Origin of the sequence: Helicobacter sp. NHP19-003 (genome assembly GCF_019703305.1) — a bacterium.
Lineage (GTDB): Bacteria > Campylobacterota > Campylobacteria > Campylobacterales > Helicobacteraceae > Helicobacter > Helicobacter gastrocanis.
Genome location: NZ_AP024814.1, coordinates 736,314 through 848,748, shown reverse-complemented (window position 1 = coordinate 848,748; position 112,435 = coordinate 736,314). Strand labels below are relative to the sequence as shown.

The following is a 112,435-nucleotide window of genomic DNA, read 5'->3' as shown; positions in this document are numbered from 1 at the left end:
GTCCGCACTAATGCCCTTAACAGTTAAAACATCTTTCACACTAAGGCCTCTTTTGTTGCCCAGCGCAAAGTTGTATTCGCCTGTGCCAAATTCATCGGTATTGCCCTCTAAGAGCACTTTCATGCCATATTCTTGGACTTTTTTCACGGCTTCATCGATCGCGCTTTGCATGTCCTCGCGCACATTGTACTTGTCAAAGTCAAAGTACACTTGCCCGACAATCGTACCGCTCTCTACATGGGGTTTGGGTTTTTCTACGGGTTTGGTTTGCACCTCTTCTTTTAGCGGTGTGTTCCTCTGGCTTAGGTTGGGGGGCGGGGGCGGGGGCAGCTTCTTGGGCCTTTGGTGGGGTTTGGGGTGTCGCCTCAGCCTCGTGATCGCCCACACATCCTGTCATCAACACACACGCCGCCACAACCGCACCGGCTAAAAACCACTTCTTCATAACACTCCTTCAGTTTTTAATCAACAAAACAAAGCTCAATTATACACCCCACTCTTTTAACAAGACTTAAAGCGACTACCAGTCAAAGGACTGGACATTGAGATTTTCTAGGGGAAACAAGTAACTTTGGTTGGTTTCAAGCAAAATCACGCCCAACGCGTTTTGCGCCGCTGCCTTCTTTAAGAACATCACCACTTTGCCATCCTTAGAAAATCTAGGCATTTGATTCACCCCGCTAGCCGTCAAGCGGCGTACATAATCGCCCTTTAGGCTGATTAAATGCAAGTTAAAGGGGCTTTGGCCGTTGGCATCCCCCTCTTCTCGGCTCACATACACCACATAATCCCCAAAAGACGCGACCGAGTCGTTGTTTTTGGAATAAAAGACCACTTGCTCTACAGGGGCGTTTAGGCTCAGTTTTTTTAGGTAGACATTAGGATAACCCGAGCGGTCCGACACAAACACCATCGCCTTTTCATTCTCCACAAAATTACCCATCACATCGATCCCGCTGTAAGAAGTGAGTCGTTGCAATTCTTTATCCTTTGTGTCGTAAAGGTAGATGTCTGTCTGCCCTTTGGGTGCAAGGGAGAGCAACAACTTACGCCCATTGGCACTCACGCTAGACACGGCTGCCATGCCCTGACTTTGGGTGATCACTTCACTCTCGCCTGTGCGGACATTGTATTTAATGATCGTGGGCTGGCGCAAATACTGGGTGTAGTAAATTGCGCTCTGATCGGCATTCGCCCATTTGGGGAACACATTTAAAAGGTTATTTTTAATGATTTCTTGCTGGTAAGTGAGCGTGTAATCGGCAACCACAATGCTTGTAACCCCGGGGCGCAAGAATTTAGAGAACACCACCATGCGCGCCATCCAATCGATGGGGGCAGCGTTGGCAATGCCATTGGCATCTATGGCGATTTTATGGGCGATGAAGGGATAAAGCTCTTTGGTGTTGAATTGGTAATCCTTATTGCTTTGGACTTCCTTAGTGGTGGCGTTGTAGAGTTTGGCATTAATGACATTGGGTTGGCTGGCCTGCAGCTGCACCACCAACTGCGCCCCCTGTGCCTCATTGGCCGCCACATTAGCCCCCAAAGCGTTGAAATGTCCGCTCACCTTCAAATCCGCCACAAGCAAATTTGCAATCTTTTTTAAGTAGGGGTCGTTGCCTATTGTGCTTACAAGGACTTTAGGCAATTTTTCAATGGTTTTGACAATGTCTAGGGTCGCATCCGCTGCACTCAAAAACCCTAAACTCAAGGCTATAAAAAGCCACATGATCCGCATCATTTGTCCTTTGTTTTGAAGTTGACTTTTAAAGTGATCGCCCGCCCTTGCGGGTAGGGGGGAAAGTTCTGCCCTTGCAAATGGGTCAATAATTTTTCTATTTGCTGGTTATACTCCCTAAAGGGCGAAAAATCCACAAGACTAAAGCGCATCTGTCCGCTGGGATAAATGGTGATGAGCGCCCCCACAGAAGTTTTTTGATCAAAGCTTGACTTCCACTGGGAGTACAAAATTTGATAAATGGCGGCAAACCATGCCTGGTCCTCTTTGAGGGCGCTCTCTTCCTCTTTGGGGACTTGCACCTCCATTTTTTTGGCCTGCAAGTCTTTGATGTCCTCTAATTGCGCCAAACTCTCTTGCAGGTCCTTAAAGGTGCTTGTGTCTAGCTTGTCAAATTGGATGTTTCTTAGCAAGTCTTGGGCTTTTTGCACGGCCTTGGCTTCTTGGGGGTCATTTTCAGGGGCTTGTTTGTCTGGGATGGCGCTAAACATGTCCCTCACCCCCAGACCGATCTCTTGTGGGGTGGGGCTAGGAGGGGGCGGATTGTCGATCAAATCCACCTCTATGGGGGGATGGCCAAGGGGGGATGCTTTCAGCGGGTTTAAAGAGCAACAAGCCCAAAAGCAAGGCATAACACAACAGGGCTAACAAGCCACAGCCCACAAATAGACCCGCACGCATCAGGCACTTGTAACTAGAGAAACCTTGTAAAACCCCGCTTCTCTAAGGCTCTTGAGAAGATAAATGATTTTGTCGTAAGTGAGGCGTTTGTCCGCCCGTACATGCACGGCCATGCTCTTGTCCAGCTGTTTTGCCCACAGTTGGAACGAGTCGGCAAAATTGGCGAGTGAGTAGGTGCGCTCATTGACATAAATCTTGCCCGCTAAGTCCATACGCACCTCTAAAAATTGGGTTTTGGACGCACGGGCGTTTTTAGAGCCGTGTGGAAGCTGGATGTTTTCTTTATAGGTGATCGTGGGCGTGGTGACCATCAAGATTGCTAAAAGTACCAACATGATATCCACCAAAGGGGTGATGTTGAGTTCGGGTTTGTCATTATCCCAAACTTCAAAATCCATCATGCTCTTTTGCCATTAAAAAATCGATTTGCATTTGGGCATACACAGAGAGATCGTAGACTTTGCGCTTTAAAATCAAAAAGAAAGAGTAAGCCGGGATGGCGGTCAAAATCCCTGCTGCGGTGGCGACTAAGGCTTTAGAGATCACGGGGGCGATCACATCAAAGGACACTTGTCCACCCAAACGGCTAAAGGTTTCTAAAATCTCCACAACAGTGCCAAACAACCCCACAAAGGGGGCGGTGCTGGCGATGATGCTAAGGACCACTAACCCCGTGGTGTTCTCCTTTAAAAGCTGGTTTTTCCACACCGCCAACCACTCTTTCGTGGGCTTTTCAGGAGCACTGCTAAAGAGTGCGCTTTTTAAGCGCAAGTCCTTGCGCGCTCCCGCCATGAGCGCCTCCAAAGAGAGTTGCTCCTTAGAAACATTGCCTTTGATCGAGACATATTTATAAAAAAACACCCAAAGGGTTAGGATCAAGTAGAAAGAAAGCCAACCGAGCACAAAAATGGGGACAAACCCGCTCGTCGCCAAGAAGTTTTGGATCGCCGCCACGGCTACCTCAAACCGTGCGCTTCAATGCGGGCGATCACGCTAGAGATTGCAAGGCGATCTGAACTAGCATCTTCTAAGAGTTTCTTTGCCTCATACACGGCATCATCGCCCTTGATGAACACTGCGCCATCGGCGAGGATATCCACGCTGTCGCTACGCACTTCTACATAGCCCCAACTGATGGCGATCAAGCTCACTTGCCCCTCTCTAATGATCTCAATCACCCCACTTTTGAGTAAGGACACTAGGTTGCTGTGCCCCTTTAAAACCCCAAACTCACCCTGAGCTCCGGGCAGTGTTACCCGATCCACTTGTCCAGAAAAGATCAAACCTTGCGGGACAACAATACTCACCGCTAATTCCATCTGCAATCCTTAAGAAGCGTTCTTTTTGCCCTCTGTTTTCATTTTCTCGTATTTCTCCACGACCTCTTGGATATTGCCGACCATGTAAAAGGCGTTTTCGGGGATGTCATCGTATTTGCCCTCTAAAATCCCCCCAAAGCCCTCTAAGGTTTCTTTGAGCGTAACATACTTGCCCGGGCTGCCGGTGAAGACCTCTGCCACAAAGAAGGGCTGGGATAAGAATTTTTCTACCTTACGGGCGCGTTCCACAATCTTTTTATCCTCTTCAGAGAGTTCGTCCATCCCCAAAATGGCGATGATGTCCTGCAAGTCTTTATATTTTTGCAAGATTTGTTGGGTTCCCGTAGCCACTCTGTAATGCTCATCGCCGATCACCTGCGGGTCTAAAATGCGCGAAGTGGAGTCGAGCGGATCGACTGCAGGGTAAATCCCCTTTTCGGCAATTTTGCGGTTAAGCACGGTGGTCGCATCCAAGTGGGCGAACACCGAGGCGGGGGCGGGGTCGGTCAAGTCATCGGCGGGCACATACACGGCTTGCACAGAAGTGATCGAGCCGTTTTTGGTGGAGGTGATGCGCTCTTGGAGTTTGCCCATTTCACTGGCCAAAGTGGGCTGATAACCCACCGCAGAGGGGATACGCCCTAAAAGCGCGGACATTTCCGCCCCCGATTGGGCGTATCTAAAGATGTTGTCAATGAACATCAAAATATCCAAGCCCTTTTCATCCCTAAAATACTCCGCCATCGTTAGCCCTGTGAAGGCGATGCGATTCCTTGCCCCCGGGGGCTCGTTCATTTGCCCGTAGCACAGGGCAACTTTATCCAACACCCCGCCCTCTTTCATTTCGTGATAAAGGTCGTTGCCCTCTCTGGTACGCTCACCCACACCGGCAAAGACAGAGTAACCGCTGTGCTTGTAGGCGACATTGTGGATGAGCTCCATGATGATCACGGTCTTGCCCACGCCCGCGCCCCCAAAAAGCCCCACCTTGCCGCCCTTAGAATAAGGGGCTAACAAATCCACAACTTTGATCCCCGTTTCAAACATTTCGGTTTTAGTGCTTTGTTGATCGAAAGCGGGTGCGTGGCGGTGGATGGGCCATTTTAAGGTATTCTTCTCTAGGGGGGGCTGGTTGTCAATGGGCTCGCCGATCACATTGAAAATGCGCCCCAAAACCCCCTCGCCCACGGGCACTTCAATCATGCTGCCCCGCGCCACGACTTTTTGCCCTCTGGTTAAGCCCTCTGTCATGTCCATCGCAATGGTGCGCACACGATTGTCGCCCAAGTGGGCGGCGACTTCCAACACCAAGTGCTTTTCCTCGCCGTCAAAGTCGTAGTGTATGTCTAAAGCTTCGTAAATGGCGGGCAAGTAGTCTTTGAAATCCACATCCACCACAGGCCCCATGACCTGAATAATTTTACCTTCCATAATTCTCCTTTATTTGATCGCTTCCACACCGGCGTTGATCTCCACAAGCTCTGTGGTGATCGCCTCTTGGCGGGCTTTGTTATAAGAAATGGTGAGCGTGCGGACCAAATCCGCGGCGTTGTTTGTCGCCGTGTCCATCGCTTGCATGCGTGCGCTGTGCTCAGCGGCTAGAGAGTCTAGCAAGGCGTAATACATGTTGAAGTGGATGAATTTGCGCGCAAGCGAGTCTAAAATCACGCCCTCATCATTGTCTGGCTCAATCACGATCCCCTCGCTTTCGCTCTTGGCCTCTTCAATTTGGGTGCTAAAATCTAATGGCAAGATCGTTTGCACCTTCATTTCTTGAGAGATCATGTTTTTAAAGCCATTGTGCACGATGATGACACTGTCAGTCAGCCCATTTAAGTAGTCTTGTACGGCGTTGTCAACAAAGGCCGCCGCTCTGTCGGCATCGGGCGATGAGCTCAAATCCGTGGCTCTGTCTAAAAGATCGATCCCGTTGTAGGTGAAGTAGGCGATCCCCTTTTTGCCAATCCCCCTTAGGCGCACCTTGACATTTTGGGTTGTGTAGTGGCTGATCAAGCGCACCACTTCCTTGATTGTGGCGGCGTTAAAGCCCCCACAAAGCCCCTTGTCCGCCGTAACAAAAATGATGTCGATCTTTTTCACTTCGGACTGTTCGAGCTTTAGGAAATATTGACTCTCAATGCTCTTAAGCCCCCGCGTTTTGATCTTGGCGCAAATGTCGGCAAAGACTTCGTTTAATTTATTGGCAAAGACTTTGGAGCGGCGCGCCACTTCTTCGGTCTTTTTGAGCTTAGAAGTGGAGACGAGCTTCATGGCCCTGGTGGTTTTTTGCGTGTTCTTGACGCTGGCGATTTTCTTTCTAATGTCCTTTAAATTGCCGCCCATAGCACCCCCCTAGAGAGAAAAGCCCAGCTTAAATTCTTCAATGGCCGTTTTCAACATGGCTTCTAAATCCTTGTCAAGGGCTTTTTTCATGCGGATGTCCTCTAGGATATTGGGGTATTTGGACTCCAAGAAGGGATAAAGGCTGGATTCAAAGTCCACAACCTTTTTGGCGGGGACATCGTCTAAAAAGCCCTTAACGCCTGTGTAGATCATCACAATTTGTTTTTCAATGGGTAAAGGTGAATAAGGGGGTTGTTTCAACACTTCCACCATGCGCTGCCCTCTTTCTAGCTGTTTGCGGCTGGCCTCATCTAAGTCGCTGGCAAATTGCGAGAAGGCTTGCAACTCTCTATATTGTGCCAAGTCTAGGCGCAAAGTGCCGGCGACTTGCTTCGTGCCTTTAATTTGTGCCGCCCCACCCACACGCGACACCGACAAGCCGACATTGATCGCGGGGCGGATACCGGAGTAGAAAAGGTCGGTTTCTAAGAAAATCTGCCCGTCTGTGATGGAGATCACATTGGTGGGGATGTAGGCGGACACATCGCCAGCTTGGGTTTCAATGATGGGCAATGCGGTGAGCGATCCCGCTCCTTTGTCATCGCTCATTTTGGCGGCGCGCTCTAAGAGTCTGGAGTGGATGTAAAAGACATCGCCGGGGAAGGCTTCACGCCCGGGGGGGCGACGCAAAATCAAGGAGATTTCGCGGTAAGCCACAGCGTGCTTGCTCAAGTCATCATAAATGATCAAAGCGTGCCGGCCTTGATCTCTAAAATATTCCCCAATGGTAACCCCGGCATAAGGGGCGAGGTATTGCATAGCCGGCGAGTCGGAGGCGGGGGCATTGACCACCACGCTGTACTCCATCGCGCCGTATTCCTCTAATTTACGCACCACTTGGGCGACGGTGGATTCTTTTTGTCCGATCGCCACATAGATGCAGATCACATTCTGGTCTTTTTGGTTGATGATTGTGTCGATCGCCACGGTCGTTTTGCCGGTTTGTTTGTCCCCGATGATGAGCTCCCTTTGCCCCCGTCCGATGGGCACGAGAGCATCGATGGCTTTGATGCCCGTTTGCAAGGGCTCATGCACGGATTTTCTATCCATAATGCCCGGGGCTTTTTGCTCCACGAATCTAAAGGTGTCGGCTTCAATCGCCCCCCGCCCGTCAATGGGTTCGCCCAAAGTGTTGATGACCCGCCCCACGACCGCATCGCCCACAGGGACTTTCATGAGTTGTTTGGTGCGTTTAACCGAGGTGCCTTCTTTGATGTGCTTGCCCCCGCCCAGCACAATCACCCCAATGCAGCCCTCCTCAAGGTTGGACGCGAGCCCTCGATCGCCCGTGTCAAATTCCACAACTTCGTAAGACATCACATCTTTGAGCCCATAGACTTTTGCCACACCATCGGCGTAGGCGATGACCCGCCCCACTTGGGTGATGTTGATGTCGGGAGTGAAGTTTTCAATGCGCTCTTTAATGATTGCGCTGATTTCTTCGGCTTTTAGTTTTAACAATCTGTCTCCTTTTTTTAAAGTTTACACCGCTTGCATGATGTGCTGTCTAAGCTGGTTGAAGTAATTCTCTTTGTAAAAAGCGATCTCCACTTCCAAATCCGGGATCACCAAACGAACGCCCTCTTTGTCTTGGTGCAGAGCTTTGAGCTTGAGTGAGATGTTAAAATGCGCCGACACTCGCCCGGCAAGCTGTTGCACCTGCTCTAAAGACAGCTCTTTGTCGCTGTAAAGATAGCCTTGATAGATGTTTTCCTCCCTTTGGGCTTGGGCTTTTAGGGCATTGTAAATCAAGGGCAGCAAATTTAGGCGTTTATGCAAGACCAACAGGCAGATCAAATGATGCAATTTGCCCTCTTTCTCCTCCAAAAAATGTTCTAAAATCTCTTGTTTTAGGCTGTCGGGATAGTTGGGGGAGTTGATGAGATCTGCAAAATCGGGATAACTATAAAGAGCGCATAGAGATTCCAACGCTTCCATTGCTTGGGTGAGCTCTTGCGGACTTAGGGCTTGGCGTAGGGCTTGGGTGTATTTGGCGGCGATCAGCTCTATCATTGGGCTACTTTGTTGTGGATTAGGTGCATGTAAGTGGGGGTGTTAAACTCGGCCTTAGCTCCCTCAAAGAGATCGTTCAGCACTTCGGCAATCGCCTCGGCCTGCATGCGCTCGCTCTCTTTTTCTTGCATGGCCTGGTGTGCTTTAATCAGCTTTTCAATCGTGGCTTTAGATTGCTGGTCATACTTTTGGGCGAGTAAATACGCTTCTTGTTTGGCATTAGAAACGATTTGAGTCGCTTGCGCCTTCGCCTCCTCTAGGGCTTTTAATGCCTTTTCTTTCTCTTCTTTGGCGGCTTGGCGTTCCTCTTGGAGCTGTTCTAGGCTTTTGGAGATTTTTGCCCGCCTTGTGGCTAAAATGTTCTTAAAGGCGTTGCCCGTGAGATACCACAAAATCCCCATGAACAAAATGAAGTTGAGTATCCGCATCACAATGTCTGTATGCCCTAGAGGGGCAGCACTCGCCGCGCCTCCAAAAACCAAAAATCCAAACAACATGCGCTGTAACAAAATCAACCTTAAATTTGAGATATTTTCAGTTTCAATAACGCCTCTAAAGCGGGCAAATCACGGGCTAATTGTAATTTCAAGTTACTTTTACTTTCCTTTAATCCCAGGCTAACTTGCTCGGCTTGTTTTTCTAGTTCCTTTTCCTTTTGCGCCACAATCGATTCGTAATCCGCCCTCGCGTTGTGGAGCGCATCTTGCAAGATTTTATCCGCTTGCACCCGCGCCTCTTTTAGGATGTTTTGGGCTTCTTTGTGGTGTATGGCTGCCTCGCTGTGGAGCTGGTCTATGTTGCGTTTGTCCTTTGCCATGGATTCTTGACGCTCATCCATATATGCCAACAAGGGCTGATACACCCACGAATTAAGCAACACCAACAAGGCAAGAAAGGTGACAAACACCACCGCCATTAGATAGACATTGATCGAAATGCTCATGCGTCAAATCCTTTGGTTATGAAAACCCCCATTCTAGCACGCTTAAGCTTGTAGCTGGCTTTAGCGCAGGGCGTGATAGACTTGTCCGGCGATCTCTAGCCCACCATCGGGGTGCATTTTGGCTGTGGATAGGGAGATCAATCCGCTTTCGTGTTTAAAAAATTGCCCAGAGTGGGTGCGCTCAAAGTCTTGTTTATAAGCCTTAAAAACCTCTGCCCACTTGGGGGCAGTTTCTATGCGCTCTAAAAACGCTTGCAGGGCCTCTTTAGCGCACACAGCTAAGGCGGCGTGTTGATCCGCACAAATGTTCAATCCAATCCCACAAATGACCATGTCCTTGTAAATTTGGCTCATCACCCCGCCCACTTTCGCCTCTCCAACATACAAATCATTAGGCCACTTGAGCCACACCTCTTGATGCCCCAACGCGTGTAGGGTCTGTTTAAAGAGATAACCAAAATACAAACTTAAACTCTGTTTAGGGGTGTTGGTGTCCATCACACAAGCAAAGGAGAAGGTGAGAGCCTCATTGACGCTCTCCCACACCTGCCCCCGACTGCCGATGCCCGCACTTTGCTTTTTGGCCCACACACAAATGGGGGGCTTTAAATGTCCACTCTTGATCTGCGTGGCGAGATAAATCTGCGTAGAAGGCAGGCTGTCAAATTCTAAAATCTGCATTAGCTTAGAATGTCGCCTATTTTTAGGCGTTTGCCACTAAGATAACTCTTAGCCGCGACTTTTTGTTTCCCCGGGGCTTGTAATTGGGCGATTTTGAGCACCCCCTTAGCGCACCCCACCAACACCCCCTCTCCATCTAAAGTTAAAATCTTGCCCTCGGGGTGTTCTTGGGCTACGCTTAAAAGCTCTAGCCCAAAAAGTTTCAAACCACTTGGCAAAAACACCCCGGGCCACGGGTAGTAGGCGAGGTATTTTAAATAGACTTGCCTCGCCTCGCTAAAATCCACAAGCCCATCGACTTTGCTGATTTTCTTGCAATAAGTGGCTTGGCTGTGCTCTTGGGGAGTGGGGGTGATGTCCTCGTAATTTCTCAGTACGCTTGCCATGAGCTCTGCCCCCAAGAGGGCGAGCCTTGCGCCCAAATCTTGTAGGTTATAATCCTTGTCCTTTTCAAACGAAGCCACGCCCAAGATGTCGCCCGTGTCCATTTGTGCGTCCATTAAAATCACGCTCACGCCAAATTGGGGCAAATCGTGCAAAATCATTTCTTGCATGGGGCTTGCCCCCCGAAATTGGGGCAAAATCGAGCCGTGCAAGTTTAAACAAGGGGCCATGTCTAGCAAGGCCTGGGGCAAAATCTTGCCATAGGCCACAACCACGATTTTATCGGGCTTAAGTGCGGCGATGGCTTGCAGGGCTTTGGCATCAATTTTATGGGGTTCCAAAATGGGGATATTTGGGTGGTTTTCTAAGATAAAGGCCTTGGTTGCGCTGTCTTTGGGGGTGTGATGCCTGCCAAAGGGTTTGCTAGGCTGGGTTACAAGCCCGACAATGTCAAAGCCCTCTAAAACGAGTTGTTGCAACACCACACGGGCAAATTGGGGAGTCCCCATGAATAAAACACGCATTCCATAAAACTTCGATGTGGTTTAAAAAGCCCCTTCTCAGATGGCTAAGGCACACAAGACTTTTAGTTGCTCTGCTGTGTTCCCACCCTGAAGCGTTGTCTAAAAACCCCATTGCATAGGTCTAAGAAAAGGCAAACTAAATTATCTTATATGTTTGCTTACATTTTGATAAAATGGCAAAAAGGCTCTTTAAAGGGGTGTGGCGATGAAAAAACTTTATGCGTGGGTGCTTGCCATTGTTGCGCTGGGCTTTTTGGCGGGTTGCACGGGCAATCGAGAGCAGTTACAACGCTTTAACCAAATCTATTACAGTGGAGAGCAGTTTAACCAAGCCTACGCTTTTTCTAAAAAAATGGCGCATAAGGACCACAGCAATGCTTTGTTGTGGGACTTGCAACAAGGCATCAGTGCTTTAATGGCAGATCGATACCGGCAATCCATCAGGGCTTTAGACCTCGCTGAGTTACGCTATGACCACCACCACAACCTCTTTAGCCGCTCTTTAGGCACTGTGGGGGCGGTTCTGGTGAACGACAATGTCAGGGCGTACACGGGCAATGTGTACGAGGGTGTGCTCCTCAACTACTACAAAGCAATAGACTATCTTTTAATGCGCGATCCCAAGGACGCACGGGTGGAGTTTAACAGGGCGAACGACCGCCAAAGACGGGCGAAAGAGTTTTACAATAAAGAGATTCGCAAGGCGGTTGAGAAAATGCAGCAACAAGGCTCAAACCGCCTAAGCGCCGAGCAATCCAATAGCCAAGTGCAAGAAATTTTAGACAATGAATACTCTAATTTAAACGACTTCTACGCCTACAACGATTTGATCAACCCCGTGGTATCCTACCTTTCGGGGCTATTTTTTGTGGAGAACAGCGACCTGAGCAAGGGGCTAGACTACCTCAAAGAGGCCTATGGGATCAGCCACTCCACCACCATAGGCGAGGATTTATTGTTCTTCCAATACCCCTCCAAGCAACGATTCACTTGGATTTTCATCGAAGATGGTGAGCAGGCAACCAAGAAGGAATTCAAGATCAATGTCCCTTTGCCCCTGCCTAATGGGATTTACGATGCGAGTCTGGCTCTCCCACAGCTTAAAGATGGTGTAGACTTTAGAAGTTCGTTTAGCGTGCAAGTGGGTCAAAGGCACAAAAAATTTGAAAATTTATTGCTCTTAGACGCGCTCATCGCCAGCGAGTTTAAAAAGCAACTGCCCTACATCCTCACCCGCGCCATCACTTCCACCGCTCTTAAAGTGGGGTTGGAGGCGGTGTCTAACCAATATTTGGGCGTGTTGGGCGGGTTGTTTTCCTCCATTTATGCGGCGGCGAGCACCTCTGCAGACATCCGCTCCCCCGCCCTCTTTCCCCACAAGTTTTATATTTTGCGCATCAATAACAACTACAAACAGGCCGTCCACATTTTCGCCGATGGGCAAGAAATTTTTAATTTTAGGTTCGTGTCTTGTAAGGCCAGCACCCCCCCACCAGAGTCCCAAAGCTTTTGCGCCCATCAAGACCACCTTTTATACATCCGTAGTTTTGAAAACTCGGGACGGGTGTGGAGATTGTGGTAAATTGTGTTAGAATAGGCACTCTTCACTCAAAGGAGTTTTGATGCGTTTGAAAAGATCGTGGATTTTACTCAGCTTACCTTTGTGCTTGCAAGCCGTGCCCCATTGGTATGCGCACACCCCCGATAAGCCCCAGTTTTTCTATGGCAGTGGGGCAGGCGGCGACAAAGAATCCGCCAAAGAGAAGGCGTTGAACGATTTAGCCAGCAACATCTCGGTGCGTGTGTCCTCGCTGACCACCAGCACCACCACTAGAGACAACAGCAAGCTAGACAAAAAAGCCAGCCAACAGATTAAATTAGTGGTCGATTCGATCAAATTCGTCCATGTCAACACCGACAAACAAGAGTGTCATAGAGACAAGTGTTATGTGCGGGTGCGCATGGACAAGAACATGTTTTTAAACTTGCTCTCTAAACGCTATGCCAACCTTTACAACACTTTAAGCCCCCTTAAACCAACTCGGGGGTGCCACGGGATTTTCATTAAAGAAAAACGGCAAATCCAAAGCCTCTTAGATAAAATGACCCCCCTGCAAGAGATTTTAAGTGCCTATGGGCGTGCTTCTGCCCCTCTCACTTCTTATGAAGAGCTCATCAAAGCCAACAGCCCCAAACCCAAAGCGCAGATCGTCTTTGCCAGTGGGGCGGATGCTGAGGTGGTCGATGCGCTCACCGGGCAATACGCGCGTTTTGTCAACCAAACCACCGCCCCGGGCTTTTACACCATCAATAATAAGATTTTCACCAGCGAGGGCAATGGGCAGTTTCACATTGGGTTAGACATCAACATTAAAAACTGCCAAGGAGACATCATTTACTCCAAGCACCTAAACGCCGACCAGGGCACCCGTGGGGATGCGATCGAGCGCATCAAGGCGCAAGCGTTCAAACAAATGCGCAATTACCAAAACGGCGTGGGGGCAGGCACGGCCGATGTCAATTCGGACAATATAGACTTTTAGAGGGGTCTTTCCAGCGGATTCTTTGCGCTTTGAGCGTTTGTAAATAGAGGGTGTGGTTTTCGGGCAATAGGTCGCGAGTGTTTTCTTGGTGGTGCAAGTGGTAGACTAGGGCACAGAATTTGAGGGGTTTTAGCACGCCATGGTTAAAGAGAAAGCGGGCGACAAATTCGCTGTCCTCACGCCCCCAGCCCACAAAGTTTTCATTAAACCCCTCAATGGCTAAACAATCCTCTCTGCTAAAACTCATATTGCAACTACGCACCCCCACCACCATAGTGTGCTTTTGGAAAATTTTCTGTGTAACTCGGCGGTGCTTATAGATGAATTTAGCCAGACTTAAAATGCGGCGGTTTTTGAAGGATTTTTTAGCATAGGCTAGGGAAAAATCTTGCTGTCTTAAAATCTTTGCACTCTCCTTAGGTGTTAAAAGAATCCGCCCTCCTTGTAACAAGACTTTAGGGCGGGCAAAATATAAATGGTCATAGATGAACATGGGGGATAAAATAATATCCGTGTCTATGGTGATGATGTACTCACCGGTGGCTTCTTGAATGGCGTTGTTGCGGTTTTTGGCGGCTCTAAAACCTAAATCTTCCTGCCACACATGCTTTAGGGGCAAATTTTTTTGGGCAAAAAGGGGCTTGTAGCGCGCCATGAGGGCTTGAGTCCCCCCCCCCCGTCATCCGCGACCAGCACTTCGCTGGGCGAACACGCCAAATTCAGTACCGAATCGAGCACCATTTGCAAGTGCTGCTCTTGGTTGTAAGTGGTGATGATGAGGGACACGCTTTTAAAGTAAGTGTTTCTAAAGGTGCAAGTACGGCTCTTCATGTTCACTTTTTCGCCAATTATAAGGGAATTAAAGCTATAATTATAGCTAATTTTGTTGTAAAAAGGGTTTTGTTATGAATAAGGAGTTAGAGTCTCTAGGCAGTCACAGCGAGTCCAAAGAGTTCCAAGACTATATGCAAGAGTATATGCAAATCGAGGAGGTGGAACAAAAAGGTGCGCTTAGGGAGGGTGTGGTCGTTTCGATCAACGAACAAGAGGGCTACGCGATGGTGAGCGTGGGGGGCAAGACGGAGGGGCGTTTGCCCTTGAGTGAAATTAGGGATGCTCAAGGGAGGTTGCTTTTTGGCGTGAACGACACGATTCAAGTTTATGTGTCTTTAAAGGGGGAGCGCCCTAGCGTGTCCTACAAAAGGGCTTTGGCCTTTGTCAAAAACCAAGAGAAAATCCAAGCTCTGGGGGCAGATTTTAAAGATAAGGTCGTGGAGGGCAAGGTCGCTAGAGAGAACAAAGGCGGTTATATTGTGGTGGACAATGAGGGTGTGGAGTATTTTCTCTCCAAGGCGCAATCGTCCTTAAAAAGAGATGCCAAGCACACAGGCAAGCACATCAAAGCTTGCATCAGTGCCATCGACCCTGAAAACGCTTCGATCTCCATCTCCCGCAAACGCTTTTTTGATGTTTACAGCAAATACCAACACGAGCAATCCCAAAAACTTGTCGAATCGGGCGCAATCTACACAGGCGTGGTGAAAAGCGTTACAAGTTTTGGCGTGTTTGTGGAAGTGGAGGGGGTTGAGGGGTTGGTGCATTACACCGAGATCACCCATCGAGGCTCCACAAATCCGGCCAAGCACTTCAAAGAGGGCGATTTGGTGCAGGTGAAAGCCCTGTCTTACGATGAAAAGAAAAAACGCCTCTTGCTCTCCATTAAAGCCACGATGGAAGACCCTTGGGAAGAGATCCAAGCCAAATTAAAAGTGGGCTATGCCATTAAAGTCGTGGTGAACAACATTGAGAACTACGGCGTGTTTGTGGATATTGGCAACGACATTGAGGGCTTTTTACACATCTCAGAGATTTCGTGGAACAAAGATGTCAAACACCCCAGCGATTATTTAGAGTTGAACCAAGAAATCGATGTCAAAATCATAGAGATCGACAGCAAAAACCGTCGCCTGAGGGTGTCTTTAAAACAACTCTCAGATAAGCCCTTTAACGAGTTTGTGTCTAAACACCGCGTAGGCGATGTGATTGAGGGCAAGGTCGCCACGCTCACAGATTTTGGGGCGTTCATCAATTTGGGGGGTGTGGATGGCTTGCTCCACAACAAAGACGCGTTTTGGGAGTCCGATCAAAAGTGTAAAGAACATTTTAAAGTCGGGGATGTGGTGAAAACTAAAATCCTAAAAATCGACAAAGACAATGAAAAAATCTCTTTGGAGATGAAGTATTCTCAACCCTCCCCCACGGAAACCTTTAGCCAAAAACATAGAGTCGGGGATGTGATCGAGGGCAAGATCGTGGGCATGAAGGATTTTGGGATTTTTGTGAGTGTGGAGGGCATCGATGTCCTCATCAAAACCGAGGATCTCTACCCCTTGAAAAAAGAAGAGTTGAAAATGGGGGATGTGGTTACAAGCGTGGTTGTGGCGATTGAAAAGACAAACAACCGCGTGAGAGCGAGCGTGCGCCGCCTAGAGCGCAAGAGAGAGCAAGACCAGCTCCACGCTTTCAACGCTGGCGACACAAAAATGACGCTAGGGGACAAACTCAGCGGGAAGTTCTAACTTGATCGATGAAGATCGCCAAGTTTCGTGCCTTTGTACTGTGGTTTGTCGTGGCGGTGGCTCTGTGTGTGGCTGGATTTTTGGGCTATAAGATGTATCTGTCCAAAAAACACCACAAGCCCCACACCGCCTATGAGGAACACAGCATCCACACACCCAAAGAGAACACACACCTAGAGGCTCACCCCAAGCAGGAGCAAGGACTAAAGGAGGTGTTTATCCAGTCCTTACACGAAACACAGCCCCACATGGCCACAGATCAAGATCACCCCTTTCTCTACCCCTCTTTGGAGAAGAAAGTCGGGATTGAGTTCTTAGAAAACACCCCGACTCGCAAAATCCTCGTCAAAAACTTAGACAACTATAAACTCTTTTGTTTGCAAGAAATCCTTAAAACCGAACGCATCGATTTTGCCATGGACAGAAAGAAAACGGGGACGACTTTAATCATTTATTTACCCAACGCCACAGAGCAATTTTTAGAAGACTTGAAGTACTACCAAATCCCCTATCAACTTGACTAAAGGATAAATCATGCCAAAAATTGCCATTTGCGATCCCATCCACGAGAGAGGGTTAAGCCTTTTACACGAGCAAGCGGATTTAAAAGTTTTAGACTTTTCCACCCTTGAAAAGGCCGCCCTGCCTGAAGCAATTAAAGAGGTAGACGCGCTCATCACAAGAAGCATGACCCCCATAAACGCCAAACTTTTAGAAAAAGCCACAAAACTTAAAGCCATTGTGCGGGCGGGTGTGGGCGTGGATAATGTCGACATCGATTTATGCTCGCAAAGGGGCGTGGTGGTGATGAATGTCCCTACAGCCAACACCATTGCGGCGGTGGAACTCACCATGGCCCATATGCTCAATGCCATACGCCGTTTCCCCGGAGCAAACACACAGCTTAAGCACGATCGCCTGTGGAAAAGGGAGGATTGGTATGGCACGGAGCTTTATGGTAAGAAACTAGGGATCATCGGCTTTGGCAACATCGGCTCGAGAGTAGGTGTGCGCGCACTTGCCTTTGGCATGGAGGTCATCACCTATGACCCTTATATCCACAAATCCAAAGCCACAGATTTAGGCGTGCTCTACACCAAAGATTTTAAAGACATTTTAGGTTGCGACATCATCACCATCCACACCCCCAAGAACAAGGAAACGATCAACATCATTGATAAAGAGCAAATCGCCCAAATGAAGGAGGGTGTGATCTTAATCAACTGCGCTAGGGGGGGGCTTTACAATGAAGAAGCCCTGTATGCGGGCTTGAAGTCTAAAAAAGTGCGCTGGCTAGGCATGGATGTCTTTAGCAAAGAGCCGGGCACAAATAACCCACTTTTAGAACTAGACAATGTCTATGTTACGCCACACATCGGGGCAAACACCTATGAATCGCAAGAGCAAATCGCCAAAGAAGCCGCTCAAGCGGCGATGGAAGCTTTAAGGGGGAGCTCTTATCCTAATGCCCTAAACATCCCCATCCAAGACGACATCGCTCCCTACGCCAAACCTTATTTACAGCTCGCCCAAAAGCTCGGTTTCTTTTGCGCCCAGGTGCATAAAGGGGCGTGGAGTGCTTTAGAGCTGACTTTGGCCGGCTCGATTTGTGAATACAGCAATTCCTTGCTCACCTTTGCTTTAATGGGGCTGTTAAAACCTAGTTTGGGCGATAAGATCAACTATGTCAATGCCCCTTTCATCGCTAAGGAGCGTCAAATCCACTTGACCACCAAGACTCTAGAGGATGCGACCCCTTACACAAACTGCATCACTTTACAATTGAGCGCACCCAACTACAGCACCCAAATCAGCGCCACCGCCTTTAGCGATGATATTTTAAAAATCATAAACATAGATGGCTTTGAAATGGACATCCAGCCACAGGGCACGATGATTTTATTCAAAAACACCGACAAACCCGGAGTGATCGGCAATGTGGGGCACACTTTAGCCAAGCACGGCATCAACATTGCCGATTTCAGGCTGGGGCGCAACGCCAAAGCCCAAGCTCTAGCTGTCATTTTAGTGGACACGCCCATCAGCTCCACCATTTTACACGACCTACAAGAAGTCCCCCACTGCCTAGGCGTGTCTTTGGTTTCTATCTAATTGCAAGAACTCATCAGCAAGCTTAAAAGTCGGGGGGATTTGCGGGTGCTCGACACGCCCCTCGATGTCTGCTTAGAAATCCCCCACATCGCCTACATTGAAGCCAAGAAGCCCAAGGGCGGGCAAGCCTTATTGTTCACCAAGCCCAAAAGGGGCGATGTGCCCTTAGACATCCCCGTTTTAATGAATGTCTTTGGTGCGAAAGAGCGGCTAGAGTTTATCATCAACCGCTCCATTGAAAACTGCCAAGCGCAATTAGAAAGCCTACTAAATTTACAAAAGCCAAGGAGCTTTAAAGACTTCTTAGGGCTAGCCAAAAACCTTTACAACCTGCGCTTTAGTTTGCCTAAAATCTCTAAAACCCCTCCCCAAAGACAGGTGTTTCAAGGCGAGCAGGTGGATTTAGACAAATTGCCCATCCTCACCACTTGGCAAGAAGACGCCGCTCCTTTCATCACGATGGGGCAGATTTACACCAAGAGCCTTGATGGCAAACACCACAACTTAGGGCTTTACCGCTTGCAAGTGCAGGGCAAGAACCGCCTAGGTTTGCACTGGCAAATCCACAAAGACGCAAACCACTTTTTGCCTGCCTACAAAAAAGCGGGGGCGAAAATGCCCGTGAGCGTGGCGATCGGCGGGGACGCGCTTTACACATGGTGCGGGCAAGCCCCCCTACCCTACGGGGTGTTTGAGCTTGCCCTGTATGGCTTGATTCGGGGCAAATGCGCCCATTTAACGCTCTGTCTTACAAACCCCCTTGCTGTGCCTATGGACGCGGACATTGTGCTTGAGGGGTGGGTGGACCCTAACCACTTAGAGCCAGAGGGTCCCTTTGGCGATCACACGGGTTTTTACACACCTAAAGAACCCTACCCCGTTTTAGAAGTGCACGCCATGCATTTGAAAGACAATCCTGTTTATTTAGCCAGCGTGGTCGGCAAGCCCCCCCTAGAGGACAAATACATGGGCTACTTCACCGAAAGGCTGTTTTTGCCCCTGCTGCAAAAAAGCGCGCATGGGCTGATTGATTATCACATGCCCGAAAATGGGGTGTTTCATAATTTAATCCTCGCCCAAATTGCACCCAGCTACCCCGGACACGCCCACCAAATCATGCACCACTTTTGGGGCACGGGGCAAATGAGCTTTGTCAAGCATGCGATCTTTGTCGGGCCCAATGCACCCAAACTCACCGATTACCCCGCCCTTTTTCGCCACATTTTAGACCACCTAGATTTAAACCAAAGCCTATTTTCTCAAGGCGTGTGCGATGCGCTCGATCACGCCAGCCCCACCTACGCCTTTGGGGGCAAGTTAGGCCTAGTTGCCCTAGAGCCCAGCCCACACCCCAAGACCCCTCTAAAAGACCTCGAGCTTTTAAAACGCCTACAAGCCTTAATCCCCCAAGTACAGGATTTAAGGCAATACGGATTAGAGAGCAAAAACCCCATTGCCCTTGTGGGGGTGGCAAAAACCACCCCCCTAGTGCCCCTGTTTAAAGATTTAGAGAGCCTAGCCCCTCTTGTGAGCGCCTTGATTTTTGTAGATAGCCACAAGAACGACCTAGACAACCCCTACATGCTTCTTTGGCGTGTCGTCAATAATATAGATGCACAACGCGACATTTGGCTAACCCCCCCCTTAATTTGCATAGACGCGACCGACAAGGGCATATTAGAAGGGCATATGAGAGAGTGGCCTAAGGAAACGGATTGTTCTTTAAGCGTGCTAGAAAGCCTTGCCAAAAAGGGGCTCATCCCCCCTTTAAGCGACCACTTGTACCACAAATACCACATTTACAACTCCCCAAAGGGCGCACATGGAGCTTAAAAAACGCTTAGACCATCTCTTAGAGCGCATAGAAAAGGCACGTCTTGCCTACAGCCGCCACCACATTGTGCGCCTAGTGGCGGTGTCTAAATACGCCAGCCTAGAGCAGGTGCAAGAGCTTTATGCGTGCGGACAAAGAGCCTTTGGGGAGAATTACATACAAGAGTTTGGGCGTAAAGCCACAAGTTTGCAAGATTTGCCCCTAGAGTGGCACATGCTAGGGCCTTTGCAACACAATAAAATCAACAAGCTTTTAGAGCTAAAACCCGCCCTACTCCATAGCTTGCACTCTTTAGAGCTGGCACAAGCCATAGACACTAGGGCTAAAGAGCCAATAAATGCCTTGTTGCAAGTGAATGTCTCGGGCGAAGCGCAAAAAAACGGCGTGGCTTTAGAGCACGCCCTTGAAACTTACGCTAAAATCAGCCAAACATGCCCTAAAATCCATTTGCAAGGTTTAATGGCGATGGGGCCCCTTGGGGGCGATGAAGCCCAAAGCGAGCGGGTTTTTAGTGCCGCTAGGGACTTGTTTGACAAACTCCCCAAGGCCAAAACCCTCTCTATGGGCATGAGCGGGGATTTTGAGCTTGCCATCGCCTATGGGGCAAATTTAGTGCGTGTGGGTAACGCACTTTTTCACTAAGGTTTATCAAGGATTTAAAAGGAAGTTTTTATGTTAAGTTACGATTCAGCTCTTACAACCCTAGCCCACTACATTTTAGACGGCGAGATTTCCAAACACGCCACCCAAAGCGCCACACTCAGCCTCATAGACTCCATTGCCTGCGCTTTAATGGCGCTCAAAGACCCTGAGTGCACGAAGTTACTAGGCCCTAGTGTGCCGGGGGCAGATTTTAGACCGCTAGGGGCGAAAGTGCTTGGCACGGCTTACCAGCTTGAACCTGTGGGCGCGGCGTTTAATGTGTCATGCATGGTGCGCTGGATGGACTTTAACGATACATGGCTAGCCAAAGAGTGGTGCCACCCTAGCGACAATTTGGGGGCGATTTGGGCGTTGGGCGATTATGTGAGCCGCCTGCGTCTATCCAAACAAGAACAGCCCCTCAAAGTGAGAGATATTTTGCACGCCATGGTGCAGGCCTATGAGATTCAAGGCGTGCTGGCGATGGACAATTCCTTTTACGATGAAGGCCTGGATCACACTTTATTAGTGCGTTTGGCAAGTGCGGGCGTGGGGGCAAAAATTTTAGGGGGGCAAAGAAGAAATTTTAAGCGCGCTTTCACACGCCTTTGTAGATGGGGGGTGCTTCGAGTGTTTCGCCACGCCCCTTTTAGCGCCACGAGGCAGGCTTGGGCGGGGGCGGATGCCACAAGTCGGTGGGTGCAACTTGCGCTAAGGGCGATGAGCGGTGAAATGGGCTGCATGAAGGCTTTGAGTGCGCCTAAGTGGGGCTTTGAAGCCGTGTGTATGCCCCAAACTAAGGGCGGTTTAGCACTAAACGAGTTAGGCGCACATGTGATCGAAAATGTCTTGTATAAAATCTCTTACCCTGTGCTTTTCCCTATCCAAACCGCTGTGGAGTGCGCCTTGATCTTGCATAAACAAGTTGCCCCCAGACTAGATGAGATCGCTAAAATTGTGCTCACCACTCAAGAGGGCGTGGAGAAAATCATGGCAGGCGGGGGGCAGGCTTACCAACGCCTCGATCGCGAGTATAGCCTCGCCTACCCCATTGCCTACGCCCTGTTAAGGGGGCATTTATGCACAGACTCTTACAGCGACATGAACGCCAAGAACTCCTTTTTACAGCAACTCATGGGCTTGGTGGAAGTGCAGGTGAGCCCCACTTACACCAAGGAAGCCAAAGAACCGCACAAAAGGGCGATTCCTAACGCCCTGCAAGTCTTTTTTAAAAACGGCACAAGCACGCAAAAAATTGAAGTGAAATACCCTCTAGGGCACCGCTTTAGACGCGAAGAAGGCTTGAGTGCCTTGCAACAAAAATGCCAAAACGCCCTAAAAAAGGTCTATCCACTCAAAAAAGTTGCCCAAATTGAAACCCTTTTGGGCAATCAAGACCGCTTAGAAAACCTAGACTTTAATCTCTTTTGTGATTTATTAGCCTTTGTGTAGAGCAATGGGCTATCTCTTTGAAAAGATGTTCATAGAAAGACGAGCCTATCAAGGGGAGGTGGAACACAGCGACTCGCACGGCTTAGCATGCCAAGCCATCAACCCAGAGCAAATCCCCATAGCCACTCTAAAAAAAAGCCAAGTGCGCGTGATTGCAGGTGCGTTTAATGGGCTTAAGGGTGTGGCGCAAACCCTTAGCCCTGTCAATGTGTGGGGCATAGAGCTTAGGGGGTTCTTGTCTTTGCCCATTCCAGAAGAGCATAATGTCTGGATTTTAGTGCGTGAGGGGCTGGTATCTGTAGAGAAACAAAAGGCCAGCACACAGGAGCTCATCACCTTTCAAAAGGGTGGAGATTTGGTGCACCTTGAAGCCCTAGAGCCTTCCAGCGTGCTGGTTTTAACGGGCTTGCCTCTAAACGAGCCGATCGTAGGGCATGGCCCCTTTGTGATGACCAACAAAGAGGAGGTCGCACAAGCCCAAGTCGACTTGCAAGCGGGCAAATTTGGCACACTTCGAGCGGGGCATGGCAAATAACAACGACCTCCTAAAAGACGAGATTATCGCCGAGTTGTGGGCGAAACTGCAGGCAGAGCAGGCCAAGTTTGAAAAAGACATGGCAAGCAAGATCGAAAGCTTGGCGGTGCAGAACTTGGACTTAAACAGCGTTTTTAGAATTGAAAGGCGCAACACCACCATCGCCTACCGCTTAGTGGTACTGCTAAGCTTCATCAGTTTGGCGTTGGTTGTGGCATTGATGATTCTCTTGCCCCTAAAGAAAACCGAACACCACTTCATAGACTTTGCCAACCAAGACAAGCACTACGCCATCATCCAAAAGGCAGATGGCAATTTGGCAAGCAACGAAGCCTTAGTGCGTTCTTTAGTGGGGCAGTATGTGCTCGATAGAGAGTCGATTAACCGCATAGACGATAAGGAGCGCTATGAAGTCGTGCGTTTGCAAAGCGAGGCGCAGGTGTGGCAGGTTTTTGAAAACTTGGTGGCCTCCAAAAACAGCATTTACACTGCCCAACAGCTCACAAGGGACATCCACATCATCAACATCTCTTTACTCAAGCAAAGCAAGGAGCAAAACATCGCCCAAGTGCAGATCGTGGCAAAGCTCTTTAGGGCGGGCAGTCTCTTGACAGAGAAACGCTATAATATTGTGTTGAGCTTTGCCTTCAAGCCCCTGCCCGCCTTTGACACCGCCATGATGCCCAAAAACCCCACGGGCTTTGAAGTGATCCGCTACAGCGTAACCGAAATGCAAAACCTCAAAAACCTAAAACCCTAGTTTACTTGCTTAATTCTTGTTTGAGTAGGCTGTTGACCATTCCCGGGTTGGCGTTTTTGAGTTTTTTGAGCACCTGTCCTACAAAGAAGCCAAAGAGTTTGTCTTTACCGCTTTTGTACTCAGCGACTTTGTCGGCATTGCTCTCTAACACCTCAGCAATCGCCTTTAAAAGCGTGCCCTCATCGCCCACTTGCGCTAACCCGAGTCGATCTATGAGTGTGTCTATGTCTTTAGGACTTGCACTCTCTTGTTTCATCAATGTGTCTAAAATTTCCTTGCCCGCCTTGCCTGAAATGCGTTGACTTTCAATGTCCAGCACGATTTTCGCCAAAGTGTCCGGCTTAATGGGGCATTCTTGCAAAGTCTGCTCGCCTTCCAAACGCCCCAACAGCTCTACGCATAGCCACGAACAGGCCCCCTTCGCGCTTGCGCCCAGCTCTAGCATTTTCTCAAAGTAGGTGGCCAACTCCAAACTCCCCACTAGAGTGTTCGCCTCTTCAGTCTTTAGCCCCAAACTCTCTATGTAACGCGTCTTTTTGGCTTCGGGCAACTCTTTAATCTTGCGCCCCTCTTGTAGTAGGCTCTCGGGGATGTGCACGGGGCGCAAGTCTGGATCAGGGAAGTAGCGGTAATCGGCAGACTCTTCTTTGTTGCGCATGGACTGCGTGATCCCCCTAGCCGTGTCAAACAAACGGGTTTCTTGCACAACCTCGCTTGCATAAGTACCCCTTTCAAACGCCTCAATCTGTCTTTCCACCTCATACTCAATCGCCTTTTGGATAAACTTAAAGCTATTTAGGTTTTTAATTTCCACCCTTGTAAGGAGCTTAGTTTCGCCTCTGGGGCGGATAGACACATTGGCATCGCACCTAAAATTGCCCTCTTGCATGTTGCCATCGCAAATGTCCAAAAAGCACACAATGGCGTGCAATTTCTTTAAATAGCTGATGGCTTGCTCGCTGCTACGCATGTCCGGGCAACTCACAATCTCTAAAAGGGGCGTGCCGGCCCTGTTTAAATCCACCTGCGAGTGGTGGCTGGCGTGTATGTTCTTGCCCGCGTCCTCTTCAAGGTGTGCCCTTTCAATGTTAATGCGTTTTATGCCCTCGGGCGTTTCTATGTCTAAATACCCATGAGCGACTATGGGGCGCTCAAATTGTGAGATTTGATAGGCTTTAGGCAAGTCGGGGTAAAAGTAATTCTTGCGGGCAAAGACGCTCTCTTGTGTGATGGTGGCGTTGATCGCCGTGCCAAAGGCGATGGCTTTTTTCACCGCTTCAGCGTTTAGCACGGGCAAAGCCCCCGGTAGCCCTAAGCACACGGGGCAGGTGTTGGTGTTGGGCGTGTCTTTAAAACTCGTGGGGCAGGCGCAAAAAATCTTGGTCTGGGTGTTGAGTTGGGCATGCACTTCTAAGCCGATGATGGTTTCAAACATGTGTAATCCTTTGTTTGGCATGAGCCAACATTTTACCATGCAAAAATGACAAATCATGGCATAATAGGAGCTTATGTCGATTTCAGAGCCTAAAGAAGCCGTTGTCCTTTTGAATATGGGTGGTCCGAACAACCTTTACGAAGTGGAAGTGTTTTTAACAAACATGTTCAACGACCCCTATATTCTGGCCATCAAAAGCCCCTTTTGGCGCAAACTCTTAGCCTCCTTTATCGTAAAAATGCGTAAAGAAAAATCCAAAGCCATTTACCAAAAAATCGGACACAAGTCCCCCATAAATGCCTTGAGCGCAAGGCTCACACACCGCCTAAACGCCTTAGATCCCACCCGCCATTACACCTACGCCATGCGCTACACCCCCCCTTTTGCGCCCATGGTTTTTGCCGAGCTGAAGGTGCAGGGCTTTGAGTCATGTTTGCTCTTTTCTATGTATCCGCAATACTCCACAACAACCACGCTATCCTCCCTTGAAGACGCTCTAAAAGCCTTAAGGGCACTAAATTTCTCTCCTAAGTTGAGTTGCATTGACCGCTTTTACACGCATGAGTCCTACAATCAAGCCATTGTTGAGAGCATTGCAAATACAATAAAGGGACACAACCCTAGGGAGTTTGTGCTGATTTTTAGCGTGCATGGGCTGCCTGAAAGCGTGGTACAACAAGGCGACCCCTACCAAGCCGAGTGTTTGCACCATGTGAGCCTGCTCAAACAACAACTTTTGCCCATGCACTTTAAAAAAATCACCTTGAGCTATCAATCTAAGGTTGGTCCCATGAAATGGCTTGAGCCTAGCACCCAAGAAGCCCTAGAAACGCACCGCAAAGATAAAATCATCATCTACCCCCTAGCCTTTAGCATCGACAACTCGGAGACCGTTTACGAGTTGCAAATACAATACCGCCTAGAAGCCATGCGTCTTGCTGTGCCGCAGTTTCTCGTTTGCCCTTGTTTAAACGATGATTTAGGTTTTATACGGGCGATTGTAGATTTGGTCCACAACGCCCCTAGAAAGCCCCTAAGCCCATGATTTATGTAAAAAAGCTACAATGCCCCATTTTCTTAAAAAGGTTTTTGATGCGTCCATTTTTTTTACTCCCCCTCTTAGCTCTCTTTTGTCATTGTGCCCTAGCCGATGACAAGGTGGATGAGAGCATGCTAAGCTCAGGGGCAACCTCCCCCCAAAGCGTTTTTAAAGAGAGCAATAACTTCGATAAACAAAGCTATGCCGGCCTAGAAGACATTTTCCAAGACACGCAGGACATCCGCACAAAGGGCAAGTATATGCTGCTTGTCTTTGGCAAAAATGGCTGCTCGTATTGCGAAATGCTAAAGCAGGACTTAAAGCACTACGCCAATTTACGCACCTACATTAAAGACCACTTCAGCGCCTACTACATCAACATCAGCTACTCCAAAATGCACCATTTTGTCATCGGACCTGCTGAAAAGCCCAAAGAAACGATGTTAAGCACCCAGGACCTCTCTTCCATCTATGATGTCAATTCCACGCCCACGCTCGTGCTCGCCGACCCCACGGGCAAGACCATTTACGAATTGCCCGGTTACATGCCCCATGTGCAACTTTTGGCGGTGCTGGAGTTTGTTGGCAAGGGGCTGTATAAGGATTTAAACGACAAACAATTCATTGAGAAATTGCGGGCGTATATCCTTAAAAAAACACAAGAAGCTAGACATGCAGGTTAAAAGAATCTTTGGTTTTTTCTTTGGCTCTTTTTGGGTGGCAATCCCCCTGTTGATGGTGTATGCAACCGCTTGTGCGTTGGCGACCTTCATTGAAAACGATTATGGCACACCGGCAAGCCGTGCTGTGGTGTATAACACATGGTGGTTTAGTGCCCTGCATGTGTATTTGCTCTTGGTGATCGTGGGGACCTTAATCGCTTCTAAAGCGTGGCAGCGGCAACGCTACGCCAGCTTGTTTTTCCACAGTTCTTTGGTGTTTATCATTTTGGGGGCGGGGGTAACAAGGTTTTTTGGCTTTGAAGCCACCATGCATCTACGCACCAACCAAACCAGCGACAAAATCACCACCGCCGACAGCTATTTAAATTTAACGATCAGCAAAGACCAACAACCCCCTTTGCATTTTTCCTTAAAAACCACACTCTCGCCCTTCTCCCGTTACCTACCCACTGAAGAGGTGATGGCGTATGGCAAGCCCCTACGCCTGGAGCCCATCAGTGTGCATAAAATGTCGCCCGAAAAAAGGGACAACAAGGCGTTGTTAGAAATCAAACTAAGCTATGGTGGGGCAAGCCACACCTTGCATATTTTGGGCGGACAAGGTGAGGTGAGCCAAGATGAAAAAACCACACTAGAGGGCGTACAAATCGCCTTAAATTGGGGGGTTACAGAGCGTGTATTGCCCTTTAAACTGCATTTAACCCGTTTTGAGCTAGAGCGCTACCCCGGCTCGATGAGCCCCTCCTCTTACGCTTCGCAAGTAGAAGTGTTGGACAGCAAGGGGCAATTAATCATGCCCTTTCGCATTTTTATGAACCATGTCCTAGATTATGGGGGGTATCGCTTTTTCCAATCCTCTTACGACACAGACGAGCAGGGCACGATTTTATCGGTCAATCGCGATCCGGGCAAGAATTTAACTTATTTGGGTTATGGCTTGCTCATGGCAGGGGCGTTGTTCTTGCTCTTTAGCCGGCAGGGGCGTTTCCAAAGGCTTTCTCGTTTTTTAAAAGCCCAACACATTGTAGCTCTCTTGTGTGCCCTCTCTCTTGGCGCAATGGCGCACGCCGATGAGGGCAAAATCGACATGCACGGGGGCAAAACCCCCCACGCCCCAACCCCCCTAGATAAAATGGCCAAGATACACCCAAGCACCGCCCAGATTCATGCCAAAATCTTGCAACGCTTTAAGGATTTGAGGGCGCACTCAAAAGAGCAACTCACCCCCTTTGCCCGTTTGCAGGTGCAGGGCTTTGAGGGGCGGATCAAACCTTTAGACACCCTAAGCATTGAGCTCATCCACAAAATCACCAAAGAAGACGGCTTTAAGGGCATGGATGCCTTACAAGTGATGCTGGGCATGATGCTTTATCCCGATGATTATAAAAGCATTAAAATGATTTACACCTCCACACCCAAACTTAGAGCCTTGCTAGGCACACCCACGAACCAGCGGCGCATCGCATTTTTGGATGTCTTCGGGCCGCATGGCTACAAACTCCAAAACTTCGTGGAGGAAGTGAACCAAAAAGCCCCCAAAGATAGGGATGAATTTGATAAGGACATTTTAAAGCTGGATGAGCGGGTCAACCTTGTCTACATGATCTTTAGTGGGAGCATTTTAAAGATTTTCCCCGATCAAAGCGGCAACACATGGCTAAGTCCTGCCGATGCGATCAAAAACGAGAACATTAAAATCTCTACAGAAGCCACGCATTTTTTAAGGGACTTGTTTAAGGGCTTTGACTTGGGCGTGGATCAAAACCAATGGGGCAGCGTGCATAAAACCCTAAACGACTTGCTCGCCTACCAACGCGCGCACAGCAAGCTCGCCCTAAGCCCGGGGCGTGTGGACTCGGAGATACTCTTAAACCACAGCAATTTTTTCCACACGCTCATGCTCCCCTACTTGCTCTTAGGCGTGGTGCTCTTAGGCGTGGTGCTTGTGGCGATCTTTAAAAATAGACCCGTGCCCAAGTGGCTGCATTTTAGTTTTTATGGCCTTTTGTTGCTCTGTTGGTTGGCGCACAGCGTTGGGTTGGTGTTGCGCTGGTATGTGAGTGGGCATGCCCCCTGGAGCAACGCCTACGAGTCCATGCTCTACATTTCGTGGGCGGCGATGCTCTCAGGGCTCATTTTGCGCTCCAACTTAGCGTTGTGCGCATCTAGCTTTTTGGCGGGCATTGCGCTGTTTGTGGCGCATTTGGGCTTTATGGACCCACAGATCAGCAATTTAGTCCCCGTTTTGAAATCCTATTGGCTCAATATCCATGTGTCCATCATCACCGCAAGCTATGGCTTCTTGGGGCTATGCTTCATACTAGGGCTACTCACCCTGCTGTTGTTCCTCTTAAGGAGCGAGAGACGCCCCCACATTGATACGAGCATTTTAGCCCTAAGCGCGCTCAATGAAATGGGGATGATCATGGGGCTGTTGTTGCTCGCGGTGGGCAACTTCCTTGGCGGGGTGTGGGCCAATGAGTCTTGGGGGCGTTACTGGGGTTGGGACCCTAAAGAAACATGGGCACTCATCTCTATCGCTGTCTATGCGATCATTTTACACCTACGCTTTTTGCGTTTTGAGTTCATGCCCTATGTCTTTGCGGCTGCGAGCGTGATCGGCTTTTACTCCATTTTAATGACCTACTTTGGGGTGAATTACTACTTATCTGGCATGCACAGCTACGCGGCGGGCGACCCACTGCCCATCCCTACATTTCTCTACCCTTTAGTGGCTTCTACTTTTCTTTTGGTCTTTGTGGCGGGCCTGAAGCGCAAATTGCCAATGGCAAAGGTTTAAAGCCTTGACTTTTAGAGAGTTTTACACTAAAATCTGGGTTTTATTCCTCTTTTTTTGTGTTTAGCTTCCCTAAAATGAGGCTTCTAATTGTTATACCCACATAAGGATTGATATGGCCGACCACCATAAACAAAAGACCCACACCCCTGTGAGTGGATACCGCATTGAAGAATTGCGCGCTCACCCCACAGAACGGCTTTTAGAGATCGCCAATGAACTAAAAGTCGAAAACCCCCAAGAGTTTAAACGCCAAGATTTGATGTTTGAAATCCTAAAAAATCAGGTTTCTCAAGGTGGCTATATTCTTTTTACGGGGATTTTAGAAACCGCCGGGGATGGGTATGGGTTTTTGCGTGGTTTGGATGGGAGTTTTTCAGATAACCAAAACGACACCTATGTGAGCCATTCACAGATCAAACGCTTTGCCTTGCGCAATGGCGACATTGTTACCGGGCAGGTGCGCGCCCCTAAAGATCAAGAAAAATACTACGCCCTGCTAAAGATCGAGGCGGTCAATTACCTGCCCCTAGATGAAATCCGCCACCGCCCACTCTTTGACAACCTAACCCCTCTATTTCCCACCGAACAGCTTAAATTAGAGTATGAGCCCACCAAGGTTACAGGACGCATGCTAGACTTGTTTAGCCCCATGGGCAAGGGCCAAAGGGCACTCATTGTCGCCCCACCGCGCACAGGTAAAACCGAATTGATGAAAGAGCTCGCGCATGGGATCACCTACAACCACCCCGAAGTGGAGTTGATCATTTTATTGGTGGACGAACGCCCCGAAGAAGTGACAGACATGCAAAGAAGTGTGCGCGGGCAAGTCTTTAGCTCTACTTTTGACCTGCCCTCCACCAACCACATACGCATTGCCGAGCTCGTGCTCGAGCGGGCAAAGAGGCGGGTGGAAATGGGTAAAGATGTGGTGATTTTGCTAGATTCGATCACCCGCCTAGCGCGGGCTTACAACGCGATCACACCCTCAAGCGGGAAGGTGCTAAGCGGGGGCGTGGATGCCAACGCTTTGCATAAACCCAAACGCTTTTTTGGCGCAGCCCGCAACATTGAAGAGGGGGGGAGCTTAACGATCATCGCCACCGCCTTGATTGAAACCGGCTCACGCATGGATGAGGTGATTTTTGAAGAGTTTAAAGGCACGGGCAATAGCGAAATTGTGCTGGCTAGAAGCATCTCGGATCGGCGCATTTACCCCGCCTTTGATGTGCTAAAATCGGGCACCCGTAAAGACAATATCCTGCTAGGCAAGGACACGCTAACTAAGGTGTGGGTGTTAAGAAATGTGATGCAACAAATGGACGATGTGGAAGCGCTGAACTTCATTTACTCCAAAATGCAGACCACAAAGGACAACCAAGAGTTCTTAAAACTCATGCAAGAGGGTTCTTGAAGGTCGGAGTATTTGACAGTGGGGTGGGGGGTTTAAGCGTTTTAGAGAGCCTGCTAAAGGCCCGCTTGTTCGAGCACATCATCTATTATGGCGACACCGCCCGCGTGCCCTATGGCCCTAAAGACCCCGCCACCATCGCCAAGTTCTCCCTAGAGGCGTTGGATTTTTTTCAGCCTTTTAGCATTGACATGTTGGTCGTGGCGTGCAACAGTGTGAGCGCGTGGGCTCTGCCCGCCATGCGTGCGCACGCCAAAATCCCCATTGTGGGCGTGATTGAGGCGGGGGTTTTAGCGATCACGCAAAGCACGCCCAAAAACGCCCCTATTTTGGTGCTAGGCACTAAGGCGACCATCAGCTCAGGGCGTTATGCAAGGGAGCTCAAAGAGCAGGGCTATGGCTTCGTGGATAGTTTGGCTACAGGCTTGTTTGTCCCTTTGATTGAAGAGGGGGTTTTAGAGGGCGCGCTCTTAGAGGCGTGTATGGCGCACTACTTTGCCCCCCTAAAGAGCGCCCCCTCTGTTTTGGTCTTAGGTTGCACCCATTTTCCTTGGATCGCTAAACCCCTACAATCCTACTTTACCAACCGCTTCAAATCCCCCGTGCACTTAGTCCACTCAGGCGAGGCGATTGTGGCACGCTTAAGGCAAGTTTACAACTTGCACCCCCACACAAGCACAAAATTAGAACTCTTTGCCAGCGGGGATCAAACCCTTTTGGAGCAACTCGCCAAACCCCTAAAAGCCCTTTAATGTTCTCGAGTTTTGTAAACCCACAGCAAACCCCGATCTTGTCATCTTAGCAAGCACGGCAAAGCCTTGATCGTGCGCTTAGATTAAATAACTTCTCCCCACAAAAGCAACACTTACACAGCTAGACGCAACATGAAAAACAACAACCCATAAAAAAGATTTTTGGGTCAAGAAATTTTTAAAGCACTTGGTGTGTATAAAACCCTCTATGACATGAGCATTACCGTGGATTTAAGACCCTTGAAGAGACCTTTAACAAGCCTCTAAGTTGCTGGATTTAGCGCAACAACCAGCCTCCATCCATAAAGGGTTATAGTGCCTTTTTTAGAGGCCATCGACTCTTTAGTGGTGTTTTAGGCCCACACTCATTGCCGATGGAGTGCAATTTAAGTTTAACGAGTACCTAATGCGTATTTAAGAGTCTTTAATACGCCCAAAAAGCCCTTTTGTCAATTTGGGTGCGCATGGCATCGATTTTTAGAGCATTGCTGTCGCTAAAGTATAAGCGCCCTTCCCCACCGCCTAAAGCGTAGTGTTGGTAGATTTTGCCCGCTAGTGGGGGCAAGTTATTGAGCGCATCGATGAGAGTTTGTGCCCGCTTGAGGGGTTTGGTGTTTTCAATGTAGTGTTTGGCAAGTACGAAACTATAAAACTCTTTATCGTTGCTCAACACCTGTTTGGCATGGTTTTTAAACAACCGCCCCACCGCTGCCGTGCCTGAGAAAAGGTCGGCAAAGATGCAATCGGCTAGCAAGCTTGCGGACACGCCCCCAACTCAAGTCATTGCCCAGCACAAGACCTTTATAATGCCCTTCAAATGCGCTTAGAATCCCTAAAAGGCACAACGCCCTATTTTTAATAAAACAAGCTAAAATGAGAGAAAAGGAAGGTTGCATGCTAAGCATAGCGCACAGCCCCGATGCGGACGATATTTTTATGTTTTACGCCCTTGCCTTTGGGTGGGTCAATTTCCCTAAGCCTTTCACGCACCACGCCCTAGACATAGAGAGCCTAAACCAAGAAGCCCTTAAGGGCACGCATGCCATTAGCGCCATTAGTTTTGGGCTCTACCCCCTCATTAAAGACCATTACGCCTTGTTGCAACCAGCGACAAGTTTTGGGCAGGGCTATGGGCCTAAGCTGGTGCGCCTTCAAAACAAGCCCCTTAAAAAGAATTTCAAAGTGGCTTTAAGCGGGCAGTACACCACCAATGCCCTTTTGTTCAGGCTCTATTACCCACAGGCACGGGTGGTGTATAAAAATTTCTTAGAGATCGAAGGAGCTGTTTTAAAGGGTGAAGTGGACGCGGGAGTGCTGATCCACGAGAGCATTTTAGACTTTCACCCCGATTTGATTGTGGAAAAAGAGATTTGGGAGGTGTGGTGTGAGCTCTCTAACAGCGAGTTGCCCCTGCCTTTAGGGGGCATGGCTCTTAGGCGTTCCATCCCTTTAACGCAAGCCATACGCATGCAAAAGGCTTTAAACAAGGCGATTGTGCTTGCTCTAAAGCACCAAGATTTGCTAGCGGACATGCTCTTAGAGCGGAGCTTAGTGAGAGTCCATAAGGCACATTTAGACACTTATTTAAGCATGTATGCCAATGAAAACTCTTGCGCTTTGAGTGGGGAGCAAAGGGCAGGCATTGATGCGCTCTTTGCTTTGGGTTTTAAACACGGGCTTTACCCCGAGCTTGTGGCTTGTCAAGATTATTTAATCCCCGACTCTTATGAAAATTTGCGCTTTTCTTAAAGGATGACTAGGTGGCTAAGAACGAACGCATCAACAGCGATAACCCCCCTTATTTAGAACTTTATTTTGACCGCTATGAGCCCACTCAGTCTAAGGGGGTGGTGGTGCAGATTGCCACGGGCATGGTGGAGCATAAAGAGCATTATAAATGGCTGGCAGCAGAGCTTTGTAATCGGGGGTATGTGGTCTTTGTCGCCGATCACAGGGGGCATGGACTGAGTGTTTTGGAGCATCAAGGTGAGATTTTTTGGGGGGAGATGGGCGATGATGGCTTTGAGTGGGCAGTCAAGGACATGGCCAAACTTGCCAAACACATCAAAGCCCTTTACCCCACGCATAAACTCGTGCTTTTAGGCCATAGCATGGGGTCTTTGCTGGCTAGACGGCTGGTGCAACACGACTACACTCCCCTAGACGCTTTGGTTTTAACAGGCACGCCCGCCCCTTTCTTTGGCTTAAGGTTTTGCGCCTTCTTGCTAAAGGTGTTGGGCCGTTTGGATATCCACTTTAAGGGGGGGGTCAACACGCTCTTTAGTTTGCACCCTAAGGTGCGGATGTACCAGGGTAATTGGGTGTGTAAAAACACGGGGGCGTTGAAACTTCTACGCATGGACCCGGCCTCGCGCTTTGTCTTCAGCACCAAGAGTTTTGCGCTTTTGACTGAAGGGGCTTTTAAGGTGTTTCACACCCACGCCTATGGGCGCAAGGATTTACCCATTTTGTTTTTAAGTGGGCTAGACGATGTGTGTGGCAACTTTGGCGTGGGCGTGGTAAAAGCGCACCACTGCCTAGAAAAACAAGGCTTTAAGGACATTGAACTGCGCCTGTTTTCTAAAGACCGCCACAAAATCTTTGATGAGAGCGACAAGCAAGCCGTGCTTGCGTGCCTCTTAAAGTGGCTGGAGAGCAAGGGGCTTTAGCGGTTCTTCATTTGCTGGATGTGCGCCACTTGGGCAAATACAATCGCCACCGCCTCAAAGAGCACTTTAGGGATCACCTCATCAATGTCCACATCTTGGTAGAGCTGTCTAGCGAGTTTAGGGTTTTCTATGATTTCGATTTCGTGTTCTCTTGCCACACCTTTAATGCGGATGGCTAAGTGGTCTATGCCCTTAGCCACAACCACAGGGGCGGGGTCGTTTTCTTCAAACCTCAACGCCACAGCGTAGTGTGTTGGGTTAGTAACGACCACATTTGCGCTGGGGATGGCCGCCATCATTTTACTCATGGAGTTTTTCAGCATGAGTTGCTTGATTTTGGCTTTGATCTCGGGGTTGCCCTCTTGTTGTTTGTATTCATCCTTGACTTCTTGTTTTGTCATTTTTAAGGACTCTATGTATTGCCGCCGTTTGAGCATAAAATCTAACAAAGAAGCCACGAGAAACAAGAACAACAAACCCGCAATGACCTCTAAAGACTTGCCTTTAAACCACAAGAGCTGGTCTTTGTAATTAAATTGCGCCACACCCGTGAGTTCATCCACAAATGAATACACCAAGACAAAGCCCAAAATGAAAGCGATCAACACCTTTGTGGTGATCAACAGCCCATCTAAGAGCCGTTTGAGGCTGAATAGATTTTTAAAGCCTGTGATGGGGTTGATTTTGCTCCATTTAGGCTCAATGGCTTTGGGGCTGAATAAAAAGCCAAATTGCAAGACATTTGCCAAAAACGCCACAAGCCCCACTAAAAAGAGAAAAGGCAACAGCACCCATAGAATGTCTTTCAGCAGTTGCAAGGACAGTACATACAAATTATGGGGGGTGAAGTCTAACTTCACCCAGCGCAAGGACTGCCTAAACATGCTCTCAAAACTCTCGAGCCAAAATTGAAAAAACACAAAAATCCCCCCAAAACTGCCCAGCAAGCCTAAAAACCCTAAGACCTCCAAACTCTTGGCGACATTGCCCTCTTCTCTTGCTTTTTCAATCTTTTTTGCCGAGGGGAGCTCGGTTTTTTCTTCTTCAGCCATTTAACGCCTCTGTGTAGTCGTTGTAGGTGTTTAAATTGCAAAACTCTTTACTCTCGATCACTTCTACCCCAAAGCCTATTTTGGCAAACACTGCCCCCACTTTTTCTTGCCCCCCATCTAGAGCCTCTTGCAGGAGGTCTAGGGCACTCGGCTGGCATAAACTCGGCAAGTAAAAGGTCTTGGGGCTTTTTAGATAAATTAGAGGAGCTTTAAAGCGGTTGTCATAGAGTTTTAAAAGGCTTTCTTGCGTGATAAAAGGCATATCCACGGGGATAAAGATTAGGGGGGTTTGTAATGCGCTTAACGCATGTGCCATCCCCACTAAGGGGTTAAAGTGGCTTGTTGCTTCGATCAAATGCCGCGCCTTGAAAGGGTAGGGCTGTTTGCAGGAGAGATAGACCTCTTGAAACCATTGTTTGAGTTTGGCGTGCTGAAACTCTAAAAGCGTGGTGTCTTTAAAGGGCAAAAGGGCCTTGTCAAACTGCTTGCCCCCCACTTGCATACGGCTGCTTTTCCCCCCACACAACAACACACAATTTAAGTTTTGCACTAGGCGATCCACTTAGAAATTTTTTTAGACAGCTCGCCAAAACGCAGATCCAAATCCTGCTTGCGCTTGGTGGCTAGCTCGATAAACTCTAACTCTCTTTCAATCCCCACGAAGTTGCGCCCGAGTAAATTCGCCGCAATGCCCGTAGAGCCCGAGCCGCTGAAAGGGTCGCAAACCAAGCTCTCTTCTGTGCTTGCCATGAGAATCAAGCGGGCTAAAAGGCTCAGGGGTTTTTGTGTGGGGTGCTTGCCTAGGCTTTTCTCCCACGGGGCGATGGCGGGTAAGGTCCATACATCGCGCATTTGCTTACCCCCATTGAGCGCCTTCATGCACTGGTAGTTGAAAATGTGGGCGTGTTTGGGGCTTTTGCGTGCCCATAAGATTTGCTCGCTGGCATGCACCAAAGTACGGCAAGAAAAATTAGGCGGGGGGTTGCTCTTATGCCATGTGATGATGTTTAAGAGTTTAAAGCCTAGAGATTGCAAGGCGAGCCCCAAAGAAAAGAGATTGTGGTAAGTGGCGCTGATGAATAGCGAACCTGTGGGCTTTAGGGCATCTTTAGCAAGGCTGAGCCACTCCACATTAAAGGCGTGCATGTGCTCTAGCCCTTGGCTTTTGTCCCACTCCCCTTATTGACGCTCACGATCTGTCCGTTTTGGATACTAAGCCCTCCATTGGAGAGAAAATAAGGCGGATCGGCAAAGATCAAATCCACGCTCTCTTTAAAATGGGGCAAGACCTCCTTGCAATCGGCGTGGTAGAGTTTAAATTTTTGATCAGAGCTGGCGAAGGCTAAATTAGGCATGGCTTAGCTCATTTAAGAGAGTGCCTAGCTGGCTTAGGTTATAAACCCGCACACTTTTATAGGCTTCTTGGAGTTTATTTTTAGCCTCAAGCCACCCTTGCCCATCTGTGATCCAAATAAATTCTTTATGGGGGTGCTTGGCAAAACGGGGGGCAAGCTCTTGATACGCCCTTGCGACTTCGTTCAATTTGCTCCCCCCGCTGCTGTAAAAATTGCGTTCAATGAAGTAGGTCGTTTGGTTGCCATAGATCACAAAATCAAACTTCTTAATGTCGTTGCCAAAGCTACCGTGCAAGTCCTTAAACTCTGTAACGCTCACCTGTGCTTTAAAATGAAGCTTGGCTTGTTGAAAGGCGTTTTCTAGGTGTTGCTCCATCAACGCCCCGCTGCGGTTTTTACGCGCGTTACTGTCTAAGCCCACCTCAATCCCAAAGATCACATCGTTTAGGTCTGTGATTTGGCGTGCGCTAAAGATTTCTAAAAGTCCGCTCTCTTGTAGGAGTGTGCAAATGCCCTTTGGGCTTTGTAAATAGTCTTGCAAAACCCCCCCTTTGACAAGTTCTTTGGGGTTTCTAATGGCAAGTAGTGAGGGCAAAAGGCTAAAGGCTTCTTGGTGGTCTTGAAAAATTTGCGCCACTTTGGTGGGCAAGTCTGGCGCGCTGACTCCTAAAAGGGTGTTTAGGTGTTTGGCATAAAGGCGGATTTTTTGGCGGTTGTTCAAGACTTTTTGCCAATCCACGAAAAAGCCAAGCGTGCGGTTGGTCTTTTGTAGAGTGGCTAAAAAATCCGTAAAAGACATGGGGTTTGTCATCAATGTCCTTAAAGGGTTTTAAATGGCGGCATTTCAGCCCAAATTGTCAATGGATTTGCTATTTTACCCATTTAGCCTAAAAAGTCTAAGAAGTTTGGGGGGCATTAATGGCACAGGGCGATAAACCGACTTTAGAAGCGTTAAAGACTTTATGCACTTGTGTAAATGGGGTGTAGTTTCAAAGCGTGAGGCGGCGTATATCAAGGCTTTAGGTGTCTTGTATGCGTTAAAAAATCAAAACGATCAGCCCTTCACGATCCATGAAATCCAACAACAACCCACCTTACAAGAATTTTCTTTTACGGGTAAAAACGACTTTATCTATATCTGCCAACTCAAAGCCGAGCCTATGACAATCATAGGCAATCGGCGCACAAATGAGAAAATCAAGGCAATCAATTTTACGAGCGATGAAGCCCAAAGGATTTTTAACCAATCTAGCGGGGTCGCTTATTTAATCACTTGCCCCCTTGAAGACAAAGAGCATATCATTAAAATAGGGCAGACAAGAAAGACTTTTAAGGAAAGGTTGGGCTCTTATAATTGTGGCACCGTTTATAATTGGCGCACCGCAAGCACCACAAATATTAAAATCACACAATCGATGGTCGCCACCCGTTTGCCCTTTAAACTCTACCTTTGCGATTGTAGCGATGATCCCTACACAATTGTATGGCATGGGGTCGAGTCAGCCCCCTTTCCTTCGCCTAAATCCTTAGCCATTGAAGACATTATGGTTAAAAAATTCATAGAACAATTCAACCATAAACCCCTCGCCAATATCCAAGTGGATGCCAACAATTAGTATTTGATGTGTTGGCAAAGGGTGTGGATGGTTTCAAGCTCTGCTCGTGTGAAGTCCATTTGTTTGGCAAAGCTCAGGTGTTTTAAGACCTTGATGTTGTTGAAGTTGCCATACCTTGTGAGGTGGATTAAAAGTTTGATGTGGGGTTGTTTTAAAAACGCCATGTAATTTTGCGCTTCTGCTTGGCTCTCAAAGGCGATGTAGCCCACGGATTGCGTGGTGTTGGCGTGGTGCTTGATGTAGGGTAAAAAATAGGTGGATAGGGGGATGATGATGATCCACTTGTCGTAAATGTCTTGCTTGATGGTGGCGTAACGGGTTTTTTTGGGGGTGTGGATCGTTTCGTATTGGAAAATCGCATCGGGGGTGTCGCTCAATTTGTCCTTTTGGGTGAAGTTATGCAGATCGCACCTATAGGCAAAGGCGTTGTTTTCCTCTGTGCTTAGGCACTTTTGAACTAGGCTGATGATCTCATTTGAAAGGTACAGGGGCAAAAAGGGCAAGTCTGTAGGGATTTGCACTCTTTGGCTGTCTTTTTGTAAAAAGGCATTTTTCACCAAAGTTTCTTTGCCAAACACCCCCTTTTGCCACACAAACACCACAAAGGACGAGCCGATGCCCTTGAAATGCTTTTTCACATCGTTGTCGAGCACTAAAAAGCTCCCACAGCTAAGGAGTTTCTTGAGTGTCATGTTGTTATTGTTGTAGCTCATCCAATTAGTCGGCGTTACAAAACACAAGAAACCTTGATCTTTCAATAAATCGATCGCATGTTCTATAAACCGATTAGAGAGGCTACGGTTTTTATTGCCCCCACCTGAGTAAGGGGGGTTTGCCATGATGAGGTCGTAGGTGTGGGGGGTGTTGATGTCAAAAAAGTTTTGATTGGTGATGTGCTTGGGGTTTAAGATGTCTATACAATTCAAAAACCTTTGTTTGGAAAGTTCGTTGCAATGGATATTGTCTAGGCTGGTTTTACACTGAGCGTAGGCGGCAAAATTCCCATTGCCCACGCAAGGATCGAGGATTTTAAGCCCCTTTCTCTCCCAAAGCTCTTGGGGCAAGTAATCTAGCATGCGCTCCACACACGCCATGGGGGTACAAATGTCGTCCCTTGAGCTGGCATGGGATAAATCTCTGTTGATCACCTCGTAATGCGCTTTTAACTTTGCATAGCCACTTGCCACATTTTTAAGAAAAGAAAGCTCCACGCCCATATCTGCCTTTAAACCCACCATGTCTTGTGTCGTTAAATGTCTTTGTTTCAGCCCAAATTGTCAATAGATTTGCTATTTTACTCATCTAGCCTAAAAAGTGGAGAAGTTCATGCTTGTGGATACCTTTGCGCGCCAAATTGACTACTTGCGGGTGTCTGTAACCAAGCAGTGCAATTTTCGCTGTCAGTATTGCATGCCCACCACACCGATGGACTTTGTGGGGAGCGAAGAGGTTTTGCCCCTTGATAAAATGCTCGAGTTTATTAAGATTGCCATTGATGAGGGGGTGAGTAAAATCAGAATCACGGGTGGAGAGCCCTTGATTTGCAAGGATTTAGCCCCCTTTATCGCTAAAATCCACGCCTACGCCCCGCATGTGAAGTTGGCTTTAACCACGAATGGGTTTTTGCTAAAGGCACAGGCAGCGCAACTAAAAGAGGCGGGCCTAGAGCGGGTCAATGTATCGCTAGATTCGCTCAAACCTGAGAGGGTCGCCAAAATCTCGCAAAAGGACGGCTTGGGGGCGGTTTTAGAGGGGATTAATGCGGCGTTGAAAGTGGGTTTGGGGCTGAAGTTTAATATGGTCGTGCTTAAAGGCATCAATGAGGATGAAATTTTAGAGTTGTTGGAGTTTGCACGGGGTAAAAACGCCCAAATCCGCTTCATCGAGTTCATGGAGAACACGCACGCCAACAGCCAACTAAAAGGACTTAGCGAGGCGCAGATTTTAGAGGTGGTGCGCCAAAAATACCCCAATCTATGCCTCAAAAGCGAGGGGGTGAGCCCGTCTAAAATTTACGCCCTAGAGGATGGCTATGAGTTTGGGATCATCGCCCCGCACAACGACGACTTTTGCAAGCACTGCAATAAAATCCGCCTGAGCGCCGATGGCACAATTTTCCCCTGCCTGTATTATCAAGACAGCGTGAGTGCCAAGAGCGCGATTTTACAAGCTAACCCCACCTTAATGCGCCAAGCCCTGCACCAAAGCGTGCACAACAAGCCCGAAAAGAATTTATGGCAACCGGGCACGCAAAACCAAGTGTCCGAGCGGGCTTTTTACAAAACGGGGGGATAACCCAAAATAGAGGATTAAAACGATGGATTTATTAGAACAAGCCCTAAGTGGGCAGTGCCATGAGGCGAGTGCGTTAGCCAAGCTTTACGATTACGATTTATTTGTGTTAGCCAAAGAGGCGCATGCGATTCGCACGCAAATGCACCAAGATAAAGTCTTTTTCAACACCAACCGCCACATCAACCCAAGCAATATTTGCACGGATAGTTGTAAGTTTTGCGCCTTTTCAGCCAGCCGCAAGAACCCCAACCCCTACGAAATGACCCAAGCGCAGATTTTAGAGCAAATTTCTGACTCTTATGCACGGGGCATTAAAGAGGTGCATGTGGTGAGTGCGCACAACCCACATTACAGCTATGCGTGGTATTTTGAGCTGTTTAAGGCGATCAAGGCAGAATTTAAGGATTTGCACTTAAAGGCGATGACAGCGGCGGAGGTGCATTTTTTAAGCACGAAATTTAACAAGCCCTACCAAGAGGTATTAGAGGACATGCTAGATGCCGGGGTAGATAGCATGCCCGGGGGGGGAGCGGAGATTTTTGATGAAAAGGTGAGAAAGCACATTTGTGCGGGCAAGGTCAGCTCGACTCGGTGGCTTGAGATCCACCAATATTGGCACTCTTTGGGCAAGATGAGCAATGCGACCATGCTCTTTGGGCATGTGGAGAGCAGAGAAAACCGCCTAGATCACATGCTACGCTTAAAGCACGCCCAAAGCCCACAAGATAAAGTGGAGGCCAAAGCGGGGGGCTTTAACGCTTTTATCCCCTTGCTCTATCAAAAAGACAACAACTTTTTAAAGGTGGAAAAAAGCCCGAGCGCGGTGGAGATTTTAAAGACCATTGCCATTGCCCGTATAGTCCTTCCAAACATCCCCCACATCAAAGCTTACTGGGCGACTTTGGGGCTAAACTTAGCCCTAGTAGCGCAAGAGTTTGGAGCGGACGATTTGGACGGCACGATCGAGGTGGAGATGATCCAATCTGCCGGGGGGGCCAAGAGCAAAAAAGGGGTGGGCAAAGAGGATTTGATTTACCAAATCAAGGACGCGCGTTTTCAAGCCATTGAAAGGGATAGTTTGTATAACCAAATCCAAGCTTGGTGAAAAATGTGGATTTTTATTAATTTTTTGTTTACTAAATATTATTTTTGGGTATAATGTGCGGGTTGTAAAGGCCAAGTGCAAGGATTCCACATTAAAAAGTTTTTCACAGTTTGCCTAGTTTGGCTCGGTCAATTTTTTTTACCCTTAGATGCCGCTGAGGAGAGGATCACTCGCATCGAGTATAAAAACCTGTCTTATATGTCGGATATGCTCGCTAACGAGATTGTTAAGATTAGAGTCAACGATGTTTTGGACATCAAAGCGGTGGACGATGCCATCTTGGCTCTCTACAATCAGGGTTACTTTGAAGATGTTTATGCCACTTTTAAAAAGGGCAAATTAGTCTTCCACTTCAAAGAAAAGCCCCGCATTGCTGGCATTGAGATTAAAGGCTATGGGACCGAAAAAGAGAAGGAAAATCTTTATAACCAGATGGGGATTAAAAAGGGCGACACCTACGATGAAACCAAGCTAGACAACGCCAAGTACATTTTAAAAACCGCCCTAGAGCAACAGGGTTACTACGGAAGCGTGGTGGAAGCCCGCACAGAGAACCTAGCCGGCGAGGGGGCATATCGGATCATCTTTGATGTGAACCGTGGGAACAATATCTACATCACAAAGTCCGTCTATGAGGGGCGTAAACAACTCAAACCGCGCCTAGTCGAATCCTTGAGTGCGAATAAACAGCGCGACTTCATGGGGTGGATGTGGGGCTTGAACTCGGGTAAATTACACTTGAACGAATTGGAGTACGACTCCATGCGCATCCAAGATGTCTACTTGCGCAATGGGTTTTTGGATGTCAATGTGTCCGCCCCTTTCTTGAATACGAACTTTGGCACACACAAAGCCAAGTTGTACTATAAAGTCAAAGAGGGGATTCAATACCGCATTTCAGGCATTGACATTAAAATCAATAAACAAGTTGTGCCCATGGCCAAACTTTTAAAATCCATCAAAATCCACAAAGGGGATGTGTTTAACATTGAACACATGCGTGCGGATGCCCAAATTTTAAAAAGAGAGATTGCCGACCAGGGTTATGCCTTTGCAGTGGTCAAGCCCGACCTAGACAAGGATGAAAAACACGGCAAAGTGAAGGTGATCTACCACATTGAAACGGGGGATATGGTCTACATCAACGACATCATCATCTCGGGCAACCAGCGCACCAGTGACCGGGTGATCCGCCGTGAGGTGTGGCTCAGCCCCAAAGAGCGCTACAGCCTCACTAAAGTCGCCAGCTCTGAAAGTGCGTTGCGCCGCTTGGGCTTCTTTTCTAAGGTAAAAATCGAAGAACGCCGGGTCAATAGCCAGCTGATGGACTTGTTGGTGAATGTCGAGGAGGGGCGCACGGGGCAGTTGCAATTTGGGCTAGGTTATGGCAGCTATGGGGGGCTCATGCTCAATGGCAGCGTGAGCGAGAAAAACCTCTTTGGCACAGGCCAGAGCATGAGCTTATACGCCAACATCTCCACAGGGGGAGGCAATCGAAACTATGGCATTCGTGGCAGTGGCCGGATGTTCTCGGGCAACCTCACCTTAAGAAACCCCCGTATTTTTGACAGCAAATACAGCTCGTCTATCAGCGTTTTTGCCGAATACATCATTAACTATAACTACATCCAACAAGGTGGAGGCTTTAGCATCAGCGCAGGGCGCATGCTCACCAACACCTTTAGCATGAACTTAGGCTACAACTACAGCATCAATAAAATCCTCGGTTTCTCTAGCCCCTTGTATGAAATGTTTTACAGCAGTCAAAACACCGTGATCACCTTTGATGGCGTGCCCTTTAAAGGGCCTGATGGCCAGGTCTTGCACGGCTTGTGGGACCGCAATTACAACACTCCCAGCACGAGCTCGTTCACGCTCAGCACGCGTTTTGACAACACAGACGACTATTACTTTCCCAGAAATGGCTTCACTTTCAGCAACTACACCACCATGTCTGGCTTGCCCTCAGACCACCCCCTCAATTCGTGGAACGGGCTGGGCGGGAATGTCCGCAACACCAAAATTTATGGCAAATTTGCCGCCTATAAGGATCTTAAAAAGTACTTGCTTGTAGACTTGATCGCCCGCTTTAAAACACAGGGGGGTTACATCTTCCGCTACAACACGGAGGATTATTTGCCCCTCAACTCTGTGTTCTATATGGGGGGTGTAACCACCATTAGAGGCTTTAGAAACAGCTCGATCACGCCCAAAACCAACTTAGGGATGTGGGTGGGGGGCGATGGGCTCTACACGGGCTCGGTGGAGCTTAGTTATGGGCTTTTAAAGGCGGCCAAAATGCGCTTGGCGTGGTTCTTCGACTGGGGCTTTTTGACATTTAAAACCCCCACCAAAGCCGGAGGTTTTTGGCAACAAACCTATGCGACCAATGTGGATTTTAAAGATTATGGCGTGCCCGGCGCGGGCTTTGAGCACGGCACTTGGCGGGCTTCTACGGGCTTACAAATTGAGTGGGTTTCACCCATGGGTCCTTTGGTGTTGATTTTCCCCATCGCTTTCTTTAACGAGTGGAGCGACAAAAAGGGTTTGTGGTTTAACCCCAATTTGCACGACTACACCCAACGCTTTGCCTTCTCAATGGGCACGCGTTTTTAGGAGAACACATGCGTTTAAGTAGGGTAGAATTACTAGATTACATGGCAAACAAGCCCTTAAAAGAGCTGGGGCAAATGGCACTGGCCAAAAAGCAAGAACTGCACCCAGAAAACACCACGACTTTCATCGTGGATCGTAACATCAATTACACGAACATTTGCTTTGTGGATTGTAAGTTTTGTGCCTTCAAGCGCACCCTCAAGGATAAAGATGCCTATGTCTTGGACTTTGAAACGATCGATCGCAAAATTGAGGAGTTGATCGCCATTGGGGGGACGCAAATTTTGTTTCAAGGTGGGGTGCACCCCCAGCTTAAAATTGACTATTATGAAAACCTCGTCAGCCACATTGCCCAAAAGTTCCCCACCATCACCATACACGGCTTTTCAGCGGTGGAAATCGACTACATCGCTAAGGTTTCTAGGCTGTCTTTACAAGAAGTGTTGGAGCGTTTAAAGGCGGCGGGCTTAAGTTCTATCCCGGGGGCGGGGGCAGAGATTTTAAGCGACCGGGTCAGGGCGAAGATCGCCCCTAAGAAACTCAGCGCCGATCGCTGGATTGAAGTGCATCAAGAGGCGCATAAGCTAGGGATTAAAAGCACGGCGACCATGATGTTTGGCACAACAGACACCGATGAGGACATCGCCGAACATTTAGAGCGGGTGCGCAATTTACAAGATGAAACGGGGGGCTTTCGGGCGTTCATTTTATGGAGTTTTCAACCCGATTTCACCCCCCTGCAGCAAGAAATGCCCCACATCAAGAAGGCAAGTTCTAACCGGTATTTGCGTTTGTTAGCCTGCAGTCGGTTATTTTTAGATAATGTTAGAAATATCCAAAGTTCTTGGGTAACACAGGGGGCGTTTATCGGGCAGTTAGCCCTGCTCTTTGGGGCTAATGATTTAGGGAGTGTGATGATGGAGGAAAATGTCGTCAAAGCGGCGGGTACGAGCTTTTGCTTAAACGAGCAAGAGATGGTGCACTTGATCGAGGACATCGGCAGCAAGGCGGCCAAGCGCAACACCGCTTATGAAATTTTAAAACGCTACCATGTCTAGCAAAGTCCGCAGTGTACGCTATGTTTTGCTCTTAGCCCTAGTGGCTTTGCTCCTCATGGTATTTGGAACTTATAAGGGAGAGAACATGCCAACAAAAATAAAAACACATGAAAAATCCGCACAAGTGATCAAACGGGATCAAGTCGGTGAGGGGATGCGTTATTTTGAAGTCAAGGGGGTGAAAATCCCCGTGATCTACGAGGACAACCGCATTTTGCCCATGGGGACCATCAAGCTCATGTTCATGGGCGGGGGTAATATCATGGACAAGGACAAATACGGCCTCTCAAAGCTCAGCGCCGGCATTTTAAACGAGGGGACCAAGGAGCTGGGCTCTGTCGCCTTTGCCGAGCAGCTGGAGCAATTAGCGATCACTTTGGACGCAGACATCCGTCTAGAATCCTTGCACCTTGATTTGAGCTTTTTGAAGGAATACGAGAGCAAGGCCATCGGTTACTTGCACGATCTTTTGCTCTCGCCCAACCTCACGCCAAACACTCTAGCCAAGGTCCAACAGCGCATGGTTGCGGCGGCCTTGAATAAAGAGAGCAATTTTGACTATGTGGCACAGCTGGGCTTGAATGAAATTTTATTTGCCGGCACACCGCTGGCGCATCCGGCCACCGGCACGCCCAAAAGCATTAAGTCGATCTCCCTAGAGGATGTCAAAAAACGCCTAGAGGATGCCCTGGACATTGAGCGGCTCATCATTGTGATGGGGGGGGATTTGGATGTGGACAAAACCCTAGAATCCTTAAAGCCCACTTTGGAGGCTCTACCCTCCAACAAGCCCTTTTTCACCCCTTACTTTGACACCGCCAAAGAGCCCGAAACGAAGATCATTTATAAAGACAGCCAACAAGCCTACATCTACTTTGGCTCACCCTTCCACATGAAGGACCTAGAAAAAGACCTGCCCTTAGCTAAAGTGATGGGCTTTGTGCTGGGCTCTAGTGGGTTTGGTTCGCGCCTTATGGACATCATTCGCGTGAAAGAGGGCTTGGCTTACAGTGCCTACATGCGTATCCAACTCTCGCGCATCATCAACTGTACCACGGGCTATTTGCAAACCAAGCTAGAAAATCAAGACAAAAGCATTGCTTTAGTCAAAAAGGTGATTAAAGAGTTCGTGGAAAAAGGGATCACACAAGAGGAATTGGATGGGGCGAAAAAGTTCTTGCTAGGCTCTGAGCCCCTGGCCAATGAAACCATCAGCAAACGGCTTACCAGCAAATTCCACAATTTCTATTTAGGGTTGCCCCTAGATTACGACATCACCATGCTCGAGCGCATTAGAAAAATGACCCTGAAAGAGATCAACGACTACATCCAGTCCCACACAGAGATCAACGACATAAGCTTTAGCATCGTGACCATGGACCCTAAAAATCCCAAGTACAACAAGCTTGTGGGTAAAGAGGATGAAAAAAAGGCTAATTGAGGTATTTATGATACGCTGCACAAGCCCCCTCAGAGCTCACCATACACGCCCCCACCGGGTGGCTAGGCGTGCAGGCCTTGTTAAACAAGGTGCAATCTAGGGGTTTTGCCCGCCCCTTTAAAATCTCCCCACACAGGCAGTTTTTAGGCTCTAAGCCGCCTGCCTTTGGCAAGAACTTGGCAAACACCACTTCAGCATCAAACTCTCTAAACTCGGAGCGCATTTGCATGGCAGAAAAGGGGATCATCCCCAGCCCCCGCCACTCAAAACTTTGGCGCACTTGCATGGTTTGGGCGATCAAGCTTTGTGCCTTTAAATTGCCCTCAAAACTCACCACACGGCGGTATTGAATCTCTAGTAGAGCTTGCTCTCTTGTGGCTTGGCGCACAATGCGTAAAATCCCATCGAGTACATCCACCGGCTCAAAGCCCGCCACCACAATGGGGATGTTAAAGTGCTCTAACAAGGGCTGGTAAATCTTAGCCCCCGTGATCACACTCACATGCGAGGGGGCGATCAGGGCATCGATTTGAGAGTTTTCAAGCACGGCTTGCACGCTGGGGGGGACGAGCACATGGTTATTGTGGACAAAAAGGTTTTTTAAACCTTTTTCTTGGGCTTGCAACAATAAACTAGCCGTCATGGGCGTGGTGGTTTCAAACCCGATCGCCACAAACACGACCTTTTTATCGGGGTTTTCTTTAGCGATCTCTAAAGCTTGCAGGGGGGCGTAGGCAAAACGCACATCAGCTCCCTTTGCCCTCAACGCTTGCAAACTGCCGCTACTGCCGGGCACACGCATTAAATCCGCGAGGGTGATTAAAATCGTGTCTGGCATTTTAGCGAGGGCAATGGCTTCATCTATGCGTAATTTGGGCATCACACACACGGGGCAGCCGGGGCCATGCACGAAGTCTAGGGGCGTGTCTTGCAAGAGATTTAGCAAGCCATAGCGCATGAGAGAATGCGTGTGTCCGCCACAGACCTCCATGATTTTAAAGGGGGCTTTTAAACCTACACTCTCTTTTTTAATCTGCCCCACGAGGGCTAAAATAATGTCCTTGTCCCTAAAAGAGCCGATTAAATCAGGCATCTTGCTCCATCTTAGCGACCATTTCAGCGTAAAGTTTGAGAGATTCTAAAGCTTCGCTGGTGTCGATCTTGCCCACCACAAAGCCCACATGCAAGAGCACAAAATCGCCCACTTCTAAAGGCTCGTCCATCAAGTCTAAACTCGCCTCCCTTTGCACGCCCATCGTTTCTAACACCGCTACATTGCCCTTGAGGGCAACGACCTTAGAGGGGATCGCGAGGCACATTAAAAGGCGTGGGTGGATTGGTAATTTTGGGCCCGCCTTGTGGCGATAAAGTCTTTAAAGGCTTCTAGGCTGGCGCGGTCTTTAGAGCTTAGGGTAAAAATGGGGGTGCCCGGTTTGAGCTTATCCATGTCCTCTTGCACTTGAGAAATCCGAAAGCCAAAGACATCCATTAAATCCGCCTTGCTCACCACCACCGCATCGGCACATAAGAACATGCTGGGGTATTTGAGCACTTTATCATCGCCTTCAGGTGTGGAGAGCAAGACAATATTCATCGCCGCACCCAAATTGTAGCTCGAGGGGCAAACCAAATTGCCGACATTCTCGATCACCAAGTAATCGCTGCTAGCGATCGCCCCCTTGTCTTTTAAAATGTCATAAGCCCCCTCTAGCATCGCCGCCTCCAAGTGGCACGCCTCCCCTGTGGTGATTTGCTGGGCGGCGACATTTTTCTTAATCAGGCGGTCAGCGTCCCTATTGGTCTGTAAATCCCCCTCAATCACACAGAATTTAAAATCCTCAAAGCTGGCTAAATTCTCTAAAAGCGTGGTTTTGCCACTCCCGGGTGAGCTCATGAAGTTCAACACATACAGCCCGTCCGCCGTGTAGCGTTCTTTCATCTCAAGGGCTTTTAAATCGTTCTTGCTTAAGATTTTCTCCACAACCTTGACATCTTTTTTACTCAAATTGGGGTTGTTGTTAAGGCTTTGTTCTCTTTGCGTGGTTTCTATCATGCATCACTCCTAAATTTAAAAACTCCCCATATTAACACAAAAGTTTTAATAATCTCTTTGCAAGCCAAATTGGCTACAATGCGGGGGTGTTACCTTTAATTTTTTTTAGCAACAACGCCCATAAAGCCGCCGAAGTGCAAGCCATTTTAGGGCAGGAAGTTTTAGCCTACACGCGCCTTTTAGGGCGTGTGGAAGTGATAGAGAATGGGGACAGCTTTGAGGAAAACGCCCATTTAAAAGCCCAAGCCCTCTATCCACTTTTAGCCGACAAAATGCAAGATTTTTGCGTGTTGGCAGAAGATAGCGGGCTATGTGTTGAGGCTCTAAATGGATATCCGGGCATTTATAGTGCCCGTTTTGCAAGTATCCAAGCAGACGCTAAGGCCATCATGGCGGGCAACTTCACACCCCCCACCCTCTCAGCCAGCGACACCGAGAACAACCACAAACTCTTGGCATGTTTGGATGCCTTAACTTTAAGCGAAAGCGTGGCGTGCTTTGTGTGTGTCGTGGCGTTGTGTGGGCGTGTTAGGGGGCGCACATTCCAGCAAAGCTTTAGGGGGGAGTGTTTGGGTAAAATCATCAAAGCCCCCTTAAAGCCCAACACCTTTGGCTACGACCCCTTGTTTATCCCACAAGGCTACAGCCAAACCATAGACACTCTAAAAGAGAAAAACCAAATCTCGCATCGCTTTTTAGCTTTGCAGCAAGCACAAGAATTTTTAAAAACCTTCAAGGGGCAAGAGAGAATGGATTAAATCATCGCTCATAAGGGGTTTATGCAGGGCTTGCTCTATGAGTTTCACTTTATCGGGGTGTCTTTGTTTAAAAGTGTCGGTAACGAAAACCATAAAAGGGATTTCTACGCCATAGGCAGAGCATTTATGCCCGTAGGTGTTGCCACTTTGGAAAATGTCTTGGGCGTGATCGGAGAGATAAAAAATAATGGTGTCCTTGCCCTGAAAGAGTTTAAAAATCTCACCTAGCACATGGTCGGTGTAATGAATAGAATTGACATAATCCGCCACGATTTGCTTATCTTTATCGTTTTTGACTTTGAGATTTTTATCGTCAATGTCTTTGGGGGTGAATTTGGCATAAGATTTGGGGAAACGGTTTTTGTAACCCCCATGACTTCCAAAGAGATGAAAAAGAAAGAAATTTTTAGCACTCATTTTCTCCCGGACATTTTGGCGAAAAAGAGAGAGTAACCAAAGGTCATGGTGGGCTAAAACGCTAGTCCAATTTTCATCAGTGCAAAACCTATAGTCAAAACCATAGACAAAGGCATTAAAGGCATTGTAGAAGGCATTTGTATATAGATTTTCTTGGTTGTCTAGCCAAAAGGTTTGATAACCCGCTGCCTTAAAGACACTGCCTAAACTCTTTTGTTGGTGCCAGGGGATGTTGGCGTTTTCTCTATCGCTGTAATTTAAGAGCAAACACAAGACTCTTGGCGGAGTGCTCCGGTTTGAAGCCACGATTTTTGGCTAAAGTTAATCCTCTAATCTTGGTTATAGGGAGGGTGTTAATGAGATTTAATGCGCCACTCTAGGGGCATGAAATGGGGGATGATGAGCTGTCCGTTTAAAATAGAGTTTGGCAAGTTAGGCGGTTTTCTCTCTAGGGTGATGCTCTTTTGAGGCAAATCTTTGAGTCCATAAATGCGCATGGCGTTGGTGCTGACAAAATTCTGTAAATGCTCTAGGGCATTGTGCTTGTCAAAGAGGGTGCATAATCCACTAAGAAGTAGGGGGGCACTAAACACCCCAGCCGCACAACTGCAAGCGTGCTTGCTGCCGACTAAGTGGGGCGCGCTGTCCGAGCCAAAGGACACCTTAGCGTGGGCTTTTAGGGCAAGCTCTAGTAGGGCTTGCTGGTCTTTAGGGGTTTTTAAAAGGGGCTTACAAAATAAATGTGGGGCGAGTGTGCCCCCGGCCAAAGCGTCTAAATTTAGGGCCAAATGGTGCAGAGTCAGGGTGGCATACAAATTAGGGTATTGCTCTAGTAAAGCAATGCTGCGCTTATCGCTCATGTGCTCTAAGATAATTTTAAGATTCTTGAAGGTCTTGGCCAAGGTGTGGATGGTGGGGTGAAACTCAAATTCGCGCTCAAGCACAAAGCCCGCACTTTCGGCATGCACACAGAGGATAAAGCCTAAATTTTCAGCAATTTCTAAAATCTCTAACATTCTAGGGCTTAAAATGTCGCGTACACCTTGAGCGGAGTTGGTCGTGGCGTTCTTGGGGTAGAGTTTGAGTAAAAAGAGCCCCTTGTCTTTGGCTTCTTGTAGGCTAGCCTTGTTTAGCTGGTCGTTTAAATACAGAGCCACTAAAGGTTTAAAGTGGGGGGCTAGGGCGGCAATTTGCTCTTGGTACTCTAGGGCTAGGGCGGGGGTGCTTAGGGGGGTGTTTAAATTGGGCATCACCACCGCTGCGCTAAAGGGGGTGGCGCTAAAGGGCAGGACGGCTTTTAGCAGGTCGCCCTCGCGTAGGTGGAGGTGCATGTCCAAAGGGTTGTTTAAAGTGATTTGCATGGCTTGGCCTTAGCGGTAGATGAAGTAGCGCACACGGATGCGGATTAAAGTTGTGGTGGTGGGACGGGGGTAGTCTTTGTAGGCGATGGTGATGGTTTTTAGGGTGTTGTTGTCTAGGAGTTTGTAACCGGAGGCTTCAATGATTTTTAAGCCCGTGATGTCGCCATTGGGGTGCAGGTAAAACTCCACAGCATCCACGCCGTCTTGGCCTAAATAGCCGGCAGCGCTGGGGTATTCTAGGTATTTTTGCGTGATGCGCCCGATTTCGCTTAAGTTGCTCTTAATGAAGTCCTTTTCGGCTGTGCCTAAGTCCCCAAACTCTTCACCATAGAGTTCATCGATGTCCTTGCGGGTTTGGCTGTCCATGCCCTTGTCGTTTTCATAACTCTTGTCGCTACGGGGTCTTGGTGGAGGCGTGCTGTTTTCCTCAGAGGGTAAGAAAGAAAGGTTATTAGGATTGAAGGTGTCGGTTTGCTCTTTTTTAGTTGGTTTTTTCTCTTCTCTCTCTTCTTGAAACAGGGCTTTGTGCTTGCTCTCGTGGCGCGCCACTTCAGTGCGCTTGCGTCTATGGGCGTGGCGCTCTTGGGGGTGGCGTGTGGTGCGCTTAGGCTTGGATTGGGGCTTGGGCTTGACCTGTGGTGTGGGCGGAGTGGGGGGCTTGGGGGTTCTGGGGGCGTGTCTGGGCGACAGGAGGTTGCGGCGTGGTTTTGGGAGCGGCTCTTGTGGGTCTTAGCGCACCCTGGGTGTGCTTGGTGGGGTCAAGCGATCGCCCCCGTTTTAGGACTAAGAGATTGCTCGGATTGATTTTGACTAATTTGGGTCTGTGGAAAAACTTATGGCTGTACTCCACAAGCCACCAAATGAATAAGTGCAACAAGCACGACAGGATCAAAGAAATGTAGAAGTTGCGGTCCGAGCGTCTGTCTTCTAGCTCTTTATCAAGTACCCGTGTCCTAGACATACGAGCTCTTGAGTTTTGATTGTCGTAGGTGTTTTTTAGTTTCTTCAACGAGGGCTTCTTTTTGGCGCATGGATGGGTCTTTTTTGGGGAAATCTAGAGTAATTTTGTCTAAAACGAGGCTTTGGTGGGAGTTTAGCAAAATCAAATACAGCTGGTTGCGCACTTCAATGGTGATGAGTTTATGCGTGGAGTCCAGGGGCTTGACATAGGTCACGCTGGGCTCTAGCCCCACTTTAGGGAACAAAAATTTTTGTGCACCCTTGCGTCTTAAAAGCCACAAGATTAAGAGCAAGCCCACAATCACCACGCCCACTTTCCATAGATACTCCCACTCAAAGTCGGGGAGTTTTTTGACAAGGGGGGCGGGCTGTGCTTGGGCTTGCGCCTGTAGCTGTGTTTGCGGCTGTGTGGCAAGGGGGGCGGGGGTTAAGTCGGCAAATAAAGGCACAAACTCTAGGCGCAAAAAGCGTTTGTCTTGTGAGAGCTTGGCATCGACTTTAAAGAGGGCGTTGCTCTTGGGTACGATGTAAAGGGTGTTGTCTTGGTTGTGGATGTCTAATTGGTTTAAAATGGCGGTGCTGAAACGCTCTAAGCGGGGGTCAAAGGGCAAAATGCCTTGCAAGGTGATGGTCTGCGTGGGCGAGATTTTGGGCACTTGGGCTAGGGCTTTGCTAAAGAGCAACTCCAAAAGTACGCCCTTGTGATCAGGCGTGGGCGTAACTTGTATGTGGGTGAGTTGGTTAAGCGAAGCCCCCCACAAAATGCCAAAAATAAAGAAAACGCATGCAATGGCTCTCAAGCTTACATATCCTTTGCGATGTAATAGACAATGGCATTAGAGTCCAGCACTTCGTTTAAGCGGATAGCTAGGTTTTTTTCATACACCATCACCTCGCCCTTGCCAATCACCCGCCCATTCACAAAGGTGTCCACGCTCTCGCCAGCGGGTTTTTGTAAATCGATCACAGAGCCACGCTCAAAGCGTAAAACCTCTCTTAGGGGGATTGAAGTCGAGCCCAACTCCGCCATAAAAGTAACCTCCATGTCTAGCAAACCCTTGTAGTCGTTGATGAGCTCTTCTAAGTAGGTGGTCAGCTCTAACTCCCTAGGGTTTAGGGTGGGTTGCTTTTTGAGCTTGGGGTTGACAGAGGGCAGGTTAGCTAGGGTGGGGTTGGATTGGATATTGACCCCGTTGTTTCCCTCTTTATTTGTGTTTGTGTTGTTAGTTTGGTTATCCATCAAAATCTCGCTTCCTCACGCTCAACTTAAAACCCACAAAAGAAAATATGACATTATACTAGATTTACATTAGCGCGGTTTGAAATTTGCCCGACTTACACAAAATTCTTGTAAAAAACAAAGGGAGCATTTGGGCTTTAATGCCGTGCAAATGCGCCGTCCAAACAAAATCAAAGCGTGGTGCAAGGGGCATAAATCGCTCACAAAAAGTGCACTCAGTTCGGCTTCTGTCTGTGCAGCACTCTTGGCTGTTGAGAGCCCTAAGCGGTGCGCCACCCTAAAGACATGCGTATCCACGGCTAAGAGATTTGCCCCAAAGGCGACAGAGAGTACCACATTTGCGCTCTTTTGTCCGATGCCCGCTAGGCTTTTTAGCTCGGCTTGGGTTTGTGGGATTTGCCCTTGAAAGTTCTCTACGACTTGCCTAGCCATTGTGATTAAATGCTTGGCTTTGGCATTAGGGTAGGAAATGCTTTTGATGCACTCTTGCACCTCTTGTAGGTTAGCTTTGGCTAGGATTGCAATGCTCGGGTATTTGGCAAAAAAGGCTGGGGTGGTGGCGTTCACCCGCTTGTCTGTGCATTGCGCCGACAAGAGCACCGCCACCAATAACTCATAGGGGTTTTGGTAGGTGAGCTCAGTGGTGGGGTTTTCAAAGTGGGCTAAAAGCCTTGCTTTAATGGTGCTGGCACTCATAGAGGGCGCACCAGAATGTGTTTGGCTTCGCCCGAGCGCAAGGCGATTTGGGCGCGTTCAATGGCGATGCTAAAAGTAGCTTTCTTTAAAGAGTGTTGCAACAACTCAAACTCCACGCCCACGCTAATGCCAAAGGACATTAAACGGTCTTTCAACTCTAAATCGGGTGTGGTGATGTCAAGGATTGTGTAACGATGGTTTTTTTGGCACTCGAATAGGCTCATCTTTCATTCCTTTTCTAATTTCATCAATGATGATTTCAATAGGTGTAAAAATCCGCTTAAAAATCCTAAAGGGGGCTTGGAAAATGTCTTTAGCTAAAGTTACATTGACCTTTGGGTTGTCTAAACTCCCACTTAAACTCACATGCGTGGAGATTTTGCCATCCCCGCCCAAAATCAGGTAATTGACAATGGGGATTTTATTGATCACATTGGCAAAGCCCTTAATGGTGGCGATGTTTAAGGACATGTCAATTTTGCGCTTGGCTAGCTCAATGATTCCATTGCCATCCACATCTAAGGTCGTGCCGGTGAGCTGGATATGCTCTAATCCTAAGTAGTCGGTGTTGATCCCAAAAAGCACTTTGCCCCTAGAAATCTCATATCCATTTGCCCCTAACCGTGGGTTTCTAAACACAATGAGCGATGGGATCGTGTTGATTAAATTGATCATATTCTGCAAGAGTTTAAAGTTTTTAATCGTGGTGTTTTGTAACTTCAACTCCCCACTAAAAACATTGTCCTTATAACCGCCTATCAAGGTGTAAAGCCCCCCTTGTATGAGGTTTTGCGTGGTGACAGATTGCAGCACCATGTTTAAATAATCCCCGCTAAAGTTGTTTGCCTTAAGGGTGAGTTGCCCATGTGCCATGTCAAAGGCAAGCGAGGCATGGTGGTAGCTCGCATCCGCTCTAAAGCGCCCATCGCGCATGGTGGCTAAAATATTGTCCAGCGCAAAGGGAAAGCCCTTAAAGGTGATGACGGCATTTTGGGCTTGTATGATGAGGCGGTTTGGGGGGATTTTATGTTGTTTTTCATAGAGCTGTTTTGCCCGAATAAAAATGTTTTCATCTTTAATTTGCTCTTTTGTGGGGTATCTGCCACCGGTGTTTAACAGCTCTTTAATGGCGGGCATTTTTGCCTTTAAAAACTCATCTACATTAAAATTAATGTCGTTGATGAACAAGATTTTCTCTCCGCCCCTAATGCGCCCCATGACCGCCTTATCTGGGGTGAAAAACTCCAAACCCCGATCTCCAAAAGTACCCAAGAGTGAAAACGAACTAAAACGCAGTCCATCGTTGCGGTACAAGGGCAATTCAATGTCTAAATTTGTCCCAAAGAACTTAAAGCTTTTTAAGTCCTTTGTGGTGATTTTGAGCGCACCCCTTTTAATGGCAAAGTAGTGCGCCAAAGGTGAAATGGGGACAAGTTTAGCGATGTTTTTTAAATTCAGGCTATAGCCCCGAGAAATCGCCCCCTCGATCTCTAATTCCCTGATTTTAAAAGTGGTGTGTTCATCTTTGGAAAAGTCTACATCAAAGTTTAAGCGTGGCAAATTATCCTGTGTGGCATAGATGATGTCTTGGCTAAAGACAGCGGCGTTTTGGGCTTGGATGATTTGACGCAGTTTGTTTTTAAAGGCTAAAGTGTCCACACCCTTAGCGATCAAATTAGGCAAGGTGCTTAGGCGCAAGGTGGGGGCAGTTTTGGGTAGAGCGGTGCGCTGTAAGCTAAAGGGGTTATTGTTGATGGCGGGGTTGGTGTTGACTTGGATTTTATAGATGGTGGCTTGGCTTGTTAGGGTCTTGTGGGTGAAGTCTAGAGTGATGCGGTTGTCCGTGTCTGCCATGTTTTGGTAACGGGTGTGTGTGGTGTTGATGTAGACAATCTTGCTTGTGGGGCGGATGTCTAAAAACACCTGTGCGCTTTGGGTGTATAAAGGTACGCCATAGAGCGCAAAGCCCCCCGCGGATATGTCTACACTGCCTTGCACGAACAAAAGGGGCGTGGCGTGGGGAACAAATTGCATGGTGAGTAAAATATCCGCCCCGATGGCCGGCTTGAACTGGCTTAGGGGTAGGGCGATGTTGTAGGCTTTTAAAATCTCTTTAATGGGGGTGAAGGCAAAACTTTGGGCGTTTTTAATGCTGGCGACTAGCCTTGAGGCAGGGCCAAAGTGGTCCATAACCACCTGAGAGCCCTCTAAGCGCATGTATTGGTAGTTGATGTGCTTAGGCATGATGGTGAGCTGCCCGTTCTTGTATTCTAAATCCACTTCCTTGGCCATAATGGGGGGGAGTTTAGGGTTGTAAATCACATGGGCATTTTGCACCACTGCTTGCACACTCAAGTCGTTTTGCAGAGTCTTTAAGATGCGCTTGTCCTTGAAGTTTAGGGCGAGTTTCGCATCCTTGATTTGAAAACCGCTAAAGGCGATGTTTCCAAACAGCCATTTTTGCAAGGCTTGGTGCTTGTCTGGTTTGAAGTAGGGTTTTAAAAAGTCTATGTGTTTGATGGTGTTGGAATTTAATTTGAGGGCGATGGACTTAAAGTCGGTCAAGCCTTGCACGGCAATTTTTAACTTAGAAGGCCTAGTGTTTGGGGCTGGTGTGGGGGAGATTTCTAGGTTAAAATTTAATTGTTGTGTGCTTTTATGGTAAGTGGCTTGCCCCACAATCTTTGCATAGTAAGGCTCAATGTTGAGGTGATCAATGTTTAAATGCAAGTCTTGGCGTTCTTGGAGGTAAAATTGCCCCTTGAGCAGATTAGGGAGCGTAAATTCGTAGCGGTGTCCGTCAAAGAAAACATGGGCTTTGATATTGGGTTTGATGTCGATCTCTTGGATAGTGATTTTTTCAAAGTAATCCATGCTCCACATGCCGTATTGGATGTAGCGCGCAATGGCGGCGATGGTGGGGGGCTTTTTATTTGGTTTGTGCTTAACCAACTCGATGATGTCTAATTGCCCCACTCTTAGCAAGAATTTGTTATTCAGTTTTAGATAGAATCGCTCTATTTTTAGTCCGCCAAAGTGCATGGAGGAGATATAGATTCCGTTTTTCAACACGATGAATAAAATGGCAAAAAGAACGCCCACAAGCCCGACAGAAAAAAGAGGGCGTAGTATCCTTTTAGAAATGGCTTTGATCATGGCGCTTTCATTGCTGTTTTACTTAAGTATACCCATAAAATCTTACGCGATTGTTTACATACCCAAAGGATCGCTTAAAACTGCCTTAAGCCACATGCACGCCCTAGAAAGCCCCACGCCTCCGACAAACACCCTAGATTTGTGGATTTTAAGGCTGATGTCGGCTTTGCATCTGTGGCACACGCCCAAAAGGGGGTATATTGCAATCCCCACTAGTCCCAAGAACACTATAACCAAAGGGGACTTTTTGCACGCCTTGAGCTTATCTAAGGCAGTTTATAAAAATGCAACCTTGATCCCCGGCGAAACTTTGTATTTTTTCTTGCAGCGCTTGGCTAAGGTGTTTTATTTGAAGGTGGAGGATTTGCAGCAAGCCTACGATAAGAAAGCCCTTTGGGCAGATGGAGCGATTGTCCCCGACACTTATCGCTTTACTTTAGGCATTTCGGCGCAAAATCTCATGGCCTACCTCTTAAAATACAGCCAAGAGCGCTACCAAAAATTAAGCGAGCAATTACTAGGCAGTTACGACCCCAAAAAGTGGCAACAAACTTTAATCATCGCATCCATCATCCAAAAAGAGGCGGCAAATGTAGCCGAGATGCCCATCATTGCCGGGGTGATTTACAACCGCTTGAAAAGGCACATGCCCTTGCAAATGGACGGGGCCTTAAATTATGGTAAATACTCCCACACTAAAGTAACCCACGAGCGAATCGCAACAGACAACAGCCCCTACAACACCTACAAACATGGGGGGCTGCCTAAAGAGCCTGTGGGCAGTGTAGGGTTAGAGGCGATCAAAGCCGCTTTATTCCCCGCCAAAACGCCCTTTTTATACTTTGTCAAAACCAAAGAGGGGAGGCATAAATTCAGCGCTAATTACAAAGAGCATGTCCGCTCCATCCCAAAGTTTTAGCCTTAGCTTAGTTTCGCTTTAGATATTTAATGCTAGTATCGTGGGCGGATTTTACTAAGGGTTTAAGGAGATTGAATGGCGAAAATGCAAGCCCCAGAGGGCGTGCCGGTTTGGGTCAATGAAGCCCGTTGTAAGGGTTGCGATTTGTGTGTGTCGGTGTGCCCGGCGGGGGTTTTGGGCATGGGTTTTAAGCCCACGCACATTTTGGGCAAGGTCGCCAAAGTGGCTTACCCTGAAAGCTGTATCGGGTGTTGCAAATGTGAGCTGGGTTGCCCCGATTTTGCCATTTATGTGGCAGAAAAGAAGGAGTTTAAATTTGCGAAGGTTTCTAAAGAAGCTGAGGAAAGGGGGGCTAGAGTGCGGGCGAACAGCTACATGCTCTTAGAAGAAAGTGTGCAAGAGGGGAGAGGCAAATGAGAGAGGTGATTTCAGATGGCAATGAGTTGGTCGCCAGGGCGGCGATCGAGGCAGGTTGCCGCTTTTTTGGGGGCTATCCCATCACGCCTAGCTCGGATATCATGCACGCCATGAGCGGGTTGCTGCCAGCCCATGGAGGGCATTTTATCCAAATGGAGGATGAGATCGGGGGCATTTGTGTGTCTCTGGGCGCGAGCATGAGTGGGGTGAAGGCGATGACGGCCAGCTCGGGTCCGGGAATCTCTTTAAAAGTGGAGCAAATGGGCTATGCGTTCATGACAGAAACCCCCCTTGTCATTGTCGATGTGATGCGCTCAGGGCCTTCTACGGGGATGCCTACAAGGGTTGCTCAGGGCGATGTCAATTTTTTAAAACACCCCACGCATGGGGATTTCAAGGCGGTGGCTCTGGCTCCGGGGAGCTTAGAGGAAACCTACACAGAGACAATTCGGGCATTTAATTTGGCAGAAAAACTAATGACCCCCGTTTTCTTGTTGCTGGATGAAACCGTGGGGCACATGTATGGCAAGGTGTCCCTACCCGATTTACAAGACATTAAAATTATCAATCGGCGGGTGTTTAGCGGCGATCCTAAAGACTATCAACCTTATGGCGTGCCTAGCGATGAGCCCGCCATTTTAAACCCCTTTTTTAAGGGCTACCGCTACCACATCACGGGTTTGCACCACGGACCTATTGGTTTTCCTAGCGAAGACCCTAAAATCGGCGGGGTTCTGATCGATCGCCTTTTTAACAAGATCGATTCACAAAGCGCAGAAGTGTGTTTAAATGAGGAGATTGGCATTGAGGGGGCAGATCTTTTAGTGGTGGCCTACGGCTCAAGCGCACTGGCGATTAAAGAGGTTTTAAGGGAGCTTAAAGCTGAAAACCACCCCAAGAAAGTGGGCTTTTTTAGGCCACTCACGCTGTGGCCCAGCCCCAAAAAACGCCTAGAGGAGCTAGGAAAACAATTTAAGGATATCTTGGTGGTTGAACTCAACAAAGGGCAGTATTTACAAGAAGTTGAGCACATTTTAGGGCGCAAGGTCTCGGCTTTATTGCAGGCAAATGGGCGGCCCTTTTCCCCCAAACAAATCATGGCTAAAATCAAGGAGTTTTAATGGCGTTTGATTACGACACATATTTACGCGTGGATAAAACCCCCACTCTATGGTGTTGGGGCTGTGGGGATGGCGTGATCTTAAAATCCATCATCCGTGCCATTGACGCTTTGGGCTGGGACATGGACGATGTGTGCTTTGTGAGCGGGATCGGGTGCAGTGGGCGCATGAGCTCTTATGTCAATTGCAACACCGTGCACACCACACATGGGCGGGCTTTAGCTTACGCCACAGGCATTAAAATGGCTAACCCAAGCAAGCATGTCATCGTGGTGTCCGGCGATGGCGACAGCTTTGCCATCGGAGGCAACCATACCATCCACGCTTGCAGGCGTAACATTGATTTAAATTTAGTTTTGGTGAATAACTTCATTTACGGCTTGACAAATTCGCAGACTTCCCCCACAACCCCTAATGGCATGTGGACGGTGACAGCCCAAACAGGCAACATCGACAATAGCTTTGACCCTTGTGAGATCGCAATGGCAGCGGGGGCGAGCTTTGTCGCCCGTGAGAGCGTGCTTGAACCCAAAAAACTAGAGCGCATCCTCGCCGATGGCTTTAGCCACAAGGGTTTTAGCTTCGTGGATGTGCATAGCAACTGCCACATTAATTTAGGGCGCAAAAATAAAATGGGCGAAGCGGCGCAAACTTTAAAATGGATCGAGTCGCGTCTTGTGAGTCGCCGTAAATACGAGGAAATGACCCCTGAAGAGCGCGTGGGCAAATTCCCCACAGGTGTGCTCAGGCAGGACACTTCTAAAGTGGAGTATTGCCAAGCTTACCAAGGCGTGATCGATGCTGCCCTAGCCAAGAAAAAAGCATAAGGAAAATCATGGAAACACAATTGCGTTTTACGGGCGTGGGTGGGCAGGGCGTGCTTTTGGCGGGCGAAATTTTAGCCGAAGCCAAGATTGCCGCCGGGGGCTTTGGCACTAAAACCTCCACTTACACAAGCCAGGTTAGAGGTGGTCCCACGAAGGTGGATATTATTTTAAGCCCCAATGAAATCATCTACCCTTATGCCAAAGAGGGCGAGGTTGATTTTATGCTCTCCGTGGCGCAGAGCAGCTACCAACTCTTTAAAAACGATGTCAAAGAGGGGGGGATTATGGTGGTTGATCCTAATTTAGTCCAACCCACACCCGAAGACGAAGCGAAGTTTCAGCTCTATAAACTCCCCATCATCGCCATTGCCAAAGAAGAGGTCGGCAATATCATCACGCAATCGGTGGTGGCGTTGGCGATCACAGTCGTTTTAACGGGCTGTGTGGACAAGGAACAAGTCTTAAAAACAATGATCGCCAAAGTCCCCGCTAAGGTCGTGGAGCTGAATAAAAAAGCCTTTGAAATCGGGGAAGCCCACGCCCTAAAAGCGCTTGCGGCAAGAAAAATCTCTTAGTGTTAGACCCCACACAAATCACCGCTCTGGCGGACAAAACCCCCTTTTATCTTTACGATTTGGAGGGTGTGCAAAACGCCTTTTTGGAGTTTAAAGAAGTCTTTAAGGGGCGTAAATCGCTCATTTGCTATGCCCTAAAGGCCAATTCTAATTTAGCCCTCTTGGAGGTTTTAGCCAAAGCAGGGGCTGGGGCAGATTGCGTGTCTATCTATGAGGTCCATCGCGCGCTCTTGGCAGGCATCGCGCCCTATAAAATCATCTTTAGCGGGGTGGGTAAATTAGAGAGCGAAATTGTCGAAGCCCTAGAAAAGGGGATTTTATTTTTAAATGTGGAGTCCTTTGAAGAGCTGCGCCTCATCGAGCGAATCGCCAAAGAAAAGCACACCAAAGCCCGCATTAGTGTTAGAGTGAACCCCAACATTGACCCCGCCACCCACCCCTATATCTCTACGGGGCTGTGGGAGAATAAATTTGGCGTGGAGGAAAAAGAGGCGATGCAAATGTTCATGTTTGCCAAACAATCCGCCTTTTTAGAGCCCATCGCTTTGCATTTTCACATCGGTTCGCAACTCTTGCAACTAGCCCCCCTAGAGCAGGCCTTTGAGAAAATGGCGGCTTTAGCCCGCTTTTTGCTGGCCAGTGGGGTGGAGCTTAAATTCTTTGACATTGGAGGGGGGCTTGGCGTGGCTTACAACGAAACACAAGAGCCCATCCCCCTACAGAGTTATGCCACCTCCTTGTTTCAAGCCACAAAGGGGCTAGATTTAACGATCATTTGCGAGCCGGGGCGGCGTATTGTGGCAGATCATGGGGTCTTGATCACTAAGGTGCAATACACCAAGTCTAACGCGCGCAAACACTTTGCCATTGTGGATTTAGGCATGAACGATTTTATGCGCCCCGCCCTCTACCAAGCCACCCACCCCGTGCGCCCCCTTATCCCCACCACAGCCCGTAAAGTGGTTTATGACTTAGTGGGTCCCATTTGTGAAAGTGCGGATTGCTTTGTCAAGGGTGTCGAGTTGCCCGAGCTGAAACGGGGGGACTTATTGGTCTTTGAAAAAGTGGGGGCCTATGGGGCGAGCATGGCAAGCCACTACAACAGCCGTCCTAATCTTTTAGAGCTAGGACTTGAGGGCGGTATGATCCGCACACTCAAAGAGCGCGAAGACTTTTTTGACTTGGTTAGACACGAAATGGGGCATTTAAAGAGAGAGGGTATTGTGTCTAAACGGGCGCAAATTGATCAAATTGATGCAAGCTTAATCAAGCTCTTAAACGAGCGCTTTAGCTTAAGTGCACAAATTGCCAAGGACAAACACCAAACGGGGGTGAGTGTCTACAACCCCATTAGGGAAGCCGAGATTTTTGCCAAAGTAGGGAGGCGACTAGAGAGCGTTTACACGGAGATTTTAAGCGTGTCTAGGGGGCTTGTTTTCCCCGAGCAAGTGGGGGTGAGCGCACGCACCAACATTGCAAGGCGGATTTTGGGACAACAGGTGAAGTTGCAGCTTTACACCCCTAAGCGACTCTTTAGTGCCCTACTGCTTAAGGGTGTGGATTATGGACTTTTGGAAATCAAGCGCACCTGTGCCTACGCTGAGGGGCTAAAAGCATTGGCGGTCTATGTAGGCAGACAGGATTTAGAAATCGCCCACAGCTTTAAGGTCGGGGGGGCGTGGTGTCTACTCATCGGACGGTTTGGCTTTTTGGCGCAAACAAACCCCACACGCAAAGCCCTATGGTTTGAGCCAACACAGACCCAAGAAGTGCAAGCCTTGCTAAAGACTTACGCCAACCCCTACTTTAGTGCTACAAAATTTGGGGGCTTGTTGGAGATAGACCTTGATTTAGACTTGCCCCCCCATTTAAATCCCCTGATTTTAGGCACTTATTCTAATACACGGAGAGCATGTGGAGTTTAACCCTCTAAATTTGGCGCAAAGAAACACCCTAGATTCTGCCCTGAAGGCGGATAATTTCATCGTGGGCGATGTTAACTTTACAAATTTATATCTGTGGCAAAACGCTAGAGAGATTCGCCTAGCCTTTGCGGGGGGCTGTGTGGTGATCAAAACCACTTACCCCAACCAAGCTCCCTTTTATTTTTACCCCATAGGCGGAGGGGATAAAAGGGCGGTGTTAGAGCAACTCATCAACCACGCAAAGGCGCAAAGGGAAGTTTTGGAGTTTAGAGCCTTGCAAAGCGAGCACAAAAACGAGCTGGAGCGGCTTTTCCCCAACGCCTTTAGCTATGAAGCCCAAAGGGATCGCTTTGACTATGTCTACAGCGTAGCCGAGCTCATCAATTTGCAGGGCAAGAAGTTTCATAAAAAGAAAAACCACCTAAATGCTTTTTTAAAGCTTTACCCCAATTACAGCTATGAGCCCATCAGCCTCTTAAATATTCCCGAGCTAAAACTTGCCCTACAAGAATGGCACAAGCTAGACGACCCGCAAGACTTGGGGCTAAAACACGAGCATGGCGGGATTTTGAGCGTGCTTGCAATTTATGAGAGCTTGCCCTTGTTAGGGGGGGTGATTAAGATTGATGGGCGCATTGTGGCGATGAGCTTTGGGGAGAAGTTGAACCCTACAATGGCACTCATCCACATTGAAAAGGCAGACCCGAGCGTGCGGGGGGGCTACCAAATGATTAACCAACAGCTCCTAAAACACGCCTTCACTGATTGCGTGCATGTGAATAGAGAGGAAGACCTAGGCATTGAAGGCTTAAGGCAGGCGAAAATGGGCTACAACCCCGTGTTTTTAGTGGAGAAACACCATGCCCGCTTGGTCTAAAACTTTAGACCTAAATTACCATTGATTAGTTTTAGTGTCCTAAAATGAGGCATTACATTAGAAGGAGTCTCTTATGGATTTACTGATACGGCAACTGAAACACGAAGACCTGCAAGAGTTCCAGCAACTTGTGGCAAAATTCGGGGCGAGTGTAACGATCTTGCCCGACATTAAAAACGCCCCCCAACCTTCTTTGTTGCAAAGACTCTCTGACGAGCCTGTTGAAATCAACATGCCCCTTGTCGAAGGGGCGTTTGTGGCGACTTTAAACCGAGAGAAAAAAGAAGTCTACAAAGCTTGCTATGCTAGGCGTTGCCATGATGCCCTAAACACACAACGACACCGCCACGACCACCACAAGCTCGGCTGTGGGCGCACGCACCACGCCGACAAATTCGCCGAACGCCCCCTACACCACAGCGACAGAGACTCCGACTCTGGGTTTGGGATGGATATTTAGAGCCATTGCTCCAAGTCTTGCATGGCTTGGGTGTGCTTGCCATCGGGCGCGCCGTCTTCTTCGTAGGTTTGGTAGTTTTTAATCGCCTCTGTGTAGAGCCCTTTGGCTTTTTCAATGTCTTGCGCCACACCCTGCCCCAGCTCGTACATTTTGCCTAAAGCGTAAAACTCGTAGCCAAAGTCGTTCTCTTTTCTAGCGATTTTGCAAAAGTACTCAAACGCCTTCAAATATTCTTGCACCATGTGGGGCGTGCCGCACACATCGCCATTGTATTGGTTAAACAAATCGAGCAAAGCGTCATCGCTCAAATGCAAAGACAAATGGGATAAATCCTCTAGCATGGGCATCCTTATTTTGGGGTTAAAAAGAGAGCCTTCTTTTCGCTCTAGGGTTGGGTTTTTTGAGATAAAGACGCAAATAGGACTTGGTAACTTCTAATTTCGCCTCGCTCAACTTGCTTTGGTAGTGCAGAGCCTTTTGAGAGTCTTGCTCTACGCCATCGCCCATTTCATACGCCGCAATGAGCTTAGTCAAGGCGTGGATATAAATCCACTGCGTTTTTACCCCCACTTGCACCACACCCTGATAGCACGACAAGGCTTTCTGCATGTCTTTAGCCACGCCCTGCCCCTTCTCATACATTTGCGCTAGGCGGTGAAAAACCTGCCCATTGCGGCAATGCCCTAGCACAATCTGTTTATACAGACTAAACGCCCTTAAGTAGTCTTGCACGCTGTGGGGGCAAAAGCGCACGCGCGCAAGCCCCGCTGCCTGCCTCTTACCACACCCATTGTAGGCATTAAACATCTCTAACAAAGCGGTATCCGTCAAATTTAAACCCATTTCAGCGGACATGCAACTCCTTTTGCAGGCGGTGATTTTAGCATGCTATGTTAAATCCAGCACCATACTATACAGCCTTTTGCGTTCTGTGGAGCTGGCAATGTTTAAGAGTTTGCGGTATTTGGTGATCGTGCGGCGCACCATTTTAAGCCCAAATTGCTGCTCCACCAGCTCCAAAATCTTTAAATCACTCATGGGATGCTGGCGGTCTTCTTTGCTAATCAGCTCTAACAAAAACTCTTTAATGGCGGCGTTAGACACATCACCCTCTAAGGCGGTGGCAAAAAAGCTTTTAATGGCAAACACCCCCCGGTTGCACGCCAAATACTTATTAGAAATCGCCCGTGAAATGGTGCTGGCAGCATAGCCAAACTCTTCGGCAATATCCACCAAGCGCATGGGCTTGATCGCTCCACCCTTGAAGAAATCGTATTGATACTCTACGAGCATCAACCCGATTTTTTGGATGGTCTGATGGCGCATCTGCAAAGCATCCACCAAATCCCTAGCCTCTTTGAGTTTCTCTTTTAAATACCCATTGTTTGCGGTGATTTTATGTTGTTCTAGCACCACTTTAGGGTAATAGCCCTCATTGAGCTGTACGCTAATGTCCCCGTCTTCTTCAAGCACCAAAATGTCGGGGATGATGGGGGGCAAACTCTCGGCAAAATCTAGGGCGGGGGGTTTTTAAAGGAAGTGATGACCTGCATGGCTTTGGGGTATAGGGGTTGTTGCGGTGCTGTTGGTGCTGCTTTAAATCTTTTAAAATTTTGGCGCAAAGCTCATAAGTGGGCGTGTCCAGCTCCTCGTGCTGGGCAAGCTGGAAATTAAAACTCTCTAGCAAATCGCACGCCCCGATGCCCGGGGGGTCTAAATAGGCAAATCTTTGGCGCACCTTTTCATAGTCGCTTGTTGCCACACCCAAGCTCAAGGCTTGCGCCTGTATATCGCCCTCAAAATACCCTTCGGGACTTAGGTTGTCTATGATGTCGGCAGCGATGATTAGAGACATTTCCGTGGGGAATAGGGGGGGTAAGAGTTGCTCGCTTAGGGTGTCGTGTAGGCTCTTTTGACACACACTTAGGCGTTCGATTTGCTCGCCCAAAGCGTTTTTAGGGGGCTTGTAAAACTTGTGGCTACTAAAGTCTGTGCGCATGCCACTTTGCACCCGCACAAAGGGGTTGTCTTTGGCACAATTTAGCAAGGTTTCTTCAATTTCTAGCGGATCGCTTTGTAAAATGGGCAACCAGCTTTTGAGGGTAGCGGAGAGTTTGTTTTTGAGATTGGGGCGGGCGCGTAACATTAAGCCTTAAAGTTCTCCCCTAAGTAGTGTTTACGCACTAAGGGGTTGTCGTAAATTTGCGCCGCGCTCCCGCTAGCAAGCAAAGTACCGCTTTTAATCACATACGCCCTATGGCACACACTTAGGGTTTCGCGCACATTGTGGTCGGTGATCAACACCCCGATATTCATCTCTACTAGGTGTTCTATGATTTTTTGTATGTCTAACACCGCAATGGGGTCAACCCCCGCAAAGGGCTCGTCCAATAAAATAAATTTGGGGTTTTTCACCAACGCCCTAGCGATCTCCACCCTTCTGCGCTCCCCCCCACTTAAAGACATCCCTCTGCGCTCCCTGATGGCCTGGATGTTGAAGGCGTTTAGCATTTCTTCAATGCGCTCCAACGCTTCCTTATTGCTCTTAAAAGTCGTTTGGGCGGCGAGCATTAAATTATCCTGTACGCTCAAATCCTTAAAAATACTCGACTCTTGGGGCAGGTAGCCGATTCCCATGTTGGAGCGTTGGTGTAGGGGGTAGCTAGACAAATCGATGTCGTTTAAATACACCTTGCCCCCGCTGGGCTGCAAGAGCCCGCAAATCATATAAAAAGTCGTGGTTTTGCCCGCCCCATTAGGCCCAAGCAAGCCCACCACCTGCCCGCTTTCTACTTCTAGCGACACATCGTGTACGATCTTGGTCTTTTTGATCTGTTTGCTTAGATTTTCGGCTTTGAGTTTATCCATGGGTTAACTTATAGTGGCAGGTTTCATCGCCCCTCTTAAGACTTAAAACTAGGGGGCTAAAGCCACAGGATTTGAGCCAAGAAAGCAAATGAAAATCCCCCCACTCAATGAAATGCACCCCGCCCTGCTCTAGGTTCTCCAACACCCCTAAAGCGTGCAGTTCTTCAAAACCCTTTAAATAGAAGTCGTAATGGTAAATACAAAGTTTAGGGGTCTTGTAAATGTGCAATAGATTGAAAGTGGGCGAAGTGGCTAAAGGGGCTTGGTGCGCCCTGCAAAAATGTTGCACGAAAGTGGTTTTACCGCTGCCTAAATCCCCTTGTAAAAATATGAGCGCATGTGTGGTCAAATGTGCTTGCAGGGCTTGCACCACTTGGGGGATTTGTGCTAGGCTGGCGTGCATGTCTAGCATTTAGAAGTCCTCTACCTTGCCATCGGTCGTGCCGAGTTTGTCTTGCATGGCTTGCATTAAAGAGGGGTTGTTCTCTTTAAACTGCTCTAGGGGTCTTGGCTTGGATTTATCGGTTTCAATGCGCGCACTTGGGCCAAAGACTTCTTTTAAGCAGGGCACAATCAAGGTCTTGTAATGCTGGCGCAAGAGCAAATTTGCGCCCTCATCAGCACTAGAGTGTAGGAACAAAACTCCATTGCCGAAGGACTGAAACACTAAAAACTCCCTAAACACCCTACCTAACTCGGCATTTGTGCTCTCAATTTTGGCAATGAATTGTTGGAACAACTCTTTTGGTCCGGCTTGTGGGGCTGTGGGGGGCGTGGGGGCTTGAGCGGGGAGCTGTGCTTGCGTGGTGGGGGCAGGTTTTGGTGTGGCGGTTTGGGGGGTCTGTTGTAGGCTGGCCTGCATTTTAAGCGTATTTAAGGCGAGCACAAAATCCCCATCCGCCCCATAATTTAGCAGAGGTTGCGCCTGCGCCACTGCGCTCATGAAAGGCTCTAGCACTCCCAAAGACCACTTTTGGCTAAACATGGCTTCTTTTAAAAAGCGTGCCATTTCTTCAAGCACCATCGCCGTGTCATGTTCGGCTAAAGTCCGTAAAAGGCTCTCTACACTCGTCCCGGCGATTAAAGCGTTGAAAAACTCTTCTAAAATTTTACTATCCACAAGCCCTAACATTTGGCTTGTGGCAAGCGCACTCACGCTCTGATCGCCATAGCTGATGGCTTGCTCGGCTAAAGTCAAGGTGTCGCGCAAACTCCCCCCCCCACTCCTAGCAAGCATTTCTAAGGCCGGCTCTTCAAAGTCCACATCTTCTTTCTCAAAAATAAATTTCAAATGCGCCACAACCGCCTTAAGGGGGATTTTCTTAAAGTGGAATTGTTGCGTGCGGCTCAAGATCGTGGCGGGGAGTTTAAAGGGGTCGGTGGTGGCTAAAATGAATTTGACATGGGCTGGGGGCTCCTCTAAGGTCTTCAACAAGGCGTTGAAGGCTTCCTTAGTGAGCATATGCACCTCATCGATGATGAAGATTTTAAAACGCCCCAAAGAGGGTTTGTACCTGCTTTGCTCAATGATGCCGCGCACATCTTCAATCCGCCGATGGGACGCGCCGTCCATCTCTATGGTGTCTAAATGCGTGCCTTGCAAACTCTCTACACAAGAGGAGCAAGCATCGCAAGGCGTGGCACTAATGCCCTTTGCACATTGCAAAGCCCTAGCAAAAATGCGTGCACTGCTCGTCTTGCCGCTCCCCCTAAGTCCGCTAAACAAATAGGCGTGCGCTAACAGCCCCTTTTCCAGGGCAAGGCCCAAAGTTTTGGCGACACTCTCCTGCCCCACCAGCTCGCTAAAATGTTTGGGGCGGTATTTCAGTGCAAGACTCAAACAGCATCCTTTAAAGTGGATACAACATTATAGCCTAATTTGTATGAGGGCTTGGCTCAAGTAATTCATGCTAGAATGCCAGCTTTATTGAACTTTTGGAGGCAAATATGCGTGTATTGATGCGTTTATGCGCAATCGCTGTCGTCAATGTGGGTTTAGTCTTTGGAGCATCTTATCCCCCCATTAAGGGACGGGCATTAGCCTTAACAAGCCATGCCCTCGCCGATCAAGTCGGACAAAAGATTTTGGACGAGGGGGGCAATGCCATCGATGCAGCGGTGGCGATCGGTTACGCTTTGGCGGTGGTGCACCCGTCTTCTGGCAACCTAGGCGGAGGGGGGTTTGCTGTGGTGCATTTGGCTAATGGAGAAAATGTAACTTTAGACTTTAGGGAAAAAGCTCCCCTCAAAGCCACAAAAAACATGTATTTAGACAAACACGGCAATGTGATCCCTAACTTGAGCACCGATGGCTATTTGGCAGCAGGCGTGCCCGGCACCGTGGCGGGTTTAGAGGCGTTGCGTAAAAAATACGGTACGCGCAAGCTTGCCACCCTCATCCAACCCGCCATTGACCTAGCCCAAAAAGGCTTTAGACTCACCGAAAGACAAGGGCAGACCATGCTCGATGCCAAGCCCCGTTTTGCCAAATATGCCAGCAGCCGTAAATATTTTTTGAAAAAGGGCATGGTGTCTTATCAAGAGGGGGATTTATTCGTGCAAAAGGACCTGGCTAAGACCCTAACACTCATTAGGGACCAAGGGGCGAGTGCCTTTTACAAGGGCAAAATTGCGAATTTAATCGTGGAGGACATGCGCAAAAATGACGGCATCATCACCAAAAAGGACCTCGCCACTTACAATGTTGTGTGGCGCAAACCCGTGGTCGGTACTTACCGAGGTTATAAAATCATCTCTATGGGACCTCCCAGCTCAGGCGGCGCGCATGTGATCGAGATTTTAAACACCATAGAGAACGCTAACCTGCACAAACTCGGCTTTGGCTCTAGCAAGACCATCCACATCATGGCAGAGGCAATGCGCCAGGCTTACGCCGACCGCTCCGTGTTTATGGGCGATCCTGACTTCATCACCATCCCCCTAGAAAAGCTTACCAGCAAGGAATATGCCAAAGAGATTTATAAACACATCCAGCCCGACAAAGCCACTCCCAGCGGCCAAATCAACCCTGGGCTAGGACAACTGCATGAGGGCAAAAACACCACGCATTACTCTGTCGCCGACAAATGGGGCAATGCTGTGAGCATCACCTACACCATCAACAACTACTACGGCAGTGCCGCAGCGGTCAATGGGGCAGGCTTCTTGCTCAACGATGAAATGGACGACTTCTCCATCAAACCGGGCACCCCTAACCTTTACGGGCTTGTGGGCGGAGAGGCCAACGCCATCGAGCCTAACAAACGCCCCTTAAGCTCCATGTCCCCCACCATCGTGCTTAAAAATAATAAAATCTTCATGGTGGTGGGCAGCCCCGGGGGCGCAAGAATCATCACCACTGTGCTTCAGGTCATCAGCAATGTCATTGACCATAAAATGGACATCTCCCAAGCCGTGAGTGCACCCCGTTTCCACATGCAATGGCTGCCCGATGAAATCCGCACCGAACCCTATGGCATGGTTAAAGATGTGCAAGAGAACCTAGAAAAAATGGGTTACCACATTGTGGTCAAACCCGTGATGGGCGATGTGAATGCGATTATGATCAACTCCAAGAGCCATATGATGTATGGCGCGCACGACCCCCGTAAGGAATTTTAATGTTTGCATTTGATCCAATAAAAACCCTAGAAGGCAAGGGCTGTAAAGCCACTCTTTACAATTCCCAAATGGGGCAAACCGCCCACATCACAGGGAAACAGGGGGGGCTGCTCTTGCAAGAGTACCCCTACTTAGAGGCCGAGCTTTTAGCCCACATCGCCGCTTGCACACACCCAAACCCAAAAGAAGCCTTGATTTTAGGGGGCTTTAACACAGAAATCGCCTTTGAGCTGTTGCGCCACGAACGCTTAAAAGTGGATTTCGTGCAAGAAGAGGGGCAGGTTTTAGAGGGCTTGAAAGGCTTTTTGCCCCACCTAGACGCGCTAAAAGCCAACCTCAACTTCAAGCAATACTCCAAAATCCTAGATTTAGAGGTGAAAAAATACGACTTGATTTTTGCTCTAAACACCCCCACAGCCCACCAAATTGATGGCTTGCAGCGCATGCTGGGTGTAGAGGGGATTTTAATTGTAAGCGCACCCAGCCCGCTTTTAGAGCCACAAGCCTTTAAACAGAGTGTGCAAGAGCTTGCCCCCCACTTTAGCGTGTTGATGCCCTTTTCTAGCCCCTACGCACCCTTGAGCACCCATTATCTCTTTGCTTCTAAGGCAGCCCACCCTCTAGCGGATTTGATTTTACAACGAGTGGACATGCTCGAGGGCTTGAGCCACTACAACGAGGACATCCACACCGCCGCTTTTGCCCAGCCCCAACGCTTACACCAAGACCATTTAGGGCTGTTTAAGAATTGAGCCTAAAACATGCCTTTGTGCTCACCGGGGGCATTGGTACGGGCAAAAGCACGGCAGCCAGCCTACTTGCCCTGCATGGCTACGCCATTGTAGATGCCGATAAAAGTACACATGCCCTATTAGAAAAACACGCTGCAGAGTTGATTAACATTTTTGGCGAGGGTGTCAGCGAAAAAGGGCAAATCTCACGCCCCAAACTAGGTGCGCTTGTCTTTGGCGACCCAGCTAAAAGGGCAACCCTTGAGGCGTTTTTACACCCCAAGATTCGCCTAGATTTATTGCAACAAGCCCACGCCCTTGAAACCGCTAAGAAGCCCTATTTCTTAGACATTCCGCTGTATTTTGAGATCGAGGGGCAACAGAGTTATGGCATTTCTCAAATCATCTTGGTTTATGCCCCTAGAGAAGTGCAAATGCAAAGAGTCGCTCAAAGGGACAACTTGAGCCGAGCGCAAATCTTAGAGCGCCTAAACGCCCAAATGGACATTGAGCTTAAGCGCACCCTAAGCCCCTACATCTTAGACAACTCCAAGGATTTAAAGCACCTACAAACACAGGTTGAAGCCTTTTTAAACAGCCTATGAGCCTTTATTTCAGCCACAAGAATATCTCTTTACACCACGCCAATGCCCTAGACCCCAAAGCCCTAGAAAAAGAGAGCCTCGATTGCACCATCACCTCCCCACCCTACAATGTCGGCATCGCCTACAACGCCAATGAGGATGGCCAAAGCTATTTAGAATATTTAGACTTCAGCACCGCATGGCTACAAAACGCCTATTTGTGGGCTAAGGATAGTGGCCGGCTGTGCTTGAATATCCCCTTAGATAAAAACAAGGGCGGGCAACAGAGCGTGGGGGCGGATTTGGTCACTTTGGCTAAAAAAGTGGGCTGGCTTTATCACAGCACCATCATTTGGAACTAGGGCAACATCTCTAGGCGTACGGCGTGGGGCAGCTGGCTTAGTGCGTCCGCTCCCTATGTCATCGCCCCCGTGGAGCTCATTGTCATTTTGTATAAGCGCACATGGCGCAAGACACACAGGGGGGAGAGCGACATTTCTAAAGAGGAATTTATGGCTTGGACGAATGGGCTTTGGCAGTTTAATGGGGAGTCTAAAAAGCGCATAGGACACCCCGCCCCCTTCCCCAGAGAATTGCCCCGCCGTTGCCTCAAACTCTTTTCCTTTGTGGGCGATGTCATTTGCGATCCCTTTAGTGGGAGCGGGACAACCATGCTCGAAGCTTACCTATACAAACGCGCCTTTGTGGGTTTAGAGCTGGATCAAAGCTATTGCGCCCTAGCCAAAGAGCGGTTTTTAAAGGAAGTGGCTAAAGAGAGGGGTTTATGGGACAATTAGATTTGATCATGGAGTTTTTTAAGGCAAATCCCAATCGGGACATCGCCCATCCGGAGGTGGTGGATTGGGTGGTCAAGACCTACAAAGAACGCACGGGCAAGGTGTTTAGGGATCCGGATAGGGGGATTTGCTCATTACACCAACAGGGCAAACTCATCAAAGTTTCTAAGGGTGTGTATCGTTACGACCCTAATTTTGTGCTACATCTAAATTTAGAGGATTTTAGCCCAGCTTTAAAAAAGCAAATCCTAAAACGAGATGGCTATCAATGCGTGATCTGTGGAGCTGGAGAAAAAGAGGGCGTGGAGTTGCATGTCGATCACATCAAGCCCAAAGACTTAGGGGGCAAAGCCACTTTAGAAAACGGGCAGACTTTATGCGCTAAACATGATTTCTTAAAAAAGAATTTTAATCAAACTTCAAACGGGCAAAAAGATGTTCTTACGCCTTTTAGAAAGCGCACAAGAGGCGGGGGAGGTGGAGCTCATCGCCTTTTTGGAGGAGGTGCTAGGCGTGTATGAAAAGCACGGCATTAATGGGCATGTGGTGTGGGGAAGGCCAAGCAAAGACTAGCTTGACTAGTGCTCTTGATGGCTAGCTTGCCTTCAAAAGCGTGCTGTGTGATAAAATAGCTTTAATCCCGCTTAAATTCAGTAAAATATAAGCTTTTTTCGCTAGAATAGGCGTTTTTGATATTTTACAAGGAACACGGGATGCAACTCACTAAGTCCATGAAAAATACAGACATCAAGCGCGAATGGGTCGTGCTGGATGCGAAGGATCAGGTTTTTGGGCGTTTAGTTACACGGGCAGCGGCTTTGCTCAGGGGCAAACACCGCCCCCACTTCACCCCTAATGTAGATTGTGGGGATTTTGTGGTGATCGTCAATGCGAGCCATGTGAAGTTCTCTAGCTTGAATAAGCTTAAAGACAAAGAATACTTCACCCACTCGGGCTATTTTGGCAGCACCAAGAGCAAAACCTTAGAAGAAATGCTAGAGAAAACCCCCGAAAAGCTCTTTTATCTCGCGGTGCGGGGCATGTTGCCTAAGACCAAACTCGGGCGGGCGATGATTAAAAAGCTCAAAGTCTATAAAGATGAAAAACACCCCCACACAGCTCAAGTGGGCAAAAAGGATTAAGTAGATGACAAAAATTTACGCCACAGGGAAAAGAAAGAGCGCGATCGCTAAGGTTTGGCTCACGCATGGGGACGGGCAATTAGACATCAATGGCATGGACTTAAACACATGGCTAGGCGGGCATGAGTCCATTAAAATGAAAGTGATGCAACCCTTAGTACTCACCAAACAAGAAGGCTTAGTGAGTGTGAAGGCGGTGGTCTTTGGGGGCGGTTACAGCGCACAAGCCGAAGCGCTAAGGCATGGCATTTCTAAGGCATTAAATCTCTATGACAGTGCCTTTAGGGCAATTTTAAAACCCAAAGGGCTTTTGACAAGGGATTCTCGTGTGGTGGAGCGGAAAAAATATGGCAAACGCAAGGCACGCCGCAGCCCACAATTCTCTAAACGCTAGGGAGTGCACAAGGGGGGGCGTGTGTCCGTTGATTTAAAAACCACGCCGATCCCTAGGCTTTTTTTCTATTATTTTATCCCTCTTGCCTTTTCTATGATCTCGCTCTCCACTTACTCCATGATTGATGGCATGTTTGTGGGCAATAAGCTAGGCAAGGACGCTCTCGCCGCGGTTGGGGTGTGTTGGCCCATTTTCCCTACTTTGATCGCCTTTGAGTTGCTTTTTGGTTTGGGAGCAGCCTCGATCGCCTCGTATTTTTTGGGTAAAAACCAAGCCAAACGCGCCCGTTTAGTCTTCAGCTCTGTCTTTTATTTTGTCGCCATCAGCATTGTCTTGATCAGCTGGTCGCTCGTGCCTTTTGGCGACAAAATCGCCAAAATGCTAGGCAGCTCGGACTTGCTCTTGCCGATGGTGTCTGTTTACCTCAAAGTGATTTTGATGGGGGCAATTTTTATGGTCTTGCACCCCCTAGCCGATGTCTTTGTAGTGAATGACAAACGCCCCATTTTGGCGATGGTTGCCATGCTGATCGGATCACTCACAAATATACTCTTTAATTACCTCTTACTCTATGTTTTTGAAGTCGGCATACATGGAAGTGCGATCGCCACGGTACTCGGGCATGCGGTGGGATTCTTTATCTTGCTCTCGCATTTTCTCTTAAAAAAGGGGCAGTTGCACTTTGTGTGGCGTTTCAACTGGGCAAGCGTGATCTCTTCGGCTAAAAGTGGCGTGCCCCAAAGCGTGTCCGAGCTGAGTGCCGCCATAGTCATGCTGCTCTTTAATTGGACAATCATGCACACGGTGGGGGAGCGGGGGGTGTCTATTTACGCCATCATCATGTACAATGGGATCATTTTTTGGACGACTTTGCTTTCTATCGGGCAGGGCATACAGCCCATTGCGAGTTTTAGCTATGGGGCAGGGCGTTTGGACCGGGTGCGTACCGCCTTTGGCTTTGGGCTTAAAGTGGCTCTGTGTGTGGGCGCGGTACTTTACATTGTCTTTTATTTCTTTGACAACCACTTGATTAAACTCTATGTGGATCGCAAACGCCTTTTAGAAGACCCCACTTTTTTGGTTGATAGCAAAAATGCCATGAATATTTATTATTTCGGGCATATTTTCTTGGGGATCAATCTCTTTTGTGCGGTCTTTTTTCAGTCCATACAACGCACCAAAAGCTCGTTTCTCATCACCATTTGCGAAACGATTGTGTTTATTGCGCTCTTGTTGCCGATTTTAAGCCATTTTTATGGGCTCAAGGGGATTTGGGTCGCCTATCCGCTTTCGCAATTTTTGGCCTTGATTGTAGCGGTGTTTGTGGTGCGTTGTGAATACAAACGAGGGACATTCCACAAAAACAACCCTGAAAAAAACATGTTATAATACGCCATGCAAATCAAAACGAAATTAGCAAAAACCCTCCCAGCTCCTCAAAAAAACCCCCTTACCAATCAGTTCATTGAAGTGTGTCTAGATCCCTCTTTGTATGCTAAAACGACCATTTACATTAAAAAACACTTCCCCGAGCATGTCAAATTCAAGCACACCTTGATTTTGCTCGAAAAAATGAGCCTCAAAAAAGCCTACTTATTAAACCGCTTGCTTTACGCCAAATACGCCCTACACCCTTTTAACTCCCCCGACATGTTTGACCTCTTATTGGAGAAAATCCTAAGCAACGCCCACTTGCCCGTGGTGTTTAAAGAGAGCTACACCCCAAAAATCAAGACTAAACCCCTCTTGGCCCTTGTACCAAAGGTGGAGATTCAGGCCATTTACATGCACTCCAGATTGGTATTTTACTACACGCATTTTTTGGCTCGGGAGTTCTTGCATAGCTTGTTTGCCCCCTTTATTTTGCTGGAAACCCCCTTTAAGGATAAAAGCAATAAAAGGGATTTTTTGCATGAAACCCACGCCCATTTGGATGCGTTGCAGGTGTTGATGGCGTTGAAAAATCCGCATTTCAAGTACGCCTATATACAATTCATCTACCCCACACAGAAGCTTTTTTTGACAAAACAAGAAGAATTGATTTTAAAAGCCTTGCGTACGCTAGGCTTAGGGGTGATGCACTCCAAAGAAGAGATCAAGCACCGCTACTTGGAGCTGGCAAAACTCTACCACCCAGACACCGCCTCCTCCACAAAGCCCCCCCACCGCAACATCCGCAAGCAACGGTTTTTGGAAGTGATGGAAGCTTATAAAATCCTCAAAAACTTGTAGCTAGTTTGCACCCTTGTGCTCTTGAATCATGCGGTAGATTTCATCTTTTAAGTGCAACTTTTTCTTTTTGAGAGCAACAACTTTGAGCTCATCGGTGTTGTGCGCCTCTAAAGTGGTGATCTCATCATCTAGAGCGTTGTGTTCCTCAAAAATTTTGTGGAAATGGGGGTTTTTATTGCTGAGTTCTTTGATTTCCTCCCGGTATTCGTGGAACATCCTTTTCTCCTTTCTAAATAAGGTCAATCATTATAGTATAATGTGCCTTTTATCGGCTTAAAGGATCGCCATGTTCTCCCTTAAATCCCGCATTTTTTGGCTTTTTTGTGCTCTCTTATGTGTCGGCTTGCATGCCTCCAAGCTCGCCCAGCATTTGCGCTATAATTTGGGCTTTAATTTATTCATCATGGACCACGAAGGTTACACAACCTATTGGCCTAACACCAACACCACGCTCAACACCCGCCTCACCCCCGAATTTGGCTTTGCCTTCAATACAAGGAGCGTGGAGCAAAAACTCATGGTGGGAGCATTCTTTTTCCAAAATATCCACACCTACCAAATGAATTTCCCCTCCAAGTGGGGACCCACCCTCTACTACCAAGCAAGAGGACCCGCTTTTAACTTCTATGGGGGGATTTTCCCTAGAAAATACCTCAACGGACACTACCCCTTAAATGTCTTTGCGCCTTATTACTGGTTCATTGACCCTAATGCGCGGGGCTTTTTACTCCAATACCGCCCACCCAAAAACCCCTATAAATCCACCCACCTAGAAGCCGAGTTTATGCTCGATTGGTTTGGAGGCAACTGCTACACTTGTAAATTCGGGCAAAACGCCTTGGGCAACGGCATGGACCGCTTTAGTTTTATGGGCTATAGCGAGTTGAAAACCCTAAAAGGGTTTTTGATCTTAGGGGGCAATGCCGAGTATTTCCATGTTGAAGATCAATTCTTGCTCAACTGGCCCAACACTTCGGGCAACATTTCCCACGGTGAGCATTACTTACTCGATCGCCTCTACTACCAAGCCTATGCTAAGAGCGATCTCTTATACGCTGCCCCTTTCATGGATAAACTAGACTTTTCTTTGGGGGTGCTTGCGAGTTTGGAACGGTTGCGCAAAATGGGGATGAGTAGCAATTTTAGGGTGAGTAATGGCTTTTTTGCCCAAGCAAACATGCAATTCAAAGGCTTTGGGATCAGCGACCTCTTTTTTGCAAGTAAACATGGACAAAACGCCTACGAGCGCATTTACAACAGCGCCTACATAGACAACATTTGCATGTCTTCTAAAAATTATTGCCCCACGCCCATTTACCGCGGAGTTGCCTTTTTCCAAGCTCCGCTGTATAACCGCCTTGACATTTACTACGAGTTTAGGAGCAGCTTTGCGAGCATCAAAACCCAGTTTGTCTACAACACCATGAGCGACTACCACACCACGCAATCCTCTTACCAAGTCTACTTCACCGTGTCTTTAGACAGCTACGATTTACTCAATTTCATCTTACGTAAAGTCCACCGCTAGAGCAAACTGCCGATATAAGGCTAGGCTTTAGCCAAAGGAGTTTGCATGCCTGTATCCATTCCCGGCAACCTAACCTACATCAACCAAAACGCTCCCTACAGCTCCATTGTCAACCAAAATGCTCTGCCTAAAATCTCCCAAATTGATCAGCAAGTCTTTTTGGAACGCTTGCAAAAGGTAGAAGCCACCCGCGCCCTTGAAGAGAACAAGGCCATCAACCCCGACAAGGAAAACTCTCCCCACCAACCCCCAAATCCAGGACAACAAGAGCCGCAAGAGCAAAGCCCCCCCAAAGAGAGTGCCGACACCCGTTGCAAAAATGGCAGAGACAAAGAACACTGCTACCACGGGCACTACTACAGCGATAGTGAGCTAGAGCGGGCGGTGGAGAACACCGAAGAACTCGGGCAATTTGTAGAGCCCCATGTGCTAGATATTACAATTTAGAAGTTTTTAACAATATAGAAGCAAAGCAGACAAAAGCCTAGCGGTTGTAACAAGCATGCTAGCATTGCAGAAACGAAGGAGCTTTGATGCAATTTGCATATGATTTGGTTGTGATCGGGTTTGGCAAGGGGGGCAAGACTCTAGCCGCTGCTGCCACCAAGCTAGGCAAAAGGGTTGCCCTCATTGAAAAGAGCAAGGAAATGTATGGGGGCACTTGCATCAATGTCGGTTGCATCCCCTCTAAAACCCTCTTGCACTTAGCGACTCATAAAAAGGGGGCGAGTGGCTACAAAGAAGCCATAGAAGCCAAAAATAAAATGGTCGCCTTTTTACGCCAAAAGAATTACGAAGCCCTGCTAGATGCAAAGGTGCAGGTGATTGACGGCACAGCAAGCTTTAAAGACAGCCACACCTTGATGCTTTACCACAACGACAGCTGCCAAGAAATCAGTGCGCACCACATTGTTATCAATACAGGCTCAATCCCCACCACCCCCAAAGTACCAATCCACTCAAATAAAGTCTATGACAGCACCTCTTTAATGCAATTAACAACCTTGCCCACGCATTTGGTCGTGATAGGCGGAGGGTACATCGGCTTAGAATTTGCTAGCATGTTTAATTTATTCGGGCGCACTTCTAACAAACACACCACCAAAGTGAGCGTGCTTGTGCGTGGCCATCAATTCTTGCCCAAAGAAGACCCCATTTTTAGCCAAAGCATCCATCAATCCTTGAGCCAAAAGGGGGTGCAAATCCTAAATAATGCCACTTTAAACGCCATTGAAGACGATTGCGTGCATTACACCCAAGACAAACAAGCCAAAACCCTCAAGGCCGATGCGATCTTGCTCGCCACGGGGCGTGTGCCCAACACCGCCTCCTTGCAACTTGAACGCGCGGGCATCCAACTAGGTGCACAACAAGAAGTCTTGACAAATGAGTTTTTAGTGGCAAACCCCCATAATGAAGGCAATATTTACGCCATCGGCGATGCCAAAGGGGGGGCGATGCTCACCACTTACGCCAGCTTGGACGATTACCGCATTGTTTACGACCACCTTTTTGGCGCAAAAAAACGCACCATACACAACCGCAATGTCTTCCCCGAAGTGCTTTACATTGAAACCCCTTACAGCCATGTAGGCTTGAGGGCGCACGAGGTCAAAGACAGGGCTTACTGCACCCATAACCTCAAAACGGCGGCAATCCCCGGGGCAATGGTTCTAGAAGACACCACAGGACTATTGCAAGTCTTGGTTGAAGAACACACAGAGTGCATTTTGGGGGCGAGTTTGCACTGCCCTCTCTCTTACGAGTACATCAACCTCTTTAGCCTTGCCATGAATCAAAATTTAAGCTTTTCTACCCTCAAGGACATGGTCTACACCCACCCCTCCATGATGGAGAGCCTAAACACTCTCTAGCCACACACATAAAACGCCATATCCACAAGGCGTTTGGCATACGCCCACTCATTATCATACCACGCCATGATTTTGGCGTGCTTGCCTAAGCTAAAAAGCATGTCTTCCACCACCACACAGCTTGCCGCATTGCCGACAATGTCGCTGCTCACTTTATGGTGGCCATCCACCTCCAAAATGCCTTTTAGCTCCGTTTGGCTTGCCTCTTTAAAAAGGGCGATCAACTCCCCCGTGCTTGCGGCCTTTTCTAATTGCACGCTCAAATCCACCATAGACACATCCATGGTCGGCACCCGCACACTCCGTCCATGCATTTTGCCCTCCAAATTCGGCAAGACAAGATAAAGAGCCTTGGCCGCTCTTGTGGTCGTGGGAACAATGTTGTGGGCAGCACGGCTGCGGCGTTTATCGCTACTTAGCGCACCATCCACGAGAGCCTGCCCCTTGGTATAACTGTGTATGGTTGTGAGCAATGCGCTTTCAATGCCAAAACACCTGTCTAAAAGCATGCAAATGGGGGCTAGGGCGTTTGTGGTGCAAGAAGCGTTAGAAAGGATGGGTTCATTTGCATAGTTTTTATGATTCACCCCCCAAACAAAAGTTGCCTTGCTGGCTAAGGGGGCGGTGTGTGGCTCAAAGGGCGCGCCTAAAATGACCTTTTTCGCCCCCCTCTCTTTAAACACCTCCAATGCCTTTGGGGCGCAAAAATGCCCCGAAGTTTCTAAGAGTACATCCACCCCCGATAAATCCAAATCTTGGGGGTCTTTACACGCCCTAAAGAGGATTTTTTGATGGTCTACAATAAGCTGCCCCTTGTGATTTTGCACCTCTTTTGAGTAAAGCCCATGCACGCTGTCGTGTTGGAAGAGATAGGACAGAGTTTCTAAATTTGCGGGGTCGTTAATGAGCGCCAAAACCCCGGGGTACTCAGCACATAAAATGCGTGCCACACACCGTCCGATCCGCCCAAACCCATTGATCGCAACCACCAAGCAAACCCCTTTAGCAAGTCAAAGTCAAAAAACGGCCCCCATTTTAGCATTTTTAAAGCATTTTTAAGAAAGCCACTTAGAAACCCTCTAGAGTTTGGCGTAGTCCATTCAAACCCACAAGCAGCATTTAAGCAAGGTATTAAGGGGATTTAGCTAGAATCTCGCCACTTTTTTACCAAAGGAGAGTTACATGGCTTTGTATGACAGACAGATGCACGAGAGCGTGTCTTCGTCCTATGCCGAACAGAACGAAACCGCTTTAGTCAATTTTGTCAAAACCACTTATAAATTTTTCGCCGCTAGCCTACTTTTAGCCACCATCGGTGCGCTGATTGGCATGATGCACTTTCAGGTGGTTGTCCAGTATAAATGGGCGTTTTTCATCGGCGAAATCGCCGCTTTCTTTGGGCTCATGTTCACCCGCAAAATGCCCACGGTGAACTTGCTCATGCTCTTTGCCTTTGCCTTTTTGTCGGGCATCACCCTCGTGCCTTTGCTAGGCTTTGTGATCGCCCGCTCAGGGGCGAATGCCATTTGGCAAGCCCTTGGCATGACCACCATCGTTTTTGGTGTGATGAGCATTTACGCCATTAAAACCAAGAACGATCTCGCCAACATGGGCAAGATGCTTTTCATCGCCGTGATTGTAGTGATGGTTGCCTCTTTGATCAACATTTTCTTAGGTTCGCCCATGATGCAAGTAGCGATTGCGGGCGTGTGTGTGGTGCTCTTCAGCCTCTTTGTGGCTTACGACACCCAAAACATCATCAGGGGGCTTTATGAGAGTCCCGTAGAGGCGGCTGTGGCGTTGTATGTGGACTTCTTAAACATCTTTGTGTCCCTCTTGCAAATCATGGGCATCATGGGGGGGCGCAACGACTGAGCCTGTCGGCCGTCTCTTAGACGCAAACTTAAACCGCTTCAAGGAGGGGGTGCGGGTGGCAGAGGATGCCATGCGCTACCTTTGCAACCACCGAGATTTAGCCCTCCGTTTGAAACAGATCCGCCACCAAGCCACCGAGATTTTCATCCAAAATGGTGTTGATTTTTTATGGCTCTACACCCAGCGAGACAGTCAAAACGACATTTTAAAGCCCCACGACAATCCCCCCAAAGAACCCTCAAGCCTAAGCATGTTGCAAGCCAACTTCAAAAGAGCGCAAGAAAGCGCGCGGGTGTTAGAAGAGTGCTTTAAATACCTAAATCCTGCAAACCCTAACGCCCCAAACTTTAAAACTTTGCGCTATGCCCTCTACACCCTTGAAAAAGAGTGTGTGGCTTTGTTAAACGATTTACCAAAGAGTGGCTTTTCTAGCGTAGAATGAGCTTGCCTAGAGCGATCTAGAGTAATTTTGTTTGGAGGATTTCATGTCAGAGGAATGCTGTCACGACCACGAAGGGCACGGCGAACACCACCACCATCACCATCACCACCATTATTATGGCGGGCATCACCACCACCATCACCACCACCACGGAGATGGCGAACACCACCACCATCACCACCACGGGGACAATCACCAAGAATAACCCTCACCCCCGGCAAGTGCCGGGGACATAAACCCAAAGTCGGTTGTTACTCTGCCTAAGGTGGGTGTTGTTCTGTTTCCCCACCCGATCCCCCCTTTTTGCTAGAACCCCTATCTCAGTTTTAACCCCTTAAAAGGCGTTCTGTGTTTAAACTTCTTTCTGTGTTCGGGTTAGTGGTGTTGCCCCTTATGGCAGAAAACCGTGGCATGTATGGCGGAGTGGGTTTTCAACACTCTAAAGACCTGCACCACTAAAAGCCCCACACCAATGGACAAAGACAAACAACCCGTTCATCTCGGGTGTATCCACTAAAGCGGTCGATGTCAAAAACTTCTTGTCCAAACGGCAACAATAACAAAATTTAACCCCAAGGGTTTTCATGAAAACCCGCAAACACATTTTTAGTTTCGCCCTTGTAACTAGTCTCAGTCTTTATAATTTTGCTCTTGCCGATAGTGCCAATGGCTACCTAGTGCCGATGATAAGACTAGCACCCCTAAACCAAGCACGGACTTAAGCCCCGAGATTAAAGAACTCATTGATAACAGCCCTGCTAAAGGGCGGGATATGGCATTACTAGGGCGTGAGAATTTTACCCCCGCTGTGGTGGATTATCTCTTGCAATTTAAAGGGGCAGTAAGAAAATCGCCATTGAGCTTTTGGAGGAAAGCAAGGCGCAAGAATGGGGCTTTAAACACCCTACAGATGTAAAACGCACCATTGACAAGAGCGAGATTGTACATGTCTTAGAGCGGCATGGGGTCAATGGCACAAGACGCATGCCCGCCAACAACCCCCCGTTACGCAAGCAGACATCGCCCAATACCCCCAATACACCGATGAAGCCGATGTAAAAGTCTTGGGGCAAAACGATGCCGGGGAGGTGGTGATCAGCGGCAAACAGATCAATGGGCATTATGTGGTGGTGGAGCAAATCCGCAAGGGGCAGAATGAATTAGCCTTTAAAACCATGCATTTTGAGCGAGGGGACTTATACAATGACCCGACCTTTACCCTAGCAATGCAAAAGCATCCCAAGCACCCTAGTTATGAGCTAGGACTTGGGCAAGTGTCCGATACAAAGGCGGTTAGCGACTCTACCACACCCCCCCCCTGCAAACAGACTTAACAGACCAAGAGATGAAACAAGCCGTAGAGAAGTGGGATTTAGCCAATCCTAAAGACACGGATGTTTTAGACTTTGCGCTGGTGAAAGACCCCGAGCTTGCAGAGCTCAAAGAACACTTTAGTGCCGACAAACTCACGCGCCAGCTTAGAGCCATAGAGGTTAAAGAGAGCCTAGACAAGGGCTTTAGCCTTGAAGAAGTGCTAAATTACCCCCGCCACTTACCCACTTCTACTAGAACAATCTTTGGTGTAAAATCCCTTTTAAAACGAATTTTGCTACATAGCTCATGTGGGTGTCGGGGGAGAAAAACGCCGCCACCACAAACGCCCCCCATGCGAGCAAAAAACGGCTATCTAGGCGCATAAACACCCTTTAAGGTTTAAGCAAACGCCCCAAGGGACATGAGTTTTTCATAGCGTAGGGTGAGAAAGTCGCTCTGCTGGATCAAGGGGAGTTGTTGCAAGAAGTAGTCTTTAATGGATTGGCTGGCCTGCAGCTTGTCGCGGTGCGCGCCCCTTTCAGGCTCCACAATGATGTCGTCTATGAGGTTAGCTTTTTTGAGGTCAAGGGGGGTGATTTTCATGGCCTTGACCGCCACTTCAATTTTGCTCGGGTCGTTCCATAGGATCGCCGCGCAACCTTCGGGAGAGATCACGCTAAAAATGGCGTACTCAAGCATGGCCAATTTGTCCGCTACGGCGATGGCTAACGCCCCTCCACTGCCCCCCTCGCCGATGATGATGGAGATGGTGGGGACTTTCAAGGCGGCAAATTCTTGCAAGTTCTTGGCGATCGCCTCGCTCTGTCCTCTCTCCTCTGCCCCAAGCCCCGGGTAAGCCCCCGCCGTATCCACGAGCATTAAAATAGGCAGATTGAATTTTTCGGCAAATTTTGCGCTTTTTAGGGCCTTGCGGTAACCTTCAGGGTTGGGCATGCCAAAGTTACGCATGAGCTTGTTCTTAGTCCCCCTCCCCTTTTCCTCTGCAATCACCACCACCGGCACGCCCTCGATTTTGCCCACAAAGCACACAATGGCTCTATCGTCCCTAAAGTGGCGGTCGCCAAACAGTTCGTACCTGTCGGTTAAAATCAGCTCAATGTAGTCCATGGCATAGGGGCGGTCGGGGTGGCGGGCAAGTTGCAGGCGCTGGTAGTCGGTGAGGTTGGAGTAAATGGAGTTGGTTTCTTTAGCTAGGCGTTTTTCTAGAATCTCTTTTGCGTCCAGATCCCCCCGAATAGCCGCCATCTCGATGTCCTCTTGCAACCCCTTAATGCGGTTTTCAAAATCTAAATAGACAGCCACTACAGTCTCTAAACTACAAGGCTTTAAAAATCACCACGCCATTGGTCCCCCCAAACCCAAAGGAATTGCTCATCACTGCTTCTAATTTGGCACTTCTAGCTTCATTGGGGATGTAGTCTAGGTCGCAATTGGGGTCTGGGGTTTCTTGGTTGATCGTGGGGGGCAGTACGCCCTCTTGCATCGCCATGATGGAAATCACGGCCTCGATCGCCCCCGCTGCACCCAAGCAATGCCCAATCTGCCCCTTTGTGGAGCTAGTGGGGGGGACATTTTCTTTGCCGCCAAAAACATTTTTCAACGCGATGGTTTCGTAAAGGTCATTGTAGCCGGTACTGGTGCCATGCGCATTGACATAGCCCACCTTTGCCCCCACTTTGCTTGCCATGTGCAGGGCTTGTTTCATGGCGCGGTAAGCCCCCTCACCATCTGGGGCCGGGGCGGTGATGTGGCAGGCATCCCCACTTTCACCATAGCCGGCAAGTTCGGCATAAATGGGCGCACCGCGACTCTTGGCACTCTCATACTCTTCTAAAACTAAAGCCCCTGCGCCCTCGCCCATCACAAAGCCATTGCGTTCTTTGTCAAAGGGTCTAGACGCTTTTAAAGGCGCATCGTTGCGGTTAGAGAGCGCACGGATGGAGGCAAATCCCCCGATGCCCACAGGGCAAATGGTGGACTCTGCCCCCACCACAAGCATGCGCTCAGCCCCCTCTAGCACGATGGTTTTATACGCTTCGATGATGGCGTGCGTGCCGGCGGCGCAAGCCGTAACACTGGAGAGATTAGGCCCTTTGAAGCCATACTCGATCGACACAAAGCCCCCGATCATGTTCACCAAAGCCGAAGTGATGAAAAACGGATTGACCTTGCGCGGGCCTTTGTCGAAACAATAAATGGAGTTTGCCTCAATGTTGCCAAGCCCCCCGATCCCCGAAGCCGAGCTGACACCCATGCGCTCCGCCCACTCAGGCGGGCATTTGCCCTCTTGTAAAATTTGGCTCTCCAAAACCGCCTCTTTGGCTGCCAAAAGGGCAAGCTGTATGAAACGCCCCGCCTTTTTGACATCTTTCAAATTCATCACCAAAGCGGGGTCAAAATCGGTGATCTCGGCAGCAATCTGCACGGGAAAGCCGGTGGTGTCAAAGCTGGTGATCTTTTTCACCCCACACTTGCCCCCCACAATGGCACTGAAGGCATCTTTCTTATTCAGTCCTAGGGCATTGACCATCCCCATGCCCGTTACCACAACCCTACGCAAAAGAACTCCTCGCCTACAAAGGATAAAGGACTAAGCAGGTTTAATGTCTTGAATGAAGCGGATCGCATCACCCACGGTTTTGATCTTTTCAGCTTGTTCATCGGGGATTTCAATCCCAAATTTTTCTTCAAGAGCCATGATGAGCTCCACCACATCAAGCGAGTCTGCATTCAAATCCTTGATAAAATCCGCCTCTTCGGTAACTTGCGAAGCACTCACATTTAACTGTTCCACAATCACTGCCTGCACATCTTCAAACAAAGCCATAAAATCTCCTAATTTAGATTTAATTTAATTTGAAATTTTCAAAACAATCCCGACATTCTAACTGCAAAACGCTTTAAGAACCTTAAACAAAAGCCTATTTACGCTCCAAAATGTCGGCGATTCTGTATAAAAAATAGACAATCAACAACAACAAAACGATCACAAAAAAGTGCATCTCTCTTCCTTTAACTGAAATTTGCGCCCCTACATATACAAGCCGCCATTGACTTTCAAGACCTCGCCTGTGATGTAGCTGGATAGGTCGCTGAGTAAAAACGCCACAGCCCCGGCGACTTCTTCAGGTTGCCCTAGTCTGGCTAAGGGGATGTTCTTCAAATATGCATCTTTCACACTCTCTTCTAAGCGAGTCATGTCCGTGTCAATGAAACCGGGGGTGATGGCGTTAAAACGGATGCCCCGCAGTGCCCCCTCATAAGCAAAAGACTTGGTCATGGATAAAATCCCCCCTTTGCTGGCAGCGTAATTGGCTTGCCCCATATTGCCTCTTTCAGCAATCACAGACGAGAGATTCACCACACTCCCAAAGCGCTGTTTGCCCATCACCTTTAAGGCTTCTCGGCACCCGATGAAGACAGATTTTAAATTGGTGTCTAAAACTTGCATAAACTCTTCGGTTTTCATGCGTAAGGCCAACTTATCCAGCACAATGCCGGCGTTGTTAACCAGATAACTTAAAGAGCCATCGGCATCCACGATTGTGCCAATCCCCTCAACAAACGCCTTTTCATCGGTAACATCGAACTTCACCAAAGCGGCCCTGCCACCCATGCCCTCAATTTCAGCTTTTAAGCTGTCGGCACTTTCGGGGCTAGAGCGGTAGTTGATCCACACTTTCAAGCGTCCCCCCTCTTTGTGGCTGTAATTTGCCAGCAACAGCGCAATGGCACGCCCGATCCCCCGAGTTGCCCCCGTGATCAAGACATTTTGTCCACTAAACTGCATGGAAAACCTTACAGCTTAGACTCGTAGCGTCTTAGCATATACAGCCGTTTAAGGATTTTCTTTTTAGCGTTGATTTTTTGTTTCTTGCGTTTCTCGGTTTTGGATTCAAAAAAGCGCCTTGCACGGCACTCAGTCACCACTAAATTGCGGTCTGTTTGTTTCTTAAAACGCCGATAAGCCTCATCAAAACTATCTGTTTCGCGCACCTTAATCCCGGGCATGCCATCACCTACTTTCTTGTGTAATATCCGCACATATTAACAAATTTTTGTAAATTTAACCTAAAATCACGAAAACTTTGCTATAATAAAGCTTTTTGGGTGCTCATAGCTCAGCTGAATAGAGCAACAGGTTGCGGTCCTGTAGGTCGGGGGTTTGAATCCCTCTGAGCACACCACTTTTAACCCCCTTAAACCTTTCAATACCCTTGATCGATCATCGCTTGGGCAACGCGTCTAAAACCGGCAATGTTTGCGCCTAAAACCAAATTCGTGGGGTCTTTAAACTCAGCGGCGGTCTGGGAGCTGTTGGCAAAAATGTCTCGCATGATTGTGCGCAATTTTTGATCCACCATTTCAAAGCTCCACGGGTGCAAACTAGCGTTTTGCGCCATTTCCAGCCCACTCACCGCCACGCCACCCGCATTTGCCGCCTTGCTGGGTCCATAGCAGATTTTTGCTTTCAAAAACGCCTGCATCGCTCCAGGACTTGAGGGCATGTTCGCCCCCTCAGCCACACATTTACAGCCATTTTGTAGCAAAATTTTTGCATCTAAGACACTCAACTCATTTTGCGTGGCACAGGGGAAGGCTGCAAAACAGGGCACACTCCACACTGCATTGGTGCCCTCTTTGTAATCCTTAACAGAGGTGTAGACCGCACTTTTTTTGTTCTTGGCGTAGTCTTCAATACGCCCACCCCGCACCTCTTTAATCTCCTTCAACAGCTCTAAGTTGATCCCCTCTTTGTCGTAAACACAACCCCCAGAGTCGCTGATCGTTACAGGAATCGCCCCCACTTGCCATAATTTTTCAATGGTGTAGATCGCCACATTGCCACTGCCAGAAACAGTGCAAATCTTGCCCTCTAGCCCCTCTTTGCGCGCCTCTAACATTTCTTGGGCGAAGTACACCGCCCCATAGCCAGTCGCCTCTTTACGCACCAAACTCCCCCCCCAATCTAGGTTTTTACCCGTAAACACCCCTTCAAAGCTATCCACGAGCTTTTTATACCGCCCAAAGAGATAGCCGATCTCCCTAGCCCCCACGCCGATGTCGCCAGCCGGTACATCTTTTAACGCTCCGATATGGCGGTAAAGCTCATCCATATATGCCTGACAAAAGCGCATGACCTCCGCGTCGCTCTTGCCCTTAGGGTCAAAGTCGCTCCCCCCCTTGGCCCCACCCATATTTAGGGTGGTGAGTGCATTTTTAAAGATTTGTTCAAAACCTAAAAACTTCACAATGCTCGCATTCACGCTGGGGTGAAACCTTAAGCCCCCCTTGTAAGGACCTAGGGCATTGTTAAACTGAATCCGCCACCCCCGATTGACTTGCACCTTGCCCTTGTCATCCGCCCACACAATCTTAAAAAAAACCTGCCTATTTGGCTCCACTAATCTCTCCAAAATGGCGTTTTTTTCATACTTGGGCTCTTTTTTGAGTAGGGGGGTTAAAGCGTGCAATATCTCTGCAACTGCTTGTCTAAACTCCACCTGTTGGGGGTAGGCACTCTCCACATGTTTTAAAATCCGATCCGCATACATGACAAACACTCCTTCTCTTGTGTAAACCAACAACTTTACAAAGCTAAACGCCCATTGTATAATATCTGCACACAATTAACTTATGGAAATACAATGGACGCTTACCAATACAGCGAATTGCTGAAAGAGTTGCAGGGCAAATGCCACAACATCGCCCAAATCATCAAACCACAAGAGTTGCAAGCGCGATTAGACAGTCTTGTTAAAGAGCAAGCCCACCCTGACTTTTGGCAAGACAAAGCCGCAGCCACACACACGAACAAAGAAAAAATGCGTGTAGAGAGATTGTTGCAAGCCTACCAAAAGACCAAGGAATTTTTAGATGAGGCGTGTGAACTCTTTGATCTCACCCAAGAAGACACGCACGCCCTAGAGCAGCTTTTTGAAGAAGCCCCCAAATTAGCGGCGTGTATCCAAAGCATGGAAGTCGAAGTCATGCTAAGCGACCCAAATGATGGTCTAGATGCTTTGGTGAGCATCCAGCCGGGGGCGGGGGGGACAGAGAGTCAAGATTGGGCAAGCATGCTTTATCGCATGTATTTGCGTTGGGCGGAGCGCAAGGGTTTTAAAGTGGAGCTGTTGGACTATCAAGAGGGCGAAGAGGCGGGCATTAAGGGGGTTGCTTTTAGCATTAAGGGGGTGAATGTTTATGGCTATATGAAAAACGAAAACGGCATCCACCGCTTGGTGCGTATCTCACCCTTCAACGCTAATGGCAAGCGGCACACAAGCTTTGCAAGTGTGCAAGTGAGCCCTGAAGTGGACGATGAGATCAACATTGTTATTGAAGAGAAAGACTACAACATGGACACCTACCGTGCGAGCGGGGCGGGCGGACAGCATGTCAATAAAACCGAGTCGGCGGTGCGACTCACCCACTACGCTACAGGGATTGTGGTGCAATGCCAGAATGACCGTAGCCAGCACAAAAACAAGGCCATGGCGTTAAAGATGCTCAAGTCTAAACTCTACGAGCTAGAGTTGCGCAAACAACAAGAGCAGAACAATCAAGAGGAAAAAAGCGAGATTGGCTGGGGACACCAAATTAGGAGTTATGTTTTGGCCCCCTACCAACAAATTAAGGACGCTAGAAGTGAGGTCGCCTATAGCCAAGTGGTGGCGATTTTAGATGGGGACTTGGACCAAGTCATGCAAGATGTTTTGGTACATAAGGCGCAAACGCCTTAAACTGCGCCCAACTTAGACCTTTGGGGTTTTGTTTATGTGGGTTTTGCAGGCTGGGTTTGACTGTTTGCGCAAAGTTTAAAAACACACCCCCACCACCCCCAAACCCCTTAAAGCAATCTACAAACTAAAATAAATTATAATCAGCGGACGATCTAAGGAGAATAGATGACCCAGGAAGAATTGGATGCCTTGATAAGTGGGGGCGGTTTGGAAGTCGCCGCCCTTGAAGAGCTAGAAAAGAGCGAAGGAGCAGAGGAGGTTAAAGGGAGTCGCGAGGACAAAAAAGAGGACACAGAAGAAAACCACTACATGAAGGTGGATAGAAAACTCGCCGAAAAGTATGGCAAAGTCGATTCTGAAGAGTGGCCACCCCCACCCCCCACTGAGGAACACAAAGTCGTGCACCAGCTAGATGATGTAACGCGCGACTCGGAAGTGAAAGCCACCCAAATTTTTGACCAGCTTGACTACATCAACATGAGCGCAGATGGGATCTTAAAAGTTCTGAGAAAAATCAAAACTCCCCTACAAAAGCATTTAGAAATCTTTGAGGTGTTGGCCGAGAACTTTCCTCTTATCCAAACTTTCCAAACTTCCTTAGACGAAACAAACGAAATTTTACAGGGCATCAACTCCATTCAAGAAAAGGCAGAGGGTTGTTTAGACAGCTCCATGCAGGCGATGGACATCATGCAATTTCAAGACATCCACCGCCAAAAAATCGAGCGGGTCATCAATGTCATGCGGGCCTTAACGCAGTACATGAACTCTCTTTTTGAGGGCAACATTGAAGACTCCAAGCGGGTCAGCTCCGCTTCCTACATCATCGGGGATGACAACGAGAACGCGGCGAGTGAAAGCGACATTGAGGCTTTGATCGCCGCCTTTGGTAAAAAGTAATTTGGCAGAATTACTAGCCCCAGCGGGCAATCTCACCAAGCTTAAAATCGCCCTAGACTATGGGGCGGATGCGGTTTACGCAGGCTTGGGGCAGTTTTCTTTAAGAAACCGCGCATCTAAAGCCTTTGATCTAGAGAGTTTTAAAGAGGGAGTGGCTTACACCCACAGCAAAGGCAAGAAATTTTACGCCACCTTAAACGGATTCCCTTTTAACTCCCAAATCAAGCTCTTAGAAGAGCAGCTCTTAAGGCTTGCCGATTGTAGGGTGGACGCGCTCATCATCACCACCCCGGGGGTGCTGAGACTTGCCCAAAAACTCACCCCCCATATCCCCATCCACCTATCCACCCAAGCCAATGTGATGAATGTTTTAGACGCTTCGGCTTATCACGAGATGGGCGTGAAGCGCATCGTGGCGGCAAGAGAAATGAGCCTGAGCGATGCGGTTGAGATCAAAAAACACCTACCCGACCTAGAAATTGAAATTTTCGTGCATGGCAGCATGTGTTTTGCCTTTTCGGGGCGCTGTCTCATCTCTGCCTTGCAACACGGGCGCGTGCCCAATCGGGGTTCTTGCGCCAACGATTGCCGCTTTGACTACGAGTACTACATCAGAAACCCCGACACGGGTGTTTTAATGCGCCTTGAAGAAGAAGAGGGCGTGGGCACGCACATTTTAAACGCCAAAGATTTAAATTTGGCCAACCACATCGCCATGATTTTAGACACCAAAGCCATCGATGCCTTTAAGATTGAGGGACGCACAAAATCCAGCTACTACGCTGCCATCACCACCAAGACCTACCGCACGGCCATAGACGACTATTACAAGAACCAGCACCGCCCCGCCCTTTACCAAGCCGAGCTGGCGACTTTAAAAAACCGCGGCTTTACCGAGGGATATTTAGTCAAACGCCCCCACCAACGCCTAGACACACAGAATTTTAAGACGGCGATCAGTGAGGGCGATTATCAGGTCAATGGCGAGGTCTTGGAGGATGGCTGGCATTTCTTATGCAAGTTCACCACCCGCCCAAACGAGTCTTACGAAGTGGTCTTGCCCTATGGGGCACACTTGGAGCCAGTGGCAAATGAGTTGGGCAAACTTTATAGTTTTGAGGGCAAACACTACCTCTGTTTGTATAAAATCGCCCTAGAAAACGGGCAAGAGTTGGAGAGCATCCACAGCGGCAACGCCAACCCCGTAAAACTCCCTGCCAAACTCCCTGCCCGTACATTCTTGCGCACGAAGGTGGCATAGGCTTTTAACATAAGCAGATTTTAGCCGATTGTGCTTGTTGTTTTAAGGAGACCTGATGCGCCCTAGGCATGCCTTTTTGTCTTTGCTGGTGTGTGTGCCCTTGGGTGCGCACCCCACCGCTCACTACCTCAATGGCCCCTTTTTCGCCTTTGGCATGGGTGTGGGGGAGGGGCGTTTGGCCAACCGCATTTTAGACACGACACACAATTTTTCGTCTAACTCTGTATTTTTGGGCATGCAAACCAAATGGGGGGAGCAAAATTACTTCACCCCCTTTATTGGTGTGGGCTATTACGGTTACTTCTCTTACCGCTATTTATACATGGACCAATGGGCGAAAACCACGAGCGAGGCCAACAACATCGACCGCTACCAAGTGGGCTTTGGGGCGAATTTATTGCTTAACTTTTACAGCAAGATTGTCAAAACAAAGAGCAAACACGCTAAAATCCGGACTTTTGGGATGTTTGGCGGGCTTTTGGCGGTGGCTAACATTTGGACTTTATACTTCAACAACAACACCCCCTATATCCGCAACAACGCCAACATCGATGCGGTTTTTGGCCTGCACATGCGCTTTAACCGCATCAAAATCAGCCTAGGAGTACACATGCCTATTGCCAACGAAACAAAGTACATCAAGTTGCCCGCGGGCAACCAGCAGTTTAGCATGTTTGAAATTGTCAACAACTACAAGAGTTCCGAACTCTTTTTAAACTTCACCCATCTGTTTTAGCGTGCTGAGAATTTGGCTCTTTTTTCTGTGCTTTGTGGGTTTAAGTGCCCACCCTTTTGCCTCCTATTTAGACGGGCCTTTTGTGTCCTTTGGCATGGATATGGGCGGGGGCAGCATCGCGCACGAATACTTTTACGACCCCCCCATCAACGCCGTGAAACAACAAGCCTACCAAACCAAACTCAAAGCCTATCAAGAAGCCATCGCCAAAATTAAAGCCAACCAAACCCAAACCATCAACACCCTGAAGACCATCGCTGGGCAATTAGCCAACTTGACCCCCACTTCCACCCAAGCCACCACCCTACTTGCCAAGCTCAACGCCCTCAATACAGACAACCAAACCCCCGCCGCGATTCAAAAAAGCGTGGAACAATACCTCGCCTATTTGCAAAAAATCGTGGCAGAGTATGGGGACAACAACCAAGAGCGCATCAATGAGGCCCAAAACGCCCTCAACCAATACAGCGCGTCGATCAACAAGTATAAAGATGCCACCAATGGTCAACCCAACAGTCAAGATTTACAAATTTTGCAAAACGCGATCAACACTCTTGAGAGTTACAACACACAAATCAGCGATGTCGCCCATAAAATCAACCAATCAAGAGCTTCAAAAGGCCTAGCTCCCATCACCTTCACCCCCCTGCCTCTGCCCACCCCGCTAAACGCCAATGGGAGCAATATAGGCAGTCTAAGCCAAGCACAAATCAAAATGGCCTTAAATGGCCTTAGCAACGAATTAGGGGCGGTGATCTCTAGTGTGGGCACGAACATCGAAAGCTTGCAAGCGGGCAACCAAGAAATCGCCGTGGAAAATGCCGCCAAACTTTCACAACTGCAGGCCGAAAAAAACGCCGCCACAAACCAAGCCCTCAAACAGATCATTGGGATTTCTCAGATGGTGGGGCGGGCGTTCCACAATGTGTGGGTGAACTACGCTGATGGGCAAGTCTTTGGGGTCAACAACGCCGATGTCAACGGGCATGCCACGGTCAATGGTAGGCAATTAAACATTAACATCAGCGATGGCAAATACACCTACAATGGCAAGCAATACGACTACATCAACAACGCCTATAACTGCGTGTTTGTCCCCATTTTACGCTCCAATGGGCAATATGGTGGCTATGTTTCTAATAATTGCAGTGCTAATCAAATCACCGTCCCTAAGCAACTTCAAGATTTGGGCTTAAGTGCTTACAACATTTGGAATACCCTTTTTGATGTGTCTTATTTGCAAAAAGAAATCCCGGCTTTGCTCAACTCCAATTGTGCGGGGGGTCAACACAGTCTTGGGGGTTGCGCCTCTAATGGCAAGTCTACGATCAGCACACAGACAGCCCAACAAGACATGAACACCTTTTTTAATGTGCTGAACAATTATTTGGGCAATGGGGAGCGCAAAGCTCAAGTTACGGGCATAGACGGCAAACAGACAGAACAAACCATCTCGGCTTACAGCTTTGATGGCAATTTTGAGAACTCTAAAATTTACGAGCTTTTGCAGGCGGACTTAAACAACCCCAACACAACAGAAGGCATCGCAGCCGCTTTAAGCCTAATGCAGGGCTACCAGCAAGGCGTTAAAAATATGTTGAGTGCCTTCCAGCAAGACCCCGTGTGGATCATGAGCACCCTACAAAATGGGGACACCCAAAACAATGGCAGTGCAGCCCCTAATGTCCAGTATTGCTGGCAAGCTGCGGGGGGCAATGCGGGTTTGAGCTTCCCCTTTAACAACGGGGTTTACAACAGAATGTGTGGGGCCAACACCGGTTGGTCAAATGCGATTTTTGTGGGCTTTTTTGGTTTCACCCCAAGCTCCCAAAAGAGCGCAGAAAACCAAATCGACAGCTCTACACAAGCCTACGAAACCGCCATTTCAGACCTACAGCAAGCCAATAAAAACCTAGCGGATTTTAAACCCACCCAAACTTTCCCCATCCCCCCTTCACCTCGCCCCCACCCGTACCCTAAAAACCCAAGCCCACCGCCCCCTACCTTTGCGCCCCATCATCAGCACCAGCCCCGCCCCCATGCCCACCATCAGTGTCCCCAATAAGCCCGTTTTGACCTTTGCATCTGGCAACCTGCGGGCAAATTCCCTACAACTAGGCATGCAGACTGAAGGGGGGTATCAAAAGTACTTCACGCCCTTTTTTGGGGTGTCTACTTATGGCTACCTAGCCTACCGCTACCTGTATATGGGGCGTGCGATGAGCGAGCAGACAAACCTAAACGGGCTGAATCGCTACAGCTTAGGCTTTGGGGCAAATCTTTTGACCAACTTCTACAGCAAGATTAGAAAATCTAAAATCGGGCGTGTGAAAATCCAAACTTATGGCTTCTTTGCCGGACTTTTGGCTCTAGGCAATATGTGGAACGCCTACATTTTACAAGCTCCCATGCAAACCCGCTTTAACTTAAATGTCGATGGGGTCTTTGGCCTCAGTGTGCGGATCAACCGCTTTAAATGGAGCTTGGGTGTACATGTGCCTTTGGTGGGGCAAACCCAAACGATCAAAGCCGTGAGCAAAGAGGGCCTGCGCGAAGAACTGCAACTCATCGACAACTACAAAAGCTCCCAACTCTTTTTAAACTTCACACAAATTTTTTAACCCCCTCTCCACCTCCTTTTGCGATTTTCAATAGAATAGAATAGATATAAGGCGTACTTTATGTTGCTAATGGTAGCATGGGGCGTGTGTTTCCCTTTGTTTTTTATGATGGTTTTCTAAAGTATTCAGCATTTGGAGAGTCCGATGACAAAGAGAGTTGTGGTGTGGCTGTTGCTCTCTCTTGTGCCAGCGCAAGCCCACCCCTACGCCTCCTACTTAGACGGCGTGTTTCTCTCCTTTGGCATGGGTTTGGGCGGGGGCAGTGTCTTAGAAACAGGTTGCGATGTACCTGAAACCGATGCTGGAAAAATGCAAGCCTACAATGCCAAGATGGCTGCTTATAACGATCTCAAAACTGCGTTGCAACAAAACCAAGTCCAAACGGTGGCTAAACTCAAAAGTCTGATGAACGCCCTCTCAAGTCTTGAACCCAGTTCCCAAGCGTTAAAGCTGTTGGCCAATGATCCAGCAAGCGGGAGTGTGAGCACCTACCAACAATATCTAAACCAAATCCTTGAAAACTACGAAAACGCCAACCAACAGATCATCAACAATGCCCAAAATAGCGTTACCGGTTACAAAAGCGCCCTGGACACCACCACCACACAAAACCAACAAAGCTTAACCGAGGCCATCAATATTTTCAATAATGTGAACACCCAAATCGCTAAGACCGATCAGAGTCTAAAAATCCCCTACACCCCAATGACTCTGCCCTCTCCTCTCACCCCTAACACCAATGTCTCTAGCATGACCCCTACACAAGTGTATAGTGCCTTGCAGGCCTTAAAACAAACAATAGACCAAGCCTTTGCCACCGTCAATCAACAAATCCAAACTTTAAACCCTAAAATTCCATCTCTGACCCCCCCCAGCATTTCTATTGCCACTCTCCCCACAGCCCCCCAAATCAGCTCCAATGCGGCCGCTTTGCCTAGTGTCGCCGCTCCCCAAAAACCCCTAATGGCCATCACCAATACGGGCCTGCAATCTAAATCTTTACAACTAGGTGTCCAAACGCAAGTGGGGTATCAAAAATACTTCAACTCCTTTTTTGGTGTTGCCTATTACGGCTATTTAGGCTACCGCTACCTCTACATGAGCTCCTTTATCAAAGACTCGAGTGGAGTCGATAATGTGGATCGCTACCAGGTGGGCTTTGGGGCCAACATGCTCTTTAATCTCTACAGCAAAATCAAAAAGACAAGGGCTAAGCGCCCTAAAATCCAAGCTTATGGGCTTTTTGGAGGGCTCTTGGGCATGGTCGACATTTGGAGTGCGAGCTTTTCCGGAAGCAACACGGCTTACATCCGCAACAATGTCAACATCAATGCTGTCTTTGGTTTGAGCCTGCGCGTGGATCAATTCAAATGGAGCATAGGCATCCACATGCCCTTGATCAACCAAATGCGCAATGTGAGCGCACCTATCGATACAGGAGGGTTTGAATCGTTAAAAATTGTGGACAATTACAAAAGTTCTGCGCTTTTCATGGACTTTACGGAGATATTTTAGGATTCAAATAGTGTTCTTCAAGAAGATAAAAATATGAAGCGACTCAGGCTGATCTATTTTCTCTGCTCCCTCATCGCCCATGCACATCCTTATTCTTCCTATTTAGACGGGGCGTTTTTCTCCTTTGGCATGGATGCAGGCGGGGGCAATGTTTTAGAGAGCAGCCACACCCAACCCAGCAGCGACATCCAAAAAATCAACGCTTACCACGAAGAGCTCAAAGACTACCAAAATGCCATGAACACTTTGCAGGCCAACAAGACTCAAACCATGCAGACCTTGCAAACCCTGCTGCAAGATTTACAAAATCTCAACTTGCCCTCCTCTGCTAGCCTCATCGCACAAATCCAAACAGCGATCCGCACCCAAAACATAGAGAGTGTGTCTGGCATCGCCGATAGTGTAGCCGCCTACCAGCAATACTTAGAGAAAATCATCAGTGGCTATGAGAGCCAAAACCAAGCCCTAGTTAACCAAGCCCAACAAGAAATTGCCCAATATAAAAAAGAACTTTCACAGGCCAATAGCCAAAACAAGCAGGCCCTAGAAAATGCGATCAACACCTTTAATTCCTTCAACCAACAAATTAAGAGTGCTGCTAACGCTTTAGGCATTACCTACACGCCCCTAAGCCTACCCCCTCCGCTCAATTCTAACAGCAATATTTCTTCCCTTACCCCCCAACAAGCCAGCAATGCCCTGCAGGCTCTAGCCGATGAAGTCAACCAAATTGCCTCCATTGTGGGCGGGGACATTAGTAAACTAGGGCAAGCTAGCCAAAAGATCGCCATTGACTACTTAAACCAATCCAACACGCTTAAAAACGATGAAAGCAGTGCCGTTACAAATGCTTTAAACCAAATTGTTGGCATCACCCAGACCGTAGGGCGGGCTTTCCATAACCAATGGGTCAATTACGCCAATGGACAGACCTTTTTTCTCAACAACGCCTCCATTGCTAAAGAGGGATATATCAATGCGGGCGACACCTGTGTGTTTGACATCATCATCAATAACCAAGCAAGTAGTATCCACCATTGTGGCTACGAGGGGGGGACAACTGGTGTGCTAAATAGCTTTACAAGTGCGGCAAGCAAATACGGCCTAACCCCTCAAGAAATTTGGAACACCCTTTTTAATGTCGCTGAGCTCAAAAAAAATGTCTACATCGGCCCTTCTAACTGCTCTAGAGGGGATTGTAGCGGTGTAAACCCCAAAACAGCCATAGCGGGCATGCAGAACTTTTTTAACTTTATGAATGGCTATGTGGGGGCAGCTAATTTTGCGGGTAATTTCACCAACTCTAAACTATACAGCTCCATTGACAACGATCTCATGGCTGGTGATTTTAGCCCTGTTACCAACTTTGTCGATGCCTATGTCAAGACTTTTGTGCCCGACATGCTCCAAACCTTTGTGCTCAACCCGGTGTGGTTGATGAGTTTAGTGCCCGGGGCACACACATACAATGGACCCCCTGCGACCCCTTCGGCTTCTCAAAAAAATGAAGTGGTTTCCAAGTGGAATAGCCCCAATGTAAAATACTGCTACGATTCGCCAGCCATTGGTTTGGATTTTTCACAGGGCTATGCGGTGTGTGGGTATAACTGGTGGGCGCAGGCGATGTTTATGGGTTATTTTGGGTATTTAACCAACCAGACTGGCGCGCTAGAGAGTATCCTCACAAATCAGCTTGCCACAGTAACAAGCGCAATCACAGCCGCCAGCAACGCCACCAATGCCTACAACACCTTTAAAGCCAAAAACCCCCAACCCTCTAATCCCGACTACAAAGTCCCCACACTACCCAATCCCCCAATCCCCAAACCTGTCCCTGCTCCTCCCATACCCCACATCAGCACCAACGCCACGCCCCTGCCCACAGTCAATAAGCCCCAACCCCCCTGCTCACTTTCACCACGAAAAACCTACAGGAAAGCTCGGTGCAGCTAGGCTTACAAGCCCAAGGGGGGTATCAAAAGTACTTCAACTCCTTCATCGGCATGGCTTACTACAGCTATTTTGGGTTTCGCTACCTCTATATGGGTGTGGACAGCAATAGTCTGTCTGATTTAAACCGCTACAACTTGGGAATCGGAGGTAACCTGCTCTTTAATCTTTACAGCAAGATTAAAAAACCCAAAGTGGGGCACGCCAAAATCCAAGCCTATGGGCTTTTTGCAGGGTTGTTAGGGATCGTCAATTTTTGGAACGCGAACTTCATCGGAGGCTCGCTGACGTGCCACAACGCCAACCTAGATGCCGTCTTCGGTCTTAGCATACGCGTGGATAAATTTAAATGGAGTCTAGGCGTACACATCCCCCTCATCGATGAAATACGCACCATAGGCTCCGGGGGCAATAGTCTGACACTCATGGACAACTACAAAAGCGCGGATCTATTCATGAACTTCACCACCTTTTTTTAATCACTCCACCTGCTTGGGTTCACCCGTATTGGGGCACTCATCTTGTGGAGCTGTTTGCGCTAGCCCTTTATGTGTAGAGGGCTTGTTGCCCGCACAACCCACCGCTTTTTGGCCACTTGCGGCGCAACCCATACCCAATAAAGCCACGCAAACACCCACTAACCAAAAAAACCCATTCTTTTTCATGCAAACTCCTTAAAAGATGCCATTGTATGCTTTTGGGAATAACCATGCACTAACGATGTGGTTTTTTGGAAATCTGCGCAATCCACAGCCACAGCCCCACCAAGCTGGCGATGAAACACACAGGCAAAAGGTAAGAGTAGGCATTGTCCTTTTCCAAAGAGCTGCGCACCCAGTTGCTGGCGTGGTAGGAGATCTCCCCTAGGCTTAAAGCCCACAGCACACAAGAGAGCGCATTGAGCCACACAAACTGCCTAAAAGAAAACTTGCTAAGGCCTATGGCCAAAGGGACTAAGGTTTTCACCCCATAAATGTATTTATTAAAGAAAATCAGCCACGCCCCGTATTTGTGTATCCACAAATGCACCAGAGCAAGTTTGCGGCGGTGTTTGTGTAAATAGCCCCTAACTTCCTGCTTTTGCGTGCGCCCAAGCCACACCAACAAACAACTGCCTACAAAATTCCCCAGCCCCGCCACAAGCATGGTTTTAACAATATCCATATGCCCCGTGGCGCTTAGGATTGCCGCCAGCACAAGCCCGATATACCCGCTCCCAAACGAATAGACAAAGAGAAACAAATATCCCCACGAGTCGAACAAAGCCTGAAAATGTGCTAAATCCACCGCAGTCCTTCGCTTAAATATTTCTAGGGTATAATAGCACAAAGTCCATAGGGAGTTTTTCATGACAAATGGTTATTATGCAGCCACAGGGGGCATGGTTACGGAGTTTAACCGCTTAGACCAAATCTCCAACAACCTAGCCAACTTAAACACCGCCGGCTTTAAGCGCGATGATGTGGTCGTGGGCGATTTTTTGCGGCTTTACCAAAACTACCGCGACAAACTGCCCCTACCCGATCAAACCAAACAAGCCGCCAAGTACCTAAACCGCAATCTAGATCGCGTGCCCATCATTGTGGAGAGATACACGGACTACAGCCTAGGGCCCATGCAAAAGACGGACAACGAGCTAGACTTTGCCCTAAGCGATCCCAACGCCTACTTTGCAGTGCAAACCCCGCAGGGCATCGCCTTTACCAGAGATGGGAGCTTTACGATCGATGCACAAGGGTTTTTGAGCACCAAAGAGGGTTACCATGTCTTGAGCCGTGGGGGATTAGAAAATGGGGCGGGGATACAAATGCTCCCGGGGGCAAGTGTGAGCGTGTCGCCAAATGGGGACATGTTCTTTAGACAGGGGGCGAGGAAGTGCCCGGGGGCCTTAGCGGTCGTGGGCTTTCAAAGCCAAAAACTCTTAAAAAAAATAGGTGACAATCTCTACACCTACCCGCAGGACAAAATGGAGGAGCGCATCGAATTAAACGCCCCCGTTGTCCGCCAACACTTCCTGGAAAAGAGCAATGTCAACGCCGTGATTGAAATGACCCGCTTAATTGAAGCCAACCGCCTAGTGGACATGTACTCTAAAGTGCTAAGAACCCACATGGATGACATGCACGCCGAGGCCATCAGCAAGCTGGCAGCAAGGGCATAAGGGGGCATTTATGGAGTTTTCTAAGAAGTTTCTACCCCTTGTCTTTTTGGCTTGTGGAGGGGCTTTAAGCGCAGAGCAAAGCGCGTTTTTCATCGGCGGCGTGTATGAAGTGGGCGGCTCGACCTTTAAGGCGCGCATCGATGGCAAAAACCCCAACAATGTTAACCGCACTGCCATCACGCAGGGCGTGGGGGCACGGGTCGGGTACAACCTACTCTTTGGACAGAAGGGTTATGTCGGTTTGCGTTTCTATGGTTTTTACAACTGGGGTTTAACTAACTTTGGTAAGGTGGTGTGGAATAAAAATGCGAACTTTGGCAAAAACACCTTTAACTTGTCCGGCTATGGAGTGGGGGCAGATTTACTCGTTAACCTGTTCAATGGCGAAAAGTCCAACTTAGGGATTTTTGGCGGTGTGGCTGTGGGGGGCAACACATGGTCAGCGGTGCACGGGAGCGGAGCAACTCGCTTTCAGTGGATGGTCAATGTGGGCGTTAGGGCGGTCATCGCCAGACACAGTGCCTTTGAAGTGGGCGTGAAAATCCCCATGCTGGCAACCCATGTGCCAAACCCTGTGTTTGATGGCATTAATTTGTCCTTAAAACGGGATTGGGCATTCACCGCCGCTTATTACTTCTTGTTCTAATTGTTCTAATGCTCAGCTTGTGGCGTGTGTTGGTGTTGCTGGCTTTGGGTGTGGGTGTGGGCGTGGTGCTCTTTTCTGGGGCGTGTGTCGCCCCCATTCTCTTTAAAACCCCCGAGATTTTAGACCAACACAATGCAGGGGTGCTGATGGGGCGCATTTTTGTGCGGGGCAACTTCCTTTTAAACGCGCTGGGGTGTGTGCTCATCTTAGACTCTTTGGTGCTGTGGGCGGTGCACAAGTCGGGCTTGCGCTTTTTTCATCTAGCAGGGGTGGCACTCATCGGCCTGTTTAGCTTCTACTACACCCCCTACATTTTAAATGCCCAAGCCACAAACGCCACCGCCACCCCCGAGTTTGCTGCCATGCACGCCCAAAGTGAAATTTTATTTAAAGCTTTGTTTGGCTTGCTCTTGATCTCGTTCATTTGGCGGACACTTTTAAAACCTAAGAGAGGTGTTTAAAGCTGGCCACTAAATTCTCCACCAAGAGGTTAAAGCCGTCCACTAAAATAAACACTAGGATTTTAAAGGGCAAAGAGATCATCACGGGGGGGAGCATCATCATCCCCATCGCCATCAAAATGGAGCTCACGACCATGTCAATGACCAAAAAAGGTAGATAGAGCAAAAAGCCGATTTGGAACCCGGTTTTTAGCTCGCTGATCATAAAGGCGGGTACCAGCACGGTTAAAGGGACAGCGCTGGGGTTTTTGGGGTTTTCTAAGTGGCGGATTCTAAAGAACAGGGCTAAATCCTTCTCACGGGTGTTTTGTAGCATGAACTCTTTGAAGGGCACGATGCCCACTTCAAAAGCTTCAGTGTAAGAAATCTTTTCGGCTAAATAGGGCTTGATAGCGGTGTCGTAACTCTTTTTGGCGGCGGGCTCCATGATAAAAAAGGTCAAAATCAACGCCAAAGACACCAAAATTTGCGTGGGGGGGGTTTGTTGTGTGCCTAGGGCGGTGCGTAAAAAGGAAAACACCACAATCAGGCGGATAAAGCTGGTCATCACCAAAATTAAAGAGGGCGCGAGCACTAGGAGCGTGAGTACCAACACCACATTTAGGGTCGTTACCAACTGCGTGGGCGTGTGTGGGGCACTGAGCGACAAATTGATCGTGGGGATCACAGGGTCTTTAAGTGTGGCCCCTAGCAACACACAAGAGGCAAGCACAGCCCAAGAGAAGAAAAAACGCAAGGAAAGCCCCTTTGTGTGGGATAAACTTTTGAGTATAATAGGCTTGTTTTTAAAATTGCCTAAAAAGGGAACAAATGGCGGTGTCGGTTGTGATCTTAGCGGCGGGCAAGGGTACACGCATGCGCTCTAAATTGCCTAAAGTCTTGCATAAAATTTGCGGTCAAGAAATGTTGGTGCATGTGTTGGAAGCGGCGTTTGGCTTAAGCGAGGATGTGCATGTCATTTTGCACCACGAACACGAGCTGATCGCTAAGGCCATCAACGCCCATTTTAAGGACAAAACCCAAATCCATTTACAAAATGTAGAGCAATACCCCGGCACGGGGGGGGCTTTAATGCAAGGGGGCGGTGGGGGCGTTGCACCCACTCCCATTAAAACCGCCTATAACCGCCTCTTAGTGCTCAACGCCGACATGCCCTTAGTGTCTAAAGAAGCTTTAATGCCCTTTGCAGAAAGCGAGGAGTCCAACGCTTTGGGGGTCTTTAGCCTAGAGCATAAAAGCGGGTATGGGCGGGTGTGTTTAGCGGACAAACAAGTCAGTGCCATTGTGGAGGAAAAAGACGCAAGCCCTGAGATTTTGGCCCTAGACACCCTTAATGCGGGGGTGTATCTTTTCAACCAAGAGTTCTTGCAGGAGTTCTTGCCCAAGTTAGACAAGAACAACGCCCAAGCCGAGTATTACCTAACCCAACTTGTGGGGCTAGGGGTGCAAAAGGGCGTGCGCTTTGCCCCCATTTTTGTCAATGCCCACGACTTTTTAGGGGTCAACTCACAGAGCGAGTTGGCCGCCGCCGAGTCTAAAATGCTAGACAAGTTGAGAGAACAAGCCATGCAAGCGGGGGTGTGTATGCACATGCCCCACACCATTTACTTAGAAAAGGGCGTGCGCTTCGGGGCGGACTGTGTGCTCGAACAGGGAGTGCATTTAGCTGGAGATTGTCGCTTGCAAGGGGCGCACATCAGAGCGCACAGCGTGATCGAATCGAGCCACATTACAAACAGCAGCATAGGTCCGCTCGCCCACATCCGTCCAAATTCTAAGATCATAGACAGCCATGTCGGCAACTTTGTGGAAACCAAAAACGCCCACTTAAGCGGTGTGAAAGCGGGGCATTTAAGCTACTTAGGCGATTGCACGATTGAGGGTGGCACTAATGTCGGGGCGGGGGTCATCACTTGTAATTATGATGGCAAGGGCAAGCACCACACGCACATCGGGCAAAATGTCTTCATCGGCAGCGACAGCCAACTTGTCGCCCCCTTAAGCATCCCCGACAATGTGCTGATCGGCGCGGGCAGCACGATCACAGAGCCCATGCAAGAGGGAGATTTGGTCCTTGTGCGCCCTCCACAAGTTTCTATTCCCAAGGGGTATTTTAAATTTTTCCAAAAACCCTAGTTGCCCCTTGGGCTCTCAAAGCCCCTCAAATCCCCCACAGACAACACTGACAACCCCCACCGCCCCTAAAACCGCCCCAAAGCCTACCCATAAAAGTTTCCCAAAACACACTACAGCCCCAAAACCACACAGCAAAAAACCCGTCTTTTTTGCCCTCAACATTTTGCCATTTTAGAGGAGTTGTAGTATAATAAGGCTTTTTTGGAGAGGATATGGAGCATCGGGTTTTCACTTTTGCGGGTTTAATCAGCCATAACCACGATTTCATCATCGGGTTTTACGCCGTCTTTTGCGCCTTGTGCACGCTTGTCATCAGCAAAATGGCGGTGAAAAAGTTGCAAATCGTGCCTATGGGGCTACAAAATGTCTATGAGGCCATCGTGGAAGGGATTTTACATGTGGCCAAGGATGTCATCGGCGAGGAACTCGCCCGTAAATACTTCCCCCTAACCGGCACGATCGCGCTCTTTGTCTTTTATTGCAACATGATAGGCATCATCCCCGGCTTTGAAGCCCCCACGGCAAATTGGAGCTTCACGCTGGTTTTAGCCCTGATTGTCTTCATTTACTACCACTTTGAGGGCATCCGCAATCAAGGGGTCGTCCCCTACTTCAAGCACTTCTTGGGCCCCGTCAAATGGCTCATGCCCATCATGTTCCCCGTAGAAATCATCTCCCACTTCTCCCGCATCATTTCGCTCTCTTTCCGTCTGTTTGGCAACATCAAGGGCGATGACATGTTCTTGCTCATCATGCTCTTGCTCGTACCTTGGGCGATCCCCGTTGCGCCTTTTATGGTGCTCTTCTTTATGGGGATTTTACAGGCCTTTGTGTTCATGATTTTGACCTATGTCTATTTGGCGGGGGCGGTTTTAGTGGACGAGAGTCACTAGCCCCCATGCAAAAGGACACCATCGCATCGCTTTTGGACTTCTTTGCGGGGCTGTTTGCCGGCATCGCCCTCGTGTGTGGGGGGCTGTGCTTTTTTATCTTCCACGATTTCGGGCTTGTGGTGGCCCTCTTTTTCTCCCTCTTTGTCTTTGGGCTGTTTAGCTTTTTTGCCCTTTTAGCTAAATCCATGGGGGCTCTACTCAAAGAGAGCAGGCAAAACCATGTCTAGCAAAATCCTTTTTCGACAAAATCACAGAGCAGGTGGATCATTAAAATATGCATCTCTTGGATTCGTGGGGTGTTTGCACTTGGCACAATTAAATTGTGCGTGCATAAAGCGCGCATCGCCCCGCCCCCTCGTCCGCTAAGCCCAAGCGTGTTCAAGCCAAGCTCTTGCGCCTTTTGCAAGGCTAACAAGACATTTTTCGAACGGCCACTTGTAGAAATCCCCACCAAGCAATCCCCCTTTTGCCCTAGAGCCTCAACTTGCCTTTCAAAGACTTTTTCATAACCATAGTCGTTGGCAATCGCGGTTAGGGCGGAGGTGTCCGTGCTAAGGGCGAGGGCAGGCAGTCCTCGTCTTTCTTGTTTGTAGCGCCCTGTCAGCTCGGCGGCAAAGTGTTGGGCATCGGCGGCACTGCCCCCATTGCCGCAAATTAAAATCTTGTGGCCTTTTTTAAGCGTTTCTAGCAAGAATGCCCCGCTTTGCGCTAAGCTTTGGGCTAAATGCGCCAAAGTGTCTTGTGCGGTTTGGATGTGTTCTAAAAACTCGGTTTGGATCAAATCGTGCATACACCTTTCCTTTAGTTGTGGGTTAAGTTTTGGATTTTCTCTAATGTGTTTGTGGTGGAGTGGCCATTGACAAAGTCAATCAACACCACTTCTTTGACTAAACTGCTCCCCACCACTTCTTTACCTGCATAGTCTGCCCCCTTGACTAAGACATGTGGCTTTAAGGCTTTGATGAGCTCTAGGGGGGTGTCTTCCTCAAAGAGCACCACAAAATCCACGCATTCTAGCCCCGCAAGCACAAACGCCCTTGCGTCTTGATCGCATATGGGGCGTGTGTCGCCCTTTAAACGGCGCACCGAAGAGTCGCTATTTAGCCCCACAACTAAAAGCCCCCCCAACGCTTTTGCCTTTTGCAAATACTCCACATGCCCTCTGTGCAATAAGTCAAAACATCCATTGGTGAAAATGATTTTAGGGGGGTGCATGGCTTTTAGCAAGGCGCAGAGAGTCGCCTTGTCTAGCACCTTTTGCCCCTTGTGGTAATGCTTTTGCAAGAAGTCGAGCACTTCAGCGTAAGTTGCCCGTGCGCTGCCGACTTTTGCCACCACCACCGCCGCGGCTGCATTGGCAAAGTGGCATGCCTGCTTAATGGGGTAACCTAGCCCCAAACAAAAGGCCAAAGCGGCGATCACCGTGTCGCCCGCCCCGCTCACATCGTAAACTTCTTTGGCGATGGTGGGGATTTTGTGTAAATCTTGATCCAAAAACGCCATGCCCTGCTCGCTCAAAGTAATGAGGGGCGTGGTGATTTGCAATTTGTCTTTAAAGAAACTCAAAGCCTGCAGCAAGCTGTCATCATCATTGATTTCCACCCCTGTTGCCATTTGGGCTTCTTTTTTATTCGGGGTGATCAAGTCGGCGTGGGCGTATTTGGAGTAGTCCCTGCCTTTGGGGTCGCATAAAATGATTTTATGCTGCGCTTTGGCTCTTTTGATCAATTCTTGGCATAAATGCCCATCTAGCACCCCCTTTAAATAGTCGGACAACACTAACACATCCGCTTTTTCTAATAGGCTGCTCGCTTTTTCTAGTAGGGCGGTGCATAGGTCTTTGTCAATGGGGTCTTTGCGCTCTCTATCCACTCTCAAAACTTGTTGCTTAGAGATCATCACCCGCGATTTTTGGCTCGTAGGGCGTTTGGGATCAACTAAAATACCACTAGAGCCTATACCTAAGTGCTGTAAAGTCTCAAATAACCACGCCTGCCCTCCATCTGCCCCCACCACCCCGCACAAATCCACGCTTACACCTAGGGCGATTAAGTTATCCGCCACATTGCCCGCCCCCCAAGGCGGCGGCTCTCTTCTTTGACATCCACGACTTGCATAGGGCCTCAGGGGAGAGCCGCTCGCTTTGCCCCCAAATGTAGTGGTCTATGATGATGTCGCCCACCACCAACACATGCGGAGGTTTTTTAGATGGGGTTAAAAAGACTTCTAGCATTTGGCGAGGTCTTTAATCGTGGGGATATAGGCCTGTATGCCCCTTTCTAGGTCGTAGGCAGGGGCGTAGTCCAAATCGGCGTGTGTGGGGGCAATGTCGGCGCAAGTGTGCTCTTGGAAGAAGTCATAAGGATTTTTAATATAGGTTACCTTGAACTCGCCCAAATGCGCTTGCAACAAACGCACGATGTCGTTGTAGCTGCGGCTCTTGCCATAGCCCACATTGTAAACCCCGCTTGTGGATGCGTCCATCGCCTTTACGCAGGCTTGGATCACATCGTCAATGTAGACAAAGTCGCGTTTTTGCTCCCCAAATTCAAAGAGCTTGACTTCTTTGTGTTGCAGGGCTTGTAAGCCTAGTTGCAAGACCATAGATGCGGTTTTGTGCTTGTAAAACTCCCCCGGGCCATAGACATTAAAATAGCGCAAGCCCACAATGGGCATAAAACTCTCAAGGGCAAAGTCTAACGCGCTTTTATCCATGCAGAGTTTAGAAAAGCCATAGACATTTTCGGGTCTTTGCCCAAAGCCGACCTTATTGGGAGCTGGGGTATTGCCATAAACGCCGGCTGAAGAGGCATAAATGACCCTTGCATCTTTCTTGATGGCGATTTTTAAAAGCTTGATGAAGGCTTGGTGGTTGGTTTTCATCACCAACTCTTGGTTTAAATTCGTGGTGTCTGAGATCGCAGCTTGGTGGAAGAGATAGTCAAAGTCTAGCTTCTTTAAAATGCCTAAATCTTTGGTGATGTCGGCGGTGATGATTTCGCCATTAAAGTCTAATAGGTTTTTAAAATGCCCTAAACTCGTGGTCGTGGGGGTTTGCTCTCTAAATTTGTCAATGACGATCACCCGCGCTTTGGGGTGGTGGGTTTGAAAATACATGGCCAAATTGCTGCCGATGAAGCCCGCTCCGCCGGTGATGACGATCGTTTTATTTTCTAGGGTGTTTGGGGTAAACAAGGCAATCCTTTCTGTGGGGTTAAAAAGTCCAAAACCTGCTCTAAGCGTGCAACATGCCCTTGGGTTTGTGGCTCTTGTGGTGGCGCAAGGGTTGCTTGTGTTGTCAAAAGCAAATTAGTGCCAACCCCCCCCGCACGCCCAAACGCTATATCGCTTGCCTGATCGCCCACCAGCACACTCTCAGCTAAATTAATAGAAAAATCCTGCAAGGCTTGCTCTAGCATGCCTATCTTAGGCTTACGGCAAGCGCAATTTTCTTGTGGAGCGTGGGGGCAAAAATAAATTTTATCCAAAGCAAAGCCCAGCTTTTCGTGAAGCCGTGCTTGCATGTGGGCACTTAAGGCTTCAAAGTCCTCTAAACCATAATACCCCCGCCCTATTCCCGATTGATTGGTGACCAACAAGAGCAAATAGCCCAAATCCTTAGCCCCCTTTAGTAGGGTAAAAATACCGGGCATGAAGTCAAAGTCTTTAGGCAAATAAACATAACCCTTATCCACATTCACCACGCCATCTCTATCCAAAAACAGAGCCTTCATGGGTGTCCTAACATTTTTACGCCCATATAAATCGTGTGCGCCGCAAAGCCCAGCAACAACACGAAGGCGGCTTTTTGAAACCATGCGCGCCATTTGGAGTTTAAGAAATTGCCAAAGAGCGCGCCAAAGACAAATAGAGGCGCGAAGGTCGCCAGCCCCAAAACCAACATGGTTTCTAATGCGCTCGTTAAATCCGGGCGCGCCAAAGCATTTAACACAAACCAATACACCATGCCACAGGGCAGCAGTCCATTTAAAAGCCCTAGGGCATAAAAGCTAGGCAGCTTTGGCGTACTAAAAAGGCTTTTAAAGCCTCTAGCAAACCACCCACCACTGAGGGCTAAAGGGTTTTTCAGGTGCAACACAAAGCCTAGAGCAAACAAGAGCATCAACACCCCCACGCCCACCAACACCCCCCCTTGCAGGTGCGCTCTAGGCAGGTTCAAGGATTTTGCCAACACCGCCAAAAGCCCGTGAAAACCCAAAAAGGCTAAGAACCCCACAAGCACATACATGCTCACCCGCCCCAAATTGTAGAGGCTGTGGGCGGCTAGTTGGGCTTTTAAGGGCATTTGGGGGGTAAATTTGTTCTGGCAATAGGCAAGCACCACCCCTCCACACATCCCCACGCAATGGCTAAGAGCCATTAAAGAGGCATTGAAAAAGAGATAGACCAACTCCATTAAGCCCCAAGCACGGCTAGCATGCCATGAAAGACCAGCAAACCATCGTAAAGCCCATTGCTAAAGAAGTTGGCTAAAAACTTGCCATCCCCGCCCGTGAAATACGCTCTGCGTTCGCCTATGAGGTGTTGAAGGGTCAAAAGCACGCTTTGCAGCACCCCATAGCCTAAAGCGTCTGCGGTGGCATTGGGCAAACTCTTTAAATCTACACGCAAATTCAAGGGCAAATCTAGGGCTTTGGAAATGCTTTTAAAGGCGTGGGCATAACTTGCAAGCCCGGGCAAAATCACCCCCCCTAAGTGTGTCCCATGATCCATAAGGTCGATGGTGATCGCACTGCCTGCGTCCACCACCACCCCGCTTTTGCCACAGAGTCCCAAACACGCCGCAATGCGATCCACCCCCAGCCCTTCGTATTTGCTTTCTAGCTGCATTTTGGGGGCTAAATCTGTGGCGCTCGAGCAAAACTCTAATAGAGCGTTGGTGGACTCGGGGTTCACACTGATATAGAAAACTTCGCCCTGCAAGGCTTCTTTGTGCGTGGCTAAATTTTGGGGCGCGCACGCCCACACCCGCCCTTCTTTGTAAAAATGCAAAAGGGTATTTCCGATGTCGCACAAAATCATGGGTGGTTGTGGCTCAAATCAAAGAAATAGCGGTCGTAGTAAATCTTGTCATCGGTGTAAAAGCTGGGCCGATCCAAGTTCCCCATAAAACTTTTAGAGGCACTTTTGAGGGGGTAAACGCGGTAGTCGTCAAAATGCTCTAAGTCCACTTCCACCAAGTAGCCGCGCTTTTCTAGGGTGTAGAGCTTTTTATCGGTAACGACAATGGTGTTCAACATCGCAAAGGGCAACTTCACCACACCCATGCTCTGGTCGTTTAAGGTTTGGTCCATCTCCAAAATGCGCCCATCTAAAGTCAGCACATACAGGCGGTGGTGTTTGTAAAGCACATCCACGATGTCCGCATCAAAGTTGAACTCCTGCCCTGAGATCACCGACACGAGTCGCTTGCCCGTGGCCGCAAACATGTTTTCCTCATCGACTTTTAAATAAATCACATTGTTGAAAAACTTCTCGCTGTTGAGCACAATGTTGCGCACCACTTTAGGCTCTTTGGAGTGCACATCCACCACCAAGAGTCGCCCATCGAGCATGGGAAAGACCACGACTGTGTCTAAAAATACAGGCGCAGCCACTAAAGAGTTGATCGCCGGGCTAGACGAGCCTTTTTCATTAAAGAGCAGTTTCTTCGTTTTGATGTCGTAGATGTTGGCCGAGTTGTCCGCCATCACCACCGCCAATTGACTCCCCTTAATGCTGGCACTCAAAGGGTAGGTGTCTAGGGGGATGGTGATGGAGGGGGTGGCGCTCAAAGCGGTGCTGATGAGCTCTAATTGGTGGCAGTGGTCGTGCAATTGGACATTTCCATCGGTTTCTTCAATGTTGTCGATGATCGCCTCTTGGGCTTGTTTGTCCGTGAGTGAGGCGCGTTTTTTGCGCTTAATTTTAGGGCCATTGCGCTTGTGGGCGCGCCAACAATCGTGCGCCAAAATGTAGTAATCTTGGCTCTGGTTTAAAAACGAAGTTTCTTTGTCTTCTTTTTTCTCAATCCTTAGCTGTGTCAGGCCCTGTCTGTCTAGCACCCCGCCATTTGCCAAAATCGCCCCGTAGCGGTTGGTGAAAATGATGGGGGCTTTGAGTCCTTCGTGAAAGAGGAGTTGGCGCACGATTTTAGATCTGGGTGGCTTAAAGTTTTTGCGATCGCCACACCCAAAGCTAAAGAGCGCTAAGAGCGCCAACCCTAAAAACCATGCATGCCTCATTGCGCCGCCTTTTGAGTGCCTGTGGCGGGGTAGTGTTTGAGCAAGGAGGCGATTGGGTAAACCCCTGAAGTGGGGGGGATGGTGGCGATGAGGGCTTTTATTTCTTGGGCCGCTTTGGGGTCATTGTGCAACAAGTAGGCTTGTTGCAGGTGGATAAAATCTTGCAAGGCGGGCAAGTTTAAAGCTTTTAGGGCTTTTAAATCCCTGCCATAAGATGCAGCGTAGTAGCTTGCTAGGGCCTTCACGATGGGGTTTTTGGCGTGGCTTAGGCTGTCTAGGGTTTTGGTGTCCTTGTTTTTTAAAGCCTGTGCGTAATTATAAAGCTCGGCAAGCTCGGGGGCTTGCTCTTGCAATTTTTCTAGGGGGGCGGTGTTGTTGGGGTTTGCCAACACTTCATTATAAATGGCGGTGATCTCCTGTGTCTTTTTGTCTTTTTGCACTGCCTTTAATTCCGTGTAGCCCCACCACGCCAACGCTAAGACCACCAAAGCCCACAGCACATATTTATACTT

The 112,435-nt window shown here is 48.5% G+C and carries 119 protein-coding genes, 1 tRNA gene, 1 other RNA gene and 6 pseudogenes (2 of these 127 only partly in view); 66 read left to right on the top strand and 61 right to left on the bottom strand.

Annotated elements, in window-relative coordinates; translation table 11 throughout:
* The 15 genes and pseudogenes from K6J72_RS04485 to ffs form a co-directional block, all read right to left on the bottom strand.
* Positions 1-445 (bottom strand): annotated as a pseudogene (locus K6J72_RS04485) (OmpA family protein) (it extends 105 nt beyond the left edge of the window).
* A 75-nt stretch (positions 446-520) separates the two neighbouring features.
* Positions 521-1,741 (bottom strand): Tol-Pal system protein TolB, encoded by a 1,221-nt coding sequence (gene tolB / locus K6J72_RS04480; protein WP_221278956.1) that lies wholly within the window; start codon positions 1,739-1,741, stop codon positions 521-523.
* A complete protein-coding gene (locus K6J72_RS04475; protein WP_260320500.1) occupies positions 1,741-2,301 on the bottom strand; it encodes a TonB C-terminal domain-containing protein in 561 nt (186 codons plus the stop codon). The genes tolB and K6J72_RS04475 overlap by 1 nt, the downstream gene beginning before the upstream one ends.
* A gap of 120 nt (positions 2,302-2,421) precedes the next feature.
* The gene (locus tag K6J72_RS04470) at positions 2,422-2,820 is read right to left on the bottom strand and encodes a biopolymer transporter ExbD (RefSeq protein WP_221278955.1); all 399 of its coding nucleotides are present in this window, start codon (positions 2,818-2,820) and stop codon (positions 2,422-2,424) included.
* Positions 2,810-3,376, bottom strand: a complete 567-nt coding sequence (locus K6J72_RS04465) for a MotA/TolQ/ExbB proton channel family protein (protein WP_221278954.1) — start codon at positions 3,374-3,376, stop codon at positions 2,810-2,812. Before K6J72_RS04465 ends, K6J72_RS04470 begins: the two co-directional genes overlap by 11 nt.
* A gap of 2 nt (positions 3,377-3,378) precedes the next feature.
* Positions 3,379-3,741: an ATP synthase F1 subunit epsilon gene (gene atpC / locus K6J72_RS04460; protein ID WP_221278953.1), complete on the bottom strand. Its 363-nt coding sequence runs from the start codon at positions 3,739-3,741 to the stop codon at positions 3,379-3,381.
* A gap of 9 nt (positions 3,742-3,750) precedes the next feature.
* Positions 3,751-5,172, bottom strand: a complete 1,422-nt coding sequence (gene atpD, locus K6J72_RS04455; protein ID WP_221278952.1) for a F0F1 ATP synthase subunit beta — start codon at positions 5,170-5,172, stop codon at positions 3,751-3,753.
* Positions 5,173-5,181: 9 nt separating this feature from the next.
* On the bottom strand, positions 5,182-6,084 hold the full coding sequence (gene atpG / locus K6J72_RS04450) for an ATP synthase F1 subunit gamma (protein ID WP_221278951.1): 903 nt from the start codon (positions 6,082-6,084) through the stop codon (positions 5,182-5,184).
* A 9-nt stretch (positions 6,085-6,093) separates the two neighbouring features.
* Positions 6,094-7,605 (bottom strand): F0F1 ATP synthase subunit alpha, encoded by a 1,512-nt coding sequence (gene atpA / locus K6J72_RS04445; RefSeq protein ID WP_221278950.1) that lies wholly within the window; start codon positions 7,603-7,605, stop codon positions 6,094-6,096.
* A 21-nt stretch (positions 7,606-7,626) separates the two neighbouring features.
* Entirely contained in the window at positions 7,627-8,157 is a 531-nt protein-coding gene (locus tag K6J72_RS04440; RefSeq protein ID WP_221278949.1) for a F0F1 ATP synthase subunit delta, read from the bottom strand.
* Complete coding sequence (locus tag K6J72_RS04435) at positions 8,154-8,666, bottom strand: F0F1 ATP synthase subunit B family protein (protein WP_260320498.1); 513 nt, start codon at positions 8,664-8,666, stop codon at positions 8,154-8,156. The genes K6J72_RS04440 and K6J72_RS04435 overlap by 4 nt, the downstream gene beginning before the upstream one ends.
* Before the next feature lie 8 nt (positions 8,667-8,674).
* Positions 8,675-9,100: a F0F1 ATP synthase subunit B family protein gene (locus K6J72_RS04430; RefSeq protein WP_221278948.1), complete on the bottom strand. Its 426-nt coding sequence runs from the start codon at positions 9,098-9,100 to the stop codon at positions 8,675-8,677.
* Between the two features lie 60 nt (positions 9,101-9,160).
* Positions 9,161-9,781, bottom strand: coding sequence for a biotin--[acetyl-CoA-carboxylase] ligase (locus tag K6J72_RS04425; protein ID WP_221278947.1), 621 nt, complete (start codon positions 9,779-9,781; stop codon positions 9,161-9,163).
* Entirely contained in the window at positions 9,781-10,689 is a 909-nt protein-coding gene (gene fmt / locus K6J72_RS04420; protein ID WP_221278946.1) for a methionyl-tRNA formyltransferase, read from the bottom strand. Before fmt ends, K6J72_RS04425 begins: the two co-directional genes overlap by 1 nt.
* A gap of 30 nt (positions 10,690-10,719) precedes the next feature.
* An RNA gene (gene ffs, locus K6J72_RS04415) (signal recognition particle sRNA small type) lies at positions 10,720-10,817 on the bottom strand.
* A gap of 77 nt (positions 10,818-10,894) precedes the next feature.
* Between ffs and K6J72_RS04410 the strand changes: the two genes are divergently transcribed.
* Together K6J72_RS04410 and K6J72_RS04405 are read left to right on the top strand one after the other, a co-directional pair.
* Positions 10,895-12,271, top strand: a complete 1,377-nt coding sequence (locus K6J72_RS04410) for a COG3014 family protein (RefSeq protein WP_221278945.1) — start codon at positions 10,895-10,897, stop codon at positions 12,269-12,271.
* 40 nt (positions 12,272-12,311) lie between these two features.
* Entirely contained in the window at positions 12,312-13,232 is a 921-nt protein-coding gene (locus tag K6J72_RS04405) for an LPP20 family lipoprotein (protein ID WP_221278944.1), read from the top strand.
* Here the strand turns inward: K6J72_RS04405 and K6J72_RS04400 are convergent.
* Complete coding sequence (locus K6J72_RS04400; RefSeq protein ID WP_260320497.1) at positions 13,207-13,836, bottom strand: galactosyltransferase-related protein; 630 nt, start codon at positions 13,834-13,836, stop codon at positions 13,207-13,209. The genes K6J72_RS04405 and K6J72_RS04400 overlap by 26 nt on opposite strands.
* Before the next feature lie 5 nt (positions 13,837-13,841).
* On the bottom strand, positions 13,842-14,063 hold the full coding sequence (locus K6J72_RS08365) for a glycosyltransferase (protein ID WP_347709328.1): 222 nt from the start codon (positions 14,061-14,063) through the stop codon (positions 13,842-13,844).
* Between the two features lie 74 nt (positions 14,064-14,137).
* Here K6J72_RS08365 and K6J72_RS04395 point away from each other — a divergent pair, with 74 nt between their 5' ends.
* Genes K6J72_RS04395 through K6J72_RS04360 form a run of 8 tightly spaced genes read left to right on the top strand, consistent with a single transcriptional unit; the run spans position 14,138 to position 23,146 of the window.
* A complete protein-coding gene (locus tag K6J72_RS04395; protein WP_221278943.1) occupies positions 14,138-15,811 on the top strand; it encodes a 30S ribosomal protein S1 in 1,674 nt (557 codons plus the stop codon).
* An 8-nt stretch (positions 15,812-15,819) separates the two neighbouring features.
* Positions 15,820-16,335: a hypothetical protein gene (locus K6J72_RS04390; RefSeq protein ID WP_221278942.1), complete on the top strand. Its 516-nt coding sequence runs from the start codon at positions 15,820-15,822 to the stop codon at positions 16,333-16,335.
* Positions 16,336-16,345: 10 nt separating this feature from the next.
* The gene (gene serA, locus K6J72_RS04385; RefSeq protein WP_221278941.1) at positions 16,346-17,923 is read left to right on the top strand and encodes a phosphoglycerate dehydrogenase; all 1,578 of its coding nucleotides are present in this window, start codon (positions 16,346-16,348) and stop codon (positions 17,921-17,923) included.
* Positions 17,924-19,756, top strand: coding sequence for a menaquinone biosynthesis decarboxylase (locus K6J72_RS04380; protein WP_221278940.1), 1,833 nt, complete (start codon positions 17,924-17,926; stop codon positions 19,754-19,756).
* Entirely contained in the window at positions 19,746-20,399 is a 654-nt protein-coding gene (locus K6J72_RS04375; protein WP_221278939.1) for a YggS family pyridoxal phosphate-dependent enzyme, read from the top strand. The genes K6J72_RS04380 and K6J72_RS04375 overlap by 11 nt, the downstream gene beginning before the upstream one ends.
* A 30-nt stretch (positions 20,400-20,429) precedes the next feature.
* Positions 20,430-21,851: a 2-methylcitrate dehydratase gene (gene prpD, locus K6J72_RS04370; RefSeq protein ID WP_260320495.1), complete on the top strand. Its 1,422-nt coding sequence runs from the start codon at positions 20,430-20,432 to the stop codon at positions 21,849-21,851.
* Between the two features lie 58 nt (positions 21,852-21,909).
* Entirely contained in the window at positions 21,910-22,386 is a 477-nt protein-coding gene (locus tag K6J72_RS04365; RefSeq protein ID WP_260320494.1) for a pirin-like C-terminal cupin domain-containing protein, read from the top strand.
* Positions 22,355-23,146, top strand: coding sequence for a VirB8 family type IV secretion system protein (locus tag K6J72_RS04360; RefSeq protein WP_260320493.1), 792 nt, complete (start codon positions 22,355-22,357; stop codon positions 23,144-23,146). Before K6J72_RS04365 ends, K6J72_RS04360 begins: the two co-directional genes overlap by 32 nt.
* A gap of 1 nt (position 23,147) precedes the next feature.
* Here the strand turns inward: K6J72_RS04360 and gatB are convergent, their stop codons facing one another.
* Complete coding sequence (gene gatB / locus K6J72_RS04355) at positions 23,148-24,581, bottom strand: Asp-tRNA(Asn)/Glu-tRNA(Gln) amidotransferase subunit GatB (RefSeq protein WP_221278937.1); 1,434 nt, start codon at positions 24,579-24,581, stop codon at positions 23,148-23,150.
* A gap of 73 nt (positions 24,582-24,654) precedes the next feature.
* Between gatB and hemH the strand changes: the two genes are divergently transcribed.
* The 5 genes from hemH to murI all read left to right on the top strand — a co-directional run bounded on the left by hemH (position 24,655) and on the right by murI (position 31,263).
* Entirely contained in the window at positions 24,655-25,626 is a 972-nt protein-coding gene (gene hemH / locus K6J72_RS04350) for a ferrochelatase (protein ID WP_221278936.1), read from the top strand.
* A 47-nt stretch (positions 25,627-25,673) separates the two neighbouring features.
* On the top strand, positions 25,674-26,303 hold the full coding sequence (locus K6J72_RS04345) for a SoxW family protein (RefSeq protein WP_221278935.1): 630 nt from the start codon (positions 25,674-25,676) through the stop codon (positions 26,301-26,303).
* Positions 26,293-29,103, top strand: a complete 2,811-nt coding sequence (gene ccsA / locus K6J72_RS04340; RefSeq protein ID WP_221278934.1) for a cytochrome c biogenesis protein CcsA — start codon at positions 26,293-26,295, stop codon at positions 29,101-29,103. Before K6J72_RS04345 ends, ccsA begins: the two co-directional genes overlap by 11 nt.
* A gap of 112 nt (positions 29,104-29,215) precedes the next feature.
* The gene (gene rho / locus K6J72_RS04335; RefSeq protein ID WP_221278933.1) at positions 29,216-30,514 is read left to right on the top strand and encodes a transcription termination factor Rho; all 1,299 of its coding nucleotides are present in this window, start codon (positions 29,216-29,218) and stop codon (positions 30,512-30,514) included.
* Positions 30,511-31,263: a glutamate racemase gene (gene murI / locus K6J72_RS04330; protein WP_221278932.1), complete on the top strand. Its 753-nt coding sequence runs from the start codon at positions 30,511-30,513 to the stop codon at positions 31,261-31,263. The genes rho and murI overlap by 4 nt, the downstream gene beginning before the upstream one ends.
* Positions 31,264-31,687: 424 nt before the next feature.
* Here murI and K6J72_RS04325 read toward each other — a convergent pair whose 3' ends face one another.
* Positions 31,688-32,029, bottom strand: a complete 342-nt coding sequence (locus K6J72_RS04325) for a DNA adenine methylase (RefSeq protein WP_260320491.1) — start codon at positions 32,027-32,029, stop codon at positions 31,688-31,690.
* A gap of 128 nt (positions 32,030-32,157) precedes the next feature.
* Between K6J72_RS04325 and K6J72_RS04320 the strand changes: the two genes are divergently transcribed.
* Both K6J72_RS04320 and K6J72_RS04315 read left to right on the top strand, forming a co-directional pair.
* Complete coding sequence (locus tag K6J72_RS04320; protein WP_221278931.1) at positions 32,158-33,012, top strand: menaquinone biosynthesis family protein; 855 nt, start codon at positions 32,158-32,160, stop codon at positions 33,010-33,012.
* An 11-nt stretch (positions 33,013-33,023) separates the two neighbouring features.
* Entirely contained in the window at positions 33,024-33,932 is a 909-nt protein-coding gene (locus K6J72_RS04315) for an alpha/beta fold hydrolase (protein WP_221278930.1), read from the top strand.
* Here K6J72_RS04315 and flhB read toward each other — a convergent pair.
* The 4 genes and pseudogenes from flhB to K6J72_RS04295 form a co-directional block, all read right to left on the bottom strand.
* Complete coding sequence (gene flhB, locus K6J72_RS04310; protein ID WP_221278929.1) at positions 33,929-34,984, bottom strand: flagellar biosynthesis protein FlhB; 1,056 nt, start codon at positions 34,982-34,984, stop codon at positions 33,929-33,931. The genes K6J72_RS04315 and flhB overlap by 4 nt on opposite strands.
* On the bottom strand, positions 34,977-35,534 hold the full coding sequence (locus tag K6J72_RS04305) for a molybdenum cofactor guanylyltransferase (protein ID WP_221278928.1): 558 nt from the start codon (positions 35,532-35,534) through the stop codon (positions 34,977-34,979). The genes flhB and K6J72_RS04305 overlap by 8 nt, the downstream gene beginning before the upstream one ends.
* Positions 35,534-36,339, bottom strand: a pseudogene (locus tag K6J72_RS04300) (DNA-methyltransferase). Before K6J72_RS04300 ends, K6J72_RS04305 begins: the two are co-directional and overlap by 1 nt.
* Positions 36,332-37,150 carry a type II restriction endonuclease gene (locus tag K6J72_RS04295; RefSeq protein WP_221278927.1) on the bottom strand — a complete coding sequence of 273 codons (819 nt, stop codon included), beginning with the start codon at positions 37,148-37,150 and terminating at the stop codon, positions 36,332-36,334. Before K6J72_RS04295 ends, K6J72_RS04300 begins: the two are co-directional and overlap by 8 nt.
* 151 nt (positions 37,151-37,301) lie before the next feature.
* On the opposite strand from K6J72_RS04295, the gene K6J72_RS04290 reads away from it, so the two are divergent.
* Positions 37,302-37,955, top strand: coding sequence for a hypothetical protein (locus K6J72_RS04290; protein WP_221278926.1), 654 nt, complete (start codon positions 37,302-37,304; stop codon positions 37,953-37,955).
* Here the strand turns inward: K6J72_RS04290 and K6J72_RS04285 are convergent.
* Positions 37,952-39,193, bottom strand: coding sequence for an Eco57I restriction-modification methylase domain-containing protein (locus tag K6J72_RS04285; RefSeq protein WP_221278925.1), 1,242 nt, complete (start codon positions 39,191-39,193; stop codon positions 37,952-37,954). The genes K6J72_RS04290 and K6J72_RS04285 overlap by 4 nt on opposite strands.
* Positions 39,194-39,281: 88 nt before the next feature.
* On the opposite strand from K6J72_RS04285, the gene moaA reads away from it, so the two are divergent.
* From moaA to K6J72_RS04260, 5 genes are all read left to right on the top strand, one after another.
* The gene (gene moaA, locus K6J72_RS04280) at positions 39,282-40,250 is read left to right on the top strand and encodes a GTP 3',8-cyclase MoaA (protein WP_221278924.1); all 969 of its coding nucleotides are present in this window, start codon (positions 39,282-39,284) and stop codon (positions 40,248-40,250) included.
* 22 nt (positions 40,251-40,272) lie between these two features.
* Positions 40,273-41,355 (top strand): aminofutalosine synthase MqnE, encoded by a 1,083-nt coding sequence (gene mqnE, locus K6J72_RS04275; protein WP_221278923.1) that lies wholly within the window; start codon positions 40,273-40,275, stop codon positions 41,353-41,355.
* Between the two features lie 198 nt (positions 41,356-41,553).
* Positions 41,554-43,971 (top strand): outer membrane protein assembly factor BamA, encoded by a 2,418-nt coding sequence (bamA, locus tag K6J72_RS04270; RefSeq protein ID WP_260320490.1) that lies wholly within the window; start codon positions 41,554-41,556, stop codon positions 43,969-43,971.
* Positions 43,972-43,979: 8 nt separating this feature from the next.
* On the top strand, positions 43,980-45,029 hold the full coding sequence (locus tag K6J72_RS04265) for a dehypoxanthine futalosine cyclase (protein ID WP_221278921.1): 1,050 nt from the start codon (positions 43,980-43,982) through the stop codon (positions 45,027-45,029).
* 220 nt (positions 45,030-45,249) lie between these two features.
* Positions 45,250-46,470 carry a M16 family metallopeptidase gene (locus tag K6J72_RS04260; protein WP_221281114.1) on the top strand — a complete coding sequence of 407 codons (1,221 nt, stop codon included), beginning with the start codon at positions 45,250-45,252 and terminating at the stop codon, positions 46,468-46,470.
* On the opposite strand, the gene hypD is transcribed toward K6J72_RS04260, so the two are convergent.
* From hypD to hypB, 3 genes are read right to left on the bottom strand one after another with little or no spacing between them, the layout of a single operon-like run.
* Positions 46,463-47,563 (bottom strand): hydrogenase formation protein HypD, encoded by a 1,101-nt coding sequence (gene hypD / locus K6J72_RS04255; protein WP_221278920.1) that lies wholly within the window; start codon positions 47,561-47,563, stop codon positions 46,463-46,465. The genes K6J72_RS04260 and hypD overlap by 8 nt on opposite strands.
* Positions 47,556-47,789, bottom strand: a complete 234-nt coding sequence (locus K6J72_RS04250) for a HypC/HybG/HupF family hydrogenase formation chaperone (RefSeq protein ID WP_221278919.1) — start codon at positions 47,787-47,789, stop codon at positions 47,556-47,558. Before K6J72_RS04250 ends, hypD begins: the two co-directional genes overlap by 8 nt.
* Positions 47,789-48,523, bottom strand: coding sequence for a hydrogenase nickel incorporation protein HypB (gene hypB, locus K6J72_RS04245; RefSeq protein WP_221278918.1), 735 nt, complete (start codon positions 48,521-48,523; stop codon positions 47,789-47,791). Before hypB ends, K6J72_RS04250 begins: the two co-directional genes overlap by 1 nt.
* An 86-nt stretch (positions 48,524-48,609) precedes the next feature.
* Between hypB and K6J72_RS04240 the strand changes: the two genes are divergently transcribed.
* Complete coding sequence (locus K6J72_RS04240; protein ID WP_221278917.1) at positions 48,610-49,281, top strand: non-canonical purine NTP pyrophosphatase; 672 nt, start codon at positions 48,610-48,612, stop codon at positions 49,279-49,281.
* Here the strand turns inward: K6J72_RS04240 and K6J72_RS04235 are convergent.
* The 8 genes and pseudogenes from K6J72_RS04235 to K6J72_RS04200 all read right to left on the bottom strand — a co-directional run bounded on the left by K6J72_RS04235 (position 49,246) and on the right by K6J72_RS04200 (position 57,111).
* A complete protein-coding gene (locus K6J72_RS04235; protein WP_260320489.1) occupies positions 49,246-50,004 on the bottom strand; it encodes a phosphoethanolamine transferase in 759 nt (252 codons plus the stop codon). The two genes, K6J72_RS04240 and K6J72_RS04235, sit on opposite strands and share 36 nt — an antisense overlap.
* Before the next feature lie 47 nt (positions 50,005-50,051).
* Positions 50,052-51,059 carry a dihydroorotase gene (gene pyrC / locus K6J72_RS04230; RefSeq protein WP_221278916.1) on the bottom strand — a complete coding sequence of 336 codons (1,008 nt, stop codon included), beginning with the start codon at positions 51,057-51,059 and terminating at the stop codon, positions 50,052-50,054.
* Positions 51,060-51,068: 9 nt separating this feature from the next.
* Positions 51,069-52,020, bottom strand: a pseudogene (locus tag K6J72_RS04225) (energy transducer TonB).
* The gene (locus K6J72_RS04220; RefSeq protein WP_221278915.1) at positions 52,013-52,819 is read right to left on the bottom strand and encodes a hypothetical protein; all 807 of its coding nucleotides are present in this window, start codon (positions 52,817-52,819) and stop codon (positions 52,013-52,015) included. The pseudogene K6J72_RS04225 and the gene K6J72_RS04220 overlap by 8 nt, the downstream one beginning before the upstream one ends.
* A gap of 2 nt (positions 52,820-52,821) precedes the next feature.
* The gene (gene fliN, locus K6J72_RS04215) at positions 52,822-53,259 is read right to left on the bottom strand and encodes a flagellar motor switch protein FliN (RefSeq protein ID WP_260320488.1); all 438 of its coding nucleotides are present in this window, start codon (positions 53,257-53,259) and stop codon (positions 52,822-52,824) included.
* A 69-nt stretch (positions 53,260-53,328) separates the two neighbouring features.
* Complete coding sequence (gene nth / locus K6J72_RS04210; protein ID WP_221278914.1) at positions 53,329-53,955, bottom strand: endonuclease III; 627 nt, start codon at positions 53,953-53,955, stop codon at positions 53,329-53,331.
* The gene (locus K6J72_RS04205) at positions 53,952-54,179 is read right to left on the bottom strand and encodes a FeoA family protein (RefSeq protein WP_221278913.1); all 228 of its coding nucleotides are present in this window, start codon (positions 54,177-54,179) and stop codon (positions 53,952-53,954) included. The genes nth and K6J72_RS04205 overlap by 4 nt, the downstream gene beginning before the upstream one ends.
* Entirely contained in the window at positions 54,133-57,111 is a 2,979-nt protein-coding gene (locus K6J72_RS04200) for a DUF3971 domain-containing protein (RefSeq protein ID WP_221278912.1), read from the bottom strand. The genes K6J72_RS04205 and K6J72_RS04200 overlap by 47 nt, the downstream gene beginning before the upstream one ends.
* Between K6J72_RS04200 and mltG the strand changes: the two genes are divergently transcribed.
* The 8 genes from mltG to K6J72_RS04160 all read left to right on the top strand — a co-directional run bounded on the left by mltG (position 57,098) and on the right by K6J72_RS04160 (position 64,232).
* Positions 57,098-58,030, top strand: coding sequence for an endolytic transglycosylase MltG (mltG, locus tag K6J72_RS04195; RefSeq protein WP_221278911.1), 933 nt, complete (start codon positions 57,098-57,100; stop codon positions 58,028-58,030). The two genes, K6J72_RS04200 and mltG, sit on opposite strands and share 14 nt — an antisense overlap.
* 75 nt (positions 58,031-58,105) lie before the next feature.
* Positions 58,106-58,447, top strand: coding sequence for a 4Fe-4S binding protein (locus tag K6J72_RS04190; RefSeq protein ID WP_221278910.1), 342 nt, complete (start codon positions 58,106-58,108; stop codon positions 58,445-58,447).
* The gene (locus K6J72_RS04185; protein WP_221278909.1) at positions 58,444-59,568 is read left to right on the top strand and encodes a 2-oxoglutarate synthase subunit alpha; all 1,125 of its coding nucleotides are present in this window, start codon (positions 58,444-58,446) and stop codon (positions 59,566-59,568) included. Before K6J72_RS04190 ends, K6J72_RS04185 begins: the two co-directional genes overlap by 4 nt.
* The gene (locus tag K6J72_RS04180; protein ID WP_221278908.1) at positions 59,568-60,395 is read left to right on the top strand and encodes a 2-oxoglutarate ferredoxin oxidoreductase subunit beta; all 828 of its coding nucleotides are present in this window, start codon (positions 59,568-59,570) and stop codon (positions 60,393-60,395) included. Before K6J72_RS04185 ends, K6J72_RS04180 begins: the two co-directional genes overlap by 1 nt.
* A gap of 8 nt (positions 60,396-60,403) precedes the next feature.
* On the top strand, positions 60,404-60,970 hold the full coding sequence (locus K6J72_RS04175) for a 2-oxoacid:acceptor oxidoreductase family protein (RefSeq protein WP_221278907.1): 567 nt from the start codon (positions 60,404-60,406) through the stop codon (positions 60,968-60,970).
* Positions 60,970-62,895: a diaminopimelate decarboxylase gene (gene lysA / locus K6J72_RS04170; protein WP_221278906.1), complete on the top strand. Its 1,926-nt coding sequence runs from the start codon at positions 60,970-60,972 to the stop codon at positions 62,893-62,895. Before K6J72_RS04175 ends, lysA begins: the two co-directional genes overlap by 1 nt.
* Positions 62,885-63,772, top strand: a complete 888-nt coding sequence (locus tag K6J72_RS04165; RefSeq protein ID WP_221278905.1) for a DUF2156 domain-containing protein — start codon at positions 62,885-62,887, stop codon at positions 63,770-63,772. The genes lysA and K6J72_RS04165 overlap by 11 nt, the downstream gene beginning before the upstream one ends.
* A 73-nt stretch (positions 63,773-63,845) precedes the next feature.
* Positions 63,846-64,232 (top strand): hypothetical protein, encoded by a 387-nt coding sequence (locus K6J72_RS04160; protein ID WP_221278904.1) that lies wholly within the window; start codon positions 63,846-63,848, stop codon positions 64,230-64,232.
* On the opposite strand, the gene K6J72_RS04155 is transcribed toward K6J72_RS04160, so the two are convergent.
* The 6 genes and pseudogenes from K6J72_RS04155 to K6J72_RS04130 form a co-directional block, all read right to left on the bottom strand.
* On the bottom strand, positions 64,229-64,573 hold the full coding sequence (locus tag K6J72_RS04155) for an SEL1-like repeat protein (protein WP_221278903.1): 345 nt from the start codon (positions 64,571-64,573) through the stop codon (positions 64,229-64,231). The two genes, K6J72_RS04160 and K6J72_RS04155, sit on opposite strands and share 4 nt — an antisense overlap.
* Positions 64,574-64,592: 19 nt before the next feature.
* Complete coding sequence (locus tag K6J72_RS04150; RefSeq protein ID WP_221278902.1) at positions 64,593-65,087, bottom strand: SEL1-like repeat protein; 495 nt, start codon at positions 65,085-65,087, stop codon at positions 64,593-64,595.
* Positions 65,088-65,120: 33 nt separating this feature from the next.
* Positions 65,121-66,378, bottom strand: a pseudogene (locus K6J72_RS04145) (RNA polymerase factor sigma-54).
* A complete protein-coding gene (gene lptB / locus K6J72_RS04140) occupies positions 66,378-67,100 on the bottom strand; it encodes an LPS export ABC transporter ATP-binding protein (protein WP_221278901.1) in 723 nt (240 codons plus the stop codon). Before lptB ends, K6J72_RS04145 begins: the two are co-directional and overlap by 1 nt.
* On the bottom strand, positions 67,093-67,512 hold the full coding sequence (tsaE, locus tag K6J72_RS04135; RefSeq protein ID WP_221278900.1) for a tRNA (adenosine(37)-N6)-threonylcarbamoyltransferase complex ATPase subunit type 1 TsaE: 420 nt from the start codon (positions 67,510-67,512) through the stop codon (positions 67,093-67,095). Before tsaE ends, lptB begins: the two co-directional genes overlap by 8 nt.
* The gene (locus K6J72_RS04130; RefSeq protein ID WP_260320486.1) at positions 67,513-68,940 is read right to left on the bottom strand and encodes a DNA polymerase III subunit gamma/tau; all 1,428 of its coding nucleotides are present in this window, start codon (positions 68,938-68,940) and stop codon (positions 67,513-67,515) included.
* A 107-nt stretch (positions 68,941-69,047) separates the two neighbouring features.
* Here K6J72_RS04130 and ggt point away from each other — a divergent pair, with 107 nt between their 5' ends.
* The 9 genes and pseudogenes from ggt (at position 69,048) to K6J72_RS04085 (ending at position 76,601) form a co-directional block, all read left to right on the top strand.
* Positions 69,048-70,721, top strand: coding sequence for a gamma-glutamyltransferase (gene ggt, locus K6J72_RS04125; protein ID WP_221278899.1), 1,674 nt, complete (start codon positions 69,048-69,050; stop codon positions 70,719-70,721).
* The gene (locus K6J72_RS04120) at positions 70,721-71,473 is read left to right on the top strand and encodes a spermine/spermidine synthase domain-containing protein (protein ID WP_221278898.1); all 753 of its coding nucleotides are present in this window, start codon (positions 70,721-70,723) and stop codon (positions 71,471-71,473) included. The genes ggt and K6J72_RS04120 overlap by 1 nt, the downstream gene beginning before the upstream one ends.
* Positions 71,470-72,057, top strand: coding sequence for a dephospho-CoA kinase (coaE, locus tag K6J72_RS04115; RefSeq protein ID WP_221278897.1), 588 nt, complete (start codon positions 71,470-71,472; stop codon positions 72,055-72,057). Before K6J72_RS04120 ends, coaE begins: the two co-directional genes overlap by 4 nt.
* A pseudogene (locus tag K6J72_RS04110) lies at positions 72,054-72,833 on the top strand (DNA-methyltransferase). Before coaE ends, K6J72_RS04110 begins: the two are co-directional and overlap by 4 nt.
* Positions 72,821-73,354: an HNH endonuclease gene (locus K6J72_RS04105; protein ID WP_260320485.1), complete on the top strand. Its 534-nt coding sequence runs from the start codon at positions 72,821-72,823 to the stop codon at positions 73,352-73,354. The pseudogene K6J72_RS04110 and the gene K6J72_RS04105 overlap by 13 nt, the downstream one beginning before the upstream one ends.
* Positions 73,355-73,546: 192 nt before the next feature.
* Positions 73,547-73,975, top strand: coding sequence for a 50S ribosomal protein L13 (rplM, locus tag K6J72_RS04100; protein ID WP_221278896.1), 429 nt, complete (start codon positions 73,547-73,549; stop codon positions 73,973-73,975).
* A 4-nt stretch (positions 73,976-73,979) separates the two neighbouring features.
* Positions 73,980-74,369 carry a 30S ribosomal protein S9 gene (gene rpsI / locus K6J72_RS04095; RefSeq protein ID WP_053941165.1) on the top strand — a complete coding sequence of 130 codons (390 nt, stop codon included), beginning with the start codon at positions 73,980-73,982 and terminating at the stop codon, positions 74,367-74,369.
* A gap of 21 nt (positions 74,370-74,390) precedes the next feature.
* A complete protein-coding gene (locus K6J72_RS04090; RefSeq protein ID WP_260320483.1) occupies positions 74,391-75,758 on the top strand; it encodes an MATE family efflux transporter in 1,368 nt (455 codons plus the stop codon).
* A 99-nt stretch (positions 75,759-75,857) separates the two neighbouring features.
* Positions 75,858-76,601: a J domain-containing protein gene (locus K6J72_RS04085; protein ID WP_221278895.1), complete on the top strand. Its 744-nt coding sequence runs from the start codon at positions 75,858-75,860 to the stop codon at positions 76,599-76,601.
* Here the strand turns inward: K6J72_RS04085 and K6J72_RS04080 are convergent, their stop codons facing one another.
* Positions 76,602-76,817, bottom strand: coding sequence for an HP1242/YdcH family protein (locus K6J72_RS04080; protein WP_221278894.1), 216 nt, complete (start codon positions 76,815-76,817; stop codon positions 76,602-76,604).
* A gap of 70 nt (positions 76,818-76,887) precedes the next feature.
* On the opposite strand from K6J72_RS04080, the gene K6J72_RS04075 reads away from it, so the two are divergent.
* The 3 genes from K6J72_RS04075 (at position 76,888) to K6J72_RS04065 (ending at position 80,003) form a co-directional block, all read left to right on the top strand.
* Positions 76,888-78,129, top strand: coding sequence for a hypothetical protein (locus K6J72_RS04075; protein ID WP_221278893.1), 1,242 nt, complete (start codon positions 76,888-76,890; stop codon positions 78,127-78,129).
* Positions 78,130-78,174: 45 nt separating this feature from the next.
* Positions 78,175-78,576, top strand: coding sequence for a hypothetical protein (locus tag K6J72_RS04070; RefSeq protein WP_221278892.1), 402 nt, complete (start codon positions 78,175-78,177; stop codon positions 78,574-78,576).
* An 86-nt stretch (positions 78,577-78,662) separates the two neighbouring features.
* Entirely contained in the window at positions 78,663-80,003 is a 1,341-nt protein-coding gene (locus tag K6J72_RS04065; RefSeq protein WP_221280959.1) for an FAD-dependent oxidoreductase, read from the top strand.
* On the opposite strand, the gene K6J72_RS04060 is transcribed toward K6J72_RS04065, so the two are convergent.
* A complete protein-coding gene (locus tag K6J72_RS04060) occupies positions 80,000-80,995 on the bottom strand; it encodes a type I glyceraldehyde-3-phosphate dehydrogenase (RefSeq protein WP_221280957.1) in 996 nt (331 codons plus the stop codon). The genes K6J72_RS04065 and K6J72_RS04060 overlap by 4 nt on opposite strands.
* A gap of 190 nt (positions 80,996-81,185) precedes the next feature.
* Here K6J72_RS04060 and K6J72_RS04055 point away from each other — a divergent pair, with 190 nt between their 5' ends.
* Entirely contained in the window at positions 81,186-81,878 is a 693-nt protein-coding gene (locus tag K6J72_RS04055; RefSeq protein WP_221280955.1) for a Bax inhibitor-1/YccA family protein, read from the top strand.
* A gap of 49 nt (positions 81,879-81,927) precedes the next feature.
* Positions 81,928-82,320, top strand: coding sequence for a thiamine-phosphate pyrophosphorylase (locus K6J72_RS04050; RefSeq protein WP_347709324.1), 393 nt, complete (start codon positions 81,928-81,930; stop codon positions 82,318-82,320).
* A 46-nt stretch (positions 82,321-82,366) separates the two neighbouring features.
* Here the strand turns inward: K6J72_RS04050 and K6J72_RS04045 are convergent, their stop codons facing one another.
* Positions 82,367-82,519 (bottom strand): hypothetical protein, encoded by a 153-nt coding sequence (locus K6J72_RS04045; protein ID WP_221280951.1) that lies wholly within the window; start codon positions 82,517-82,519, stop codon positions 82,367-82,369.
* A 385-nt stretch (positions 82,520-82,904) separates the two neighbouring features.
* On the opposite strand from K6J72_RS04045, the gene K6J72_RS04040 reads away from it, so the two are divergent.
* The 4 genes from K6J72_RS04040 to K6J72_RS04025 all read left to right on the top strand — a co-directional run bounded on the left by K6J72_RS04040 (position 82,905) and on the right by K6J72_RS04025 (position 84,019).
* Complete coding sequence (locus tag K6J72_RS04040) at positions 82,905-83,042, top strand: hypothetical protein (protein ID WP_221280949.1); 138 nt, start codon at positions 82,905-82,907, stop codon at positions 83,040-83,042.
* Between the two features lie 142 nt (positions 83,043-83,184).
* Positions 83,185-83,379, top strand: coding sequence for a hypothetical protein (locus K6J72_RS04035; RefSeq protein ID WP_221280947.1), 195 nt, complete (start codon positions 83,185-83,187; stop codon positions 83,377-83,379).
* Complete coding sequence (locus tag K6J72_RS04030) at positions 83,340-83,654, top strand: PBECR3 domain-containing polyvalent protein (RefSeq protein WP_221281106.1); 315 nt, start codon at positions 83,340-83,342, stop codon at positions 83,652-83,654. Before K6J72_RS04035 ends, K6J72_RS04030 begins: the two co-directional genes overlap by 40 nt.
* 11 nt (positions 83,655-83,665) lie before the next feature.
* The gene (locus K6J72_RS04025; RefSeq protein ID WP_221280945.1) at positions 83,666-84,019 is read left to right on the top strand and encodes a hypothetical protein; all 354 of its coding nucleotides are present in this window, start codon (positions 83,666-83,668) and stop codon (positions 84,017-84,019) included.
* Positions 84,020-84,033: 14 nt separating this feature from the next.
* On the opposite strand, the gene accA is transcribed toward K6J72_RS04025, so the two are convergent.
* From accA to rpsU, 5 genes are all read right to left on the bottom strand, one after another.
* Positions 84,034-84,957, bottom strand: coding sequence for an acetyl-CoA carboxylase carboxyl transferase subunit alpha (gene accA / locus K6J72_RS04020; protein ID WP_221280943.1), 924 nt, complete (start codon positions 84,955-84,957; stop codon positions 84,034-84,036).
* 13 nt (positions 84,958-84,970) lie between these two features.
* Positions 84,971-86,185 (bottom strand): beta-ketoacyl-ACP synthase II, encoded by a 1,215-nt coding sequence (locus tag K6J72_RS04015; protein ID WP_260320697.1) that lies wholly within the window; start codon positions 86,183-86,185, stop codon positions 84,971-84,973.
* Between the two features lie 60 nt (positions 86,186-86,245).
* Positions 86,246-86,482: an acyl carrier protein gene (acpP, locus tag K6J72_RS04010; RefSeq protein WP_221280939.1), complete on the bottom strand. Its 237-nt coding sequence runs from the start codon at positions 86,480-86,482 to the stop codon at positions 86,246-86,248.
* A gap of 204 nt (positions 86,483-86,686) precedes the next feature.
* Positions 86,687-87,445 (bottom strand): 3-oxoacyl-ACP reductase FabG, encoded by a 759-nt coding sequence (gene fabG / locus K6J72_RS04005; RefSeq protein ID WP_221280929.1) that lies wholly within the window; start codon positions 87,443-87,445, stop codon positions 86,687-86,689.
* Between the two features lie 8 nt (positions 87,446-87,453).
* Complete coding sequence (gene rpsU, locus K6J72_RS04000) at positions 87,454-87,666, bottom strand: 30S ribosomal protein S21 (RefSeq protein ID WP_053825483.1); 213 nt, start codon at positions 87,664-87,666, stop codon at positions 87,454-87,456.
* A 99-nt stretch (positions 87,667-87,765) separates the two neighbouring features.
* Here rpsU and K6J72_RS03995 point away from each other — a divergent pair.
* Positions 87,766-87,842: transfer RNA gene (locus K6J72_RS03995), tRNA-Arg, on the top strand.
* 21 nt (positions 87,843-87,863) lie between these two features.
* Here the strand turns inward: K6J72_RS03995 and gdhA are convergent.
* Entirely contained in the window at positions 87,864-89,210 is a 1,347-nt protein-coding gene (gene gdhA / locus K6J72_RS03990) for an NADP-specific glutamate dehydrogenase (RefSeq protein WP_221280927.1), read from the bottom strand.
* Positions 89,211-89,303: 93 nt separating this feature from the next.
* Between gdhA and prfB the strand changes: the two genes are divergently transcribed.
* From prfB to K6J72_RS08355, 9 genes are all read left to right on the top strand, one after another.
* Positions 89,304-90,398 carry a peptide chain release factor 2 gene (gene prfB / locus K6J72_RS03985; RefSeq protein ID WP_221280925.1) on the top strand — a complete coding sequence of 365 codons (1,095 nt, stop codon included), beginning with the start codon at positions 89,304-89,306 and terminating at the stop codon, positions 90,396-90,398.
* 165 nt (positions 90,399-90,563) lie between these two features.
* Positions 90,564-91,298, top strand: a complete 735-nt coding sequence (gene cheZ / locus K6J72_RS03980; RefSeq protein WP_221280923.1) for a protein phosphatase CheZ — start codon at positions 90,564-90,566, stop codon at positions 91,296-91,298.
* Entirely contained in the window at positions 91,285-92,559 is a 1,275-nt protein-coding gene (locus K6J72_RS03975; RefSeq protein WP_430886743.1) for a peptidase U32 family protein, read from the top strand. Before cheZ ends, K6J72_RS03975 begins: the two co-directional genes overlap by 14 nt.
* A gap of 55 nt (positions 92,560-92,614) precedes the next feature.
* The gene (locus K6J72_RS03970) at positions 92,615-93,295 is read left to right on the top strand and encodes an outer membrane beta-barrel protein (RefSeq protein WP_221280919.1); all 681 of its coding nucleotides are present in this window, start codon (positions 92,615-92,617) and stop codon (positions 93,293-93,295) included.
* A gap of 1 nt (position 93,296) precedes the next feature.
* Positions 93,297-95,360: a GumC domain-containing protein gene (locus K6J72_RS03965; RefSeq protein WP_221280910.1), complete on the top strand. Its 2,064-nt coding sequence runs from the start codon at positions 93,297-93,299 to the stop codon at positions 95,358-95,360.
* Entirely contained in the window at positions 95,302-95,916 is a 615-nt protein-coding gene (locus K6J72_RS03960; protein ID WP_221280908.1) for an outer membrane beta-barrel protein, read from the top strand. Before K6J72_RS03965 ends, K6J72_RS03960 begins: the two co-directional genes overlap by 59 nt.
* A gap of 144 nt (positions 95,917-96,060) precedes the next feature.
* Positions 96,061-97,431, top strand: a complete 1,371-nt coding sequence (locus tag K6J72_RS03955; protein WP_221280905.1) for an outer membrane beta-barrel protein — start codon at positions 96,061-96,063, stop codon at positions 97,429-97,431.
* Between the two features lie 33 nt (positions 97,432-97,464).
* A complete protein-coding gene (locus tag K6J72_RS08360; RefSeq protein ID WP_260320681.1) occupies positions 97,465-99,384 on the top strand; it encodes a flagellar protein FlgN in 1,920 nt (639 codons plus the stop codon).
* Positions 99,375-99,860 (top strand): hypothetical protein, encoded by a 486-nt coding sequence (locus tag K6J72_RS08355; protein WP_260320680.1) that lies wholly within the window; start codon positions 99,375-99,377, stop codon positions 99,858-99,860. Before K6J72_RS08360 ends, K6J72_RS08355 begins: the two co-directional genes overlap by 10 nt.
* On the opposite strand, the gene K6J72_RS03945 is transcribed toward K6J72_RS08355, so the two are convergent.
* Together K6J72_RS03945 and K6J72_RS03940 are read right to left on the bottom strand one after the other, a co-directional pair.
* Positions 99,861-100,046, bottom strand: a complete 186-nt coding sequence (locus tag K6J72_RS03945; protein WP_221280903.1) for a hypothetical protein — start codon at positions 100,044-100,046, stop codon at positions 99,861-99,863.
* 49 nt (positions 100,047-100,095) lie between these two features.
* Positions 100,096-100,668: a DedA family protein gene (locus tag K6J72_RS03940; protein WP_221280901.1), complete on the bottom strand. Its 573-nt coding sequence runs from the start codon at positions 100,666-100,668 to the stop codon at positions 100,096-100,098.
* 61 nt (positions 100,669-100,729) lie between these two features.
* On the opposite strand from K6J72_RS03940, the gene K6J72_RS03935 reads away from it, so the two are divergent.
* From K6J72_RS03935 to K6J72_RS03925, 3 genes are read left to right on the top strand one after another with little or no spacing between them, the layout of a single operon-like run.
* Positions 100,730-101,542, top strand: coding sequence for a flagellar hook-basal body protein (locus tag K6J72_RS03935; protein ID WP_221280900.1), 813 nt, complete (start codon positions 100,730-100,732; stop codon positions 101,540-101,542).
* Positions 101,543-101,552: 10 nt separating this feature from the next.
* On the top strand, positions 101,553-102,188 hold the full coding sequence (locus K6J72_RS03930) for an outer membrane protein (RefSeq protein ID WP_221280898.1): 636 nt from the start codon (positions 101,553-101,555) through the stop codon (positions 102,186-102,188).
* Positions 102,189-102,196: 8 nt separating this feature from the next.
* Entirely contained in the window at positions 102,197-102,649 is a 453-nt protein-coding gene (locus K6J72_RS03925) for a DUF4149 domain-containing protein (protein WP_221280896.1), read from the top strand.
* Here K6J72_RS03925 and fliP read toward each other — a convergent pair.
* A complete protein-coding gene (gene fliP / locus K6J72_RS03920; protein WP_260320696.1) occupies positions 102,633-103,361 on the bottom strand; it encodes a flagellar type III secretion system pore protein FliP in 729 nt (242 codons plus the stop codon). The two genes, K6J72_RS03925 and fliP, sit on opposite strands and share 17 nt — an antisense overlap.
* A 98-nt stretch (positions 103,362-103,459) precedes the next feature.
* On the opposite strand from fliP, the gene glmU reads away from it, so the two are divergent.
* From glmU to K6J72_RS03905, 3 genes are all read left to right on the top strand, one after another.
* Entirely contained in the window at positions 103,460-104,785 is a 1,326-nt protein-coding gene (gene glmU, locus K6J72_RS03915; RefSeq protein WP_221280892.1) for a bifunctional UDP-N-acetylglucosamine diphosphorylase/glucosamine-1-phosphate N-acetyltransferase GlmU, read from the top strand.
* Between the two features lie 212 nt (positions 104,786-104,997).
* Positions 104,998-105,678: a F0F1 ATP synthase subunit A gene (locus K6J72_RS03910; protein ID WP_221280889.1), complete on the top strand. Its 681-nt coding sequence runs from the start codon at positions 104,998-105,000 to the stop codon at positions 105,676-105,678.
* Between the two features lie 5 nt (positions 105,679-105,683).
* Positions 105,684-105,905 (top strand): hypothetical protein, encoded by a 222-nt coding sequence (locus tag K6J72_RS03905; RefSeq protein WP_221280887.1) that lies wholly within the window; start codon positions 105,684-105,686, stop codon positions 105,903-105,905.
* Here the strand turns inward: K6J72_RS03905 and gmhA are convergent.
* The 8 genes and pseudogenes from gmhA to K6J72_RS03865 form a co-directional block, all read right to left on the bottom strand.
* Positions 105,902-106,468 (bottom strand): D-sedoheptulose 7-phosphate isomerase, encoded by a 567-nt coding sequence (gmhA, locus tag K6J72_RS03900; RefSeq protein WP_221280878.1) that lies wholly within the window; start codon positions 106,466-106,468, stop codon positions 105,902-105,904. The genes K6J72_RS03905 and gmhA overlap by 4 nt on opposite strands.
* Before the next feature lie 11 nt (positions 106,469-106,479).
* A pseudogene (gene rfaE1 / locus K6J72_RS03895) lies at positions 106,480-107,911 on the bottom strand (D-glycero-beta-D-manno-heptose-7-phosphate kinase).
* Complete coding sequence (rfaD, locus tag K6J72_RS03890) at positions 107,905-108,873, bottom strand: ADP-glyceromanno-heptose 6-epimerase (RefSeq protein WP_221280876.1); 969 nt, start codon at positions 108,871-108,873, stop codon at positions 107,905-107,907. Before rfaD ends, rfaE1 begins: the two are co-directional and overlap by 7 nt.
* Positions 108,852-109,412, bottom strand: a complete 561-nt coding sequence (locus K6J72_RS03885; protein WP_221280875.1) for a D-glycero-alpha-D-manno-heptose-1,7-bisphosphate 7-phosphatase — start codon at positions 109,410-109,412, stop codon at positions 108,852-108,854. Before K6J72_RS03885 ends, rfaD begins: the two co-directional genes overlap by 22 nt.
* On the bottom strand, positions 109,409-110,095 hold the full coding sequence (locus K6J72_RS03880) for a sulfite exporter TauE/SafE family protein (protein WP_221280872.1): 687 nt from the start codon (positions 110,093-110,095) through the stop codon (positions 109,409-109,411). The genes K6J72_RS03885 and K6J72_RS03880 overlap by 4 nt, the downstream gene beginning before the upstream one ends.
* Positions 110,095-110,691, bottom strand: a complete 597-nt coding sequence (locus tag K6J72_RS03875; RefSeq protein WP_430886742.1) for a type III pantothenate kinase — start codon at positions 110,689-110,691, stop codon at positions 110,095-110,097. The genes K6J72_RS03880 and K6J72_RS03875 overlap by 1 nt, the downstream gene beginning before the upstream one ends.
* Before the next feature lie 26 nt (positions 110,692-110,717).
* The gene (locus tag K6J72_RS03870) at positions 110,718-111,923 is read right to left on the bottom strand and encodes a PQQ-like beta-propeller repeat protein (protein WP_221280866.1); all 1,206 of its coding nucleotides are present in this window, start codon (positions 111,921-111,923) and stop codon (positions 110,718-110,720) included.
* On the bottom strand, positions 111,920-112,435 hold the 3' portion of the coding sequence (locus K6J72_RS03865) for a hypothetical protein (protein ID WP_221280864.1). The gene runs 96 nt beyond the window's last position; only the last 516 of its 612 coding nucleotides appear in the window; its start codon lies off the right edge, out of view; it ends in the stop codon at positions 111,920-111,922. Before K6J72_RS03865 ends, K6J72_RS03870 begins: the two co-directional genes overlap by 4 nt.

Excerpts from the sequence above, each read along its gene's own strand:
- tolB (WP_221278956.1), bottom strand. The coding sequence starts at position 1,741 with ATGCGGATCATGTGGCTTTTTATAGCCTTGAGTTTAGGGTTTTTGAGT.
- K6J72_RS04470 (WP_221278955.1), bottom strand. The coding sequence starts at position 2,820 with ATGGATTTTGAAGTTTGGGATAATGACAAACCCGAACTCAACATCACC.
- atpC (WP_221278953.1), bottom strand. The coding sequence starts at position 3,741 with ATGGAATTAGCGGTGAGTATTGTTGTCCCGCAAGGTTTGATCTTTTCT.
- atpD (WP_221278952.1), bottom strand. The coding sequence starts at position 5,172 with ATGGAAGGTAAAATTATTCAGGTCATGGGGCCTGTGGTGGATGTGGAT.
- atpG (WP_221278951.1), bottom strand. The coding sequence starts at position 6,084 with ATGGGCGGCAATTTAAAGGACATTAGAAAGAAAATCGCCAGCGTCAAG.
- K6J72_RS04440 (WP_221278949.1), bottom strand. The coding sequence starts at position 8,157 with ATGATAGAGCTGATCGCCGCCAAATACACCCAAGCCCTACGCCAAGCC.
- K6J72_RS04430 (WP_221278948.1), bottom strand. The coding sequence starts at position 9,100 with ATGAGCATTTCGATCAATGTCTATCTAATGGCGGTGGTGTTTGTCACC.
- K6J72_RS04425 (WP_221278947.1), bottom strand. The coding sequence starts at position 9,781 with ATGCAGATTTTAGAATTTGACAGCCTGCCTTCTACGCAGATTTATCTC.
- fmt (WP_221278946.1), bottom strand. The coding sequence starts at position 10,689 with ATGCGTGTTTTATTCATGGGGACTCCCCAATTTGCCCGTGTGGTGTTG.
- K6J72_RS04410 (WP_221278945.1), top strand. The coding sequence starts at position 10,895 with ATGAAAAAACTTTATGCGTGGGTGCTTGCCATTGTTGCGCTGGGCTTT.
- K6J72_RS04405 (WP_221278944.1), top strand. The coding sequence starts at position 12,312 with ATGCGTTTGAAAAGATCGTGGATTTTACTCAGCTTACCTTTGTGCTTG.
- K6J72_RS08365 (WP_347709328.1), bottom strand. The coding sequence starts at position 14,063 with ATGAAGAGCCGTACTTGCACCTTTAGAAACACTTACTTTAAAAGCGTG.
- K6J72_RS04395 (WP_221278943.1), top strand. The coding sequence starts at position 14,138 with ATGAATAAGGAGTTAGAGTCTCTAGGCAGTCACAGCGAGTCCAAAGAG.
- K6J72_RS04390 (WP_221278942.1), top strand. The coding sequence starts at position 15,820 with ATGAAGATCGCCAAGTTTCGTGCCTTTGTACTGTGGTTTGTCGTGGCG.
- serA (WP_221278941.1), top strand. The coding sequence starts at position 16,346 with ATGCCAAAAATTGCCATTTGCGATCCCATCCACGAGAGAGGGTTAAGC.
- K6J72_RS04375 (WP_221278939.1), top strand. The coding sequence starts at position 19,746 with ATGGAGCTTAAAAAACGCTTAGACCATCTCTTAGAGCGCATAGAAAAG.
- prpD (WP_260320495.1), top strand. The coding sequence starts at position 20,430 with ATGTTAAGTTACGATTCAGCTCTTACAACCCTAGCCCACTACATTTTA.
- gatB (WP_221278937.1), bottom strand. The coding sequence starts at position 24,581 with ATGTTTGAAACCATCATCGGCTTAGAAGTGCATGCCCAACTCAACACC.
- hemH (WP_221278936.1), top strand. The coding sequence starts at position 24,655 with ATGTCGATTTCAGAGCCTAAAGAAGCCGTTGTCCTTTTGAATATGGGT.
- K6J72_RS04345 (WP_221278935.1), top strand. The coding sequence starts at position 25,674 with ATGCGTCCATTTTTTTTACTCCCCCTCTTAGCTCTCTTTTGTCATTGT.
- ccsA (WP_221278934.1), top strand. The coding sequence starts at position 26,293 with ATGCAGGTTAAAAGAATCTTTGGTTTTTTCTTTGGCTCTTTTTGGGTG.
- rho (WP_221278933.1), top strand. The coding sequence starts at position 29,216 with ATGGCCGACCACCATAAACAAAAGACCCACACCCCTGTGAGTGGATAC.
- K6J72_RS04320 (WP_221278931.1), top strand. The coding sequence starts at position 32,158 with ATGCTAAGCATAGCGCACAGCCCCGATGCGGACGATATTTTTATGTTT.
- flhB (WP_221278929.1), bottom strand. The coding sequence starts at position 34,984 with ATGGCTGAAGAAGAAAAAACCGAGCTCCCCTCGGCAAAAAAGATTGAA.
- K6J72_RS04295 (WP_221278927.1), bottom strand. The coding sequence starts at position 37,150 with ATGACAAACCCCATGTCTTTTACGGATTTTTTAGCCACTCTACAAAAG.
- K6J72_RS04290 (WP_221278926.1), top strand. The coding sequence starts at position 37,302 with ATGCACTTGTGTAAATGGGGTGTAGTTTCAAAGCGTGAGGCGGCGTAT.
- K6J72_RS04285 (WP_221278925.1), bottom strand. The coding sequence starts at position 39,193 with ATGGTGGGTTTAAAGGCAGATATGGGCGTGGAGCTTTCTTTTCTTAAA.
- moaA (WP_221278924.1), top strand. The coding sequence starts at position 39,282 with ATGCTTGTGGATACCTTTGCGCGCCAAATTGACTACTTGCGGGTGTCT.
- mqnE (WP_221278923.1), top strand. The coding sequence starts at position 40,273 with ATGGATTTATTAGAACAAGCCCTAAGTGGGCAGTGCCATGAGGCGAGT.
- bamA (WP_260320490.1), top strand. The coding sequence starts at position 41,554 with ATGTCGGATATGCTCGCTAACGAGATTGTTAAGATTAGAGTCAACGAT.
- K6J72_RS04265 (WP_221278921.1), top strand. The coding sequence starts at position 43,980 with ATGCGTTTAAGTAGGGTAGAATTACTAGATTACATGGCAAACAAGCCC.
- K6J72_RS04260 (WP_221281114.1), top strand. The coding sequence starts at position 45,250 with ATGGGGACCATCAAGCTCATGTTCATGGGCGGGGGTAATATCATGGAC.
- hypD (WP_221278920.1), bottom strand. The coding sequence starts at position 47,563 with ATGCCTGATTTAATCGGCTCTTTTAGGGACAAGGACATTATTTTAGCC.
- K6J72_RS04250 (WP_221278919.1), bottom strand. The coding sequence starts at position 47,789 with ATGTGCCTCGCGATCCCCTCTAAGGTCGTTGCCCTCAAGGGCAATGTA.
- hypB (WP_221278918.1), bottom strand. The coding sequence starts at position 48,523 with ATGATAGAAACCACGCAAAGAGAACAAAGCCTTAACAACAACCCCAAT.
- pyrC (WP_221278916.1), bottom strand. The coding sequence starts at position 51,059 with ATGCAAATCACTTTAAACAACCCTTTGGACATGCACCTCCACCTACGC.
- fliN (WP_260320488.1), bottom strand. The coding sequence starts at position 53,259 with ATGGATAACCAAACTAACAACACAAACACAAATAAAGAGGGAAACAAC.
- nth (WP_221278914.1), bottom strand. The coding sequence starts at position 53,955 with ATGAGTGCCAGCACCATTAAAGCAAGGCTTTTAGCCCACTTTGAAAAC.
- K6J72_RS04205 (WP_221278913.1), bottom strand. The coding sequence starts at position 54,179 with ATGAGCCTATTCGAGTGCCAAAAAAACCATCGTTACACAATCCTTGAC.
- mltG (WP_221278911.1), top strand. The coding sequence starts at position 57,098 with ATGGCTTTGATCATGGCGCTTTCATTGCTGTTTTACTTAAGTATACCC.
- K6J72_RS04200 (WP_221278912.1), bottom strand. The coding sequence starts at position 57,111 with ATGATCAAAGCCATTTCTAAAAGGATACTACGCCCTCTTTTTTCTGTC.
- K6J72_RS04190 (WP_221278910.1), top strand. The coding sequence starts at position 58,106 with ATGGCGAAAATGCAAGCCCCAGAGGGCGTGCCGGTTTGGGTCAATGAA.
- K6J72_RS04185 (WP_221278909.1), top strand. The coding sequence starts at position 58,444 with ATGAGAGAGGTGATTTCAGATGGCAATGAGTTGGTCGCCAGGGCGGCG.
- K6J72_RS04180 (WP_221278908.1), top strand. The coding sequence starts at position 59,568 with ATGGCGTTTGATTACGACACATATTTACGCGTGGATAAAACCCCCACT.
- K6J72_RS04175 (WP_221278907.1), top strand. The coding sequence starts at position 60,404 with ATGGAAACACAATTGCGTTTTACGGGCGTGGGTGGGCAGGGCGTGCTT.
- K6J72_RS04160 (WP_221278904.1), top strand. The coding sequence starts at position 63,846 with ATGGATTTACTGATACGGCAACTGAAACACGAAGACCTGCAAGAGTTC.
- K6J72_RS04155 (WP_221278903.1), bottom strand. The coding sequence starts at position 64,573 with ATGCTAGAGGATTTATCCCATTTGTCTTTGCATTTGAGCGATGACGCT.
- K6J72_RS04150 (WP_221278902.1), bottom strand. The coding sequence starts at position 65,087 with ATGTCCGCTGAAATGGGTTTAAATTTGACGGATACCGCTTTGTTAGAG.
- lptB (WP_221278901.1), bottom strand. The coding sequence starts at position 67,100 with ATGGATAAACTCAAAGCCGAAAATCTAAGCAAACAGATCAAAAAGACC.
- tsaE (WP_221278900.1), bottom strand. The coding sequence starts at position 67,512 with ATGCTAGACATGCACGCCAGCCTAGCACAAATCCCCCAAGTGGTGCAA.
- ggt (WP_221278899.1), top strand. The coding sequence starts at position 69,048 with ATGCGTGTATTGATGCGTTTATGCGCAATCGCTGTCGTCAATGTGGGT.
- K6J72_RS04120 (WP_221278898.1), top strand. The coding sequence starts at position 70,721 with ATGTTTGCATTTGATCCAATAAAAACCCTAGAAGGCAAGGGCTGTAAA.
- K6J72_RS04105 (WP_260320485.1), top strand. The coding sequence starts at position 72,821 with ATGGGACAATTAGATTTGATCATGGAGTTTTTTAAGGCAAATCCCAAT.
- rplM (WP_221278896.1), top strand. The coding sequence starts at position 73,547 with ATGCAACTCACTAAGTCCATGAAAAATACAGACATCAAGCGCGAATGG.
- rpsI (WP_053941165.1), top strand. The coding sequence starts at position 73,980 with ATGACAAAAATTTACGCCACAGGGAAAAGAAAGAGCGCGATCGCTAAG.
- K6J72_RS04080 (WP_221278894.1), bottom strand. The coding sequence starts at position 76,817 with ATGTTCCACGAATACCGGGAGGAAATCAAAGAACTCAGCAATAAAAAC.
- K6J72_RS04075 (WP_221278893.1), top strand. The coding sequence starts at position 76,888 with ATGTTCTCCCTTAAATCCCGCATTTTTTGGCTTTTTTGTGCTCTCTTA.
- K6J72_RS04070 (WP_221278892.1), top strand. The coding sequence starts at position 78,175 with ATGCCTGTATCCATTCCCGGCAACCTAACCTACATCAACCAAAACGCT.
- K6J72_RS04065 (WP_221280959.1), top strand. The coding sequence starts at position 78,663 with ATGCAATTTGCATATGATTTGGTTGTGATCGGGTTTGGCAAGGGGGGC.
- K6J72_RS04055 (WP_221280955.1), top strand. The coding sequence starts at position 81,186 with ATGGCTTTGTATGACAGACAGATGCACGAGAGCGTGTCTTCGTCCTAT.
- K6J72_RS04040 (WP_221280949.1), top strand. The coding sequence starts at position 82,905 with ATGAAAACCCGCAAACACATTTTTAGTTTCGCCCTTGTAACTAGTCTC.
- K6J72_RS04025 (WP_221280945.1), top strand. The coding sequence starts at position 83,666 with ATGAAACAAGCCGTAGAGAAGTGGGATTTAGCCAATCCTAAAGACACG.
- K6J72_RS04015 (WP_260320697.1), bottom strand. The coding sequence starts at position 86,185 with ATGGTCAATGCCCTAGGACTGAATAAGAAAGATGCCTTCAGTGCCATT.
- acpP (WP_221280939.1), bottom strand. The coding sequence starts at position 86,482 with ATGGCTTTGTTTGAAGATGTGCAGGCAGTGATTGTGGAACAGTTAAAT.
- fabG (WP_221280929.1), bottom strand. The coding sequence starts at position 87,445 with ATGCAGTTTAGTGGACAAAATGTCTTGATCACGGGGGCAACTCGGGGG.
- rpsU (WP_053825483.1), bottom strand. The coding sequence starts at position 87,666 with ATGCCCGGGATTAAGGTGCGCGAAACAGATAGTTTTGATGAGGCTTAT.
- gdhA (WP_221280927.1), bottom strand. The coding sequence starts at position 89,210 with ATGTATGCGGATCGGATTTTAAAACATGTGGAGAGTGCCTACCCCCAA.
- prfB (WP_221280925.1), top strand. The coding sequence starts at position 89,304 with ATGGACGCTTACCAATACAGCGAATTGCTGAAAGAGTTGCAGGGCAAA.
- cheZ (WP_221280923.1), top strand. The coding sequence starts at position 90,564 with ATGACCCAGGAAGAATTGGATGCCTTGATAAGTGGGGGCGGTTTGGAA.
- K6J72_RS03970 (WP_221280919.1), top strand. The coding sequence starts at position 92,615 with ATGCGCCCTAGGCATGCCTTTTTGTCTTTGCTGGTGTGTGTGCCCTTG.
- K6J72_RS03955 (WP_221280905.1), top strand. The coding sequence starts at position 96,061 with ATGACAAAGAGAGTTGTGGTGTGGCTGTTGCTCTCTCTTGTGCCAGCG.
- K6J72_RS08360 (WP_260320681.1), top strand. The coding sequence starts at position 97,465 with ATGAAGCGACTCAGGCTGATCTATTTTCTCTGCTCCCTCATCGCCCAT.
- K6J72_RS03945 (WP_221280903.1), bottom strand. The coding sequence starts at position 100,046 with ATGAAAAAGAATGGGTTTTTTTGGTTAGTGGGTGTTTGCGTGGCTTTA.
- K6J72_RS03935 (WP_221280900.1), top strand. The coding sequence starts at position 100,730 with ATGACAAATGGTTATTATGCAGCCACAGGGGGCATGGTTACGGAGTTT.
- K6J72_RS03930 (WP_221280898.1), top strand. The coding sequence starts at position 101,553 with ATGGAGTTTTCTAAGAAGTTTCTACCCCTTGTCTTTTTGGCTTGTGGA.
- K6J72_RS03925 (WP_221280896.1), top strand. The coding sequence starts at position 102,197 with ATGCTCAGCTTGTGGCGTGTGTTGGTGTTGCTGGCTTTGGGTGTGGGT.
- glmU (WP_221280892.1), top strand. The coding sequence starts at position 103,460 with ATGGCGGTGTCGGTTGTGATCTTAGCGGCGGGCAAGGGTACACGCATG.
- K6J72_RS03910 (WP_221280889.1), top strand. The coding sequence starts at position 104,998 with ATGGAGCATCGGGTTTTCACTTTTGCGGGTTTAATCAGCCATAACCAC.
- K6J72_RS03905 (WP_221280887.1), top strand. The coding sequence starts at position 105,684 with ATGCAAAAGGACACCATCGCATCGCTTTTGGACTTCTTTGCGGGGCTG.
- gmhA (WP_221280878.1), bottom strand. The coding sequence starts at position 106,468 with ATGCACGATTTGATCCAAACCGAGTTTTTAGAACACATCCAAACCGCA.
- K6J72_RS03885 (WP_221280875.1), bottom strand. The coding sequence starts at position 109,412 with ATGAAGGCTCTGTTTTTGGATAGAGATGGCGTGGTGAATGTGGATAAG.
- K6J72_RS03880 (WP_221280872.1), bottom strand. The coding sequence starts at position 110,095 with ATGGAGTTGGTCTATCTCTTTTTCAATGCCTCTTTAATGGCTCTTAGC.
- K6J72_RS03870 (WP_221280866.1), bottom strand. The coding sequence starts at position 111,923 with ATGAGGCATGCATGGTTTTTAGGGTTGGCGCTCTTAGCGCTCTTTAGC.